110 protein-coding genes and 4 pseudogenes (1 of these 114 cut by a window edge) are annotated in these 111,766 nt (G+C 34.6%); 75 read left to right on the top strand and 39 right to left on the bottom strand.

What is annotated here, in order from left to right:
• On the top strand, positions 1–553 hold a 553-nt coding region (locus tag ACTDJC_RS13800), incomplete at its 5' end, for an IS200/IS605 family accessory protein TnpB-related protein (protein ID WP_440603725.1).
• 50 nt (positions 554–603) lie between these two features.
• Here the strand turns inward: ACTDJC_RS13800 and ACTDJC_RS13795 are convergent.
• A complete protein-coding gene (locus tag ACTDJC_RS13795; RefSeq protein ID WP_440603724.1) occupies positions 604–1,737 on the bottom strand; it encodes a CapA family protein in 1,134 nt (377 codons plus the stop codon).
• A 208-nt stretch (positions 1,738–1,945) separates the two neighbouring features.
• Here ACTDJC_RS13795 and ACTDJC_RS13790 point away from each other — a divergent pair, with 208 nt between their 5' ends.
• Positions 1,946–2,659: a DUF554 domain-containing protein gene (locus tag ACTDJC_RS13790; RefSeq protein ID WP_440603723.1), complete on the top strand. Its 714-nt coding sequence runs from the start codon at positions 1,946–1,948 to the stop codon at positions 2,657–2,659.
• Positions 2,660–2,720: 61 nt separating this feature from the next.
• Complete coding sequence (locus ACTDJC_RS13785) at positions 2,721–3,626, top strand: GNAT family N-acetyltransferase (RefSeq protein ID WP_253629276.1); 906 nt, start codon at positions 2,721–2,723, stop codon at positions 3,624–3,626.
• 121 nt (positions 3,627–3,747) lie between these two features.
• On the opposite strand, the gene ACTDJC_RS13780 is transcribed toward ACTDJC_RS13785, so the two are convergent.
• Complete coding sequence (locus tag ACTDJC_RS13780) at positions 3,748–4,509, bottom strand: DODA-type extradiol aromatic ring-opening family dioxygenase (RefSeq protein ID WP_253629277.1); 762 nt, start codon at positions 4,507–4,509, stop codon at positions 3,748–3,750.
• A gap of 223 nt (positions 4,510–4,732) precedes the next feature.
• On the opposite strand from ACTDJC_RS13780, the gene ACTDJC_RS13775 reads away from it, so the two are divergent.
• The 6 genes from ACTDJC_RS13775 (at position 4,733) to ACTDJC_RS13750 (ending at position 10,325) form a co-directional block, all read left to right on the top strand.
• Positions 4,733–5,656: an alpha/beta fold hydrolase gene (locus tag ACTDJC_RS13775; RefSeq protein WP_440603722.1), complete on the top strand. Its 924-nt coding sequence runs from the start codon at positions 4,733–4,735 to the stop codon at positions 5,654–5,656.
• A gap of 348 nt (positions 5,657–6,004) precedes the next feature.
• Positions 6,005–6,382, top strand: a complete 378-nt coding sequence (locus ACTDJC_RS13770) for a VOC family protein (RefSeq protein WP_098310580.1) — start codon at positions 6,005–6,007, stop codon at positions 6,380–6,382.
• A gap of 379 nt (positions 6,383–6,761) precedes the next feature.
• Positions 6,762–7,784 (top strand): alpha/beta fold hydrolase, encoded by a 1,023-nt coding sequence (locus tag ACTDJC_RS13765; protein WP_440603721.1) that lies wholly within the window; start codon positions 6,762–6,764, stop codon positions 7,782–7,784.
• Between the two features lie 279 nt (positions 7,785–8,063).
• Positions 8,064–8,510 carry a GNAT family N-acetyltransferase gene (locus tag ACTDJC_RS13760; RefSeq protein ID WP_440603720.1) on the top strand — a complete coding sequence of 149 codons (447 nt, stop codon included), beginning with the start codon at positions 8,064–8,066 and terminating at the stop codon, positions 8,508–8,510.
• Between the two features lie 50 nt (positions 8,511–8,560).
• A complete protein-coding gene (locus ACTDJC_RS13755; RefSeq protein WP_098309967.1) occupies positions 8,561–8,917 on the top strand; it encodes a YunG family protein in 357 nt (118 codons plus the stop codon).
• 40 nt (positions 8,918–8,957) lie between these two features.
• Positions 8,958–10,325 carry a bifunctional S-methyl-5'-thioadenosine deaminase/S-adenosylhomocysteine deaminase gene (locus ACTDJC_RS13750; RefSeq protein WP_440603719.1) on the top strand — a complete coding sequence of 456 codons (1,368 nt, stop codon included), beginning with the start codon at positions 8,958–8,960 and terminating at the stop codon, positions 10,323–10,325.
• Positions 10,326–10,405: 80 nt separating this feature from the next.
• On the opposite strand, the gene bacA is transcribed toward ACTDJC_RS13750, so the two are convergent.
• A complete protein-coding gene (bacA, locus tag ACTDJC_RS13745; RefSeq protein ID WP_440603718.1) occupies positions 10,406–11,218 on the bottom strand; it encodes an undecaprenyl-diphosphate phosphatase in 813 nt (270 codons plus the stop codon).
• 204 nt (positions 11,219–11,422) lie between these two features.
• Positions 11,423–12,718: an Nramp family divalent metal transporter gene (locus ACTDJC_RS13740; protein ID WP_440603717.1), complete on the bottom strand. Its 1,296-nt coding sequence runs from the start codon at positions 12,716–12,718 to the stop codon at positions 11,423–11,425.
• A gap of 393 nt (positions 12,719–13,111) precedes the next feature.
• Here ACTDJC_RS13740 and ACTDJC_RS13735 point away from each other — a divergent pair, with 393 nt between their 5' ends.
• Positions 13,112–13,714 (top strand): DedA family protein, encoded by a 603-nt coding sequence (locus ACTDJC_RS13735; protein WP_440603741.1) that lies wholly within the window; start codon positions 13,112–13,114, stop codon positions 13,712–13,714.
• A 269-nt stretch (positions 13,715–13,983) separates the two neighbouring features.
• Here the strand turns inward: ACTDJC_RS13735 and ACTDJC_RS13730 are convergent, their stop codons facing one another.
• The gene (locus tag ACTDJC_RS13730; RefSeq protein WP_429715579.1) at positions 13,984–14,628 is read right to left on the bottom strand and encodes a cupin domain-containing protein; all 645 of its coding nucleotides are present in this window, start codon (positions 14,626–14,628) and stop codon (positions 13,984–13,986) included.
• Between the two features lie 277 nt (positions 14,629–14,905).
• Here ACTDJC_RS13730 and ACTDJC_RS13725 point away from each other — a divergent pair, with 277 nt between their 5' ends.
• Positions 14,906–15,421: a hypothetical protein gene (locus ACTDJC_RS13725; RefSeq protein ID WP_440603716.1), complete on the top strand. Its 516-nt coding sequence runs from the start codon at positions 14,906–14,908 to the stop codon at positions 15,419–15,421.
• Between the two features lie 195 nt (positions 15,422–15,616).
• Here ACTDJC_RS13725 and ACTDJC_RS13720 read toward each other — a convergent pair whose 3' ends face one another.
• The 4 genes from ACTDJC_RS13720 to ACTDJC_RS13705 form a co-directional block, all read right to left on the bottom strand.
• Positions 15,617–16,276 carry a PspA/IM30 family protein gene (locus ACTDJC_RS13720; protein WP_440603715.1) on the bottom strand — a complete coding sequence of 220 codons (660 nt, stop codon included), beginning with the start codon at positions 16,274–16,276 and terminating at the stop codon, positions 15,617–15,619.
• Between the two features lie 3 nt (positions 16,277–16,279).
• A complete protein-coding gene (locus ACTDJC_RS13715) occupies positions 16,280–16,843 on the bottom strand; it encodes a hypothetical protein (protein ID WP_440603714.1) in 564 nt (187 codons plus the stop codon).
• 244 nt (positions 16,844–17,087) lie between these two features.
• Positions 17,088–18,455, bottom strand: a complete 1,368-nt coding sequence (locus ACTDJC_RS13710) for a HAMP domain-containing sensor histidine kinase (RefSeq protein ID WP_440603713.1) — start codon at positions 18,453–18,455, stop codon at positions 17,088–17,090.
• A gap of 31 nt (positions 18,456–18,486) precedes the next feature.
• Positions 18,487–19,170 (bottom strand): response regulator transcription factor, encoded by a 684-nt coding sequence (locus ACTDJC_RS13705; protein WP_440603712.1) that lies wholly within the window; start codon positions 19,168–19,170, stop codon positions 18,487–18,489.
• A 164-nt stretch (positions 19,171–19,334) separates the two neighbouring features.
• Between ACTDJC_RS13705 and ACTDJC_RS13700 the strand changes: the two genes are divergently transcribed.
• Positions 19,335–20,990: a multicopper oxidase family protein gene (locus ACTDJC_RS13700; protein ID WP_440603711.1), complete on the top strand. Its 1,656-nt coding sequence runs from the start codon at positions 19,335–19,337 to the stop codon at positions 20,988–20,990.
• 391 nt (positions 20,991–21,381) lie between these two features.
• On the top strand, positions 21,382–21,630 hold the full coding sequence (locus ACTDJC_RS13695) for an SHOCT domain-containing protein (RefSeq protein ID WP_440603710.1): 249 nt from the start codon (positions 21,382–21,384) through the stop codon (positions 21,628–21,630).
• Between the two features lie 180 nt (positions 21,631–21,810).
• Here the strand turns inward: ACTDJC_RS13695 and ACTDJC_RS13690 are convergent, their stop codons facing one another.
• Both ACTDJC_RS13690 and ACTDJC_RS13685 read right to left on the bottom strand, forming a co-directional pair.
• A complete protein-coding gene (locus tag ACTDJC_RS13690) occupies positions 21,811–22,815 on the bottom strand; it encodes a F510_1955 family glycosylhydrolase (protein WP_440603709.1) in 1,005 nt (334 codons plus the stop codon).
• A gap of 103 nt (positions 22,816–22,918) precedes the next feature.
• Positions 22,919–23,470: a hypothetical protein gene (locus ACTDJC_RS13685; protein ID WP_440603708.1), complete on the bottom strand. Its 552-nt coding sequence runs from the start codon at positions 23,468–23,470 to the stop codon at positions 22,919–22,921.
• A 228-nt stretch (positions 23,471–23,698) separates the two neighbouring features.
• On the opposite strand from ACTDJC_RS13685, the gene ACTDJC_RS13680 reads away from it, so the two are divergent.
• The 16 genes from ACTDJC_RS13680 (at position 23,699) to ACTDJC_RS13605 (ending at position 40,805) form a co-directional block, all read left to right on the top strand.
• On the top strand, positions 23,699–24,010 hold the full coding sequence (locus ACTDJC_RS13680) for a metal-sensing transcriptional repressor (protein WP_429750451.1): 312 nt from the start codon (positions 23,699–23,701) through the stop codon (positions 24,008–24,010).
• An 11-nt stretch (positions 24,011–24,021) separates the two neighbouring features.
• Positions 24,022–26,418, top strand: a complete 2,397-nt coding sequence (locus ACTDJC_RS13675) for a heavy metal translocating P-type ATPase (RefSeq protein ID WP_440603707.1) — start codon at positions 24,022–24,024, stop codon at positions 26,416–26,418.
• A gap of 21 nt (positions 26,419–26,439) precedes the next feature.
• Entirely contained in the window at positions 26,440–26,643 is a 204-nt protein-coding gene (copZ, locus tag ACTDJC_RS13670; protein WP_098309950.1) for a copper chaperone CopZ, read from the top strand.
• Positions 26,644–26,903: 260 nt separating this feature from the next.
• Positions 26,904–27,827, top strand: coding sequence for a CobW family GTP-binding protein (locus ACTDJC_RS13665; RefSeq protein ID WP_440603706.1), 924 nt, complete (start codon positions 26,904–26,906; stop codon positions 27,825–27,827).
• Positions 27,828–28,107: 280 nt separating this feature from the next.
• Positions 28,108–29,325, top strand: a complete 1,218-nt coding sequence (locus ACTDJC_RS13660; protein WP_440603705.1) for a substrate-binding domain-containing protein — start codon at positions 28,108–28,110, stop codon at positions 29,323–29,325.
• A 237-nt stretch (positions 29,326–29,562) separates the two neighbouring features.
• The gene (locus ACTDJC_RS13655) at positions 29,563–30,336 is read left to right on the top strand and encodes an ABC transporter ATP-binding protein (RefSeq protein WP_098309947.1); all 774 of its coding nucleotides are present in this window, start codon (positions 29,563–29,565) and stop codon (positions 30,334–30,336) included.
• Positions 30,314–31,018 carry a branched-chain amino acid ABC transporter ATP-binding protein gene (locus tag ACTDJC_RS13650; protein ID WP_098309946.1) on the top strand — a complete coding sequence of 235 codons (705 nt, stop codon included), beginning with the start codon at positions 30,314–30,316 and terminating at the stop codon, positions 31,016–31,018. The genes ACTDJC_RS13655 and ACTDJC_RS13650 overlap by 23 nt, the downstream gene beginning before the upstream one ends.
• 25 nt (positions 31,019–31,043) lie before the next feature.
• Entirely contained in the window at positions 31,044–31,904 is an 861-nt protein-coding gene (locus ACTDJC_RS13645) for a branched-chain amino acid ABC transporter permease (protein ID WP_098309945.1), read from the top strand.
• Between the two features lie 7 nt (positions 31,905–31,911).
• The gene (locus tag ACTDJC_RS13640; protein ID WP_440603704.1) at positions 31,912–32,913 is read left to right on the top strand and encodes a branched-chain amino acid ABC transporter permease; all 1,002 of its coding nucleotides are present in this window, start codon (positions 31,912–31,914) and stop codon (positions 32,911–32,913) included.
• Between the two features lie 157 nt (positions 32,914–33,070).
• Positions 33,071–33,790: a 3-ketoacyl-ACP reductase gene (locus tag ACTDJC_RS13635; RefSeq protein ID WP_440603703.1), complete on the top strand. Its 720-nt coding sequence runs from the start codon at positions 33,071–33,073 to the stop codon at positions 33,788–33,790.
• A 292-nt stretch (positions 33,791–34,082) separates the two neighbouring features.
• Positions 34,083–35,030 (top strand): sugar-binding transcriptional regulator, encoded by a 948-nt coding sequence (locus ACTDJC_RS13630; RefSeq protein ID WP_098309942.1) that lies wholly within the window; start codon positions 34,083–34,085, stop codon positions 35,028–35,030.
• A 140-nt stretch (positions 35,031–35,170) separates the two neighbouring features.
• On the top strand, positions 35,171–35,842 hold the full coding sequence (gene deoC / locus ACTDJC_RS13625) for a deoxyribose-phosphate aldolase (protein WP_429716738.1): 672 nt from the start codon (positions 35,171–35,173) through the stop codon (positions 35,840–35,842).
• Positions 35,843–35,954: 112 nt separating this feature from the next.
• Positions 35,955–37,136, top strand: coding sequence for a NupC/NupG family nucleoside CNT transporter (locus ACTDJC_RS13620; RefSeq protein ID WP_440603702.1), 1,182 nt, complete (start codon positions 35,955–35,957; stop codon positions 37,134–37,136).
• 54 nt (positions 37,137–37,190) lie between these two features.
• Positions 37,191–38,492, top strand: a complete 1,302-nt coding sequence (locus ACTDJC_RS13615; RefSeq protein ID WP_440603701.1) for a pyrimidine-nucleoside phosphorylase — start codon at positions 37,191–37,193, stop codon at positions 38,490–38,492.
• Between the two features lie 39 nt (positions 38,493–38,531).
• Entirely contained in the window at positions 38,532–38,927 is a 396-nt protein-coding gene (locus ACTDJC_RS13610; RefSeq protein WP_440603700.1) for a cytidine deaminase, read from the top strand.
• Positions 38,928–39,329: 402 nt separating this feature from the next.
• Positions 39,330–40,805, top strand: a complete 1,476-nt coding sequence (locus ACTDJC_RS13605; protein ID WP_440603699.1) for a protein adenylyltransferase SelO — start codon at positions 39,330–39,332, stop codon at positions 40,803–40,805.
• 454 nt (positions 40,806–41,259) lie between these two features.
• Here ACTDJC_RS13605 and ACTDJC_RS13600 read toward each other — a convergent pair whose 3' ends face one another.
• The 4 genes from ACTDJC_RS13600 to ric all read right to left on the bottom strand — a co-directional run bounded on the left by ACTDJC_RS13600 (position 41,260) and on the right by ric (position 44,698).
• A complete protein-coding gene (locus tag ACTDJC_RS13600) occupies positions 41,260–42,489 on the bottom strand; it encodes a DUF438 domain-containing protein (protein ID WP_440603698.1) in 1,230 nt (409 codons plus the stop codon).
• Between the two features lie 12 nt (positions 42,490–42,501).
• Complete coding sequence (locus ACTDJC_RS13595) at positions 42,502–42,729, bottom strand: DUF1858 domain-containing protein (RefSeq protein WP_440603697.1); 228 nt, start codon at positions 42,727–42,729, stop codon at positions 42,502–42,504.
• Between the two features lie 98 nt (positions 42,730–42,827).
• Positions 42,828–43,517: a Crp/Fnr family transcriptional regulator gene (locus tag ACTDJC_RS13590; RefSeq protein ID WP_440603696.1), complete on the bottom strand. Its 690-nt coding sequence runs from the start codon at positions 43,515–43,517 to the stop codon at positions 42,828–42,830.
• A gap of 473 nt (positions 43,518–43,990) precedes the next feature.
• Positions 43,991–44,698 carry an iron-sulfur cluster repair di-iron protein gene (ric, locus tag ACTDJC_RS13585; RefSeq protein ID WP_440603695.1) on the bottom strand — a complete coding sequence of 236 codons (708 nt, stop codon included), beginning with the start codon at positions 44,696–44,698 and terminating at the stop codon, positions 43,991–43,993.
• Positions 44,699–45,032: 334 nt separating this feature from the next.
• Between ric and topB the strand changes: the two genes are divergently transcribed.
• From topB to ACTDJC_RS13540, 9 genes and pseudogenes are all read left to right on the top strand, one after another.
• Positions 45,033–47,177, top strand: a complete 2,145-nt coding sequence (gene topB / locus ACTDJC_RS13580) for a DNA topoisomerase III (RefSeq protein ID WP_440603694.1) — start codon at positions 45,033–45,035, stop codon at positions 47,175–47,177.
• A gap of 249 nt (positions 47,178–47,426) precedes the next feature.
• On the top strand, positions 47,427–47,615 hold the full coding sequence (locus ACTDJC_RS13575; RefSeq protein WP_440603693.1) for a hypothetical protein: 189 nt from the start codon (positions 47,427–47,429) through the stop codon (positions 47,613–47,615).
• 423 nt (positions 47,616–48,038) lie between these two features.
• Positions 48,039–48,734 carry a response regulator transcription factor gene (locus ACTDJC_RS13570; RefSeq protein WP_440603692.1) on the top strand — a complete coding sequence of 232 codons (696 nt, stop codon included), beginning with the start codon at positions 48,039–48,041 and terminating at the stop codon, positions 48,732–48,734.
• A gap of 3 nt (positions 48,735–48,737) precedes the next feature.
• Positions 48,738–49,673, top strand: coding sequence for a sensor histidine kinase (locus ACTDJC_RS13565; protein ID WP_440603691.1), 936 nt, complete (start codon positions 48,738–48,740; stop codon positions 49,671–49,673).
• A gap of 141 nt (positions 49,674–49,814) precedes the next feature.
• Positions 49,815–50,738, top strand: a complete 924-nt coding sequence (locus ACTDJC_RS13560; RefSeq protein ID WP_440603690.1) for an ATP-binding cassette domain-containing protein — start codon at positions 49,815–49,817, stop codon at positions 50,736–50,738.
• A complete protein-coding gene (locus tag ACTDJC_RS13555) occupies positions 50,731–51,408 on the top strand; it encodes an ABC transporter permease (RefSeq protein WP_440603689.1) in 678 nt (225 codons plus the stop codon). The genes ACTDJC_RS13560 and ACTDJC_RS13555 overlap by 8 nt, the downstream gene beginning before the upstream one ends.
• A gap of 168 nt (positions 51,409–51,576) precedes the next feature.
• A complete protein-coding gene (locus tag ACTDJC_RS13550) occupies positions 51,577–52,593 on the top strand; it encodes an NAD-dependent epimerase/dehydratase family protein (protein ID WP_440603688.1) in 1,017 nt (338 codons plus the stop codon).
• A 505-nt stretch (positions 52,594–53,098) separates the two neighbouring features.
• Positions 53,099–53,315, top strand: a pseudogene (locus ACTDJC_RS13545) (TrmB family transcriptional regulator); the annotation flags it as partial.
• Positions 53,316–53,363: 48 nt separating this feature from the next.
• Positions 53,364–54,068, top strand: coding sequence for a DUF2306 domain-containing protein (locus ACTDJC_RS13540; protein ID WP_440603687.1), 705 nt, complete (start codon positions 53,364–53,366; stop codon positions 54,066–54,068).
• Between the two features lie 8 nt (positions 54,069–54,076).
• On the opposite strand, the pseudogene ACTDJC_RS13535 reads toward ACTDJC_RS13540, so the two are convergent.
• Positions 54,077–54,328: pseudogene (locus tag ACTDJC_RS13535) on the bottom strand (NUDIX domain-containing protein); the annotation flags it as partial.
• Positions 54,329–54,558: 230 nt separating this feature from the next.
• Between ACTDJC_RS13535 and ACTDJC_RS13530 the strand changes: the two are divergent.
• On the top strand, positions 54,559–54,687 hold the full coding sequence (locus ACTDJC_RS13530; RefSeq protein ID WP_440603686.1) for a hypothetical protein: 129 nt from the start codon (positions 54,559–54,561) through the stop codon (positions 54,685–54,687).
• Between the two features lie 77 nt (positions 54,688–54,764).
• Here the strand turns inward: ACTDJC_RS13530 and ACTDJC_RS13525 are convergent, their stop codons facing one another.
• The 3 genes from ACTDJC_RS13525 to ACTDJC_RS13515 form a co-directional block, all read right to left on the bottom strand.
• Positions 54,765–55,088, bottom strand: coding sequence for a LysR family transcriptional regulator substrate-binding protein (locus tag ACTDJC_RS13525; RefSeq protein WP_440603740.1), 324 nt, complete (start codon positions 55,086–55,088; stop codon positions 54,765–54,767).
• 326 nt (positions 55,089–55,414) lie between these two features.
• Positions 55,415–56,080, bottom strand: coding sequence for a nitroreductase family protein (locus ACTDJC_RS13520; RefSeq protein ID WP_440603685.1), 666 nt, complete (start codon positions 56,078–56,080; stop codon positions 55,415–55,417).
• A 42-nt stretch (positions 56,081–56,122) separates the two neighbouring features.
• Positions 56,123–56,971 (bottom strand): VOC family protein, encoded by an 849-nt coding sequence (locus ACTDJC_RS13515; protein WP_440603684.1) that lies wholly within the window; start codon positions 56,969–56,971, stop codon positions 56,123–56,125.
• 380 nt (positions 56,972–57,351) lie between these two features.
• Here ACTDJC_RS13515 and ACTDJC_RS13510 point away from each other — a divergent pair, with 380 nt between their 5' ends.
• On the top strand, positions 57,352–58,806 hold the full coding sequence (locus tag ACTDJC_RS13510; RefSeq protein WP_440603683.1) for a flavin monoamine oxidase family protein: 1,455 nt from the start codon (positions 57,352–57,354) through the stop codon (positions 58,804–58,806).
• 210 nt (positions 58,807–59,016) lie between these two features.
• Here the strand turns inward: ACTDJC_RS13510 and ACTDJC_RS13505 are convergent, their stop codons facing one another.
• Complete coding sequence (locus ACTDJC_RS13505; RefSeq protein ID WP_098310434.1) at positions 59,017–59,781, bottom strand: alpha/beta fold hydrolase; 765 nt, start codon at positions 59,779–59,781, stop codon at positions 59,017–59,019.
• A 1,049-nt stretch (positions 59,782–60,830) separates the two neighbouring features.
• On the opposite strand from ACTDJC_RS13505, the gene ACTDJC_RS13500 reads away from it, so the two are divergent.
• From ACTDJC_RS13500 to ACTDJC_RS13485, 4 genes are all read left to right on the top strand, one after another.
• A complete protein-coding gene (locus tag ACTDJC_RS13500; RefSeq protein ID WP_098310435.1) occupies positions 60,831–61,727 on the top strand; it encodes a LysR family transcriptional regulator in 897 nt (298 codons plus the stop codon).
• A 58-nt stretch (positions 61,728–61,785) separates the two neighbouring features.
• Entirely contained in the window at positions 61,786–62,619 is an 834-nt protein-coding gene (locus ACTDJC_RS13495) for a YitT family protein (protein ID WP_098310436.1), read from the top strand.
• Positions 62,620–63,047: 428 nt separating this feature from the next.
• Positions 63,048–64,052, top strand: coding sequence for an LCP family protein (locus ACTDJC_RS13490; RefSeq protein ID WP_440603682.1), 1,005 nt, complete (start codon positions 63,048–63,050; stop codon positions 64,050–64,052).
• Positions 64,053–64,363: 311 nt separating this feature from the next.
• Entirely contained in the window at positions 64,364–65,041 is a 678-nt protein-coding gene (locus ACTDJC_RS13485) for an MgtC/SapB family protein (protein WP_098310438.1), read from the top strand.
• 151 nt (positions 65,042–65,192) lie between these two features.
• Here ACTDJC_RS13485 and ACTDJC_RS13480 read toward each other — a convergent pair whose 3' ends face one another.
• Entirely contained in the window at positions 65,193–66,161 is a 969-nt protein-coding gene (locus ACTDJC_RS13480; RefSeq protein WP_440603681.1) for a DMT family transporter, read from the bottom strand.
• Positions 66,162–66,240: 79 nt separating this feature from the next.
• On the bottom strand, positions 66,241–66,855 hold the full coding sequence (locus ACTDJC_RS13475) for a LysE/ArgO family amino acid transporter (RefSeq protein ID WP_440603680.1): 615 nt from the start codon (positions 66,853–66,855) through the stop codon (positions 66,241–66,243).
• Positions 66,856–67,153: 298 nt separating this feature from the next.
• Here ACTDJC_RS13475 and ACTDJC_RS13470 point away from each other — a divergent pair, with 298 nt between their 5' ends.
• The 3 genes from ACTDJC_RS13470 to ACTDJC_RS13460 all read left to right on the top strand — a co-directional run bounded on the left by ACTDJC_RS13470 (position 67,154) and on the right by ACTDJC_RS13460 (position 69,806).
• The gene (locus ACTDJC_RS13470; RefSeq protein WP_440603679.1) at positions 67,154–68,605 is read left to right on the top strand and encodes a PLP-dependent aminotransferase family protein; all 1,452 of its coding nucleotides are present in this window, start codon (positions 67,154–67,156) and stop codon (positions 68,603–68,605) included.
• A 35-nt stretch (positions 68,606–68,640) separates the two neighbouring features.
• On the top strand, positions 68,641–68,808 hold the full coding sequence (locus ACTDJC_RS13465; protein ID WP_098310441.1) for a DUF3933 family protein: 168 nt from the start codon (positions 68,641–68,643) through the stop codon (positions 68,806–68,808).
• A 272-nt stretch (positions 68,809–69,080) separates the two neighbouring features.
• Positions 69,081–69,806 carry a class I SAM-dependent methyltransferase gene (locus tag ACTDJC_RS13460; protein ID WP_098310442.1) on the top strand — a complete coding sequence of 242 codons (726 nt, stop codon included), beginning with the start codon at positions 69,081–69,083 and terminating at the stop codon, positions 69,804–69,806.
• Between the two features lie 14 nt (positions 69,807–69,820).
• On the opposite strand, the gene ACTDJC_RS13455 is transcribed toward ACTDJC_RS13460, so the two are convergent.
• Complete coding sequence (locus ACTDJC_RS13455) at positions 69,821–70,789, bottom strand: patatin-like phospholipase family protein (protein WP_440603678.1); 969 nt, start codon at positions 70,787–70,789, stop codon at positions 69,821–69,823.
• Positions 70,790–71,043: 254 nt separating this feature from the next.
• Positions 71,044–71,202 carry a YjcZ family sporulation protein gene (locus ACTDJC_RS13450; RefSeq protein ID WP_098310444.1) on the bottom strand — a complete coding sequence of 53 codons (159 nt, stop codon included), beginning with the start codon at positions 71,200–71,202 and terminating at the stop codon, positions 71,044–71,046.
• A gap of 249 nt (positions 71,203–71,451) precedes the next feature.
• On the opposite strand from ACTDJC_RS13450, the gene ACTDJC_RS13445 reads away from it, so the two are divergent.
• The gene (locus ACTDJC_RS13445; RefSeq protein WP_440603677.1) at positions 71,452–72,225 is read left to right on the top strand and encodes a YwqG family protein; all 774 of its coding nucleotides are present in this window, start codon (positions 71,452–71,454) and stop codon (positions 72,223–72,225) included.
• A 257-nt stretch (positions 72,226–72,482) separates the two neighbouring features.
• Positions 72,483–73,649, top strand: coding sequence for a transglutaminase domain-containing protein (locus ACTDJC_RS13440; RefSeq protein WP_440603676.1), 1,167 nt, complete (start codon positions 72,483–72,485; stop codon positions 73,647–73,649).
• 163 nt (positions 73,650–73,812) lie between these two features.
• On the opposite strand, the gene ACTDJC_RS13435 is transcribed toward ACTDJC_RS13440, so the two are convergent.
• Together ACTDJC_RS13435 and ACTDJC_RS13430 are read right to left on the bottom strand one after the other, a co-directional pair.
• Positions 73,813–74,037 (bottom strand): hypothetical protein, encoded by a 225-nt coding sequence (locus ACTDJC_RS13435; protein WP_440603675.1) that lies wholly within the window; start codon positions 74,035–74,037, stop codon positions 73,813–73,815.
• A gap of 84 nt (positions 74,038–74,121) precedes the next feature.
• Complete coding sequence (locus ACTDJC_RS13430; protein WP_440603674.1) at positions 74,122–74,469, bottom strand: DUF4257 domain-containing protein; 348 nt, start codon at positions 74,467–74,469, stop codon at positions 74,122–74,124.
• 311 nt (positions 74,470–74,780) lie between these two features.
• Between ACTDJC_RS13430 and rsgA the strand changes: the two genes are divergently transcribed.
• The gene (gene rsgA / locus ACTDJC_RS13425; RefSeq protein WP_440603673.1) at positions 74,781–75,833 is read left to right on the top strand and encodes a ribosome small subunit-dependent GTPase A; all 1,053 of its coding nucleotides are present in this window, start codon (positions 74,781–74,783) and stop codon (positions 75,831–75,833) included.
• 321 nt (positions 75,834–76,154) lie between these two features.
• Entirely contained in the window at positions 76,155–76,523 is a 369-nt protein-coding gene (locus ACTDJC_RS13420; protein ID WP_440603672.1) for a DUF3979 family protein, read from the top strand.
• A gap of 27 nt (positions 76,524–76,550) precedes the next feature.
• Here ACTDJC_RS13420 and ACTDJC_RS13415 read toward each other — a convergent pair whose 3' ends face one another.
• On the bottom strand, positions 76,551–77,591 hold the full coding sequence (locus ACTDJC_RS13415) for a YkvI family membrane protein (RefSeq protein ID WP_253629318.1): 1,041 nt from the start codon (positions 77,589–77,591) through the stop codon (positions 76,551–76,553).
• A 354-nt stretch (positions 77,592–77,945) separates the two neighbouring features.
• On the opposite strand from ACTDJC_RS13415, the gene ACTDJC_RS13410 reads away from it, so the two are divergent.
• Together ACTDJC_RS13410 and ACTDJC_RS13405 are read left to right on the top strand one after the other, a co-directional pair.
• The gene (locus ACTDJC_RS13410) at positions 77,946–78,404 is read left to right on the top strand and encodes a DUF3939 domain-containing protein (protein ID WP_098310453.1); all 459 of its coding nucleotides are present in this window, start codon (positions 77,946–77,948) and stop codon (positions 78,402–78,404) included.
• 74 nt (positions 78,405–78,478) lie between these two features.
• The gene (locus ACTDJC_RS13405) at positions 78,479–79,744 is read left to right on the top strand and encodes an MDR family MFS transporter (protein WP_440603671.1); all 1,266 of its coding nucleotides are present in this window, start codon (positions 78,479–78,481) and stop codon (positions 79,742–79,744) included.
• Positions 79,745–79,792: 48 nt separating this feature from the next.
• Here ACTDJC_RS13405 and ACTDJC_RS13400 read toward each other — a convergent pair whose 3' ends face one another.
• The 3 genes from ACTDJC_RS13400 to ACTDJC_RS13390 all read right to left on the bottom strand — a co-directional run bounded on the left by ACTDJC_RS13400 (position 79,793) and on the right by ACTDJC_RS13390 (position 82,485).
• A complete protein-coding gene (locus ACTDJC_RS13400) occupies positions 79,793–80,416 on the bottom strand; it encodes a LysE family translocator (RefSeq protein WP_440603670.1) in 624 nt (207 codons plus the stop codon).
• Positions 80,417–80,799: 383 nt separating this feature from the next.
• On the bottom strand, positions 80,800–81,801 hold the full coding sequence (locus ACTDJC_RS13395) for an LLM class flavin-dependent oxidoreductase (protein ID WP_440603669.1): 1,002 nt from the start codon (positions 81,799–81,801) through the stop codon (positions 80,800–80,802).
• Positions 81,802–82,068: 267 nt separating this feature from the next.
• Positions 82,069–82,485, bottom strand: a complete 417-nt coding sequence (locus ACTDJC_RS13390) for a DUF1259 domain-containing protein (protein ID WP_440603668.1) — start codon at positions 82,483–82,485, stop codon at positions 82,069–82,071.
• Positions 82,486–83,128: 643 nt separating this feature from the next.
• On the opposite strand from ACTDJC_RS13390, the gene ACTDJC_RS13385 reads away from it, so the two are divergent.
• Positions 83,129–84,205: an FUSC family protein gene (locus ACTDJC_RS13385; protein ID WP_440603667.1), complete on the top strand. Its 1,077-nt coding sequence runs from the start codon at positions 83,129–83,131 to the stop codon at positions 84,203–84,205.
• Positions 84,206–84,350: 145 nt separating this feature from the next.
• Here ACTDJC_RS13385 and ACTDJC_RS13380 read toward each other — a convergent pair whose 3' ends face one another.
• Complete coding sequence (locus ACTDJC_RS13380) at positions 84,351–84,542, bottom strand: DUF3896 family protein (RefSeq protein WP_098310459.1); 192 nt, start codon at positions 84,540–84,542, stop codon at positions 84,351–84,353.
• Between the two features lie 181 nt (positions 84,543–84,723).
• On the opposite strand from ACTDJC_RS13380, the gene ACTDJC_RS13375 reads away from it, so the two are divergent.
• Positions 84,724–86,196: a flavin monoamine oxidase family protein gene (locus tag ACTDJC_RS13375; protein WP_440603666.1), complete on the top strand. Its 1,473-nt coding sequence runs from the start codon at positions 84,724–84,726 to the stop codon at positions 86,194–86,196.
• A gap of 39 nt (positions 86,197–86,235) precedes the next feature.
• Here ACTDJC_RS13375 and ACTDJC_RS13370 read toward each other — a convergent pair whose 3' ends face one another.
• A complete protein-coding gene (locus ACTDJC_RS13370; RefSeq protein WP_253629322.1) occupies positions 86,236–87,138 on the bottom strand; it encodes an aldo/keto reductase in 903 nt (300 codons plus the stop codon).
• A 180-nt stretch (positions 87,139–87,318) separates the two neighbouring features.
• On the opposite strand from ACTDJC_RS13370, the gene ACTDJC_RS13365 reads away from it, so the two are divergent.
• Positions 87,319–88,269: a CobW family GTP-binding protein gene (locus tag ACTDJC_RS13365; RefSeq protein ID WP_440603665.1), complete on the top strand. Its 951-nt coding sequence runs from the start codon at positions 87,319–87,321 to the stop codon at positions 88,267–88,269.
• A 123-nt stretch (positions 88,270–88,392) separates the two neighbouring features.
• Here ACTDJC_RS13365 and ACTDJC_RS13360 read toward each other — a convergent pair whose 3' ends face one another.
• The 3 genes from ACTDJC_RS13360 to ACTDJC_RS13350 form a co-directional block, all read right to left on the bottom strand.
• Complete coding sequence (locus tag ACTDJC_RS13360; RefSeq protein ID WP_440603664.1) at positions 88,393–88,869, bottom strand: hypothetical protein; 477 nt, start codon at positions 88,867–88,869, stop codon at positions 88,393–88,395.
• 275 nt (positions 88,870–89,144) lie between these two features.
• On the bottom strand, positions 89,145–89,615 hold the full coding sequence (locus tag ACTDJC_RS13355; RefSeq protein ID WP_440603663.1) for a GNAT family N-acetyltransferase: 471 nt from the start codon (positions 89,613–89,615) through the stop codon (positions 89,145–89,147).
• 135 nt (positions 89,616–89,750) lie between these two features.
• The gene (locus ACTDJC_RS13350) at positions 89,751–90,689 is read right to left on the bottom strand and encodes a metal ABC transporter substrate-binding protein (RefSeq protein ID WP_253629323.1); all 939 of its coding nucleotides are present in this window, start codon (positions 90,687–90,689) and stop codon (positions 89,751–89,753) included.
• A gap of 269 nt (positions 90,690–90,958) precedes the next feature.
• Here ACTDJC_RS13350 and ACTDJC_RS13345 point away from each other — a divergent pair, with 269 nt between their 5' ends.
• Positions 90,959–91,102, top strand: coding sequence for a hypothetical protein (locus ACTDJC_RS13345; RefSeq protein ID WP_098310466.1), 144 nt, complete (start codon positions 90,959–90,961; stop codon positions 91,100–91,102).
• Positions 91,103–91,179: 77 nt separating this feature from the next.
• Positions 91,180–91,839 (top strand): oxidoreductase, encoded by a 660-nt coding sequence (locus ACTDJC_RS13340; RefSeq protein WP_098310467.1) that lies wholly within the window; start codon positions 91,180–91,182, stop codon positions 91,837–91,839.
• 169 nt (positions 91,840–92,008) lie between these two features.
• Here the strand turns inward: ACTDJC_RS13340 and namA are convergent, their stop codons facing one another.
• Positions 92,009–93,037, bottom strand: a complete 1,029-nt coding sequence (gene namA, locus ACTDJC_RS13335) for an NADPH dehydrogenase NamA (RefSeq protein ID WP_098310468.1) — start codon at positions 93,035–93,037, stop codon at positions 92,009–92,011.
• Between the two features lie 351 nt (positions 93,038–93,388).
• Between namA and ACTDJC_RS13330 the strand changes: the two genes are divergently transcribed.
• The 5 genes and pseudogenes from ACTDJC_RS13330 (at position 93,389) to ACTDJC_RS13310 (ending at position 97,171) form a co-directional block, all read left to right on the top strand.
• On the top strand, positions 93,389–93,841 hold the full coding sequence (locus ACTDJC_RS13330; RefSeq protein ID WP_098310469.1) for a methylated-DNA--[protein]-cysteine S-methyltransferase: 453 nt from the start codon (positions 93,389–93,391) through the stop codon (positions 93,839–93,841).
• Positions 93,842–94,093: 252 nt separating this feature from the next.
• On the top strand, positions 94,094–95,746 hold the full coding sequence (locus tag ACTDJC_RS13325) for a peptide ABC transporter substrate-binding protein (protein ID WP_440603662.1): 1,653 nt from the start codon (positions 94,094–94,096) through the stop codon (positions 95,744–95,746).
• Between the two features lie 57 nt (positions 95,747–95,803).
• A complete protein-coding gene (gene fosB / locus ACTDJC_RS13320) occupies positions 95,804–96,220 on the top strand; it encodes a FosB/FosD family fosfomycin resistance bacillithiol transferase (protein WP_440603661.1) in 417 nt (138 codons plus the stop codon).
• Positions 96,221–96,242: 22 nt separating this feature from the next.
• A pseudogene (locus ACTDJC_RS13315) lies at positions 96,243–96,784 on the top strand (short-chain dehydrogenase).
• A 117-nt stretch (positions 96,785–96,901) separates the two neighbouring features.
• Positions 96,902–97,171, top strand: a complete 270-nt coding sequence (locus tag ACTDJC_RS13310) for a histidine phosphatase family protein (protein ID WP_440603739.1) — start codon at positions 96,902–96,904, stop codon at positions 97,169–97,171.
• A gap of 137 nt (positions 97,172–97,308) precedes the next feature.
• On the opposite strand, the gene ACTDJC_RS13305 is transcribed toward ACTDJC_RS13310, so the two are convergent.
• Complete coding sequence (locus ACTDJC_RS13305; protein ID WP_440603660.1) at positions 97,309–98,106, bottom strand: CotG/ExsB N-terminal domain-containing protein; 798 nt, start codon at positions 98,104–98,106, stop codon at positions 97,309–97,311.
• Positions 98,107–98,676: 570 nt separating this feature from the next.
• On the opposite strand from ACTDJC_RS13305, the gene ACTDJC_RS13300 reads away from it, so the two are divergent.
• The 8 genes and pseudogenes from ACTDJC_RS13300 to ACTDJC_RS13265 all read left to right on the top strand — a co-directional run bounded on the left by ACTDJC_RS13300 (position 98,677) and on the right by ACTDJC_RS13265 (position 107,644).
• Complete coding sequence (locus ACTDJC_RS13300; RefSeq protein WP_440603659.1) at positions 98,677–99,750, top strand: CotH kinase family protein; 1,074 nt, start codon at positions 98,677–98,679, stop codon at positions 99,748–99,750.
• Positions 99,751–99,832: 82 nt separating this feature from the next.
• Positions 99,833–100,450, top strand: a complete 618-nt coding sequence (locus tag ACTDJC_RS13295; RefSeq protein WP_440603658.1) for an NUDIX hydrolase — start codon at positions 99,833–99,835, stop codon at positions 100,448–100,450.
• A gap of 252 nt (positions 100,451–100,702) precedes the next feature.
• Complete coding sequence (locus ACTDJC_RS13290; protein ID WP_440603657.1) at positions 100,703–101,305, top strand: DedA family protein; 603 nt, start codon at positions 100,703–100,705, stop codon at positions 101,303–101,305.
• 236 nt (positions 101,306–101,541) lie between these two features.
• Positions 101,542–102,992, top strand: a pseudogene (locus ACTDJC_RS13285) (RNA-guided endonuclease InsQ/TnpB family protein).
• 141 nt (positions 102,993–103,133) lie between these two features.
• Complete coding sequence (locus ACTDJC_RS13280) at positions 103,134–104,513, top strand: putative polysaccharide biosynthesis protein (protein ID WP_440603656.1); 1,380 nt, start codon at positions 103,134–103,136, stop codon at positions 104,511–104,513.
• Between the two features lie 187 nt (positions 104,514–104,700).
• On the top strand, positions 104,701–105,642 hold the full coding sequence (locus ACTDJC_RS13275) for a magnesium transporter CorA family protein (protein WP_098310478.1): 942 nt from the start codon (positions 104,701–104,703) through the stop codon (positions 105,640–105,642).
• Between the two features lie 211 nt (positions 105,643–105,853).
• Positions 105,854–106,750: a permease gene (locus ACTDJC_RS13270; RefSeq protein WP_098310479.1), complete on the top strand. Its 897-nt coding sequence runs from the start codon at positions 105,854–105,856 to the stop codon at positions 106,748–106,750.
• Between the two features lie 3 nt (positions 106,751–106,753).
• Positions 106,754–107,644, top strand: coding sequence for a TIGR03943 family putative permease subunit (locus ACTDJC_RS13265; RefSeq protein WP_253629335.1), 891 nt, complete (start codon positions 106,754–106,756; stop codon positions 107,642–107,644).
• A gap of 234 nt (positions 107,645–107,878) precedes the next feature.
• Here the strand turns inward: ACTDJC_RS13265 and ACTDJC_RS13260 are convergent, their stop codons facing one another.
• On the bottom strand, positions 107,879–107,968 hold the full coding sequence (locus ACTDJC_RS13260; protein ID WP_098310481.1) for a YjcZ family sporulation protein: 90 nt from the start codon (positions 107,966–107,968) through the stop codon (positions 107,879–107,881).
• A 158-nt stretch (positions 107,969–108,126) separates the two neighbouring features.
• Between ACTDJC_RS13260 and cls the strand changes: the two genes are divergently transcribed.
• Together cls and ACTDJC_RS13250 are read left to right on the top strand one after the other, a co-directional pair.
• On the top strand, positions 108,127–109,311 hold the full coding sequence (gene cls / locus ACTDJC_RS13255; RefSeq protein WP_440603655.1) for a cardiolipin synthase: 1,185 nt from the start codon (positions 108,127–108,129) through the stop codon (positions 109,309–109,311).
• A 32-nt stretch (positions 109,312–109,343) separates the two neighbouring features.
• Complete coding sequence (locus tag ACTDJC_RS13250; protein WP_098310483.1) at positions 109,344–109,802, top strand: spore coat protein; 459 nt, start codon at positions 109,344–109,346, stop codon at positions 109,800–109,802.
• An 80-nt stretch (positions 109,803–109,882) separates the two neighbouring features.
• Here the strand turns inward: ACTDJC_RS13250 and ACTDJC_RS13245 are convergent, their stop codons facing one another.
• Positions 109,883–110,668 (bottom strand): SDR family oxidoreductase, encoded by a 786-nt coding sequence (locus ACTDJC_RS13245; protein WP_440603654.1) that lies wholly within the window; start codon positions 110,666–110,668, stop codon positions 109,883–109,885.
• Between the two features lie 187 nt (positions 110,669–110,855).
• On the opposite strand from ACTDJC_RS13245, the gene ACTDJC_RS13240 reads away from it, so the two are divergent.
• Complete coding sequence (locus ACTDJC_RS13240) at positions 110,856–111,062, top strand: hypothetical protein (RefSeq protein WP_098310485.1); 207 nt, start codon at positions 110,856–110,858, stop codon at positions 111,060–111,062.
• Between the two features lie 106 nt (positions 111,063–111,168).
• Positions 111,169–111,766, top strand: the 5' portion of a protein-coding gene (locus tag ACTDJC_RS13235; protein ID WP_440603653.1) for an NAD(P)-dependent oxidoreductase. Its footprint extends 23 nt past the window's final position; only the first 598 of its 621 coding nucleotides appear in the window; it begins with the start codon at positions 111,169–111,171; its stop codon lies off the right edge, out of view.

Genomic DNA, 111,766 nt, shown 5'->3' with positions numbered 1-111,766 from the left:
ACAAACAAAGGAAGGACCTTTTACTTCTAAAAGAATAGAAAAACTTCACCAAAAGCGTTACCTGAAAATAAAGGACATCTTCCATAAAGCTAGTCATCATATTGTAAAACTAGCTCAAGAAGAGGAAGTTTGCAAAATTGTTATTGGTCAAAACAAAAGTTGGAAACAAGAAACCGATATGGGAAAGAAAAATAACCAAACATTTTGCCATATCTCGCATAGTGTATTGATTCAAATGATTACATACAAAGCAAATGCAGTAGGTATTCAAGTTGTTGTAACCGAGGAATCTTACACATCAAAAGCAAGTTTTCTAGATCATGACTTTATTCCAACGTATGGAACAAATGACCAAAATGAAACGTTTTCAGGAAAACGAATGAAGCGTGGTATGTATCGTTCTGCAAAAGGAATCGAAATCAACGCAGACGTAAATGCTGCGGCTAATATTTTACGAAAAGTAGTCCCGGATGCATGGATAAACGGGATAGAGGGGTTAGGCGTGAAACAGCTCGCTAGTGTGTTAACTCCACTGACGTTAATCGTCCGTTAGGTCGAAACGTTAGAAACCCCCACTTCAAGCTTTGCTAAGTGGGGGAGTATTCATTGTGTCCGTTTATTAATAATGTTTCCATCTTTATCAATTTGTACATCATTGGAAATAGACTGTAAGTACTGCAGCATGTTTTGTTTTTCTGTATCTTGAAGCGGTGTAATTTGGTTATTACGAATCATATAAGGATTAAATGACATTTGTACGTCTTTTCCTTTAAACTTAAGTGTTAATACACCAGTTTCTGCACTATGTCCTGTTACATAATCAGGGAAGAGGAAGTTTCCAAGTGAGTATGCAACGGGAACTTTGTTGTAATATTCAAAGCCTTGTAACCAGTGCGGATGGCTTCCGACAATTGCATTTGCTCCTGCTTCTACCATTTTTTGTACATATTCTTTTTGATAGTCAGCTGGACGATTTGTTTTTTCGACACCCCAATGCATATATACGATCATATAATCGGCATCTTTCTTTTGTTCTTTAATCGTTTTCGTAACTAAGTTTAAATCGTAGCCATTTGCAACGCCGGGTTTATCATTTGTAGCTACCCATGCAGAATCAGGCATAAAACGGACAAACGAGATAAACTTAAATTTTTTACCTTTAATTGTAACTTCTCTCGCTGTATACGCATCTGATGCATTTTTGCCTGCGCCGATATAGGGAAGGCCTATTTTTTCTACATGGGAAATTGTATCTAATAAGCCGTCTTGGTAATAATCGAGTGTATGGTTATTTCCGATATTAACAATATCATAGCCTGTATTTTTAATAGCTTGTAATGTGGAGGGATCACTTTTAATCCAAAATAGTTGGCCAGGATATTTTTTCTCGCGAGTTGTAAACGCAGATTCTAGATTTACAAATGAGTAGTCCGCTTTTTCTATTTCCGGCTTTACATGCTGAAATGGATAATCAGCACCTTTACTTTGAATAACAGGGCGTAATTGCCAATCGAACATTGTATCACCCGAGAATGTAAGGGTAATTTCAGGATCTTCTTTCGGCTTTTCTGTTGGTTCTTTTCCTTTTGCCTTTTCTGTTTGCTTATTTTTTACTTTTGTGTTTTGTTCATTTTTCGTTTCTGAATTTAGCGCATAGTTGATCAATAAGATTATAGGGGTAAAAAGTATGGCTAACAGTATGGTGCGTTTTAGTAATGTTCTTTTTCGAATTTTCATAAAAACCCTTCCTTATGAGTTAATAAAATAAATATATTAAATGTTAATTTGGAATTATATTCTGATATATATTTATAATGATTTTTAATAATAGGGTAACATGAGTAGCTTGATTAGGACAACGTGTAAATTGAAAATATTAAATTTTTGAAAAATAGTCTATAATTCTACTTATAATTTTATATATAGAAAGAATAGGTGGGAGAGAATGGTTTTACTTGGGGCTTTAGTAAATGGACTATGTATTATTGCAGGGACATTATTAGGTAGAATTTTTAGTGGCATTTCAGAAAATGTGAAATCGACTGTTATGCATGCAATTGGTTTAGCAGTAACGGTACTTGGTTTGCAAATGGGGTTGAAAAGTGAAAATTTTTTAATCGTCATTTTAAGTCTTGTCATTGGAGCAGTAATCGGGGAATTGCTTATGTTAGAAGAAAAATTAAAAAATTTAGGAGATTGGCTAGAGAAAAAGATAGGTTCAGGTGGAAAAGGGAGCATATCACTCGGATTTGTAACTGCAACATTAATATTTGTAATGGGAGCAATGGGGATTATTGGTGCTTTAGATAGTGGTATTCGTGGAAATCATAATGTTTTATATACGAAAGCGATTATAGACGGTTTTATTTCACTTATTTTAACGACAACATTAGGAATGGGCGTATTATTTTCGGCTGTTCCTGTTACTTTATATGAAGGGCTGATTGCAATTTTTGCAACGCAAATTGATCGTTTTGTACCGGAAACATTAATGAATAATTTTATTGTGGAAATGACAGCGACTGGCGGGATTATGATTTTTGCCATTGGATTAAACTTACTTGAAATTATCAAAATTAAGGTAGCAAATTTATTGCCTGGTATACTTGTAACTACAGTTCTTGTTTCTATTATGTATGGGTATACACATTATTTTTAATAAACAGCAGGAAGATGCTTTAGTGTGATAATAGTTATTTAGGGAAGGGAGTTGGGATGAGATGTATGAAATAAAATCGTTAGGCACATTATCATTCGAAGAAGCTACAAATTTGTGGAATGCTGGATTCGAAGGGTATTTTATCGAAATTAAAATGACAATGGATGCTTTTTTAGCAAGAATGACACTGGAGGAATTGTCACCATCTTTTTCACTTGTAGCGTTTTATAACGGTCAGCCAGTTGGTATTATCTTAAATGGAATTAGAATGATGCATGGTAAAAAAATTGCATGGAATGGTGGAACAGGTGTTGTTTCTCAATTTCGTTATCGAGGGGTAGGGGGAGAATTAGTAAGAGCGTCCCTAGAGCTGTATAAAAAAGAAGGAGTAGATATCGCGACGCTGGAGGCAATTAGTAAAAATGATGCGGCTATTCATCTTTATAAAAAGATGGGGTATGAAGTAGTTGATCAACTTTTGATGCTACAGCATACAGGAATATTAGAAGAAGATGCTTTTCAGTTGCTACAAAGTAATACATACCATGTAAAAAGAGGTACAGCGCAGGATATACACACTATTCAAATATCAAATGAAGAAATAAAACCTTGGCAGACGGAATGGATGAGTGTAAGAAAAGATGGAGAATTATTAACTGTGTATGATGATACAAATGAGGAATTAGCGTATTTTCTTTATAAAAAAGTACTTGATCAGACAGGAAAACAACAAGCAACTGTATTGTATCAATGTTATGTAGATACAAAACGTCTAGATCAGGAAGATATTGTTCGCTTTGGATTAAGTGAAATATTTTCTCCTTTACAAGATCAAATAAAAAGAATGACAATGAATTTGCCTTCTTCTAATGAAGTAATTGTTCGTATTTTAAAAGAAGCGGGATTCATAGTTGGAAATGAGCAAGTGTTTATGGTTCAACATTTATCACGTCTTAACGAGCGATAAGATGTTAAAATAGCTTCAATGAAAGTATAGAGTAAGTTTGTTTTGATAAAGAGGAATAAAGAAAAGTCCAGTATTGAATTACTGGACTTTCTCCACATTAATATCTCTATAATATCGAGAATTAAAATTGTAAACAAAGATAGCTTAATGTTCCAAATTCATAGCTACGATGAATTACTTTTGGTTCTGCCTTGCCGCTTCCCATTGCAATGAAAAGAGGAACAAAGTGTTCTGCTCTTGGAACAGCTAAACGTGCATGAGGAGCTTCAACTTCCCAGTTGAATAGGGCGTCTGTATTGTTGTTTTGAATTTGATCAATAAGCCATTCGTCAAATTCAACAGCCCATGGTTCAGGCGTAGTTTGTTCCCATTTTAACATTCGTAAATTGTGCACCGTAACACCGCTGCCGATGACTAAAATATCTTCTTTTCCAAGTTCTTGAATGGCTTTTCCAATTTCGTATTGTTCTTTTGCAGGAAGGAAGGGATTTACTGAAATTTGAACGACAGGTATATCAGCTTTTGGGTACATACGGTGTAGAAGTGTCCAAGAGCCATGATCTAATCCGCGCGTTGTATCTTTTTGAACCGCAATCCCTCGGTTTTTAAATTTTTCTTCTAGCATTGCTGCAAGGACGGACGAACCTTTTGCAGCGTATTTTATTTCATATAATTCAGGAGGAAAGCCGCCAAAATCATAAATCGTTTCATATGCATTGTCTGAAGAAGAAATAGTTAAAATTTCACTTTCCCAATGAGCTGTAAAAATGACAATTGCTTTTGGTTTATATGTTTTACCAAGTGTTTGTAAAAATTTTGTATAGCCGGTATCTTGGATGGCTAGCATAGGAGAACCATGTGCTAAAAATAATGATGGCATCATAATTAGTTTACCTCCAATAATTTAATTACTTTATGTAAGTAACTATACAACTTTAGTTTCGTTTCGTCAAGAATGAAGTGGTAGAAATTAAAATATCATAATTTGTAATAAGGAAAGCTTTTACATATAATTTATAGTAAGAAAAAAATGAATAGTGGTTCATCTTATAAAGATATAGATTCGTATTGTTGTGAAGTAGATTATAGAATTGGGGGCTGTCAAAATGAACATACAGGAAAGCTTCGTTATGACATTGGATGGATCGGAAATTTATTTACGTCAATGGTTACCAGAAAGTGAGCCTCGTGGGATTGTTCAAATTGCGCATGGTATGGCAGAACATGCTGGTTCCTATATAGAATGTATTGCAGCGTTATTGGAAGCTGGATACGGGGTATATGCTCATGATCATCGCGGGCATGGAAAAACAGTAAAGCAGGAAGAAGATTATGGTCATTTCGAGCCGAATATAGGCTGGAATCAAGCTGTTTCTGACGTAATCTTCGTTTCAGAGCTTATTCGTAAGGAACACATCTGTCCACTTTTCTTATTAGGACATAGTATGGGATCTTTCTTAGCAAGACGTGCTGTGCAGCTTCGCGGTGAGTTATATAATGGATTCCTTATTTCTGGAACAGGAGGGAATCCGGGGCTTTTAGGAGTCATTGGTCATAAAATGGCAACGATTGAAATGAAGCTTCGCGGAGCAAAAACGAAAAGTCCAATGCTGAACTTCTTATCATTTGGTAATTTTAACTCACACTTTAGGCCAAACCGTACGAAGTTTGATTGGCTGTCTTCGGATACGAATCAAGTTGATAGATACATAGAAGATTCACAATGTGGATTTATTTGTACAACGAGCTTTTACCGTGAATTATTTAACGGTGTGCTGATGGTCAATAAACTTGAAGAATATAAGAAAACACCAAAAGAGCTTCCTATTTATATTTTTTCGGGAGACCGTGATCCGGTTGGAAACATGGGAAAAGGTGTACAAGAAGTATATGATATGTATAAAAAATGTGGTGTCAAAGATGTAACGCTTCGTTTATATGAAGATGGAAGGCATGAAATGTTCCACGAAGTGAACAGACAGGAAGTATTTCAAGATGTGATTTTTTGGTTAAACGAGCATATTGTGTAAGAGGAAAACCTCACCTTTTTCTATAGGTGGGGTTTATTTTTTAGAATATTGTACAATTAATATTCAGAAATGAAAGAATTTTCGTTGTGATAAATTACATGTACATTTCTTCGTTGTATATATTGATTTGAAATAAAGTTGCACTGTTTATAAAAAAAGATGAACTGTTTATATGTAGATTTTGGATAAAGAATGATCATTAATAAAATTTTTATCGAAAATCCTATTATGATAATGTAGGATTTTTTCTTGTTCCACAATCAGTTCAGATTCTTGGGTAAGAGAAGGAAGGGTTATGGCTGAATAGTAGCGAAGAGAAAAAAGAAAAATTTCTAAGGGGGATATAGAATGTCACAACCATTATTGAATGGTATGGAAGGTGTATTTATACCAGTCAAAGACCCGAAAATATCAGCTGAATGGTATGAAGAAAAATTAGGATTTAAACTTATTTATATTGAGAGAGAAGCTGCTGTTATGAAGATTGCAGAAGAGTCACAAACAGTAATATGCCTTGTAAGAACTGTTAATCAACAACCAATGAAGTTTCCTGAGAATAACTTTGGGGTAGGAAAATACTATAATTTTATCTCTAAAGATATTAATGAGATTTATCGACTGTTAATTGAACGTGGTGTCAAAGTAAATCCTATTAGTGGAGAAGGGGCTACCAGATTCTTTACGTTTTTTGATCCTGATGGAAATCCTTTAGGTGCTTGTCAATAAATTCACATATGTCACTTATGAGAGCTTTAATGGAATAAGGGGCACAGAAATAATCAAACTTTTGCATAAAAGAATGATTCAATAGAATATATTAAGAGTGTGTTTTGGTTGATCTTTTTCTCAAAACACGCTTTTTCTGTTTTTTTGTTTATCAAGGTTATTAGTATCAATTTGATCAAACATTATTCTAAAGCAACAAATAAGACTTCTGAACAAAAATGGATATTTATGTTAAAATTGGGTATGAGTATGAAGAAATGCTTTAAACTAAAGGGGCCATTTAACGGAATAGCGGTTCAGAAAAAGTTTGAAATTTAAATGGATAGTGATTGGTTGTTAAATAATTAAAATAAAAGAGTTAGTGAAGGGATATGGTGATTTGGAGGTTAAATATTCGAATGTTATTAAACCATTTAGAAGGTTGAAATTACTTGGAATGACCTTGATTACAATCATTTTACTAACATTGGTCTCAGGGTTCCTTTATGAATATACCAGTTACAAAAATGTTAAAAGTAACTACCCTCCAGATGGACAAATGATTGATGTCGGAGACAGAGAAATACATATGAATATTAAAGGAACCAAAACGAGTTTGCCACCTGTTGTTATTGAAACAGGGACTGGTAATTGGTCTTATGATTGGTCGAACATTCAGAAAGAACTATCAAAACATACCCAAGTAATCACTTATGACCGAGCAGGGTATGGATGGAGTGATCCACCTCCTAATGGATTTTCTATCGATACGACGATTAATGATTTAAGTAAGATTCTCGAATCTTCTAAAATTGACATCCCTGTAATATTAGTGGGTCATTCTGTTGGAGGGATCTATTCTCGTCTCTTTACAGAAAAGTACCCAGAAAAGGTTTCGGGATTAGTGCTTGTTGATTCTAGAAATGAATATTTTTCAGAACAAGCAAAATCATTTAATGACAAGTTTTTCGAGACACAAGACCAATCGATGAATCGTATATTATCTCAAATTGGAATAGTACGGCTATTTGGGGAAAATATGTTTTCAGATTCAATGCCAAATTACCTTTCTGCAAAAAAGTATGTAAATGTTCATTGGGACACTTCATTTTTCAAAGTATTAAATGAAGAAATCAAGCAAATAAAAAGCAATGAGAAATTACTGGAAGGTACTCGCTCTTTAGGAGATAAGCCTTTAACAATTATCACACCGAGTGACGTAGAATTGCAGGCAACAGAATTAGGATTCTCAGAACAAGAAGCGGATAGCTTTGAAAAGATATGGATGGATTCTCAAAAAAAATTGACCAATTTATCCACTAATAGTGAATTCATTTTAGTTCCTAATAGTAGTCACTCAGTAATGTATGACCAACCTGATGTAATAATAAAAGCTATTTTGAAAATGGCTGATGAAATATAAATTGATTATGAAATATATTAAACATCGTGCTTAATTAAATTTTACAGATATTATTGTGCTTTGTTCCATTAAAGGGCGCGATCGAGGAGCATCACAAGTCGAAAATGATTAAACTTTTTTATAAAACCAAAGCTTAAAACTGCTAGATAAGAATCTATTTTGATTAATTTTTTTTCAAAATGGATTCTTCTTTATTTACCATAAATACATGTTTGTGAGCTATTTTTAATTAAACTTTTTTTCAAAACCACAATATAAAGGGGAAAGGGAGAGAAAGGAATGATTGTTAGAGAAGTGTTATTAAAAGAAGCAAATGAGCTAAGTAACCTCGCATTATCCTCAAAAGCAACTTGGAATTATAGTGAAGAATTTATATTGGCATGTAAGGAAGACTTAACAATTACGGAACAATATATTAAGAATAATTATGTTTATATTTTAGAAGAAAAACAAGAAATAATCGGATTTTTTTCATTCCAAAGAAAAGAAGCAGACAGTCTTGATTTTCTATATTTAGATCCTAAGTATAAAGGGAAAGGTTATGGAAGAATTCTTTGGGAAAGTGTTATTCAAAAAGCATTCCAATTAAACATTAAGAGTTTTACGATTGATAGCGATCCGAATGCGAAAGGGTATTACATAAAAATGGGGGCGAAACTAATAGGAGAAACACCTTCTACTGTGTTTAAAGATCGTCTACTTCCGCTTTTGCAGTATGATATGTAAACTTATTCATTCTAATCGGATATTTTGAATTTAATTAGGAGATGCTTAATATGAAGTATAGCGAAATAGAGAAGATGAGTGATGTTTTATTGCAATCTTGGTCAATAGAAACGAGTTCAAAATGGACACCAGATCATCCAGCTAGAGGACAATGTGGTGTAACTGCATTAGTAATCAATGATTTCTTTGGAGGAGAGATCATGAAGACGAAAGTTCCGGAAGGCTGGCATTTTTATAACAGGATCAACGGTAAAAAATATGATTTTACAGCATCGCAATTTTTAGAAGAGATAACATATATGGACATTCCTTCTAATAGAAAAGAAGCATTTGCAGATACAAATGAAATACAATATGATGCTTTAAAACAAAAAGTTCGTATCCATATAAAGGGATTTATTTCGTGATAATTATCTTTTGACTCTTGGTGATTAATAAGTTACTATGATGGTAGTAACTTATTGGTGGGGATGTTTATATCAAATAGAGTCGAGAGGGGAAATATTTTTGAAAACAGCTTATGTAAGCACTACAATCGTGACTTTAAATGAAAAGAATGAAGTATTGAAAAATGGATATATCATTGTAGAAGATGGTCAAATTATAGAAGTGCAATCAGGAGAATTATCTAGTGAGAAACAAGTGGATCAAGTTATTGATCTTCATGGAAAATGGGTCTTACCTGGTCTGGTGAATACGCATACGCATGTCTTGATGAGTATTTTACGTGGAATAGGTGACGATATGCTCCTAAAGCCATGGCTTGAAACGAGAATTTGGCCACTTGAAAGTCAATTTACACCAGAGCTTGCTGTTGCTAGCACAGAGCTTGGTTTGTTAGAGATGGTGAAAAGCGGAACAACAGCGTTTTCTGATATGTTTAATCCAATTGGAGTAGATCAAGATTCTATTATGGAAGCTGTTCGTAAAAGTGGAATGCGCGCTGCTGTTTCTCGAACATTATTTAGCTTCGGAACGAAAGAAGATGAAAAGAAGGCAATTCATGAAGCGGAGAAGTATGTAAAACGTTATTACAATAAAGATGGTATGTTAACGACGATGGTCGCTCCTCATAGTCCATATGCATGTTCTACAGAAATGCTAGAAGAGTGTGCACGAATTGCAGTGGAAAATAAGACGATGGTGCATATTCATCTTTCCGAAACAGAGCGTGAAGTTCAGGATATTGAAGCACAATACGGAAAACGTCCAGTAGAGTATGTAGCAGATTGCGGTTTATTCCAGAGACCAACAGTAATTGCACATGGTGTTGTACTGAATGAAAATGAGCGCACTTTCTTAGCGGAAAACGATGTTCGCGTTGCTCATAATCCGATTAGTAATTTAAAATTAGGATCGGGTATAGCAGATGTTCGAGCGATGTTAGAGAGCGGAATAAAAGTTGGAATTGCAACGGATAGTGTTGCTTCTAATAACAATTTAGACATGTTTGAAGAAATGCGCATTGCAGCTTTATTGCAAAAGGGTATTCATAAAGATGCAACAACATTACCAGTGGAAACAGTTCTCTCATTAGTAACAAAAGGTGCAGCAGCCGTAATTGGGATGAAACAAACAGGTTCACTAGAAGTAGGCAAATGTGCTGACTTTATTACAATTGATCCATCTAATAAACCGCATTTACAGCCAGCAGAAGAAGTGTTGTCACACCTTGTATATGCAGCGAGTGGAAAAGATGTTTCGGATGTTGTAATTAATGGGAAGCATATTGTCTGGAACGGTGAATGTAAAACGTTAGATGAAGAGCGTATTATTTTTGAAGCGAGCCGTTATAAACGAGGATTAGTTATGTAATACGAAGTAACATCCCTAAATTAATTAAATGTCGAAGAACCTTTGCTTTAACGCAAAGGTTCTTTGTTTTATTTTATATTTTACAAAATAAAAATCCAGAACATAATTGCTAACAAAAAACGATAAATCGCGAACGGAATTAATTTTATTTTTGAAATAAGTGAAAGGAAAAATTTAATTGCAATCAATGCCACGATAAAGGCTGTTAAAAATCCCGTAATAAATAAAGGGAGATCATTAGCAGTGAGATAGCTCCAACTATCGAATAAGTCTTTGCCAGATGCTGCGAACATGATGGGTACAGCCATAATAAAGCTAAGTTCAGAGGCCGTTTTATGATTCATTCCAATTAGTAAGCCACCTGACAAGGTTGATCCCATTCTAGAGAAGCCTGGGATAAGAGCAAAACATTGAAATAATCCCATATATAAGGCTTGTTTATAAGTTACTGAATCAAGATCGGAAGCTACAGAACGGTTTTTATGTAGTAAATCAGCAATAATCATTAAAATTCCACCAGCTACTAGACCGATTACGACAGTTTTGGGTGAAAATAAAACATTTTTGATAAAGTCATGAAATAGAAATCCACCTATCATAAAAGGAAGAATCCCAATTAACACATGTAACATATTGAGGTGCGACTTTGCAGCACCTGTCGATTTAATAGAATTGCCTATTCCTATGATATTGAGCAGACGTTTCGAAAAGACAACGACTACTGCAAGAATAGATCCGAGCTGAATTACGACTTCAAATGTCGTAGCACGAGTCGTACCTTCAAAATCAAGCAAATGCCCCACTAAAATTAAATGTCCTGTAGACGAAACGGGAGCAAATTCAGTTAGACCTTCTACAATACCTAATATAATAGCTATCGTAATATCATTCATATATTCATATCCCCCTGAAAAAATTTCCATACTATCCCAGTATAGTCTATATCTGAATATTATGTAACTTAATTTTCAGATTAAATCTGATATACAAAACGGATTTAATAAATGCGTTTGTCTTGTACATACTGAAGCAAAATAAAAAGAGAATGTCTTACAAATCCAATGCATTTAGATTTGTAGAAGACATTCTCTTTCCTATTAACCAATAAATGTTTGATACAACAAGAATATATTTAAGGCGATAATTAATATGGCAATCAACCATGCAATCGCTGTTGTAAGGCGGTGATTGACTAGAACACCCATGATACTTTTTTTACTTGTAAAGATAATGAGTGGAATTAGTGCAAATGCAATCCCAAATGATAAAACGACTTGACTCATTACGAGGGCGTGAGTTGGATTCACACCTAATGCAATAATAACAAGCGGCGGAATCATTGTAATAAATCGTCGCAAGTATAAAGGAATATGCCTACGGATGAATCCTTGCATAATAATATCCCCGGACATCGTACCCACGGAAGAACTAGATAAGCCGGCGGTTAGTAAACCAATCCCGAAAAGAGTTGCTGATGCAGGTCCGACTAAGTGTTCAAAGCCGTGAAAAGCGACATCTAAATCTTCGACAGGTAGTCCGTTTTTGAAGAATAGAGCAGCTGCTACAATTAACATACTTGCATTAATTGCTCCGGCAATGACCATTGCAATTACAATATCAATAAATTCAAAGCGGAAAATCTTTTTTCGTTGTTCATCTGTCGTTCCTACTACGCGGCGCTGTGTTAAAGCAGAATGTAAATAAATCGCGTGTGGCATAACTGTTGCACCTAAAATTCCTGCGGCAAGTAAAATACTGTTTACACCTTGAAATTTAGGAACGAAAAGTCCTGAGAGAAGAGGACTTAGTTCTGGCTTTGCATAAAATACTTGTACACCAAAAGCAATAACGACTATAAAGACCATACCAGTTATAACCGCTTCTAATGGGCGGAACCCCCTGCGTTGAAACTCTAGAATAATAAATGAGCCAACAGCTGTAATTAATGCAGCCGGCAACAGTGGAATACCAAATAGTAAATATAACCCTAAGGCAGCGCCGATAAATTCAGCGAGATCAGTCGCCATAATTACTAATTCACCTTGTATCCATAAACCGATAGAAACAGGTTTTGGAAAATGCTCCCGAGCAACTTCCGGAAGGTTTTTTCCGGTTGCAATTCCTAATTTAGCTGACAAGGATTGGATTAACACAGCCATTAAATTTGAAACAAGGATGACCCAAAGTAGTAAATAACCGTACTGAGATCCGGCTGCAATATTCGTAGCGAAATTACCTGGGTCAATATAAGCTACAGATGCAATAAAAGCAGGTCCCAAAAATGGTAATAATCGTTTCAGTCCTTTTGTTTCACCGCTTAAAGCTAACTGTGCTGATTGCATCGTCCTATTATTTGGTGGAAGGTGTTCTCGTTCTTTTGTGTTTTCTGTCATGTTTTGTTTCCCCTTTTGTTTGTTATCTTGATGCAATTCGTTTTATTTAGGTTAGTTATTTCTTTTATTAAATCATATTTCTTTTATTTGAACATAAATTTTTCCTTTGTGCAAATTATATTGCATTAGGAAAAAATTGTGCTAGTTTATTCGTGCATATAATGAATTTGTAAGTTAAGTATTTATGTAAAGATTGAATAAATAGAGTGTTTTGAAATGGTTATGTATATTAACAATGGCAACTTTGATAAGAAGAGTTAGATAGAAAATCAAGTGTATATTTTGAAAATGTAAAACATTTCCCATTTCTAATGTGATTTTAATCTTGTTTTCATCTTTTATTCAGTTTTCATTGTTAGAATGTCCAAAGGCAGTAATTTTTTGGAGGTTTTAATAATGCACGCAGTAATTCATGCAATTTCTTTGTTTTTAGCTAAGCTCGGTTATGCTGGTGTCATGCTAGGACTTATGATTGAGGTGATTCCGAGTGAAGTTGTTTTATCGTACGCTGGATTTCTTGTATCACAAGGACAGATGGCATTTTGGGGGGCTGTTCTTGCGGGAACGATTGGAGGCACAATTGCTCAATTATTCCTATACTGGTTAGGATATTATGCTGGCCGACCTTTTTTATTAAAATACGGAAAATATTTGTTAATTCGTCCTAAGCATTTAGAAATGGCTGAACGATGGTTCCACAAATATGGTCCAGGTGTGATTTTTTCTGCAAGATTTGTTCCAGTAGTAAGACATGCTATTTCTATTCCAGCAGGAATCGCAAAAATGTCTGCAACAAAGTTTACGATTTACACAGTGGTTGCAATTGTTCCGTGGAGTATGCTTTTTGTTTACTTAGGCAATGTATTAGGAAGCCGATGGGAACAAGCTAATCAAGTGTCTGGTCCGTATGTGAAGTATATTATGATCGGCGCGCTTGTCATACTAGCCGTCTATATAATTAGAAAAATTACAAAGAAGAACGTGTCAAAAGCATAATCATACTTTTATGATATAAAGGGGTTGTCCCGTAAGTTAGTTACACTGACTTATGGGACAGCCCTTTTTAATAGGTACACAAAAAAAACGACCACTCCCTTTTACTTGGAAAGTTGGCAAATAAATAAAAACATGAATATGCTTCTTCAACTAACGGGCAGTTTAGTTGAAGAAGCGAAATAACTCCTTCTTGTTGCTTTTGAGACAAACAGAAACAGGTACACAGAAAAGGCATGGATTAGCCATGCCGATAGATTTATTTATTTAATTTATCTAAAGCCCCAGTATTGCTGATACTGAGGCACGTAGGGATATTGTTGATTATATTGTTGTTGTTGATACTGTTGAATTAAATACTGCTGAGAGAAATTTTCATTTTTTCTATTGCAGTTTGTGTAAGGACCTATAACTGTTGATGGTTTAACCGGTTCAATTGCTTCTTTCCATTTATCTTCATCGAGACAGTAGGTATGTGCCATAATATTTGTAGGAGTAAATTTTAAAATGTCTGAACCAAAAACAACCTCTGGAGTTGGTGCATCAAAAATTGCTAAAAAGTGAGTGTTATCAGCAGTAGCCATTTGATAATGCCACCAACCTTGTGGAATGTTTGCCACTTGACCGGGGGTAATAGCGTAATTGAGAATTTGTTTTGTAAATGGGTTCAGCATCGAAACAGTTAGCTCCCCGGAAATACAATAGTTCAATTCGGCAGCATTTGGGTGATATTGCGGTTCTGCTACATTATTGGCACTTAGGAAAATGTCTAACAGAGATACATTTTCCAATGTATTTAACTGGTTCACACCTAATATGTTAATGAGGTTGTTGTTATCCTTTTTAAACAAGGGACTGTTATTTACGTCAAATGTGTATTGAGTTGATGGTGATGTGTAATCCATATATAAAGTCATAATTTTCTTCACCTCTTTTCATAAGCAGCTAAAAATATATAGGCATTTTATGTACTTAAAACATGTTCGGTGTGCAAAGTGATTGAGAATAAATTAGTGTGAAGCAGAAGAGAAGGTACTTATGAAGCTAACGGGGTTCGAGAGTTGCATAAAACGAAAAAGTGGCTTCTGAATAAGGAAGCCTTTTTTTATTGAACTAAATGGCAGGATAGTTGAATAAGGATGATGATATAATTAAGGGGGAATTTACTTTATTTTATAATTTATGAGGTGGAAAATGGACTCTTTAGAATTAAACAAATCTAAATATATTGTCTCTAATATCAAAGACATTTTGCATAAAAAGCTTATTCTTGATAAACCGTTAACTAAAGATGAGGTGAAAAAATTAAACCTAGTTAATCCCACTGTATACGAAAATGAGAAGTATCTCATTCAAGAACGGTGGTTTTATAGTATTAATATCGGAGAATGGGAAGATGTGGATATTATTATTCAAGGGAATAATGAAAATCCCGATGTGGAGATTATCGAAATGGCAGAGAAAATATTCGATGAACTCCATCTACATATAAGCTGTGCATTAAAATATTTACAGAAATTCTTCCCTAATCAAGAAATGAAGAACTACTATCTATCCACAATATGTTTTGGAAAGATGGTTAATTTTGACGATTATATATTTTCAGGGTTTAGTTTAGCTTTTATTTATGATGGTCACTTTGAGTTTCAGTATAAAGTAAAATTTAAAGACGATGGATGGCCTATTGGTTTTGAAGGTGGGCCACTTTAATAATCATAGATAATTTTTTCTTATTGAACTAACGGGTGCTTTAGTTGAAGAAGAAAAATTTTTAAAAAGAGCCTGTATCTATGATTACTTGGTAATCTAAGATACAGGCTTAATATTTTGTAACTAATTGCCCCTATATATATTTAATATGAAAAGGGCTTTTTTATATTACATAATATTTAATTAAAAAAGAAATTATTTATTTTCTTTTAATTTTGCTAATGCTTGTTGTACTTCTTCTTGTAGATTTTGGTCTAAAATTTGTGCTTGATTAGGAGCATTTAACTGATAAAAATAGTTACTAGCAGCTGCTTCTGCTTCTAGTTTTTGCACGTAAGTTTCGACACGTGCAAAACCTTTCACTGCATTTTCTGTATGGAAAGAAGCAAGTGCTGCGTTACTATTTTTTATGGCTTGCGCCGCATTTAATCGGGAAACAAGAACGAGTTCTTTATATTGTAATTCTTGATATTTCTCTTGCAGTTTGTCAATTTGTTCATATAATGCAGCTGTTTGTTGCTTTGTTATTTCGTGCTGTTCACGATATAATGCAGCTTTTTTGTCATTTGTGATTTTATCTTGTAAAGCTAGCTGTGCCATGTTATCTTCCTCGCGAGATACTGCAAGTTCAGCTTGACGAATTCTTTTTGCGATAAGAGCATCAGCTTCCGAAATTAATGCTTCATATTTCTTTTCTAAATATAATTGGTGAGCCAGTGCTTTTTGTGCTTTTGTAATTTGTTCTTCTGTCTCTCTCAAGTATTGCTTCAGCATGCTAATAGGGCTTTCTAGCTTATCCAACGTTTGGTGTACATCTGCCATTACAATATTTTTAATGCGTTTTAGGATACCCATTGTTTAGTTCTCCTCCTTACGAATATTACGTTCCCATTGATCTAAAATGTCTATTTGTTTTTGCATTGTTGAAAAATTATATGTGTGAATATCTATATGCTCACTTGCTATCGTTCTTTTTTGTTTGAATTTTTTATACGCCCAAGTAATAGTTGCGGCAAGCGCAAGTATTGGAATAAGCGGGAATAAACCGATAACAAGGAGTAGCACTCCTGTCCACTTCTTAGCCATATTTCCTTCAGATTTGCGAAGAATTAACCAACCGAAAAGAACAAAGCCAAGTTCTAATAGGAATGGTGCAAAGAATACATCATCAAACTCTTTTTCATGATGCTTTTCATACTGAGCATGTCTTTCAGAGTCAGCAAAGTGACCTTTCTCCGTAAAGAAAGCTTGTCCCTCTTTATCGTGGGCAACGACATGTTCAGCTTTTCTGTGCTCCTCATGATTCCATCGTTCTGGCTTCATACTATGTAGTCCGAAGAATAGTAAAGTAAGAAGCAGGGGAAGGATTAAAATCCACTTTAGCCAGCGCAGCTTTTTGCATTTGTTCTTTTTCTTTTTCATGTGTTCACCTCCACCCATGATTCATTATGTTTCAAGAAAAAATGAATCTAGAATTACTTTTGATAGAGTCAAAATCTGAATGTTTTATCACCTCGCTATATCTTTAGTAAGCCCTAGTGTAAATCCTAGATGTGAGAAGGGAATGAAAGGGGAATGATGAAAATATGAGAAATATATAAGAAAATTCTCATTATAATTAAAAACTCGCCAAATAGTTGACGAGTTAATTTTTAAGTAACGTATTTCATTTTTTTAGATAGATAGTAAAAATAGTCCCATGACCTAATTCACTCTCTACAGAAATATTGCCTCCATGTAATTCAATAATTTCTTTTACAATTGCAAGACCTAAACCGCTTCCGCCTGTTGCGCGAGCTCGGGATTTATCGACTCTATAAAACCGCTCGAAAATATGAGATAGATCTTGTTCAGGGATACCTTCTCCTTCATCTTTTACTCTAATCTTAACGATTTCCTTGTTCTCTGTAACTGTAACAAATACTTTAGAATTTATGTCAGAGTGAGAATATGCATTGTTTAACAGATTGAGAATAACTTGTTCAAAACGTTGTTCGTCGAGTAGAAGAACAACGTTTTCTGGACACGAGGAAATAATACGAATATTTTTATCGGTATAAGCTGGTTGGATTTTTGTTAATATGTTTTTTAATAAATCATATAGATTAGTCTGCTTTGTATGAATAACAAAATTGTGTTTTTCCATTTTAGCTAATTCAAATAAATCTTGAACAAGCCGTGTTACATGATCAGCCTCTTCTTTAATAATAGATAAATAATGATTTTGATCTTGTGCAGGAATCTGATTTTTAATAAGAATATCAGCGTATCCTCTAACATATGTTAACGGTGTTCGAAGTTCGTGTGCAACGCTAGCTAGAAATTCTCCTCGTTCTTTTTTCAAATAATTTAAATCATCTGCAAGTTTTTGGATAGAATGTGCTAGTTCTCCTACTTCATCATTTCTATTAATATTTAAAGATACGGATAAATCCCCTTTACTCATTTTTTCTGTTGCTTTTTTCATTTTAATTAAAGGATTAGTGAGAAGTTTTGATAATAAGAACATGGTAATAACAGTAAGGATAAAGGTAATGGCACCAACAACTATAAATTGGTAAGTTAAACGCTGAATCATTTGTTTAATAGAGTCAGTACCTAAAAACATGTATACATATCCTTTCGTATCACTACCAACTTGAATGGGACTAATTGTACAAATATAATTAGATGTTTTCCAATGATCTTCCACAACTGTGCCATTTTTATTAACAGGAGGCATTTTTGTATGTAAATGTTTTTCCATGGAATGATCTACATTACTTGATTTTGCAAGAATTTCTCCATTTTTCGAAGTAATGACAACCTTAGTTTCTGCTTCCGATTCCATGAGAGCCACGTGAGATATAGTTTGATCATCGAAGTATTTCTCCAGTACATCACGATGATTATTTCCTCTAGTAAGGAGAGATTTTACTTCTTCCTGAACTCTCGTATTGACCAAGCTGTAATACAATAAAAGAAATAATATACTTTCAATTAGAAAGGTACAAATAAAAAAGTAAAATCCAAATTTTACTGAGATACGCTTCATAAGAATCCACTATCCTCGTTGTTTAGTAATATCATATATCTTTCTCTTCATTTGCCCAGCGATAGCCAATTCCATATATAGTCTTAAGGTGATCGTGAATTGGAAAAGTAGCTTTTCGCAATTTTTCACGTAAGTTACGAATATGAGAATCTACAGTTCGATCCTCTGTTTCTGATGTATGTCCCCAAATACGTTCAATAAGTTGTTCACGACTAAATACGTAATTTACATTATTTAAAAATAAACCGAGCAGCGAAAATTCAATTGGGGTTAATAACAGTTCATTTCCATGCACAGAAGCAGTATGTTTTGCTTCATCCCACACCAATCCTTTATATTCTACTTTATGATGCTGATTTGTTCTGCGTAGCACGGCCTCTATGCGAGCTAATAATTCTTCTTCATGAAACGGTTTCGTGATATAATCGTCAGCTCCTCTTTTTAATCCTTGTACAACATCTTGTGTATCATCACGAGCTGTTAACATGATGATAGGTACGCTATTGAACCCACGAATTTTCGTGCAAGTTTCCCAGCCGTCCATTTCGGGCATCATAATGTCTAGTAAAATTAATCGAAATTCTTTTTCTTCTAATAAAGAAATCGCTTCTTTGCCAGAAGTTGCTTTTGTACAGTGATACCCCCTAGGGGCTAAATATAATGAAAGTAAATCTAGCATACGCGGTTCATCATCTACTAATAGAATGTTAATCATATAGGCCCTCCTTAATTAAATGATACCTAAATATAAGATATTTTACTAAAAGATATTGAAGAAATTATGCAGACCGTTATTTGTTTTCTCGTTTTTGTCCCTCCATAATTTCTTGATAATTGTTCTATATAATAATTACGAACAAATTTGGGGAGGGATTTTTCATGAAGAAGACGGTATTAACGGGGATTTCAATCGTAGCAATTTCTTTAATTGCTGCATGTTCTGCCACTACAAATACAACAAGCGATCATAAAAATATGAATGATAAAAAGACAACACAGACTGAAACTGCAACAAAACCGTTACAAGTTATAAAAGGACCTGAAGTTACGCTAGTGGCGAAAGAAGAGAAGCAAAAGCTAAGTAACGGTGTTGTTGTTCCAGTATGGACATTTAATGGTTCTTCTCCTGGACCAGAAATTCGTGTGAAAAAAGGTGAAAAGGTTAAGGTCACATTAAAAAATGAACTATCTGTACCGGTATCGATTCACTGGCACGGATATCCTGTTCCAAACAATATGGACGGAATTCCAGGAGTTACGCAAGACGCGATTGAGCCAGGGAAAAGTTTTACGTATGAATTTGAAGCAAACGTACCAGGAACGTATTGGTATCATTCGCATCAAGACTCTGTTAATCAACTAGATCGAGGGTTGTATGGTGCTCTTGTTGTAGAAGATACAAATGAAACATATGATAAAGATTACACATTAATGTTAGATGAATGGGTAACCGATAAAAAGGAAATCGATAAACAAATTAAGGAAATGACAAAAGGGAAAACAGAAAAATCAGATGGTGATAAGTCTAGTATGGATCATGGAAATATGGAAAAGCATGATGATATGAACGGTATGGATCATTCTGGTATGGACATGGGAGGCGATAAAAAAGACTCCGGTAATATGAAAGGCATGGATCATGGAAATATGAATATGGAAGGTCATAATATGAGTATGTATGATCTATTCACAATCAATGGTAAAAGTGGGGATTTAGTAGAGCCGTTGAAAGTGAAAAAAGGAGATAAAGTTCGACTTCGATTTATCAATGCTGGTTACTTATCGCACAACATCCATGTTCATGGTCATGATATAAAAGTAATCGCAACTGATGGCCAGCCAATCAATGATCCAAAGGTTGTAAAAGATGAAGTGATTTCGATTGCACCAGGTGAACGTTATGATGTTGAGTTTACAGCGAATAATCCTGGAAAATGGTATGTTGAGGACCATGGGGAAGGAAAAGGTGTAAAAGGAATGAAAGCTGTTATTGAGTATGATGGCAGCAAAGATATGAAAGATAAAGCGAATGAAAAAGAAAAACTTCCAAAATTAGATATGACGAAATATGGTTCTAAGAAATTAGGAAGCTTCACATTAGATCAGCAATATAATGCCACATATACAATGGATTTGAACACAGAAATGAATGGCAATGGAATGGTATATACAATTAACGGAAAAACATTCCCTAATATTGATCCAATTCAAGTGAAAAAAGGCGATCTAGTAAAAGTAAAATTAGTAAATCGTTCTAAAATGGATGATCATCCTATGCATTTACATGGTCATTTCTTCCAAGTATTAAGCAAGAATGGAAAACCAATAGAAGGTTCTCCAATTGTGAAAGATACATTAAACTTAAAACCAGGTGAAGAATATGAGGTAGCCTTTGTAGCAGACAATCCAGGTGAGTGGATGTTCCACTGCCACGATTTACATCATGCTTCAGCAGGGATGGTCACAGAAGTGAAATATAAAGATTATAAATCTGATTATGTTCCAAACCCTAATATTCCTAATATGCCAGAGTAATATTGAATTCATATAACTTGTTATAAAATAACGTAAAGCAGTTATCTTAGAGATAGCTGCTTTATTAATTTGTTGTATGAAAAAATATTTTTATTTTTTACTTGTGTACTGTCTTAATTTAGAAAATATTATTCTTCAGCTATCGTATGGAAATGAGCCTTTTTCTTACGTCTAATAGCTGAGAACATATTCGTTCTATGTAAAAGGTAGCGTCAAAATCAAAGTGATCGAAGTGACTTTGGTTTTGTCGCTACCTTTTCTGAACTAGTTATATAGTTGCCATAGAATCTTGTGAAATTTGAAGAAATACAAAATAAATACAAAAGAAATGCAAAAAAAATGCAAAATTTTATATTATTATTCTTATGTAAAGAAAGGGAGGTTGGTTACTATGATGAATGGGAACATGATGGATGGAAGTTTCAACTGTTTCTCTGGAGGTGGATGGATGATGATGGGCGGTATGGCTCTATTCTGGATTCTGATTTTAGTTCTTCTGTTTGTAGGAATCAATAGCCTTATCAAGAGTTGGCATCAAAAGAGTGTCGGATATAGCGCAGTAGAAGTTTTAGACATGAGATTGGCAAAAGGTGAAATTAGCATTGAAGAATATGATCGCATGAAACAAAAGTTAAAGTAAGTATAGTGGCAAAACCTCAACGAAGGAATCGTTGGGGTTTTGTCTATCAACGTTATTGTTTAGATGAAAAATTAAGTACTCTTAGATGGAAGTTTCTTTAATTTGCATAAAGGCAAACAAACTTACCCTGATTAAATTTGAGAAAAAAGTGTTATTGTATTTGTTTTTTTGCAGCATAAACTAGTTAAATTTTAAGATCCCATTTTCAACAATTTGTTTCCATGTTTTACCGTTGTCACTGGTTAGGAATACATTAGCATTTTCAGTAGCGAAAACCACTTCAGTTTGATTTTGAGGATTTAGTGATACATACATGATTGTATCCTTAGCGTCTAAAGAAGGTAGTTGTAAATCAGTACGCTCATTAGTAGCAAGTGATTGTTTCGTTAATCCTTGTTGCTTTTGTTCAGTTACATAAGAATATACAATATTTTCATTGCTAAAGGTTAATGTAGTAACTTCTTGTTCTTTAGAGAAAAGCTTAAAGGTGTTACCGTAATCTGTAGATAGGTAAACCCCATCTTTTGCTCCCATAGCAATTACACTGGATTTATCAGGATGTACTGCAAATGAACTAATTGCACTTGAGAGCCCATCTAACTTGCTTTGTTTCCATGTACTTCCGTTATCTGTACTAAAATAAAATCCACTTTTTAGTTTAGAATTCGGGCTTTCATTATACACATAGACGGTTTCGTTATTATATCCTACAGCAAGATTATGAAAATCAGATTCTCCATAAAACGCTAGTGTTTCAAGGTTTTTTCCACCATCAGTACTTTTAGTTAAACCTAAAGGATTTTTTAAATTTGAGCCTTGTCCAGGATGACCACTTGCAAAGAATCCATTCTTTGTAGCCTGGAAGCCCATATAATCGTGTTTTTGATCGGTTGTTTCTAGCCATTTTCCATTTTGATAAACTTTTATTCCAGTGTGAGTTGCAATTGAAATTCCCGGCATGTTTCCAGGATATCCAATACCATGAATATGTTCGATTTTTCCAGATGAAACTTCTTTATAGAAATCTTGCGGAACAGTATTAGATGTTCCCTTATTTTTTTGATTAGAAGTTTGCTTAGATTGGAAAACTTCTTCTTTCTGTGGTGATGTTTCTTGTCCATTAGAACAGGCTGTTATTATAAAGATGGATGTAATAGCTAAACTGCTGATTAGAAATTTTCGCAAAAGTTTAGTCTCCTTTCTAATATACGATTAACGTCCTAAGTATAATAGATGATTATCAAGAAATTATGGAGAAGTAAACAGGAGCGTTAATCGTTTGTAAGTACTAGTGTTTATGTATATGCTGCTCATGTTGTGAAGAATTTAGTGAAGTATGCCCTGGGAATGTTATGAAAACGGTTAGAAGAATTCCGATGCTAACTGAAAGTAAAAATAGAAATCGGCGGTGAATATAAGAAGAATAAGTTTCTGACAAGAATTGAATGATACATGACGTAGTAATGGTAATTGTGAGCAAAATACTAATAAGAAGTATACTGTGTGCTTGTTGTGCATTTAACATTTCCGTAATCATAGCTCCCATCATACTTGCCATCAATCCGGAGAACATGCCTTCTAAAGCAGAATATAGATGAAAGCGGAGCCCAATTAAAAGCCCAATAATGCTACTAATCAAAATAGAAAGCAAAGTAGAATATAACAAGTCACCTTTAAAGATAATACCAAAATAAAACCCTATGCTTAATCCTATGCTCATGCTAAAAGACATCACAAATACCATATACTCCATTAGGGTACCTTTAGATTTAGAAATGTATGCTGCAACAATAACTAAGATAAAACAAAGTGTTAGGGTAGTTAACGTATAAGTTGACATAGTGATACCTCCCCGTCCTTTCATTCACTTCATCATATGTGCAGATCCAGAGCTTTTATGCTTATATAAATCTGCAAAATATCTGCATAATTTAAGAAAGGTAATGAAAATAGTTGTATTTTCTTTGAAAAAATTTCAAAAAATAGGTATTTAAACAGTTGCAATACATACCCCCTACCCGTATAATGTATATAAAGATTAACAATTACAATAACCGAGGTGATATTGATGGATCATTGTAAAGATAATGAAATAAATCAAAAAATGGTTCCTCGAACAGAAGAGGAAATTCAAAGTGTTATAAAACGTTTAAAGCGTATTGAAGGTCAAGTACGCGGTGTTCAAAAAATGGTGGAAGATAACCGGTACTGTGTTGATATTTTAATTCAAATTTCAGCGATTAATGCGGCATTAAATAAAGTAGGTTTTTCTTTATTGGAGCGTCATACAAAGCATTGTGTCGCAAAGGCGATTCATGAGGGAAACGGGGACGAATCGATTCAAGAATTGATGAGTGTAATTAAACAATTTTCAAAATAGGAGGGGTATAAATGGAGAAACAAAAACATGTTACGCTTGGAGTGACAGGAATGACATGTGCAGCTTGTGCCACTCGAATTGAAAAAGTGCTAAATAAAATGGATGGGGTAGAAGCTAGCGTAAACTTAGCGATGGAAAAGGCAAGTATCAAATATGATTCTTCTCAGCAAGAAATTTCTAATATAAAAGAGAAAATTGAAAAATTAGGGTATGGCGTATCAGCAGAAAAAGTTACTCTTGATATTGAAGGAATGACATGTGCAGCTTGTGCGAATCGAATTGAAAAAGTACTAAATAAAATGGAAGGCATTTCTCATGCAACTGTTAATTTAGCTACAAATAGTGCTGTTGTAGAATATGATGAAGGTTTAGTTTCTACAGAAAATATTTTAGAAAAGATAAAGAAAATTGGATATAAGGGACAAATTCGTAATGAAGAGCAGGATCGTTCGGGAAGAAAAGAAGAGGTAATTAAGGAGAAAAAGCGTCAGCTGATTATTTCGATTATTTTGTCCTTACCTTTACTCTATACAATGCTTGGGCATATGCCGTTCGATACAGGATTACCAATGCCGCATATTCTTATGAATCCATGGATCCAACTTTTATTAGCAACACCTGTTCAGTTTTATATTGGAGGTCACTTCTATGTAGGTGCTTATCGTGCGCTTCGAAATAAAAGTGCAAATATGGACGTTTTAGTTGCCTTAGGAACATCAGCAGCCTACTTTTACAGTCTATATGAGGCATTGAAAAAATTAGGAAATGCAAACTACAGTCCAGATCTCTATTTTGAAACAAGTGCCGTTTTAATTACATTAATCTTAGTTGGAAAGTACTTTGAAACATTGGCAAAAGGACGCACAACAGAAGCGATTTCTAAATTGTTAAGTTTACAGGCGAAAGATGCGCTTGTTGTTCGTAATGGTCAAGAGGTGCGAGTGCCGTTAGAAGAAGTTGTGATTGGAGATATCATGATTGTAAAACCCGGTGAAAAAATACCGGTGGATGGTATCGTGGTTTCGGGGGTATCTTCTGTTGATGAATCTATGATTACTGGAGAATCTATTCCGGTGGATAAAAAAGAAGGAGATTCTGTTATTGGAGCGACGATTAATGCAAATGGGATGCTGACCATTCAAGCTGAAAAAGTTGGAAAAGACACAGCGTTAGCGGGCATTATTAAAATTGTTGAAGAAGCGCAAGGATCTAAAGCACCTATTCAGAGATTAGCAGATATCATTTCGGGTATTTTTGTTCCTATTGTTGTAGCGATTGCTTTAGTTGCCTTTATTGTATGGTATTTCTTTATAACACCAGGAGATTTACCAAAAGCATTGGAAGTAGGAATTGCCATTCTTGTCATTGCATGTCCGTGTGCACTAGGTTTGGCTACACCAACTTCGATTATGGTTGGAACAGGAAAAGGAGCAGAAAAGGGTATTCTCTTTAAAGGAGGTGAATATCTAGAAGGGACGCATAAAATCAATGCAGTGTTGCTGGATAAAACAGGAACAGTAACAAAAGGAAAACCAGAAGTTACCGATGTATTAGAATTTCAAGAAGGCATGATTGATTATGCGATTTCAGCTGAAAGTGCTTCTGAGCATCCGTTAGCCCATGCGATTGTTGAATATGGAAAACAACATGAGATAAATTTGAAAGAGTTACAGCACTTTGTAGCAATTCCAGGCCAGGGGCTTGAAGCGGATATTGAAAACAAAAAGGTTCTTGTTGGAACACGTAAATTGATGAATGAACAATCTGTAGAAACTTCACAGCATGAAGGGGTCATGAAAGAACTAGAGTATCAAGGTAAAACAGCGATGCTTGTCGCAATTGATGGGAAGCTTGCTGGAATAATCGCTGTTGCTGATACTGTAAAGGAAAGTTCGAAGGATGCAATTCAAACACTGAAGCAAATGGGAATTGAAATATACATGGTAACAGGTGATAATAAACGTACAGCTGAAGCGATTGCAAAACAAGTTCATATTGACCATGTATTTGCAGAAGTATTGCCAGAGGATAAGGCTAAGATTGTAGAGGATTTACAAAAACAAGGAAAGAGAGTAGCAATGGTAGGTGATGGTATTAATGATGCACCGGCTCTTGCAAAATCTGATATTGGTATGGCAATTGGAACAGGTGCAGATGTAGCAATTGAAACTGCAGATGTTACGTTAGTTGGTGGTGACTTATCACATATACCAAAAGCGATTGAGTTAAGTCGTAAGACGATGAAAAATATTCGTCAAAACTTGTTTTGGGCTTTATTCTATAACGCAATCGGTATTCCTGTGGCGGCATTTGGATTGTTAGAGCCTTGGGTAGCTGGAGCAGCGATGGCATTTAGCTCTGTATCTGTTGTGACGAACGCACTTCGTTTGAAGCGCGTTAAAATATAAATTAATATGGAGGAATTTAATATGACTATCACATTAAACGTACAAGGAATGACATGTAATCATTGCAAAATGGCAGTAACAAATGCACTTACAGAGTTAGCGGGAGTACAAAATGTAGAAGTTAACCTGCAAGAGGGAACTGTAAATGTAAAATATGATGAAGCAAAAGTAGATGTAGAAAAAATGAAAGAAGCTATTGAAGATCAAGGATATGACGTGCAGTAAATAGGGGAATTCAATAAATCTTAGTAAAAAGGCCGTTTTATTAAAAGCGGCCTATTACATTTAATGATAAATAAGTTTATCGTTAAATGTGATAGGCTTCGAATAGGTATAATTTGCTACCCAAATAATCGTGTTTTGTTTACAAATAAAATTGAATTTACTAGAATAATGAATATGAATCGTAATAATTACGTTTTGTGGCGGCGTTGTAAAAGTAGCTACAAGTGTAGTCAGAAACAAAGAAATGGATGGTTGATAATATGAACAAAGTAGAAATTCATATTTTAGGTGGTTTTTTAGGGAGCGGAAAATCAACGTTACTTCAAAATTTATTATTAGCGGAAAAGAAGAAAAATCGAAAAGTTGCAGTACTAATGAATGAAATAGGCGAATACTCCGTAGATACAGATATTGTAGGACGAGAAAATATTTTAAGAGAACTTTTAAAAGGCTGTATTTGCTGTACGATGAAAGATGAATTAGAAATTCAGCTACATTCCTTATATCAGGAGGAGAGACCTGATGTAGTTTATATAGAAACAACGGGAGTTGCGCATCCGATTGAAGTATTAGACGCTTGTCTCTCACCTATTTTAGCTCCTTATATTGAAGTGAAGTCCATTATTGTTGTATTAGATGCAATCAGGTGGTTAAATCGAGAAACATTAAGTAAAAGCGTGCAACAACTTTTAAACGAACAAATGAAGTATGGAAGTCATATTCTTATTAATAAATCAGATTTGCTTAGAGACGAAGAAAAGAAACAGGTTGTTGAGGAAGTAGCGTTAATAAATAGACATGCAAAACTATACGAAACACAGTATTGTAATATATCTTTAGAGGATTTCGAAGAGGTAAAGCTAGCAAGTAATCAAAATCATGAAAAATTACATGTGAAACAGCATTTACATATTCAAACTATGACCTATTCATTTGAAAAATCAATTGATCAAGGCGAATTGTACGAGTGGCTTTCTAATTTACCTGAGGGAATTTATCGTGTAAAAGGATTTGTGAAATTTCATGGTGAAAAATACCCAACTTTGCTGCAATACTCGTTTGGTGTGCCATCTTTAATGGAGCAGGATTTTGGTTTCCCTACAAACCTTGTAATTATTGGAGAGAATTTAGATAAAGCGAAACTGAAGAAGGAGCTAGAGAGTTTGGAACAAGTTGAGTTGTAAGTTTTTTGTATGGTTGTTTTCAGATGAATATATTAATTTTAATGGAGAGGGAAGGACTAGTTTTTTAGTCATTCCCTTTTTTAGTTAAGAAACGAACATGTTCTTAGTAAATATTTACAAATAAACTGGGAGGGATTTGGGAAAAGTTAGAGAAATTAGAGGTACTTCAAGAAATTTTATATCATAGTAGCGGTTGATATTGAGAAATGTCATTATTACGAATAGTTCACCTCAGTGTATTCAATTCTCTAAGAAGGTAAATGATAGGGGAGGAATCATGATGTTAGTGAAAAAACGTAAGTGGCTAAGGATAGTGTGCACAAGTTGTATACTTGGTTCATTGTTCGTATCAGTTGGGTGCTCTGGAAAAAAAGCAAATACAAGTAATGAGGAAACAGTTAAGGTAGGTGTACTTGCTTCGTTAACTGGACCGCTTGAATCGTATGGAAAACAAACAGTAAATGGATTTGAGCTCGGTCTAGATTATGCAACAGGTGGAACAGGAAAAGTGGAAGGGAAAAAGATTAAGTTTGTTGTAGAAGATACGGAAACAAAAGCAGATGTAGCCGTTAAGAAGGCTACGAAACTATTAGAAGAAGATAAAGTAGACTTTTTAGTTGGTTCATCTAGTTCAAGTGATACGTTAGCGGTTTTACCATTGGCTGAAGAATATGAAAAAATAATGGTTGTTGAGCCGGCTGTAGCAGATAGTATTACGGGGAAGAACTGGAATAAATATATTTTTAGAACAGGACGAAATTCATCTCAAGATGCAATTGCTGGTGCAGCATCAATTGCTAAGAAAGATGTGAAAATTGCTACACTAGCTCCAGACAATGCATTCGGAAGAGAAGGGATTGCGGCATTTAAAGATGCAGCAAAGAAGTTAGGCGCAAACATTGTAAATGAGCAATATGCCGATGCGAATTCTACTGATTTTACGGCAAATATACAAAATATTATAAGCTCAAAACCAGATTATTTATTTATTGTCTGGGCAGGTGCAAATTCACCGTGGAAGCAATTAAAAGATATGAATGTGGAGCAGCAAGGTATTAAAATTTCAACGGGTGCACCTGATATTCCAGCGTTAAAAACGATGGATGCGTTAGTTGGCATGCAAGGATTTTCAGTGTATTATCATACGCTTCCAAAAAATAAAGTGAATGATTGGTTAGTAGAGGAACATAAAAAACGATTTAACGGTGCTGTTCCAGACTTGTTTACAGCTGGTGGGATGTCAGCTGCTATTTCAATCGTTGAAGCCTTAAAGAAAACGAAAGGCGATACTGATGCTGCTACACTTATTAAAAAGATGGAAGGAATGGAATTTGAAACACCAAAAGGAACAATGAAATTCCGTGCGGAAGATCATCAAGCTTTACAAACGCTTTATTCGATTACATTGAAAAAACAAGATGGAATTGATTATCCTGTTCCAGTTTTAGAGCGAGAATTAAAAATGACAGAAACAGAACCGCCAATTCGTAATAAATAATCTGAATAATAAGAATATTGCACTTCTTATTGTAATGAACAGTGAAAAGTTTTTCATTCCTATCATAAAGGGATGGAAAACTTTTCACTTCGTATGAACTGGCAGTAAAATCTGCGCCTCAGGATTCAGAGAAAACGAAGAAGATAGGTGGAGACTAGTGATCAGTAGGGAATTAAGCAAACTCCCAATGATAAAAGTTTTACTGTATAAAGGAATCCTTTGTAAGGAGGACATAATGTGGAGAATTTGTTAGAGACTCGCGAACTTTCTGTCTCGTTTGGAGAACATCATGTTATTAAAGATGTAAATTTGATAATACCAAAAGGAAAGTTTATTTCCATTATCGGGCCAAATGGAGCAGGGAAAACCACCCTTTTTAATTTGTTAAGTGGTCAACTTTCTCCGACTAAAGGAGAGATTTATTTTAAGGAACGTGACATTACAAAGTTATCGATTCCAGATCGAACGCGTCTTGGTATGGGACGTTCTTTTCAGCTTACAAACATTTTTCCAGAATTAACGGTTCTTGAAAATGTTCGGCTTGGTGTACAGTCTTATGCGAAAGATTATTATAGTTTCTTCCCGCGCCCATCTCAGTATAAGCAGCAACAAGAAGAAGCACGTCATTTACTCGAGGTTGTGTTGCTGAATGAAAAGGAAGAAGTACTTGCAAAAGATTTAGCTCATGGAGAAAAGCGAAAATTGGAACTTGCAATGCTTTTAGCACTTAAAACAGATATGTTGTTGTTAGATGAACCGACAGCGGGTATTTCTATTGAAGAAGTTCCTGCTATTTTACAAGTGATTGAAAATATAAAAAATAATCGTGAAAATACGATTGTGTTAATAGAGCACAAAATGGATATGGTTCTTCATTTATCTGATCATCTTATTGTGTTATTTCAAGGGGAGTTATTAGCTGAAGGATTACCAGAAGAGATTATGAAGGATGAGCGTGTGCAAACTGCATATTTAGGAGGATTATACAGTGACACTATTAAAAGTGGATAATATAGAAACGTATTTAGATCAGTTTCATATTTTGCAAGGTGTTTCTTTTGGAGTGGAGGAAGGAACCATTACAGTCTTATTTGGAAGAAACGGAGCAGGGAAAACGACAACGCTACGTTCTATTATGGGGTTTCATACCATTTCTAACGGAGCGGTTTATTTTGGCGACGAGAAAGTAAATGGGCTATCAACACATATGATTTCTCGAAAAGGTATAGGGTATGTGCCAGAAAATCAAGGAATATTTTACGACTTAACGGTTGAAGAAACGTTTGCTCTCGCTCAAACGAAAAAAAATGAAGAAACAGATGAAAAAGTGGAATGGATGTTGAATCTCTTTCCAGATTTAAAACAATTTTGGCATAAAAAGAGTGGATTGTTAAGTGGAGGCCAAAAACAAATGCTCGCTATCGCAAGGGCTTACATTAATAGTGAAGGCCTACTTCTTATTGATGAGCCTAGTAAAGGCTTGTCACCAATCATGATTGAGAAGTTGATGATCTCAATTTTAAAAATGAAGGAAAAAACAACTGTTTTACTTGTCGAACAAAACTTTATGATGGCCAGTCAAATTGGCGATTATTTTTACATTATGGACAATGGGAAAATTGTACATAATGGTCCGATGAGTGAACTGAAAGAAGATAAGGAAACATGTCATATATATTTAGGGATTTCTTAACCTTGATATGGGTGAGGTGAAAAACGTGGATGTGTTTGTTAATTTATTTGTAAATGGTGTTTCGACAGGCGTGCTTATTTTCTTATTAGCATCTGGCTTAACACTTATTTTCGGTTTAATGAGTGTTCTTAATTTTGCTCATGGCGGGCTATTTGCATGGGGCGCTTTTACTGGGGTGTGGTTGTTTAATGTAACAGGTAGTTATATGTTTGCATTATTTGGTGCTATTGTGATGGGCATGTTTCTTGGCTTGATATTAGAAAGATTCCTTATACGTCCTGTTTATGGAAATCATGTTCGTCAACTTCTGGTTACACTTGGTGGTATGCTCGTGCTTAGTGAATGTATAAAAGTATTTTGGGGGCCGAATCCGATAGGAGCTAAGTTACCGAAGTGGTTACAAGGAAGTTTTACATTTGACGGAATCATATTAATTAAGTATCGCTTATTTGTTATTTTAATCGGTTTATTCGTTTACATTGGATTTGTATTGTTACTTCGAAAAACGAAAATCGGGCTTATGATTCGTGCTGGTGTAATAGATAAAGAGATGGTTCAAGCGCTTGGAATTAATGTGAAAGCTATTTTTTCTTTCGTATTTTTATTAGGAGCTGGAATGGCGGCGTTAGGTGGCTTTCTTCTCGCGCCTTATTCGGGTATTATTTTTGCCGAAATGGGGATGCAGTATGCTATTTTAGCTTTTATCGTTGTGATCATTGGTGGATTAGGTAGTGTACAAGGTTCTGTAATCGCATCCTTAATTGTTGGCTTGGCAGGAGCTTTTACAGCTTATTATCTTCCAGATTTATCGCTTGCGATAAACATGTTGATGCTGTTATTCGTCTTATTAGTTAAGCCAACAGGACTTGTTGGTGAAAAGGGGTGAGATTGTTATGACCACATCATCTAATCGGGCTAGCTTATATTTTTGGTGTGCAATTCTTTTCTGTTTCATGATATTTCCTTTTATAAACGATTCAAGGAGCATGTTAATCTTGTTTACACAAATTTTCATTTTCGCAATATTCGCAATGAGTTTTGATATTCTATTAGGCTATACGGGAATTGTGTCGTTTGGACATTGTATGTTCTTTGGAATTGGTGCTTATTGTGTCGCACTCCTATTAGATCGACAAGAGGCAACAATATCGAGTTTTTTTATTGGGATTATATTAGCAGTCACTTTATCAGCGGTCATTAGTTATATAGTTGGTATGCTTTCCTTACGGTTAAAAAGTCATTTTTATGCGATGCTAACACTAGCCATTTCTCAATTATTCTTTGTGCTAGCTGAAAAATGGCGAACCGTCACGCATGGGGGGGATGGTTTTACGTTCCGTGTACCTGATATATTTCGAGATCGTTTTACATTTTACTATATTACATTAATAAGTCTAGTAATCATTTTTTTATTACTACAACTGTTTACGAAATCTTCAATTGGTAACGTATTAAAAGCGATTTCGCAAAATGAACAACGTGTGGAAGCGCTTGGTTATAAAATTCTTCACTATAAAGTAATTGCGAGTGTTGTAGCTGGAGTTGTAGCATCTGTGAGCGGCGGTTTATTTGTTATCACACTTCGTTTTGTAAATACGACCGTTTTCTCAATTGACATGACGCTGAATGCTTTATTAATGACGACAATCGGTGGCATTGGGACATTAGTAGGAGCGATAGTAGGGGCAGGAATGATTGAATCTTTGAAATACTATTTGTCAGAGCTTGCTGCGCAGTACCCAATTTTTGAACGATGGACAATTTTTCTTGGTTTATTGTATATCATCGTTTTATTAGGTCTTCCAACAGGTATGTTAGGAACAGCTAGGAAGCTGGTGAGCTGGAAACGACATAAGAAAAAAGGGAAGAAGGAGCAAATTGAGCATAGTGCTTAATACATTAGAGAATGGCCTCTTAACTGAAAACGAATTTAAAGGTTACTTATAGGTAACCTACGCACATTAAAGTGCATGATTGTATTTTTAACGATATATAGATAAAATTCATTCTATGGAAAAAATAGTATTTTAGAAAGATTAGGGAGTGTTATATTTGGCAGAATTATTACAAGGAAAAAATGCATTAATTACAGGGGCTGGCAGAGGGATTGGTCGTGCTGTAGCAATCGCTTTAGCAAAAGAAGGCGTGAATGTAGGCCTTTTAGCACGTTCAGAAGAAAATTTAAAAGCTGTTGCAAAAGAAGTTGAGGCAGAAGGCGTGAAAGCTGTAATCGCTACTGCTGATGTATCTTCATATGAAGAAGTAAGTGAAGCAATTGAAACATTAAAAAATGGCTTAGGTTCTATTGATATTTTAATTAACAATGCCGGAATTTCTAAATTTGGCAATTTCCTAGAACTAGATGTTGCAGAATGGGAAAAAATCATTCAAGTGAATTTAATGGGCGTATATTATGTAACTCGTGCCGCGTTACCAGGAATGATTGAGCAGCAGTCTGGTGATATTATTAATATTTCATCAACAGCTGGACAAAAGGGAGCGCCGGTTACAAGTGCGTACAGTGCTTCTAAATTTGGTGTTCTTGGTTTGACAGAATCGTTAGCGATGGAAGTACGTAAACATAATATTCGTGTTACAGCATTAACACCAAGTACAGTTGCAACAGATATGGCAGTAGAATTAGGTTTGACAGATGGTAACCCGGATAAAGTTATGCAGGCTGAAGATATTGCCGAATTTATTGTAGCGCAGCTGAAATTAAATAAACGTACATTTATTAAATCTGCTGGATTATGGTCTACAAACCCGTAAGAGAATGGATGCTTGAATTAGCAAAAAAGATAGCTGTTCTGAAAAAGAACAGCTATCTTTTTTTAGGCGTAACCTTAGCACATAGTTTCTTAATCACGATAGAAATGTTCATCTTGTTGAATCTCATTCCAACATGTCACTTCATCAACAGACAAACATAATGAGGTAACTAAGAAAAAATGATTTTGTGAAATACGTTTATTTTCAATTCGTATAGTCGAATTTTCTAACATGAAATGTTATGATGCCATTAAGAGAGAATAAGTTTGGAAGGGGTATAGAAATAACGAATATGGACAAAGAAAAACAACAATTAAGCGTTGAAGTTGCAAGGTTATACTACCAATCTGATTATAGTCAACAAGAGATTGCAAATAAATTAAATATCTCAAGGCCGACTATCTCGAGATTGTTAAAATATGCAAAAGAAAAAGGATTTGTTCAAATTAAAATAACTGATCCATTTGCTGATTTAGATAATGTAGGAAACCTACTTAAAGAAAAATATAACTTATTAGAGGCGCATGTCGTATTTTCTCCAGTACCAGAATATACGGCCATTACAGAGTATATTAGTAAGTATGCTGCAGAGTATATGGAAAAGACTGTTACAAATGGTGATGTTGTTGGTGTAAGTTGGGGAACGACGATGTATGAAGTCGCTAGAAAAATTGTCCCGCAGCATGTGAAAGGGGTAGAAGTTGTCCAATTAAAAGGAGGTATTAGTCATTCAAGTGTAAATACATATGCGAATGAAACAATTGCCTTGTTTGCGGACGCCTTTCAAACAACACCGCGAAACCTACCGCTTCCAGTTATATTTGATAATGCAGTTACAAAAGAATTAGTAGAGCAGGATCGGCATATTCACCATATTGTTGAGATGGGAAAACAAGCTAATATTGCCATTTTCACAGTGGGAACTGTTAGAGATGAGGCATTATTATTTCGACTAGGTTATTTGAATGAACAAGAAATGAACTTATTGAAAGAACAAGCTGTTGGGGACATTTGCTCACGTTTCTTCGATGGAAATGGTAATATTTGCAGTGAGGAAATTAACCAGCGCACAATTGGTATTGATTTAGAAGAGTTGCGCTTAAAGAAGCGTTCCGTTCTTGTTGCAGGAGGTTCTAGAAAAGTAAAGGCAATTGATGGTGCTTTAAGAGGCGGATATGCGAATGTGTTGATTATCGATCAGCATACAGCAAAAGAGTTGCTACATTATCAAAAAGGCTAGAAATAGAAGGTTCTCTCAAAAGTATGATTTTGAGAGAACCTTTTTTACAAAAACATTTGAACGAAATTTCAAAAGCGTGTTTACATTTGTTCAAAGAGGAGTTAGAATGAAGTTGTTAAAAGATATGAGGAGTGAAAAAAATGAACATTGCAAAGTTAATTGATCATACAGTTTTGAAACCGAATACTACGAAAGAAGATGTTATGAAAGTCTTAGAAGAAGCAAAGAAATATAATTTCGCTTCTGTTTGTATTAATCCTACATGGGTAAAATTAGCTGCTGAAGAATTAGCAGGGCATGATGTGGATGTTTGTACAGTAATCGGATTCCCTTTAGGTGCAAATACAACTGAGACAAAAGTATTTGAAACAAAAGATGTAATTGCAAAAGGTGCAACTGAAGTAGACATGGTAATCAATGTTGGTGCTTTAAAAGATGGAGATAATGAATTCGTTGAAAATGATATTCGTGAAGTTGTACAAGCTGCAAAAGGAAAAGCACTTGTAAAAGTTATCATTGAGACTTGTTTATTAACAGATGAAGAAAAAGTTCGTGCTTGTGAATTATCTGTAAAAGCTGGTGCTGATTTTGTAAAAACTTCAACTGGATTCTCAACTGGCGGGGCAACTGCGGAAGATATCGCATTAATGCGTAAAACTGTTGGAGAAAACGTTGGTGTAAAAGCATCTGGTGGCGTTCGTACACGTGAAGATGCAGAAAAAATGATTGAAGCTGGCGCTTCTAGAATCGGAGCAAGTGCTAGTGTTGCAATTGTATTAAACGATACAAACGGCGTTTCAGATAACTATTAATTCATAAAAAGTTGTAAGCAATAGATATACGAATTGTTGAAAAAGCATGGTGTATCTATTGCTTTAACATTTTAACAATATGTAAGCGGATACGAAAAAGGAGGGGATTTTTATGAAATATGTAATCGGTATCATAGGCTTGATAATTGTGTTAGGTATCGCATGGCTTGCAAGTAATAATAGAAGAAAAGTGAAATATCGCCCTATTATAACGATGATTGTACTTCAGTTTATTTTAGGTTTCTTACTATTAAATACAAGTATCGGGAACGTACTAATTGCTGGAATTGCAGATGGTTTTGGACAATTGTTAAAGTATGCTGCTGATGGTGTTAATTTTGTATTTGGTGGTTTGTTAAATCAAAAAGAATTTTCATTCTTTTTAGGAGTATTAATGCCAATTGTGTTTATATCAGTATTAATCGGTATTTTACAGCACATTAAGGTATTACCGTTTATTGTGAAATATATTGGTTTAGCTTTAAGCAAAGTGAATGGAATGGGGAAACTTGAATCATATAACGCTGTAGCTTCAGCGATTTTAGGACAATCAGAAGTATTTATTTCTGTTAAGAAGCAGCTAGGTTTACTATCGGAAAGAAGATTATATACATTATGTGCGTCTGCGATGTCAACGGTATCCATGTCTATAGTGGGATCATATATGGTGTTATTAAAGCCAGAATATGTTGTAACGGCTTTAGTGCTGAACTTGTTTGGTGGGTTTATCATTGCTTCTATTATTAATCCTTATGAGGTTACGGAAGAAGAAGATATTTTAGAAGTACAAGAGGAAGAGAAAAAGACCTTTTTTGAAGTATTAGGGGAATATATAGTAGATGGCTTTAAAGTTGCTATTACAGTAGCTGCTATGCTAATTGGATTTGTTGCTTTAATTGCTTTTATTAATGCCATTTTTAAAGGAGTAATTGGTATCTCATTCCAAGAGATTCTTGGTTATGTATTTGCACCATTTGCATTTATTATGGGTGTTCCTTGGCATGAAGCTGTTAATGCCGGTAATATTATGGCGACGAAACTTGTATCAAATGAGTTTGTAGCTATGACAAATTTAGCACAAGGAAACTTTAATTTTTCAGGAAGAACGACTGCTATCATTTCTGTGTTCCTTGTTTCATTCGCAAACTTCTCTTCAATCGGAATTATCGCTGGTGCTGTTAAGAGTTTGAATGAAAAACAAGGGAATGTGGTAGCAAGATTTGGTTTGAAACTGCTTTTCGGAGCAACTTTAGTAAGCTTTTTATCCGCAACAATAGTTGGATTAATATATTAAGAGTTTAATAAGTTTACCCTTTACAAAATAAAATAAGAAGGATTGGTGATTAGGATGAGAATGGTAGATATTATTGCAAAAAAACGTGATGGTAAAGAACTAACAACAGAGGAAATTCAATTTTTTATTAAAGGATATACAGATGGATCAATCCCTGATTATCAAGTAAGTGCACTAGCAATGGCTATCTTTTTCCAAGATATGTCTGATCGTGAACGTGCTGATTTAACAATGGCTATGGTGAATTCTGGAGAGACAATTGATTTATCAGAGATTGAAGGGGTTAAAGTAGATAAACATTCAACTGGCGGTGTTGGTGATACAACAACATTGGTTTTAGGACCATTAGTAGCTGCTTTAGATGTACCAGTTGCAAAAATGTCTGGACGTGGTCTAGGGCATACAGGTGGTACGATTGATAAATTAGAAGCAGTTGAAGGATTCCATGTTGAGATTACGAAAGAGCAATTTATTGATTTAGTGAATCGTGATAGGGTTGCAGTTATTGGACAAACAGGTAATTTAACACCTGCCGATAAAAAGATATATGCACTACGTGATGTTACGGGAACTGTGAATTCGATTCCATTAATCGCAAGTTCGATTATGAGTAAAAAAATTGCAGCTGGAGCTGATGCAATTGTTCTTGATGTTAAGACAGGAGCAGGAGCATTTATGAAAACAGAAGAGGATGCGAAAAAATTAGCACATGCAATGGTTCGAATCGGAAATAATGTTGGCCGTCAAACAATGGCTGTTATTTCAGATATGTCACAACCACTTGGCTTTGCGATTGGTAATGCTCTTGAGGTGAAGGAAGCAATTGATACGCTAAAAGGAGAAGGCCCAGAAGACTTAACGGAATTAGTTCTTGTATTAGGAAGTCAAATGGTTGTTCTTGGTAAAAAAGCAAATACATTAGAAGAAGCACGTGAAATGTTGAAAGAAGTTATGAAGAATGGAAAAGCGATTGAGAAATTCAAAGAGTTCTTACGTAATCAAGGTGGAGATAGCTCGATTGTAGATCATCCAGAAAAGTTACCACAAGCGAAATATGTAATTGATGTACCAGCTAAAATTTCAGGTGTTGTGTCTAACATTGTTGCAGATGAAATCGGTATTGCTGCGATGCTTCTAGGAGCAGGTCGTGCAACGAAAGAGGATGAAATTGATTTAGCGGTTGGCTTAATGCTACGCAAAAAAGTTGGCGAAGTTGTAAAAGAAGGAGAGCCATTAGTTACGATTTATGCAAATCGCGAAGATGTTGAAGATGTAAAAGCTAAAATTTATGAAAACATTTCTGTATCAGAAAAGGCTGAAACTCCTAAATTAATTTACACTGTGATAACTGATTAATGCTTAACAGAATTACATTTACTTTGAGGAGGAAATGATATGGATAAACAAAAATATATTGAAGAAGCTACAAAGATGTTGTCAAAAGCTTATATTCCATATTCAAAGTTCCCTGTTGGAGCGGCACTCGTTACGAAAGATGGTAAAATTTATACAGGCTGTAACATAGAAAATGCGTCTTATGGTTTATGTAATTGTGCCGAAAGAACAGCAATATTTAAAGCAGTGTCAGAAGGAGAATGCGATTTCAGTTATTTGGTAATAACAGGTAATACGGATGGTCCTATTTCACCATGTGGAGCGTGCCGACAAGTAATCGCAGAATTTTGTGATCCGCAAATGCCAGTATTATTGACAAATCAAAAAGGCGATGAAAAAGAAGTAACAGTTGAAAGTTTACTGCCAGGTGGATTTTCAATTAATGATTTAATGTAATGAAAGATATATTATGTAATTTGTAAATGATAAAATAAAGAGGCTATTCCCAATATTAAATAAAGGGATAGCTTCTTTTTTATAAATAATTCGTTCAAATTGCAATAATATAGATAACACATATCTGCTAGCAAATAGATATACCACATATTCTGCCAATTTTTTTATATTAATGTATTATAATTAGAAGGGTGTTTACTATTACTTAATATTTAATTCAATAGTTTTCGAATCGATGCAGTACAAAATTCATAATTTGTCGGAAATAGTATAATAAATTAACCGAAGTAGACACTAAAAAAGGTTGCTTTGTATTGATGTAGAAATACATAACTAAAATACCATTTAATTATTAGAGTTTTTGTTTTATGTAAAAAAGATAAAAGAAGAAACGGTGATACAATGACAAATAAAAAAGAAAGAATAGAAACAGGATGGAACTTAGATAATAGCTATGCCCGTCTACCGGAATCATTTTTCACCAGCCTCAATCCAACACCTGTTCGCTCACCGAAGTTGGTTATTCTCAATGATTCGTTGGCAACATCCCTAGGATTGAACATCGAGGAACTAGAAAGTGACGATGGAGTAGCGGTGCTTGCAGGAAATCGGATTCCCAAAGGTGCGTTTCCTCTTGCTCAAGCTTACGCGGGGCATCAATTCGGACATTTTAACCGGCTCGGAGACGGCCGAGCTCTGCTGCTTAGCGAGCAAATCACTCCCTTAGGTGAGAGGGTGGATATTCACCTGAAAGGTTCTGGTAGAACACCATACTCTCGCCGGGGGGATGGTCGAGCGGCACTTGGACCGATGCTACGCGAATATATCATCAGCGAAGCAATGCATGCGCTTGGTATTGCTACTACCCGTAGTCTAGCGGTAGTAACGACCGGTGAATCAATCTTTCGCGAAACTGAGCAGCCTGGTGCAATTCTTACCCGTGTGGCTGCAAGTCATTTGCGCGTTGGCACCTTTCAGTACGTTTCCAAATGGGGCACTGTTGAAGATCTTCAAGCCCTAGCTGATTATACAATACAGCGACATTATCTAGACGTTGACGCTGCTGAAAATCGCTATCTTTCCCTGCTTGAGGAAGTGATTAAGCGTCAAGCTCAGTTGATTGCAAAATGGCAACTTGTTGGTTTTATTCATGGGGTGATGAACACCGACAATATGACCATTAGTGGGGAAACCATTGATTATGGTCCTTGTGCCTTCATGGATACTTATGATCCGGAAACGGTATTCAGTTCCATTGATCTTCAAGGTCGCTATGCTTATGGCAATCAGCCGTATATTGGTGGATGGAATCTTGCAAGGCTTGCTGAAACTTTATTACCACTATTGCATAGTGATTATGCAAAATCGATGGAAATGGCTCAAGATGCAATTTTAAATTATAATGAGTTATATCATTCGAACTGGCTCGCTGGAATGAGAGCTAAATTAGGGATATTTAACGAAGAAGTACAGGATAAAGCACTTATTGAAGACCTCCTTACTATCATGGAGAAGTATCGTGCGGACTATACGAATACTTTCCGTGCGTTAACTTTTGATAAGCTGGAGGATATGGCCTTGTTTGAAACTCCAGAATTCAATCAGTGGCATGAGCAGTGGCAGGAAAGACTAGGTAGACAGGAAGAATCAAAAGATTCTTCACATTTATTGATGCGGAAAAACAATCCTGCGGTAATCCCACGGAATCACAGAGTAGAAGAAGCTTTGGAAGCTGCTGTGAAACATGGAGATTACAGCGTGATGGAACGTCTTCTTAATGTCCTTTCAAATCCTTATGCGTACTCCCCAGAACAAGATGATTACGCGACACTACCTGCGCCATCATCATGTCCTTACCGAACTTTTTGTGGTACATGATATAGAAGTGTTGGGAATGGTTCTTTTTGTTTTTCTACAATCATGTTGAAGCTTTAGGATGGTTTAAGATTCATACAAGGTAATGCTACTTCTTTAATTGAGGTAGCATTATTTTAGTTTGTCCTTTCTTGTGGTACAAAAAAGGATAGAACAGGCAGCATCTCTCTGCTTGTATCTATCCTCTTCTTTTCCCTTTATAAAATGTGTAACATTATATATTTATACCGCATAAAATTGAGGTTTGTATCCCTTATTTGATTCTAAATAAAATAATTAAAGTAGTCGTTTTATTTGTAAATGATATATATTTAGGATGAATTTAAATCAATTACTATGTTTTCTAGCACATAATCTAGAAGGGGGAAATGCTACAATAATTAATCATGCGAACTATAAAAACACTTTACATAGAGTGATATAAAAGAAAAGATAAACGGCTGGTGACATACTCAGCTTATGAAAGAATACGTTTTTCTCCCTGGATTTCTTGAATCGGATTAATATTTTGCGTGAATTCAAGGGTACCCATGTATTCTCCATCTTCACTCCGTATAGCAAAATAACGAATGTATACATATTTATCCTGAAATTTAATCCAGAAATCTTCACAATCTTTATTTCCAGATTTAAAGTCTTTTAAGAGCTTTTCAACAATATGAACGCTTTTTGGAGGATGGCAGTTTTGGACTGTTCTGCCGATGACCGCTTTCGTACGGGCGAAAATCCGCTCTTTTCCATGAGAGAAGTAGCGTACAACATCATCCTCGTCAATGAATGTAATATCTACAGGTAAGTGGTTCATTAGTAGCTCTAATTGCTTTAGAGACAACATACCTGTTTCTAAGCGAATGAATCCTTCAGATATGGCTTTTTCTTGTATAGATTTTCTTTCAGGTTTCCATACACTTGTAGGACTTGTTAAGCAATAGCCAATTTCATCACTTTCATGAGCGATTTTAATCCATTCATCTTCTGTAAGGGTTTGAAGAGCCATTGGAAATAAAATATTCTCTTCTTTAAAAATCATTTCACCTATCTCATGAATAACAAAGTAAACCTGAGATAAGACAGCTTTTTTATCTCCATTATAATTTTTTAATTTTTGTTTGACGTCTTTAATAGCATTGCGAATGCTGTCATCGACGCCCCACATTACTTGCGTTGGTCCATAAATTCCGTATTTCTCTAAATAAGGGAAAAGCAGATTCTCTTTACGGCTGTAATGTTTATCAATATCCATTAATAGATTTAAGTCTTCTATTAATTTATAGATGTTTTCTTTACTATCTTCTTTTTCGAAACGTTCATAGTGAAGTTGAAGCTTAAAGTTAACATGTATATCGATTTCTTTGTTTTCAAGCTTAAACGTATGAATCGGATGTCCAGGTTGGTCTTCTGGTTTATCAGATCTATGGATTTCTTCAATGGAACCTTTAAAAATAGCTGTATGCACTGAGCATAAACGCTGTACTTCTTCTACTGGAATTCCTTCTTCCTCCATGAGTGTCTGTTCAAGTTGGGAGATTTCTGTAACCGTAATATTTCCGACAGCTTCCTCGAATTGAGCTTTTACCTCCTCAACACTTTTCCCGTTATGAAGATTTTTAATAATTTCTTTTAGGATTTCTTGTCGTTCAAACGTATTCATACTTTTATGTTCACGATTGTTAATTATTTCACTCATAAAAATTCTCCTTTACCCTATAATGTTAAATCCGCTATTTTTAAAAGTTTTTTTAACTGTATCAAACGAAATTCCTCTCATTCGACATCCATTTGGGATGGTCATCACACGACCAGCTGTTTGCAACATTCCGGGTTTTGTTATATGTTCAAAGCCGAGTTCTTTTAAGATAGGGATGATTTCAGGGTATTCAATAGTCAAATCGCAAATTGTTTTCCTAAAATCAATCATTTTTGTCATCATCTTCACCTCGGAAATTATTGATATTAATTCTCAGTAACAATGTAACATAGAGAAAATGAGTAGGGTGTGAGAAAAATCACACATGTACTCTTTAATCAGATGATTTCTGCTTTTAATTTGTCTGGAATAATAATGAAACAACCGTTTTCATCAATATCAATTAATTTCTTTCTTTTTAACTGATTCATTGTGCGACTCATCGTTTCTCTGGATGTTCCAATCATATTGGCGAGTTCCCGATTCGTAAATTGGGTCGTTAATGTATATTTGTCATTCATCTGTATACCATTTGATTTACATAAACGGAGTAATAGCATAATAATTTGTTCGTAAGTATCGTGAAGAATCTGTTCTTCTAATCTGTTCTGAAGATCGACAATTTTTTCTCCAAGAACCTTAAACATTTTAATACATAATTCAGGATGCTGAATCAAAATCTTCTCGAAATCAGCGATTGGAGTAACGATTAACTCTGCAGTCTCAAGTATTTCAGCATGTGCTGGGAAGGTACCTTTTTGGAAAAAGCCAGCATGGGGAAACATTTCTCCAGCTTGAAGCACAGAAACAATTTGTTCTTTTCCAGTTACATCTGTTTTTTGAATTTTCACTTTACCAGATTGGATAAAAAACACGCGATCAAGTGTGTCACCCTGCATAAATACAAATGATTTTGCTTTATAATTTCGTAATTGTGAAATATCTACAATAGGCTGAAGTTCTTCTTCTGAAAGTTCTTTAAAGAGGGGAACTTCCTGTAAATGTTTTTTTATCATTTTTGCCTTCATATATACAACTCCTCAATAATTCTCGTCATATTTTTATAATAAAGTTATATCAATTTCGTAAATAAAGCAGTGATAAAAATCATATTTGTAATAGAACGAATCAATTTTTTAACTTCATAGGAGGAAGCTAAATAACGGACTAGATAAGACAAAGTGAAACTTTCATCAGTGGGGCTCTTGTGTAGTTTGTGAGTTTCGATGTGTATGTTGAGGGGCTCGTTCTCGAGTTTTTAGTATCACTGGAGATTACGTGGAAAGTGAACTTTCCGTGTGTATATTCTAAAAGCATTACGAAAATAGAAAAAATACGTAAAAAATAGAACATGAGCAAAAAGTGCTTATGTTCTATTTTGTTACATTTAAGTGATATCTATATAAGAATCTTTTTATTTATTTCAGATCATAAAATCTATAAGTTCAAAAAATGTTGTTTTTGAGCCTTAATTCGATGTCTATAGATTCACCTTTTTTACTTAAGCCTGTGCGATTGCACGCGGGAACAAAATATTATTTTCTAAATGAATGTGCTGGAATAGATCGGATTCAAGAGCTGCAAGTCGTTGATAGACAAGACGATAAGTACCGCAAGCTCCTTCTGGAGGAGTAAAGTCATTCGTAATGTTACGAAGTTCTTTTATAATATCACCAGCATGGCTATGTTCACTTTCTAACTCTCCCACCACTTTGCTTAATTTCGTATAATTTTCATCAGTTGGATTTTGCTCAAATGCTAAAATCAACGGAAAATCTTCTGTTTCTTCTTTAATTATATGCTGTTCTAATTCTGTTTTTAATTCATGGAATAGCTTATGAATTTTAGCTAAATGAGGCTGTCCTGATCCATGAACGCGTAATACTTTTGTTACATATGGACTTAACTGTGGCAATTCTTCATTTAAATAGCGATGATGTTTATTCACAATATAGTCAATTAATTCACTATAAGAGGCGATTTTCCAGTCAATTTCTGCTTCATTTAATAGTTTTGTTTCATAATAAAGAGTATTTAAGTTTGTTATAACCTCTTCCACCGATAAATTTCTCTCATGAATTGCATCAATAAGTGGTCTGTTACCCCCGCAACAAAAATCTATTCTATATGATTTGAAAAGATCGCTTGCTTTCGGGAATTTTGTAACAATGTCACCAATCACAGAAGTCTCAGTAAATACATGTTCCATATGAATGCCTCCATAAAGTTTAAATTTTGTATCTAGATTAAAAATATCAATAAATTTAAATTTATGTAGTGATATACATCACTGATAACTTGTGAATTTCATCATACGTTGTTTGTGTAATAAAGTGATGATGCTTGTACTTATGTCAAAAATAAGTAGATACATATAATACATTACGTAATTAATCACTATTGTGAAGATATTTCAGTTAAGCGTATAATATTAGAAGTCTATAACATATAAAATGGAATTTGAACTGTTGTGGGTTATACTCATCTGAAAAATAAATAAATATAATTGAAGTGACACAGCAATTTAGATAGGGAGTTATAAAATGAAATTAATTATTGCCGAGAAACCTGATCAAGGTTTAGCGCTCGTTTCTCAATTTAAATATCGACGAAAAGACGGCTATTTGGAAGTGGAAGCAAATGAATTGTTTCCGAATGGTGCTTATTGTACGTGGGCCATTGGTCATTTGACGCAATTATGTAATCCAGAACACTATCATGAAGAGTGGAAAAAATGGTCATTAGATACGTTACCAATGATTCCAGAACGTTTTCAATTTGAAGTAACAAAATCAAAGTATAAGCAATTTAACGTTGTGAAACAACTGTTACATAATCCGCAAGTGACGGAAATTATTCATGCGGGAGATGCAGGGCGTGAAGGGGAATTAATTGTACGGAATATCATTAATCTTTGTAATGTACAAAAACCGATGAAGCGTCTGTGGATTTCTTCTTTAACGAAGCAAGCAATCTATCAAGGATTTAAAAACTTACTTGATGAAGCAGATACAATCAATACGTACTACGAAGCATATACACGATCATGTGCAGACTGGGTTGTTGGGATGAATGCTTCCCGTGTTTTTAGCATTTTACTAAAGAAAAAAGGAATGAATGATGTTTTCTCCGCTGGACGCGTGCAAACACCAACACTTGCATTAATTGTGAAACGTGAGAAAGAAATTGAAAACTTTAAATCAGAGCCATTTTGGGAAGTGTTCGCAACCTTTAATATAGAAGGAAAGAAATATGAAGGTAAGTGGGAACAGGACAATGAATCTCGCTTAAAGGATCCCAATATGGCGAATAAAATCGCTGCATTTTGTCAAAATAAACCGGCTGAAGTGAAAGAAATGAAAACAGAGCGAAAAGAGTTTCAGCCGCCATTTTTATTTAACTTATCATCCTTACAAGCAACGGCGAATAAAGTATTTAAATTTTCACCGAAAAAGACACTTGATATCACACAAGCGTTATATCAAAAAGGAATTGTTTCTTATCCGCGTTCGGATTCTAACTACGTAACAGAAGGAGAAGCTGCAACGTTTCCTGATATTTTGCAGAAGCTAAGTCAGTTTGAAGATTATAAAGATTTGTTGCCTGCACCAGTTTCTTCTATTATGAATAACAAGCGATATGTGAATGAGAAGAAGGTTACAGATCACTACGCCATTATTCCAACAGAACAAGTAACAAATCCAAGTAAATTATCAGGTGATGAAAGAAAAATTTACGATATGATTGTAAGAAGATTGATTGCGGCGCATTATGAAGCTGCGATTTTTGATTACACTACAATTACAACGCTTGTTGATGGACGTGCTGAATTCATTTCAAAAGGAAAACAGCAAATTCAAGAAGGTTGGCGTAAAGTGATTTTCCAAGATGATAAAGATGAAGAAACAATTCTTCCAATTGTACAAGAAGGGGAACAAGGAAAAGTTGCAAAGGTGAAAGTGAAAGAAGGAAAAACCCAGCCACCAAAACGATATACAGAAGGTCAGCTGATTACGTTAATGAAAACAGCTGGGAAGTATTTAGAGAACGAAGAACTGGAAAAAGTATTAAAAAAGACAGAAGGTTTAGGGACGGAAGCAACGCGTGCAGGCATTATTACAATGTTGAAGGACCGCAAATATATTGATGTGAAGAAAAATCAAGTGTATGCAACCGATAAAGGGAAAGTATTAATTACCGCAATTGGTGATAAAATTTTGGCTTCCCCAGAAATGACAGCAAAATGGGAGCAGCGCCTTGCCGAAATTGGAGAAGGCACAGCTTCACCAGCAACCTTTATGGAACAAACGAAAAAATTATCAGCGAAAATTATTGAAGATGCGGTAGAAATGTCTGAGAAATGGGATTTTACAGGTTTACATGTGGAATCTATTGAACGATCTAATTCTAAATTTACAGTTGGTAAAAAAGTCGGACAATGTAAAAAGTGTGATGGAGATGTAATTGATAAATCTACTTTTTATGGATGCTCGAACTATAATACAACGAAATGTGATTTCACAATCTCTAAAAAGATATTAGGAAAAACGATTTCGCAAAAGAATATGAAGAAGCTATTAAAAGGTGAACAGACGGAACTAATGAAAGGTTTTAAGAAGAACGATAAAACGTTTGATGCGAAGTTAGAATGGAAAGATGGGAAGATTAATTTTGTATTTGAGAAGTGATGATGTCAACAAATAAAAAAGTTCTTTACTGAGTAATAAACTTTGTAAGGAGTTAGGTGTGAAGAACATTGCACATTGCAAAAAAGCATTAATTTTAAACTTTAGGAAAAAAGCATGATAATCGAATGTCATGCTTTTTTCTTTTTCATATTTGGCACTTCTAGAGAGTTTATTTAAAAATTTATAATAAGTATTATTATTAAAATGTAATAAATGGTTATTTAATCTGAATATAGGTGGGGGAAGGTCATGATCAAGGTAATTTATTTTGACGAAGGAACAGCAATGGATTATCTCGATATAAAGTATGGTGGTAAATTCAACTCAATTGAAGAGAAAATGGATGAACATGCTAAAAAAGCTTTAGCAAAGATGGACGCACAAGTAGGAGCAAGTTTGAAGTTTTTTCAAGTATTTAAAAGCAGCCTTAAATTCTAATATAGGTGCAGAAGCATTGAGGACCTTAGAAAATATGAATAATTAACTAAACAAACGATTAAACTTTTTTTATAAAACTAAAAGTTCATTTGAAAAGAGAAGGATTCATTTTGACTAAACTTTATTCAAAATGAATCCTTTCAATTTGCTATAAAATATGTATTTATAAGATTTTTTTAATCAATTTTTATTTCAAAGCAACAGCTGTTGAGTAATAATACAATTGTTTAATTGCAAATAAAATTACATTTACAATAAAGATATTTAAAAATGTCAGTCATGTTATGCGGTTAAAGGGCCATTTAATGGGATAAGAAGGAGTTTTTGATAAGGTACAGAAATTGTTATGAAGAGGCAAAAAAGTTGATTTACCATTTTTTGTTTAGTTTGGTGGTATTCGTACAAAAGAATGGATGTGGAAACGTGCAAAAGAGTATCCTACTTGTCGAGGATGACAGAGAAATAAGTAAACTGGTTACTTGTCACTTGGAACAGGAGAATTTTACGGTACTTACTTCATTTGATGGAGAGGAGGCTTTGGCTCTTCTTAAGAAAAATGAGGTTGATTTAATCTTACTTGATTTAATGCTGCCTAAGCTAAGTGGGGTGGATTTCCTAAAGCAGATAAGAGCAACGAGTTTAATTCCTGTCTTGATCATTTCAGCAAAAGGGAGTGATATAGATAAAGCGTTAGGTCTTGGTTTTGGTGCAGACGATTATATCAGCAAGCCTTTTTCCATGCTTGAACTAACCGCCAGGGTACATGCTGCAATTCGCAGGGCAACACAATATCTTCCTTCAGAGAATGTACCTACTTCAGCTATCCTACATTTTAAAGAACTTTCTCTTGACTTAAAAACCTTTTCGGCACTAATTAAGGGGAAGAACGTTCAGCTTACATCCAAGGAATTTCATATTTTAAAGCTATTTATGACAAATCAGAGCAGAGTGTTTACAAAGGAGCAAATTTACCACTTTATTTGGGAAGATGACTATTATGGGAATGAAAATGTGATTAATGTTCATATTAGAAGACTTCGGGGAAAAATAGAAGTGGATCCGTCAAATCCGCAATACATTCGGACGATATGGGGAATCGGATATAAATTAGGTGAGTAGCTTATGGCCCTTTTATTGAGTGTAATCATTGTTATTTTGCTTGTGATCATCGGAGTGCAGTCCTATTTTAGAAGAAAAATGAATAGAGACTTGAACGAAATACGTAACAAACTTTCCTATATTATTGAGCAGGAGACTGCTGAAAAAGTGTTAATACAAACAGATCAGAAAACCATTAAACTATTCCTCATTCAAATCAACCGTCTTTTAGATTACAATCAACAAGTAATTGCGGACTATATGAAAACCAAAGAAAGCTTAAGAAAAATGCTGTCTAACATGTCTCACGATTTGAAAACACCATTCACCGTAATTTGGGGCTATGTTGAAAAATTAAATTTAGACAACAGTATGAGTGTGGAAGAACGGAGCGAGGTTACTTCTCGTCTTCATCAAAAAACGCTAAATGTAATAGCGCTGCTAAATCAATTTTTTGATCTTGTTAAACTTGATTCTGGGGATTATTCATTACCTTTAAGCAGGATTTCTATTAATGAAATATGCAGGAAAAACGTGCTAGAGTTTTATGATTTGCTGCAATCTAAAAATTTTCAGGTGGAAGTGAACATTCCAGAACAGTATTATTACATTCTTGGAAATGAAGAGGCATTAAATCGGGTCTTAAGTAATCTTATTTCGAATGCCATCCGTTATGGTAGTGATGGAGGGGTGTTTGGGCTAACAGTTCGAGAAGATAGGGATTATATCGCAATTGATATTTGGGATAAAGGAAAAGGAATTGCTGAGGTGCATCAAGAACAGGTATTTGAACGGTTATATACATTGGATGATGCCAGAAATCCAGAATTTCAAGGAAGTGGGCTTGGATTAAGCATAACGAAACATTTAATAGAAGCAATGAAAGGTTCCATCCACTTAAGTAGCAAACCATATGAAAAAACGGTCTTTACGTGTGTTTTCCATCAAATTACGTATTAAGTACTTTTCACAAGGGGTGTTCAGTTAGAACAGCCTCTTTTTGTGCAAACAAATAACTTAAGAAATTTGTAAGGGTTAAGAAAGAAAAATGATATTTTTGATGCCTATGATGAAAGTAGATGCAGGAGGGAGGAAATCAGGATGAATTATGTAGTAAAAACAACCGGACTCACAAAAAAAGGAAAAGGTAGAGAGCTGGTAACAAATATAAATCTTCATATTCGTAAAGGAGAAATTTACGGCTTTCTCGGTCAAAATGGTGCAGGTAAAACAACTATTATGAAGATGCTCACTGGCATAACGAAGCCAACAAGTGGAGACATAGAATTATTTGGCAAGAAGCTTACGGAACATTCAAAGTTTGTTTTAAAGAGAGTCGGTAGCATCATTGAATATCCAATCTTTTTTGAGCATTTAACTGCGATGGACAATTTGAAACTTCATTGTGAATATTTGGGATATTATGACGATAAAGGAATAAAACAAGCGTTGGATATGGTTTGTTTGAATGGGATTGAGGGCAAAAGTGTGAAGGAATTTTCCCTTGGGATGAAGCAACGGCTTGGGATGGCTAGAGCTATTATTACAAAGCCTGAACTGATTATTTTAGATGAGCCAACAAATGGTCTAGATCCTATCGGGATAAAAGATACAAGGGATTTAATCTTAATGCTTAACAAGGAATATGGGATAACATTTATCCTTTCTAGTCATATTTTAGGAGAAATGGAACAGGTTGTAGACAGGATTGGTGTAATTGATAATGGAAGGTTGTTAAATGAAGTTACATTAGAAGATATTCGAAAGCAACGAACAGATTACATTGAGCTATTGACAACAGATGTACAAAAAACGATTTATTTACTTGAAAATGAACTTCATATTTCGAATATGAAAATTATTCAAGGAAACAGAATTCGGATATATGATCTGACTCATTCTCAAATCGATATTTCCAAATTGTTGATTCTCCATGAAATAGGCATTGAAGAAATCCAAAAGCATACTAGCTCTTTGGAAGACTATTTTTATAAGCAAATTAATGGGGGTGAAAAAATTGTTTAAATTAATGCTATTGGAATGGAAAAAATTAAAGCATCAATCTGTTATTGGTGAAGTAATCATTTACTGGTTTGTTCTTATGTTTATGCCTGTGTTTTTTATAAAAATGGTAATGCCTGTTTTTGGCCAAAGCTATGCTACAGCCATTGAACTAAATTTGTATATACAATTGGGATTCATCTTGTTTGGAGGATCCCTTATCAATCAGGTTTTCATTGAAGAATATAAAAATAAAACGATCTCACTTTCTTTTGGATACCCAATTAGCCGAAAAAAGTTGTTTACAGCAAAAGTGCTGTTTATCTCACTTTTTGTTTTTCTTACTACGATTGTTTCCTTTTTATTGGCAGGTTTGACAACCTTTTTACTTGATCAGGTTTTTCCTATTATTAACGGACAGCCAACTCATTCGGATATTATCACCTATTTTAGTAGTATGATTACTCGTTCGCTTATTGTTACCCTGATTAGTTTCATTCCGCTCTTTCTCTTTGGCATTTTGAAAAGAAGCACAGTACCAACCGTTATATGTTCTGTAGTAACTATGCAATTACCAAATTTTTCATCATTCTTAAATCTTGAACCAGAGTTTGTCATAGCGGTAATGTGCATATTAGGAGCACTTAGCATATACCTTTCCATTAAGACTGCGGAGAATATTGGGGAGATTTAATTTTGGGTGCACATGTATACACAGACAAAATCTGATTTTTGTTGAAAGAGCTTAGTGAGTACTTGTTTTACCCAAAATAATCTATAGTAGTGTAGGTCTGGAAGTAAAATAATTGAGATGCCATTGTTGCATTTTTTATTTATCAATAAATAAGGGGATGGATTATTTATGCGTGCTTTTGTTACAGGTAGTACAGGATTGCTGGGTAACAATCTGGTTCGTCTTTTAGTAGAGAAGGGATGGGAAGTCAAGGCATTGGCGCGCTCGGCTAAAAAAGCCGAAAAGATGCTCGATGGATTAAATGTTGAGGTGGTTACTGGTGATTTGCTGGATGTAGAGTCGTGGGCGCATCAAATGAGGGATTGCGACCTTTTGTTCAATACAGCAGCTTATTTCAGAGAGACATTCCGTAAGGGAGACCACTGGACCAATCTGGAGAAAGTGAATGTTATAAATACAGTGCGGCTGTTTGAATTTGCGGAAAAGTATGGGGTGGAAAAAATTGTCCATACCAGTACAAGCGCAACCATCTGTAAGCGCAAAGATGGAAAGATTAGCGATGAAAGTGATTTGCTGAACCCAGACAAAGCGCTTAACCTGTATGGGAAGAGTAAAATCGTCGGAGATCGGGCGATTAAGGAATTCACGAGACAACATCGCATTCCGGTTGTTACGGTCCTACCTGCGTGGATGTTCGGGCCGGGCGATGCTGCACCTACCGGAAGTGGTCAGTTGGTCTTAAATTTCCTCGGTCGAAAAATCCCGGGGACTTTCCCTTCTGGCATAGATGTTGTAGATGCACGCGATGTTGCGCTTGCAATGATTCATGCGACCGAAAGAGCTTCAGGAGGAGAGCGGTATATCATCTCTGCACACTACACGAGTTTGGAAGAATTGTTTCATATCATGGAGAAAGTATCCGGTATTAAGGGTCCTTCCAGACGCTTTCCGATGTCCATGGTCTATATATCTACATGGTTTAATGAGAGAATTGCGTCTATGAGAAATAAAGAAACGAATTTGTCCTTAGAGGAACTTCGTGTGATGACGGAAATGAAGCGAATTAGTGGTGCGAAGGCAATCCAAGATCTGTCAATCGTTTATAGACCTCTTGAAGATACAATACGGGATACAGTGGAGTGGTATCGGATCAATGGCTTGGATAAAAAGGGGATTGTTATATAAAACATGTCATAGATAGACATAAATTATAAACTACCTTAGTGTTTGAAAAGGGTAATGAGATACAAAGTGTTCATTATCAATATTATACAAGGTTCTATACAATAATCTATTCCCCTAATTAGTAATGTGTTTTTTATCATCAGAAACAGACTGTTCATGAATTTTACTCTGATAGATCGTACTTTGTTCAACTAACAGGTGCGTTAGTTGAACAATTAAGCGATAATTCAAGTATGCTAATTGTGATTTTCTATTTTTTTTCATTCCTATTATAATTGGAATTTATTTGTATATGGCCCCGTATTTTGCTTTTGGTTGCTATACCCCTATATAGAGAGTTTATGCTTCTTTTTACTTCCTTTAAATTGAATTTTTTGTAATGCCTTTGCAAAACTTTGTATAGCAATTGAATCTTGGTATTTACACTTTCAATCAAAAGTAAACTTTTGAATAGAAGTTTACTTTCAAGATTTTATCTCTTAATCAATCTGAATTCATTAATAAGTGGTTTATTCCTTCAATCGACAGCAAAGAAATCTTCTACGGTCATTCGATTGAACAAGGTGGAACAGCATTTTATACGAATAACCCTTTACACGCGTGTGTATCTATTAGAAGATTACAACTAACATAACGTGTTAGTAAATCGAATGGTAAAACAAAGTCAGGAAGATATGAATCAATGGATCGATCCTGCTGCAAAGGATTTTTTTGAACAATAGACAATGATACGAAGACTATAGAATACATTAAGAGATAGGAGCTTTCACATGCCAAAACTACTAGGTAAAATTACTTGGGGCTTTTTCACGTTATTGGTGCTCGCTTTAACTATCTTTTTTATAGGACCATATGTACAGCTAGATCCAGCACAAAGTCGAGTCGAGATTAGTCCATCTTCAGTGATTCAATATCCGCTGCTAATCATACATATTTTTTTCGCAGCTATAGCAATGGCAATTGGGCCTTTTCAGTTCTCTGATGCCTTGCGTCTAAAAAACACAACCTTACACCGAATGCTAGGAAAAATTTATCTGGTTGGCATTTTCGTTGGTGGATTAACCGGTTTTGGAGTCGCGCTCTATACCGAAACATTTACGCGTGAGATTGGTTTTTTGTTTCTCAATTTTCTCTGGCTTTATTCAGCATGGCAAGCCTATCATATGATTCGTCAAAAACGCGTTGAAGAGCATCGTCATTGGATGATTCGCAACTATGCGCTGACTGTCGTCGCTATCAGCGCTCGGCTGTTCGCGCAGTTTTTAGTCCCTATCTATGCTACCTTACGCGGCGTTTCTAGCGACGTTGCTGCATCGGATGAAGTGTTTGCAAGTTTATTGGAAACGGGAGTCTGGTTAGCGATCGGATTACATCTAATTGTTGCAGAATGGATCATCATTCCTATTACCAAAAGCAAGCGATCAAAAAAAGACTACCTAATCGACCAGTCAAAACAGAAATCAGTTCTTGACTAAGTAGCGGCCCTTTCATGACTTAAATAGCCGGTATATTCCTTACATTCAAAAGCCGTCACAACATTATAGACTTCATCACCATGAGGATATTGATAATAAAAAGCTTCTCCTGAATATGTATGAATTAATTTAAGATTCTCAGCCGTTAGTCCTGTTTCCTCAAACAATTCTCTATGAGCTACTTGTTCAAGTGTTTCTCCTAACTTCATAGAACCACCAATCAGTCCCCAACATCCATTATCTTTTCGAAGTTGTAATAAATATTATAAATTATCGAACTTTATTTTAAATCGACAAGAAAAGGTGTTACGTTATGTCGTAACACCTTTTTTAATTGAGAGTGAAATTCAAAAGGGAGTAAATGAGTAATGAATTTAATTTTAGGGAATAAATACAAAAACAAAATGATTGAGCTAAGACTAGTTAAAAAAATCAATAGTACTTTATAAAAACGTATCGTATATTTAATATTTAAAAAAGGACGTGCAGAATGAACAAAGAGAAAAAATATACAGTTGTTGGCACTGATATTGAAGAAGTGAAGAATCTTAATAAGAAGTCTGGTTTAACATATAATGAGGTAAAACGATTATTAGTGAAACAAATGAAACAAAAGTGAGTATACATACAAAAAAAGCATTTATTATTGGAGTTTTTTCTGTAAATGCAAGGCTAATTTGACGATATTTTTTTGTTTTAGTTTTTTATTTCAATGATTGTATGAGATTTGAAAAATAGTTCAGGGCCCATGGTAATTCCGATATTTTGTGAAACCATATTAACAATCGTTTCACAATTCAGTACTTCTAATATAATGTTTGGGAATACATTATGAGCAGATAAATTTTCTAAGACTAATGATTGATAAGGACCTTTTGGCATAATAAAGTCCATATTAGTAATTGCTTTTATATCAATTGTTTTTTCATTAACTAGTGGATGATTTTTCGGCAATCCTAAGACAATCTCATCTTTTGTAATAGGTACATATTGAAAGTGTTTTTTTGTATCTTCCTCTATAATGAATCCTATATCTACGGTGCCATTATTAACCCATTCCGCAATTTCTACATACTACGTACCTTCGAACAATACTACTTTGACTTCCGGATAGCTTTTTTTAAGATTTGATAGCATTGTCGGTAATACTTGGGCTGCAGCACTTGTAACTTTTCCATATTTTACAGGTGGTATATTAGTCATTGCAATTGGGTTACAGTTTATTAATAAGAAAGCAGTAGAGCGAAATAAATGATACAGGTTTAAATTGTAGTTTATGAAAAAATATAAAAATAGTCTAAGTCAAAATATGTAATGTGACTTAGACCATTTTTATTTGTTGGGGATTATTTAAAGAATTTAATACGTTCTTCTGTTGGTTTAAATTCTTTGTTATTCGCCGGAGCAACAGGTTTACCAAATGGCATTTGGGCAATTAACTTCCAGTTGCTTGGAATATTCCATTCTTTTTTCACTTCATCATCAATTAGAGGATTGTAGTGTTGTAATGTTGCACCAAACCCTTCAAGTTCTAAAGAGGTCCAAATGACAAATTGAAGCATACCTGATGATTGTTGTGACCATACAGGGAAATTATCTTTATATAGGGCAAAATTCTCTTGTAAGTATTCAATTACGCTATTGTCTTCAAAGAATAATACTGTACCATAACCGTTTCCAAATGCGGTCATTTTTTCTTCTGTTGAACTAAATTGATCAGCAGGAACGATTTCTTTTAATGTGTTTCTTGTAATATTCCACAATTTATCATGTTGTTCTCCTAACAATACGACTACTCGTGCGCTTTGTGAATTAAAAGAAGAAGGAGTATGTTTCACAGCATGGGTTACAATTTCTTGAATACGTTCGTCTGAAACGACAGCCTCTTTACTAATTGCATAAATAGAACGTCTATCTGCTACAGCAGAATAAAAATCTTTTGTTGTATGTTCCGTATGATTTACTTCTTCTTGACTAGTTGAATTTCCAAATAATTTATTTAAAAAACTCATTTTATACACCACCAAATTTTATTTTTTAGTTATATACTTTCTTCAAATACATAATTGAATATGGTTACCTGAAGGATCTTTTGTAACAATAACTCCATCTGTTGCTGTTACTGATGCCCCAATGTTTTGGAGACGTTTCACAGCTTGATTTCGTGTTTCTTCATCTGGGAATAAGAGTGAAAAATGTTTTAATCCCACGCTGTTTGCTGCCGGAGCAGGTGCCCCAACACCATTCCATGTATTTAAACCGATATGATGATGATATTTTCCCGATGAGATAAACAATGCTTGATGACCGTATCTACTTACAGCATCAAACCCAAGACCAGTACAATAAAACTCCTCTGCTTTTCCTAAATCAGCAACATGTAAATGAATATGTCCCATTACTGTGTCACTCGGAAGACCAGTCCAGGTTTCGTCTTTAGCGGCCGCTAAAATGTCACTTGCTATAGGCTCAGTTGTCATTGTTACTTGCCCGTCATTCCACTCCCATGTTTCAAAAGGACGGTCTACATAAATTTCAATTCCATTTCCATCAGGATCTGCTAAATAAACGGCTTCACTCACAAGATGATCAGAGGCCCCTTGTAAAGGATAATCCGTTTGGATGAGATGATATAATACCTTTGCTAAATCAGAGCGATGAGGTAATAAAATTGCAAAATGATATAAACCAGTTGTGCGTGATTGTTTTGGTAATATATTTTCTAGTTGTTCGATTGTTAAAAGTGGAGTTTTTCCATCTGCTGTTAGTACAGCTTTCGTTTCTGATTGTTCGAGTATTTGGAATCCTAATTTTTCTCGATAAAAAGAAAGGGAGCGTCCTAAATTTTCAATTAATATGTGAACATGACTTACAAAAGTATAAGGATGATGTTGAAATTTCATCTTTGTTCCTCCTTTGTTCGTAATAAAGTTTTAGTGATGTAAATTAGTTTGAATGAACAATCGAAAGGTATTGAAAAACATTAAAAATTATTTAATTACTTTATGTAAGTAAGTATAGAATTGTGTTTAAGTTATGTCAAGTATATTACTAAAAAATCGTATTTATGAAATGTGTTAAATGCTTATTTGTTACGAAATAGGGTGGGGAAATATGTTATTTGGCTCTGGTATTAGCATTTGTAGTAAAGGGACCTTATATTTAGCAAATTATCAATGGAATTAATCCTTTTTTCGAAATCTTAAACAAAAAGAACTACACATAGGTGTCCTTTTCATTGAATATAATGCAATGAAGTCCTTTTGAAGAGGAGTAAATAAGGATGCCTCAAAATATAAATAATCAATTATTAACGGAGCAAATGATTCATATCATTAGAAATGGCCTTCATAAAACACAAGTTCCTAAACATATCATTATTGTCGGTGCAGGACTAGCAGGATTAGTTGGAGCATCTTTATTAAAGGAAGCTGGGCATAAAGTTACGATTTTGGAAGCAAATGATAGAATAGGAGGGAGAGTGTACACTGTACGATCCCCGTTTAACAATGGACTATATTTTAATGCAGGGTCTATGCGCATTCCAGATGTACACACTTTAACCTCGGCATATATTCAAAAGTTTGGATTGTCTACGAATCGTTTTATTAACCGAACTCCTTTGGATATCATTTATGCAAATGGCATAAAAACGCGTCTCAATATATTTGAACAAAATCCAAGTGTTCTAAAATACCCAGTTATGCCAAACGAAAGAGGAAAAACAGCTGAAGAGCTAATGCTTTCAGTTTTACAACCGATTATAAATTTTATAAAACAAGATCCAGTGAAAAACTGGTTTGTTATAGAAAAACAATATAGAAAATATTCATTAGGTTTCGTTTTAAATTCTTATCTTTCAGACGGTGCAATTGACATGATTGGCATTCTTCTTGACATGGAAGCGTATATGGGGATGTCCGTGGTTGAAGTATTGCGAGAGATGATATTTTTTACATCAACAAATGAATTTTATGAGATTACGGGTGGCATGGATGTATTACCACAATCCTTTTTACCACAGCTAAAAGAAAATATACTATTTCATCAAAAAGTGACAGCTATTATTCAGCAAAATGAGAGTGTTACGATTCGCTCTATTTATGAGAAAACCTCAGAACAATTTATGGTAACAGGTGATCGTGCTATTATAACTATTCCTTTTTCTGCATTACGCTTTGTGAAAATTGAACCGTTTGATTCTTTTTCTTATTACAAAAGAAGAGCTATTCGTGAGCTTAACTATATAGTTGCAACTAAAATCGCGATTGAATTTAAAAGCCGTTTTTGGGAAAGAATTGGTCAATATGGTGGTAAATCTATCACTGATTTGCCAATTCGATTTACGTACTATCCGAGCTATGGTATACAAACAACAGGAGCAGCGGTGGTTTTAGCCAGTTATACATGGGCGGATGAAGCGTTAACGTGGGACAGCCTATCTAATGAAGAGCGTATTCAATATGCTTTAAAGAATTTGGCAGAGTTATACGGTAATCAAGTTTATTCCGAATTCGTTTCAGGAGCATCCTTTAGCTGGAGTCAAAGCCATTATTCTTGCGGAGCTTTCACAGCTTTTGAGCCAGGACAAGAATTGGAACTATACCCTTATATAAAAATACCTGAGGGAAGGGTGCATTTTGCTGGGGAGCATACGACAGTTACACATGGTTGGATGCAGGGAGCAATTGAATCTGGAATTCGAGTTGCATATGAGGTCAATGATTTACCAAAATAAAAATATGAAATTCGAATAGATAGGGGGAAATTTATAATGAATTGGATTAGGAGGGGCTTTGGAAAGTATATTGAAAAGGATCTAATTCTATTGAATTAGATCCTTTTTGATACATAGTTTAAGTTGATAAATTCATTTTAAATCTTATGTTTACAATTTAATTAAAAAAGATGGTACACGATTCTCTTTATCTAATAAAAATAATTGGTTTTACGATGATGCGTCTAGTAAAAACTGAGAATACAGATCGTAAAAATAATTTGGTCGAAATATATTTGCAGCATGACCAGCCAATGGGATTTCTTTATATGAAACATTTGGAAGAATAGTTTTTAAATCAAATAAACAAGATTTATAAAGATGATCATATTCTCCCATTACCCATAGAATCGGTTGCGTAAGTTCTCGTAACCGAGATTTTAAATCGAATTCTAAACGATGTCGCAGTGACTCTCTAATAATAGATGAGTGCAATTGTAATCCAAATCGATAGTAAATATTTTTGGAAACAATTGCAAATGGATTTGCTTTCAGTATACCACTTGGGAAGATGGTATTTGCATACTGGTAAAGCCAAGTGGAATATTCATTATTTCTTGTCTCCCAAAACTTTTGGAAGACATTAAACAAAACAGAGGGGTTATTATAATGACCTCCGATATGACAAAGGCTCAATACTTTTTCAGGATACATATGAGCAAATATAGTGGCAATATAACATCCATAGCTTAGAGCACAAATATGTGCTTGCTGGATTCCCTCTTTTTCATAAAGATCTGTTAACTGCTGTACTAATTGATCTAAAGAAAAATCAATTGCTTGTCCTTTATCGTCACCATGACCGAGTAAATCATACGTTATGATGTTGTAAGATGAGGAAAATAGCTTACACTCTTTTTTAAATGCACGACGATTCCCAACTAACCCATGGATAAATATGATAGTTTTTTTACTAAGCTCCTGTTGTGTTTGCAAAAGTATGCCCCTTTCAAGTCTGTGTTAGAAAAAGAAAATACGTTCTAATAGAATGTTGTCATTATCAATGAACTGAGGTAATTGATGTGGTGTTAATTATCATTCTTATAATATCGAGTATAGCAATATAGTGTATATAACAGTATACAGGCACTACTTTGCTATTCATAATGATAGAAAATACGATATAAGAACTACTCCTCTGTGCTGAGGATACATGTGAGAACGATTTTTAATATAACGAAAAATAAAATCTATTTATATATGAATTTAAATTAAGTTTTGGTGAGTTAATTTGTTTTCATTTTGAATGTTTAATAGATTGAGTATTATTACTTTTATTAATCATTTTTAAGTACTAGGTAATAATACTAGATAATTATAGGATTTGTAAAGATAACTCTCCGATAGGGTCTCAGCAGTTGTAAGGGATGTTTAATTTATAATTTGGACAGTGTTTTTTAGAAAATCGTATAAAAATATATAATGAAGAGAAGTATGCCGATTTAATGGAATGTTTTTTTATTAGATCTAGTCATCATTTTTTTAAATGATTTCTATTAAAATAATTCATTTTATTTATTCTTATTCTAAATATATAATAGTGATTAGGTGAGTGTGAAGAGGGAAATGTTGTATAGTTTCTTTATATGCCGTATACATCATTTGAGAATGGACATTTATATAAACTGGCAGCTTAAGTTTGAAATCAATCGTTTTCGATTCGAGTATACATGGTTAAAAGTATATAAGGTTGTCCATGAAGCTAACTATTTCTATGAAAATAGTTAGCTTCATGGGTGTTTCAGGACAAATTTTACTGTATGCATCTTATATATAACCGAGAGAAGTCATTTATAAAAATTTACATGAATATAACACATGTTTACCTTTGGCATTATATATCTTGTAACATCAATTTTCGTTATTATGGCAATATAGGTATAACAATAAATTGATGTTAGAAAAGTATATGTAACCTTTATAATATAAACCGTAATTTATGCTATTGAAGATGAAATAACGATTGTACAACAGGAGGTGGCACTATGGAGTTACGTCATTTGAAAACTTTTATTATTGTAGCGGAAAGCGGTGGATTTACAAGGGCTGGAGAATGGCTCGGATATACACAATCAACAATCACCAATCATATTCAATCTTTAGAAGAAGAAGTTGGAAGCCCTTTGTTTGATCGTCTTGGTAAAAAGGTGATTTTAACTGAAGTAGGAGAGCATATGCTTTCTTATGCGCAAAAAATATTAGAATTATCTAATGAGGCGCTGGAGTCATCTCAAATGAACGGTAAACCATCAGGAACGATACGTATTGGGGCAAACGAGTCTTTAATGATATATCGATTACCTGTGATTTTATATGAATTTAAAAAGAAATATCCGCAAGTTCATATCATTTTACAGCCATCAGAGAGCCAGGAGTTACATAATGAGTTAAAGTCAGGTAAATTTGATTTTGCTTTATTTACAAATCCGGAAAAGCTTGGTGTAGATATTGTCACTCATTCCCTTGTTCGAGAAACAGTTGTGCTTGTTGCTCCACCAGGGCATCAGCTAACGAAACAAAAAATCGTTACCCCTGCTGATTTAGAAGGAGAAATGCTACTGCTTACAGAGCCGGGAAGTTATCGAGACTTATTAGAAAAATGGATAAAAGAGGAAGGGGTTAATTGCTCACGTATTCACTTTTGGAGTATTGAGGCAATTAAACAAACTGTCATGTGCGGATTAGGATTATCGTATTTACCGCTTATTACGGTTAAGGAGGAAATTGAGCGTGGCAAGTTAATCGCTCTTCCATGGGTATACAGTGAGGATTTTGTTACAACGGAACTGGCATACCATAAAAATAAATGGTTGACTCCGGCGATGAAAAAATTAATTGAAATGATAGAGAAACATGCAGAGAAATGGAGAGCGACAACTTAGTTTCCTAAGATGTTGAATTATAACATACATGTAAAGGCATAGATGGGAGGAAAATGTAATGAATGAACGTACGAAAGAGATTTTACTGGTTATAGTTGGATCATTATTATTTGCGATTGGGATTAACTTTTTTGCTATTCCAAATCGATTATCAGAAGGGGGGATTATCGGTCTTACTGTTATTACCTACTATTTGTTTGACTGGTCTCCTGGTCTTGTAAACCTTATAATGAATGTCATTTTACTTGCAATCGGTTATAAATTTTTTGATAAGAAAACGATGGTGTATACAATTCTTGGTATTATATCTACATCTTTCTTTTTATATATCACAGAAGGCGTTGCAACTCCAGTAAATAATGATACATTATTAGCAGCTCTTTTTGCAGGGAGTTTTGTTGGGGTTGGCTTAGGATTTATGTTTCGAGCAGGTGGCACATCGGGTGGTTCGGCTATCATAGCTAGGTTAGCAAATCAATATTTAGGCTGGAGCGTCGGGAAAGGTGTATTAATTATTGATATCGTTGTTATTGCCGGCTCAGTGTTTATTATCGGACAGGAGAAAGCGATGTATACACTTGTAGCGGTCTTTATTGGTGCGAAGGTCATTGATTTTATTGTAGAAGGAATGGATACAAGAACAGCTGTGACAATTATTTCAAACTATCCAGATGTTATCCGAGAGTCCATTATGCAGCACATGACGCGTGGTGTAACAGTATTAGAAGGACGAGGCGGTTACACAGGAAATAATAAGGAAGTATTATATATTGTTATCAATAAACAAGAACTCGTTCAATTAAAACAAGTCGTGAGTAGAAAAGATGAAAATGCATTTGTTGTTATTCATGATGTACGTGATGTATTAGGTGGTGGCTTTAAAGCGAGTTGAAAAAACTGGCCTTCAAATATTTGGGGGCCAGTTTTTTTATTTCAATATTTAAATGAGATTCTTATTTAAATTTGACAATATGGAAGTGGAGATAGTTTGAAGGCTTATAGTTATGTAAATGGTGCAGTTTTTTCTGTTTGTGTATTAAGAAATTACCGTAGTTCTAAGAATGAAATAATTCTATAAAGATTGTTGGAAATAATACCAAATAAGAAAAAATTATTTGAAAATCCCCAAAAATATTCATTTTTAGATTAAGTTCTTAGTAGGTTGTAACAAATTGATGTTACTTTTTATTTAGTAAAGAGTTATTATTAGTACTTAAAAATCCTTACAAAAATGTAAGGTGAATGAAATGTAATTCGATACAAAGAATGCTGCATTTCAATTAAACTAGTAAGAGGAAATGTTTCGAAAGGAGAGGCGAAATGACAGAAGATATAGAAGTAATGAGTAGAAGTGAAAAGAAAAAAATGCGCTCCAAAAAAAAAGGCTTTTTATGGTTTCTGACAATTCCCTTTTTACTTCTTATTATTGGCGGGATAAGTTATAGTTCATTTATATATAGTAAAGCAAAAGCGGTTGCAAGTAATTCTTATGCAGAAATAAATAAGTCTAGTAAACGTGATAAAGAGGTGGCACCTTTAAAAGATAATATTTCTATTTTAATTATGGGAGTGGATGAAAGCGAACAAAGAAAAAGCCAATACGGTGAAGCTGTTCGCACTGATGCTTTGTTATTGGCAACGATTAACAAAGATGATAAATCAGTAAAGTTAGTAAGCATCCCTCGCGATTCGCGTGTATATATTCCATCACGAAAAAAATTAGATAAAATTACACATGCGCACGTATTTGGTGGAGTGGAAAGTACACGTGATACGGTTGAACGCTTTTTAAATGTACCTGTTGATTATTATGTGAAATTTAATTTTGAATCTTTTATTAAAATAGTAGATTCACTTGGCGGTATTGATATTGATGTACCAGTTACCTTCACAGAACAAGACAGCAAAGACCAAGCTGGTGCAATTCACCTTGAAAAAGGTTATCAACATTTAAATGGAGAACAGGCGCTTGCGTTAGCGAGAACACGTAAAATCGATAGTGATGCAATGCGTGGCCAAAGACAGCAACTTGTAATCGAAGCAATTGCAAAAAAAGCATTATCAGTTAAATCGATCACAAAGCTTAGCTCATTATTAGATGCAGTTGATAAAAATTTAAAAACAAACTTAACATTTGATGACATGCTCGCAATCGCGAAAAACATGGCAGGAACAGACTTGAACATTGAAAAATTACAAGTACAAGGTGCAGATAAACGGATTAACGGTATTTATTATTATCAACCAAATGAACAAAATGTAAAAGAAATATCAAAACAATTGAATGATCATCTTGGTATTACGGAAAAATCAGTATCTAAATAAATAAAAAAAGGTTGGCGAAAAGCCAACCTTTTTCTATGCGCCATTTTTGAATAGAAGTTATTTAACTCCACCAGTAAAAAAGGTTCGATATATTCATTTTTGAAAAAATGGGTAAGGATATTTTAATGAAACGATTACTTGATAGTTAACTATAAAATGGGAGGAAGAAGCGGAGTTTACGAATAAAATTGAGAAAATAATTTAAAAAGGAAGGGAAAGGACTAGTATTGAAAGTATAAAACAGTTATAGCTACCATTCCACCATAAAAAATTTTAAAATAATAATACTAAATGAATAAGGAGAAATGAATATGACATTTGAATTTTTACTCAAACTAGGTCTAGCACTCTTTTTTGGACTATTAATTGGAATTGATAGACAGCTGAAGAATAAACCGCTTGGTGTGAAAACGAGTATGGTAATTTCAGTAGCAAGTTGTTTAATTACGATTGTTTCTATTGAATCAGTAAATGTATATTCATCTCCAGGGCATACGAATATGGATCCTATGCGTCTTGCGGCGCAAATTGTTAGTGGGGTCGGTTTCCTCGGTGCAGGTGTTATTTTACGGAGAAATAATGATGTGATTTCTGGATTAACAACTGCTTCTATGGTTTGGGCAGCATCTGGCTTAGGGATTGCGATTGGCGCAGGTTTTTATTCAGAAGCAGCTGTGGCAATGGTTTTAATTATTTTGGCAATTAATGTATTTCCATATCTTATTAAATTAGCAGGACCTTATTCTTTGAGGCAAAGGGATTTGTCAGTAAAAATAGTTGTTAATAAGCATCAAGAGCTAAATCAAATTTTTACACAAATTAAGCATCTAAATTTGCAAGTGAAACGTGTGAAAATTAAAGATATAGATAGCGGTTATCAACAATTAGAAATGATGATATCAGCTCCTGAAAAGTTATATACAACTGATTTATATACCTCTTTAAAAGAGATGAAACAAAGCGTTTCAGTAGAGGTTGAAAGTAGGTAAGTTTTAATAGTAATACAACAATCTCAAGAATTTAGGCATTATATTTCGTATAAGCAATAGTTGTATAAGTGATTCGTAACACTTTTTAATAAAAAAATAAAGCCATGAAAACATCCTGTTATCATGGCTTTTTACATGGGGATTTTAAATTTTAAGCGCTAATTTCTCGATTATGAACAGGTTTTCTTTTTTGTGAAATATAGCTGTGTAAAATCATACCAAGCATGATAAGAAACATGCTGCACCAAGATAAAGCAGAAGGGAATGGAGATGCTAATAAAACTAATTCTCCAGCTACTGTAAATAGTACTTCCATAGACTGAGTTGCTTCGACAGCAGCTAATTTTTGCATATTGTTCCTTACCATATCAGTTGCGTAGAAGAAGAGTACAGTTGCGATTACTCCAGAGCAAATGGCAACCAAACTAGATTGAATTGTCTGTTCTTTGCTGGGCATACCAACAGTAATGAATCCATAGATTGATAACAAAATCCAAAATGGTAAACTAGCTAATGTCATACCTAATACACGTTGATATGCATCTAAACGCCCTCTACATACATCCATCATTTTACGATTGCCAAGTGGATAAGCAAATGAAGCTATTATTACAGGGAGCACACCTAATAATACATTTTTTAAAGAAAGGTGATTTGCTTGTTCTATAAGCATAAGAGTGATACCAAAAAGAATAATGAGTGACATCGCAAGACCTTTAAATGGTATGGTACCTCTGACTTTTATTTGACCATTTGCTGTTTCAATCGTTTCTGAAAATAATGGTGCAAGTAATGAACCTGAAATAATCGTAATTTGCCATGTCCCAGCAATTAGCCACCCTGGTGCATATGCTGCGGCGAAGCAAAGAGGCGCATAAAATAATCCAAATCCTACAAAGCTCCATAAAATCCATGTTTTTGGCCGTTCTTTCATGACTTTGAGAAGAGGACGTAAATTTTTTCTACTCATAACAATAAGCAAAAGCAACGGAACCATAAAGAAATATCGAAGTGACGCACTCCAAATCCAACTTCCGCCAGATAATTCCATAGCTCTGTTCAGAACGAACGTAAAAGCAAAAAAGAATGCCGCACAAATACCTAAAAAAATGGGACGCAATCCGTTCACCTCGATTTATCTGTTAATTCAGTGATTTCTTTATGATAAACTGATTTTTCTGGTGATACAAGCGACTTTTTTATTTTATGAAAAGCTTTGCTAACATATAAAACGCAACTCCCCAAATAATAACACCAGAAATTTTATTTAGTAGTTTGATTTTTGTTCCGGATGAATCTACTTTTCCTAGCATTCGTCCAGCGATAGCTAACCCTATAAACCATATCCAAGAAACAAAAATTGTTGCAAAGGTAAATGCCCATTTTTCAGTACCTATGTATTGAATAGAATTTGTTCCAATTACTCCAATCGTATCTAAAATAGCATGTGGATTTAATAAAGAGACAGAAGCTGCGAACACAATTTGTTTTTTGATAGTCATCGTTTGTACTTCATTTTTGGAAACAGTAGGTTCACTTTTCCATATCACCCAGCCCATGTAAAGAAGAAAGAAAAAACCTATAGTATAGAGTATAGTTGTTAACCATGAAAATGTTAATAGCATAAGAGATACACCCTGCACAGCAAATAAGATTAAAATAGTATCACAGATTGCCGCCGTTATAACAACTGGTGCAGCCTTCAATAAGGTAGATTGACTGGCCCCTTGATTAAAAACAAACACATTTTGTACACCTAAAGGTATAATAAGTCCAAATGCAAGAACGATTCCGTGAAGTATTGCTTCACTCATTTCATCTCCTCCTATATAGAATTATAATTGTATCCCGCATTCCTATGTGAAAATTTAAAGGAAGCAGAGAACATTGCTCGTAAAAGCCCAATTGGTTCAACTAACCATCAGTGGGGATGAAGAAAACCCCCCACTGATGGAAGTTTCACTTTATCGGTAGAAACGAAGAAACTCCTAACCGGTGGAAGTTTCACTTTATTATATAAATGAAAATATCAATTGTATCCATCCATATGGTTGGATGATGAACCAACCAAAGTATATACTACAAGTATAAAAATCTAGTTGGAGTGATTTAATGGAATGGTTTGAATGGAATCCAAATATATCTTCTCCTATTCCTTTGTATAAACAAATTGAAGAATATTTAAAAGCGAAAATTGTCAATGGGGAGTGGACAATAGGAACAAAATTACCGTCTCAACGAGCGTTGGCCGATGCATTTAGAGTGAATCGAAGTACAATTGTAACAGCATTGGATGAGCTAGCTGCTCAAGGGTTAATCGAGGGAAACGGGAGACGAGGAACAAGAGTTATAAGCAATACATGGGACTTGCTAGTTTCTTCAGCGCTACCTGATTGGAATGCGTATGTTGAGACAGGGCTTCATTATCCTAATTTACCAACGATTCAAGAGATTAACCGGGCAGAATTTGATTCTAACATGATTCGATTAGGAACAGGTGAACTCTCGCCAGAACTTTTACCGCAAGAGAAGATGCAACGTATTATGAGTATGCTTTCGCAACAGAGCATCCCTTTAGGCTATGAAGAACCGAAAGGAGATATTTTACTGCGTGAACAGCTAGCAAAGTATTTAAAAACGTTAGGAATACAGGCATCCTCTTCATCTATTTTAGTTGTATCAGGTGGAATACAGGCCTTGCAGTTAATTTCTATGGGACTATTACAGAAAGGGGCAACAATTCTAGTTGAAAAGCCTTCTTATTTATTTTCGCTTAATATTTTTCAGTCTGCAGGGATGCGGTTAATTGGGGTTCCGATGGATCAAAATGGTGTACAACCAACGTTTGTTTCAAAGTATAAAAAACAATTCCATGGCTCACTGCTTTATACGATTCCTTCTTTTCATAATCCAACTGGTATTTTAATGGATCAAGTGCGAAGACAAGTTCTTATGGAAACTTGTAATGAGATTGGGTTGCCTATAATAGAAGATGGTGTGTATCAAGATTTGTGGATTGACTCTTTACCTTCGAAACCATTAAAAGCATATGATCGACATGGGAATGTTCTTTATGTAGGAAGTATGTCTAAAACAGTTAGTCCTGGACTGAGAATTGGCTGGATTGTAGGACCAGAGCCGGTGATTGGACGATTAGCAGATATAAAGATGCAGACAGATTATGGATCTAGTTCTTTGTCACAACAAGTTGCTGCCCAATGGTTTTTAAGTGGATTGTATGAAGAACATTTAAGTTATATTCGAAGAGAATTGCAAACACGCAGAGATGTTGCATTACAAGCGTTGGAAAAGCATTTTTCACATATTGCGACGTGGGATGTACCAAAAGGTGGTTTTTACATATGGCTGCATATAATCCCCGCATTTTCTATGCAGGAGTTGTTTCATAAAGCTTTAAAAGCAGGAATTCTGCTCAATCCAGGGAATTTGTATGATCGAAATTCTGATCAATATTTACGAATTTCATACTCATATGCATCATTATACGATATTGAAAGAGGAATTGAGAAATTAGCGATGATTATACAAGAAATAAAACAATAAAGAAATGTGAAATTCTATGTTGAAGGAGAACTAAAATGAATCGATATGTAATTTGCCAAATTATAAATGAAACAAAATATTTAGCTGCTTATGCAGAAACAAAGAAAGAAGCAATTGAAAAAGCAGAACTGTTAGGATTAAGGACTGGAGAACGCTATATCGTTATTACAGTGGAAGAAGCAGAGGGATTACAATATCCATAAAAAGACGGTAGTCATAATGGCTACCGTCTTTTCACACTTGAGAAATGACTTATCCAGTTATTTCTTGGGCAGCAAGACCACTACTTCAAAATTTGGAGAGAATAAAGAAGATAGGTGGACAATAACTGCTCGTAAAATTTCCATTGAGATGAAAGGTTCATTTGAGATACAGGTGTTTCTTTTCTTGTAGTGAATTTTGATTTAGAGAGGGAATTATATATCAATGTGAGAATGTATATGTGTATTGCATAGTAGAGGAGATGAAACGAGAAATGAATCGAATACAATATATAAGACAGAAAGAAAAACAGTATCACGAACATTTTTATGCGAATCATAAGTTATTTGAAGAAGGATCATGGTTACGTAGTCCAGTTTCGGGTGTTATTGAAATGATGAGTTTGTTTCAAGGACAACAATATGTTGCTGTGTTGGATTTAGGATGTGGGGTTGGTAGAAACAGTATGCCAATTGCCCAAAGAATAAAAACAGGGAAAGTAGTATGTGTAGATCTACTGTCGTCGGCATTGCATCGATTGAAGCAGTATAGTTATGATTTTGGTGTTGCAGATCGTATTCAAACTGTAGAGAGTAATATTGAACATTATCAAATTACTGCAAATGAATATGACTATATTGTGGCAGTATCTAGTTTAGAACATGTTCCTTCCAAGAGTGAACTTCAGAATGTATTACACAATATGAAAACAGGAACGAAAGATAAGGGGATTAATTATATTGTGATGAATTCCAGTGTGGAAGAAATCGATATGAACACGAATGTAAAGTTGGATCCTTTATTTGAAGTAAATCTGGCAACAGAAGAAATGCTTTATACGTTGCGTAAGATATATACAGGATGGGAAGAATTATGCGTAGTAGTAAAGCCTCTAGAGTATAGGATTGCAAGGGAGGAGAAGCACGTGTTATTAAGGACAAATGCAATTACTTTTTGTGTAAGAAAAAAATTGAAAATGTATGAAGCTCTGCCACGTTAACTGGCAATTTCACTTTATTGTTTGTCGAAATTAGTGGTTCGGCTACTTGTAGTACTAGATGGAGATCCAGTTCGATATTGGTTTATATATTGGGTAAAGTTCCAAGAGTGTAGAAATTTTTCAGCAGCTTGATAACCAGAGTGATAGAGCCATTCTTTCTCTTCAACACTTAAATTGAAGTTGGTACTAGTAATATTTCCGGTAGGTATTTTAATAGTACGTGCTCTTGCTTCTGTATTGAGATAGCGTAAATCGTGGGCTTGCATCATTGTTTTAAATAGCCCTTTAAACATCGAAATAGGTTCTTCATAATGAACGGGTTCAGCTTGAATCTCGTCTTTTACAAAATGAAATCCAAAGGTAGGCCAGCGGGGAATGTTTGGTGAGTCAAAAATCCATATCGGATAATTGCTGAGAATACCTCCGTCGACTATATAGCAAGGTTGTTTCCATTTAGGAGTTTTCCATTTAACAGGCTGAAAAAAGAAAGGGATTGTAGCACTCATTCTCACTGCTTTTGCAATAGAAAATTTTTTGGTAGGGAATCCATAGTGCAGTAAGTCATCAGGGAAAACGACCATTTTACCATTACTAATATCGGAAGCGATGATTTTTAAGCCTTCAGGGTTAGGTAAGTCACTAAAACAATGCACCCCTTTTTTAGATAATAAATCTTCTAACCATTGTTCTATAAAATCATTTTTATATATCCCCATTTTAACCCATACATTTATTCCTTTTCCGATAATAGGAATTTTATCTATGCATGTTTTTGTAATGAAATTTGTATAGTCAGCACCATTAATAATTGTTTTTAATTCTTTTCCTGTATAGCCACAGGCAAGAAGCGCTGCGATAATAGCACCTGCTGATGTACCGGCGACTCGCTCCCATTCATAATTGTGCTTTTCTAACGCACAGATTGCTCCGACATGTGCAATTCCTCGAACTCCGCCTCCTTCAAAGACACCATCTATTTTCATGAAAACAATTCCTTTCGATTCATTATTTATCCCGCATTAACGGGCAGTAAGCCCCCCACCTTAAGATTAAAAGAAGAGCGAAGAAGATAGGTGGGGGATAACTGCCGGTAAAAGCCCGATTGGTTCAACTAACCATCAGTGTGGGATGAAGAAAACCCCCACTGATGGAAGTTTCACTTTATTTTTTTATATGAAATAAACAGCAAAAAAGCACGGCAAGTGCGTGCTTTTTTACAATAGTTGTTAAAGTTTACTTAGCAGATAAAACCGCCAAAGCAGCTAGCTCCAATGATGATGAGAAGGATAAATAAAACGATTAATAAAGCAAAACCGCCGCCGTATCCGCATCCTCCACAACCGTATCCGTATCCGAATCCTCCACAGCCGGGGCCATATCCGTATCCGTAACCCATATTCATTTCCTCCTTAATATGAAAAATTTAGGGGTGAACAAAGTGAAATTTATGAGGATGTACTACAAGGGATGATGAAATTGCATGTTTGTAGGAACACTGTATATTATGTAATAGGGAAGCGTTTCGATTATGACGAACAAGCCTTTTTTTCATAATGGGTATAGATATGAATAAAGAAAAATGTGAAAGAAGCACTAGCAAATTTTGTGATATGATGTAGGAAATCATGTTGAATAAGGAGTTTTTATGACAAAACATATTGAAGAATTAATCGAAAAATATCAATTGACTCATATAAAAGATGAGTTGTTGGCTACAGTATTTGAATGTATAAAAGTAGTACCAAAACAAGAAGCGGTATTACCAGTAGGTTGTTCAAAAATGGGAGGATATCCCGATCTACCAGCAACGTTAGCCTATCCTACATATAAAGGGCATCCTCTTCATTTTGTTGCACAGTTTAATTTAGCTGAACTTCAAGCTGTAGGTATGAAGAATGATTTGCCTCAAAGTGGTATGTTGTATTTTTTCTATTTTGCTGATGATGAGCAGGAAGCCTTTTGCGAGGTATATGGAAATTCAAACGTAAAAGAAGGCTGGCGTGTTTTATATTATGAAGGAGAAATAGATGATGTACAAAAAACGAATCAAGTGAAGGGGCAATATTCTCAATGTAGAGTTACATTTGAAATAGCACAGAAACTTCCAGATTTGTTTATTGAGGACGAAGAGGATTCAGATCGTTTCTTACAATTGTTAGAGGAATTAATACCTGATTGCTATGACAATCATCAAGTTTTCGGTACACCGTTTTCAGTTCAAACAGAAGTGTTGGAAGAAGCACAGGAATATATAGGTTTGCATCATAACGAGATAACATTATTATTTCAAGTAGATTCTGACGAGGAACATTTGAACATGATGTGGGGTGATATGGGAATGTTATATTTCTGTATTGCGAATGAAGATATAAAGCAGCGACGTTTTGATAAAGCTTGCTGTATTTTGCAAAGTTTATAAAGTAAAAAAAGGCAGTTTCACGTGTATATAACGGAAGCTGCTTTTATAATTGGATCGAGTTGTTCAGCCATTATTTATTTGTATAAGAAGGTAGTTCATCGTCGTTTGAATTACATCATGTGTAAGTCATTTTTTCAACTTTAATGCGATTTATAAATGTAAAAAATCGGATTTTCTTTTTTGTGAAAATTCGTATATAGTTGATGTATGAAAGAAAGCTATTTTAAGATTATCTTATACTACGAGGATGTGATGAAATGAAGAAATCTATAAAATATGTATCTACTATGGTACTTTGCTCATCTATTATAACCGGAGCGCTTCATATGCCTTCAGTCTCATACGCTGCTACAAAACAAGTAGGAGATACGGCTAATTCTGTAAATGATGCAAAATTAATTACAGAATTTCAGCAAGAATTACAACAACATCTAAATAATCATGAAACAAATATTACAATTAAATATAAGACGAAACATGCTAATGCACAAGAAGTTTTGGATACATTGGTACAGGCTTATAATCAAACGTTAGAAAAAGATGAATATTTAAAATACAATATAAGCAGTGCAAAGTTTTCGCTTCGTGGTTTACCAGGAAACTACTCATTTACGCTAAATATTTCATACCGTGAAACGAAAGAGCAATCACAGTACGTAATGAAACAAGCGAAATCAATTGTAAATTCAATAATTACAACTGGAATGGATGAGAATGAAAAAGTAAAAGCCATTCATGACTATGTAGTGAAACATGTTTCATATGACACATCGCTTCAGTCTTATACCGCATATGACGCATTAGCAAATCATTCGGCGGTTTGTCAAGGATATGCACTATTAACGTATCAGCTATTAAAAGAGGCTGGAATTCAATCCCACATTGTAACGGGAACGGGAAATGGTCAGTCTCATGCTTGGAATCTTGTAAATATTGACGGTAAATGGTATCACCTCGATACGACATTTGATGATCCAGTTCCGGATAAACAGGGACGTGTTATGTATTCTTATTTTAATATGTCTGATGAGCAAATAAGTAAAGATCATCAATGGGATCGTAGTAAATATCCAGTTGCAAATACAAACTATTATAATGAGTTAACGACTAAAATTAAAGCAGGCAATAAGAAGTCCTCTAGTTATCAACAAATATTAAAAGATACAAATCTTGTTTATTTAGCACCAGAATTTGGGGCTGAAGATTACAAACAGTTAAAGCAAAAATTACAGCAAAAATTTACATCTAAACAAGAAAAAATAGAACTTTGTTACCATCAAACAGTAGATAAAACGATGCAAGATGTTAAAAAGGTATTGAATGAGATTTCTTGGCCAAAAGGAGCAAAGCAAGTATCGTATCAGGTAGCTCCTTATCAAGCGCAAGCTGGATCCTCATTGTTAACAATTACATTTGCTTATTAAATTGTGTGAAAGAGCATCTAAATGAAGATGCTCTTTTTTGTGCAAATATATTTTAAAAATTTGAGTGTTATTGATTACCACAGGTATATTTATTATATGTTAAATAACAAAAATAATAATATTATGTAAACTAAAACATTAAAGCACTGTTTTCATGTATATACTAAAACAGTGCTTTTCGCTTTGATTGAATCGTTGCAGCATTTTCATCTTTAATACCAGCTTCTTTAATAATGCGTTGTTTTGCTTTATCTAACAAATTGTTTACTGCTTCACCAAAATAGTTTGCTTCTTGTTTTGTGCGGGCTTCTCGTAAACATTTGTAGTTTTCTATCAGCTCCTCTTTTTCAAGGTCTGTTAAGAAATCTTCTATCTTTTTGTTTGTCATACGAAACACCCTCTCTTCTGACGGACACTTCAATTCAGAATTTTATTTTTCATTATATCAACAATTCCTTAGTTATAGTATATATTAACGTTTTAACAATTTGTCAATTTCTTGTATTTTTTCATTTGCTTTATCCATTTGTATATTCTTTGCCTGTTCTCCTCCAAGTGCTTGGTGGAGTAAAAATGTTTGACCAGAAATTGCAGTAACGATTGCAACCTTAATAATTTCTTTAGTTGTTGTCGCATCAAATAAAACAAGACCCAATAGTGCAGCAAGACTACCAGTAATGATGTCAGCAAAAAAACCAAGATGGAAAAATGTTTTTAATCGGCGTGGAAGCAATAATTTGCCTTGATGATTGATAAGATGGGCAACAAAACCGGTAATTCCACCAACGAGAAGAGCTGTTAGCCACGAATACATATCCATCAGATCCACTCCTTTTAGTTAAATACAATTCTGTTTATATTACAGATACTCCTTTTAGGAATTTGTATACATATATTGAGAAAATTGGTTTAAGGTGGATATTTTTATTATACCGAAAATTCTGTCATAAGTGGTAGATATTTAATTTGAAATTTCATATAATAAAATTAAATCTAATGAGAACGGAGTGATGTATTATGGCGATTGTTTATAAGGTTCATACAGTTAATGGAAATAAGGAAGGAATGGGCGGCGCTTTGTAAAGAATCGCTATATCCTTCCGCAGTATACATTTTAGGGAGGATACGAATTTGAATCGTGATCATTTAGTTACATTTGGATGGAACTTATATTTTGAAGACCAATTATTGGAGCAATATGAAGTAGGACGTGTTTTGTTAGAGCATAAACGTTTGTATCGGATTATATGTGAAGATGGTGAATACGTAGCTGAGTTAGCAGGGAAATTTCGCTATGAAGCAAGTGAGAAAGGCGATTATCCTGCAGTTGGTGATTGGGTAAGTGTAACAAAACTGCCAGAAGAAAAGAAAGCGATTATTCATACTGTGCTTACAAGAAAAAGTTCTTTTTCTAGAAAGGTAGCTGGAGAGAAAACGGAGGAACAAATTGTAGCAGCAAATGTAGATTATCTGTTTTTAGTTAATGCTTTAAATGCTGATTTTAATGTGAGACGAATTGAACGTTATTTATTGTTAGCATATGAGAGCGGAGCAACACCGGTTGTTATTTTGACAAAGAGTGATTTATGTACAGATGTACAGCAAAAGGTGATGGAAACAGAGGCCGTTGCAATTGGTGCACCTATTTTTGCAGTTGATAGTCTGCAACAAACCGGAATAGAGACGTTACAACAGTTTTTACAACCAGGAAAAACAATTGCGCTTGTTGGTTCTTCTGGAGCAGGAAAGTCCACATTATTAAATGCGTTAATGGGAAATGAAGTGGCGAAAACAGGTGGAATTCGTGAGAGCGATAGTAAAGGAAAACATACGACAACGCACCGAGAATTGTTCCAATTACCAACTGGTGCACTTGTTATTGATACACCAGGAATGAGGGAATTGCAGCTTTGGGAAGGAAGCGGGGCGATGCACGCAACCTTTTCTGACATTGAAGAAGCTGCGAAAAAATGTCGTTTTCGTGATTGCCAACATGAGAATGAACCAGGTTGTGCAATTCGCATTGCTATTAATGAGGGAACATTAGAAGAAGCGCGACTTTTCAATTATAAAAAGTTGCAAAAAGAAATTGCTTATGCGATGAGAAAACAAGATGCTCTTTTGGCTCGTACAGAGCGCGAAAAATGGAAAAAGATTACGAAGCAAATGAGGCAGAAAAAATAAAAATAAAGCTCCAAAGGCGTATATGCTTTTGGAGTTTTTTTATCTCGCTACTTTGGGGCAGTAAGACTCCCACCTTAAGATTGAGAGAGAAGCGAGGGAATAACTGTCTGTAAAAGCCCGATTCGTTCAACTAACCATCAGTGGGGGATGAAAAAAACCCACTGATGGAAGTTTCACTTTATTTTAAATACAGGCCCTTCTTTAAATTGATGCTATATAGTTTCAGACGGGAAAATATAGCTGTTATAGTCTTTTGTGGTACAATAAATGTACTATATAGAATAGGGTATAATGAGCAAGAGGTAAGAGAGGGGTTATTTTATGCTACATGAGGAGATTACATCATTTTTTCAAGTTCCTCCGCAAGAAGTTGGAAATCAAGGATGGAAATATTACATTCAAGAGGAAAACGGCGCGTATTCTATAACAGAAACAATATTATCAACAGGTACAAGTATAGAACTATTTTTTAATGAAGACGATGAGATTCGTCTCGTTTTATATAAAGATGGTCAGCCGATTACAACGATTCAACGTATTGCTGTCCAAAAGACGGATATTATTAAAGATGAGGAAAGCTTTCAATTTGTATTAGATCGTATGCCAAGCCGTATGATTCGATTACAGTTAAAACCATTTCTTGCAGTTGAAATGGGATTGTACTGGGAAGTATGTGAAGATTGTGAGTAAAAAACATCCGTTACTAACGGATGTTTTTTATGTTTTTTGCTGTTGTTTGAAAGCAATAATTGGAAGCAGAATTAAGCTAATCCATCCAATTACAGGATATAGCATATGAAGTAATTCACTATAACCGATATAACTAAAGCAATAACTAATGAGTAAGATAAAATAAATAATGATGTTACTCTTCCACCCAGTGATAGATTGCATCTGTTTTGTCATACCAAATACATTACCAACGAGTGTTGTAAATACTTCCCCAAAAATAATTAACACAAAAAAGAAATGAAAAGTAGCATTGAAGCGGCGTACAACTTCTGCCATTGGAATATTGTATTGATAAAATTGTTCAACAGATAAAATAGCAAGGTGACTACATAACAAAATTAAACAAAGACCTGCTCCCCCCAATATCCCTCCCCATTTAATGGCTTTTTGATCTTTTACTTCACTTGCTAATGGTACAAGTACACTTTGGGCGAGAGAAAGGTTGAGTGCAACATATGTGACTGGACTTGTAATCCATTTGACATTCCAATTTTCAGAAGGTGTTATGTTGAAAAGAGAAGTTGCATCATGAAAGAATGTTGTAATAGATAGCCCTACAATAAAAATCATCATAATTGGTACGACGAGCGAGTTGACTTCAAAGACTCCTTGTAATCCTCTGCTACCAATTACAATACAAGCAAGTATCGTTATAAAGATACCAAGCTGTCTTGGTAGGCGAAGTTGTTCTTCAAATACCGCTCCAGCTCCGGAAAGCATGACGCTTGTTACACCAAATAATACGAGAAGTAATAAAATATTTACAACGTTACCAAATATATCTCCAAATAAATATTTGTTAAATTCTTGAGCAGAAAATGCTTCAATTTGTGAAGAAAGAAGCATCATTTTTGTACCTAACCAAATAAAGAAAATACCGCTTACTAAAATACCAATTGTTCCGTATGTACCATGAATTGTAAAGAATTCAACGATTTCTCTTCCTGTTGCAAATCCAGCTCCAACAACAGTGCCTATATAAGTAGCAGCAATTTTCTTTGCTACTTTCCATTGTTGATTATCCATTTAATCCCTCTTTCTTGTATGATGAGCTTCATTTATTTTGCAGCCTCACCCTAACTTTTGCTATATCTCCACTGATGGAAAACTCGACTAATTGGGTTCTTTAGGGCAGTTATTCTCTACCCATCTTCTTTGTTTTTTTCTGAATTTTGAGGTGAGGGTCTTACTACCGTCTACAAGAATTGGTTCAACTAACGAGCAATGAGAGATAAAGCTCTTATTTACCGCTGAAACTTTCACTTTACTACATACATATGAATGAGTTTGGACAAACATACGATGAAGTTGGATTTTTTGTATTATTCATATTTGTCTTACAGTTTGTGGTATAATGAAGCAAAAAAGGGGGCAGAGAAGATGTTTCGCTTTTTTAAAAAAGGAAAGGAAGAAAGAGAAATTACGCAAGATGAGCTAGAACTTGCTATGGCAAAATTTCTTGAAACGAATGCGAATGTGGTATATACGGTATTAGTAAATGATGATTACACGGTTAATTATGATTTATTAAAACCGTATTTACCGGCTTTTCCTACAAATGTGTTCATTATTACGAAGGAAACCCTTGAAGTATTTGAGAATACACAAGAAAATCTTGCTCTTGTCAAAGAAATTGATGATGTACAGCGTGCTGTTGATCAATATGTGACAGAGAAAGAAGCCTTTCCAATCGTCGAAGGAAATGAGAATCGGCTTATATGTTCGATAAAGTTAGGGCCATACTTAAAAAGGACGCTAGAACGTGATTTATATGTATCAGAGAAACATTATTTAGTGACAAGCAAGCCTGATAAAATGAATAAAAGTATTGTACAATAAAGAAACAACAATGGAGAATTGTTGTCTTTTTTTTGTAAATATTATGTGGGAAGAGATAGAGAAGAGGGGACTTCATGATTCTGAGGAAATGGGATTCAAATTTAAAGATTCGACTAGTAGGAGAATGGCTCTTTGGGCTTTTCTTTTGGATGCTCCTTCCGTTTATGGCAATATATTTTGCAGAAGAACTAGGAAAAACGATGGCTGGAGTATTACTTGTATTGTCGCAAATATTATCTGTTTTGGCTAATTTAGTAGGTGGTTATTTAGCAGATACATATGGCCGTAAGCGTATGATGGTGATTGCTACATTTGTACAAAGCGTTGCATTTGTACTATTTGCTTTTGCAAATTCACCGTGGTTACAATCTTCTATCTTAACATTTGTAGCTTTTTCTACTATTGGTATTATGGGTTCTTTATATTATCCAGCAAGTGCAGCAATGGTTGCTGATTTAGTATCTGAAGAACAGCAAAGTAAAGTATTTGCAGTTTTTTATACAATGATTAATATTAATGTTGTGCTGGGGCCGATTTTAGGAGCGTATTTCTTTTTCTCTCATCGCTTTGAATTGTTAATAGCAAGTGTTGCAATTAATTTCATAGTAGCATTTGTATTACTTAAGTTTATAAAAGAGACGTTACCAGAGAAGAAGAGAGAAGTAGAAAAGCAAACAGGATGGCTTACTGTTGTGAATGAGCAGATAAAGAATTATCGAATTATTTTTCAAGATCGTGTCTTTCTACTATTTATTATTGCAGGTATTCTCGTTGCCCAAACTTTCACTCAACTTGACCTATTGTTAGCGGTATACATAAAAGAAAATGTTCCTACGCAAGAATTTTTTCATTTGAGTTTAAATGGAGAAAAATTGTTTAGTTGGATTATTGCAGAAAATGGATTTTTGGTTGCTCTATTTACTGTATATGTAACAAGGCTAGCAAATTACTTTTCTGAGCGGACTATTTTTCTTTTATCTTCTTTTGCATATGGGATAGCAATGATTATTTTTCCTCATACTATCTCAGTCTGGGGCCTCATTATTGCAATGCTCATTTTCACGTTTGGAGAGCTATTAGTTGTTGGAATTCAAAATAGCTTCGTTTCTAAATTGGCGCCTCAACATATGCGAGGACAATACTTTGCGGCAGCAACACTTCGATGGTCTATCGGCCGAACAATTGCACCGATTGCGATTCCCTTAACAGCATGGATAGGTTATCAATACACATTCTATATCATTGCAGTACTTGCATTTTTGAGTGCATTTTTATATTCCATGATGTTCCAGTTGTTACAAGGACGAAAAATTCAGGTGAAAAAGGCGATAAATGAATAAGTAAAATAACACGCTCTCTTTTTGTAAGAGCGTGTTATTTTATATAGATTATATTTTTCGTTCTAGCGCTAGTTTAATGCCGAATCCTATAAGAGCAGTGCCTGTGATACTTTGCATAATGCGCTGTGTGGCAGGTTTTTTCATAAATGTACGAACACGATGAATGAAATAAATGTACAATAAAAACCATATAGCAGTTAGTACAGTATAAGTCATTCCCATCGTAAGAAATTGTATAAATATATTACTCTTAGCATCTATGAATTGTGGTAAAAATGTTAAAAAGAAAATAGCAACTTTAGGGTTTAGAAGGTTTGTAAGGAAGCCTTGAAAGAAACAAGATGTTGTTTTATATGCTGTGTTTATATTACTTTCTACAGTTGCTGTATTTGTCTTTAGAGCCCATAGCGCTCTAATCCCTAAATATACTAAATAAATAGCACCAACATATTTAATTATAGAAAATAAAAATGCAGATTGAACAATAATTGTTGAAAGACCTAATGTTACTGCTGCGGTATGAATGGAAAGAGCACAACAAGTTCCAAACATCGTTTTAAGGCCGCCGGACCTTCCGAGGGTAAGGGTATTTTGAGTAGCTATGGCAGTATCTGGGCCAGGTAAAAGAATAAGAAAGATAGACATCATAACGAAAAGATAATAGTGTTTCATTTTGTGTTCTGCCTTTCTAAAAATAGTATAAGAAGGGGTAGGTATTTTACCCAGGATTAACGGACCGTATAAGACCCTACCTCCAGATTTAGAGAGAAGCAAAGAAGATAGGTAGGGGATGAAGAACCCTCCCACTGATGGCAGTTTCACTTTATATGATAATGAGTTGTTCATTTTTTCTTATAAGATTTCGCACTGTTCAGTATGTATCTCTATAATATATTCATAGAAGTAGTGAAGTCCATAATAAAAAATTTTATGCCTACTTACAAAGTGTCATATAGTGAAAACTGAGTTGGAATAAGAAATATCATGTGAATGTATATTATAGAAAAGCCATATGCAAATTTAGTTTGCACATGGCCTTAATTCAAGGGTGTTTTTCACAATTGAAATGCTTCTGCTAGTAAGCGGTAGGAGTTTAATTTATCTTCAAAATCATGTGTGATTGTTACGATCATAAATTCTTCTGTGTTATAAACTTTGCTTAAAGCGGAGATTTGTTCTTTTACTTGATGTGGATTACCGACAATCATTCGTTTTCGATTTTCTTTTATACGTAAAAAATCAAATGCACTATATGGATAATTGAGAGCTCTTTCGATAGATGGCGTGCCGGTTGAACGTACGCCTTGTTCAATTAATAAAAGGGCTAGATCTAAGCTAGATGCAATTTTTTGTGCTTTTTCTTCTGTTTCTGCACAAATGACAAAAATAGCTACGATAGATTGTGGTTTTTCTCCTAAGAAAGAAGGCTGGAATTGATTTTGGTAATTTTTTATGATTTCTGGACCGCCATAACTATTAATAAATTGTGCAAATGTGAAAGCTGTACCTTGTTTAGCAGCAATCATCGCACTTTCTCCACTAGAACCAAGTAACCAAAGATCTGGTGCAGTTGGAATAGCTGGAGCAGCATGTAGGTGTGCAAAGCGATGATTATCTGGTAAGCGGTCGTGCAAATACAGGGATAAGTCTTGAATTTGTTCAGGGTATTGATCGATTGAAATCATTTTCCCTTCTTGGAGTGCCCGTGTAGCAATAGGCATTCCACCTGGAGCTCGTCCAACTCCCAGGTCAATACGGTTTGGGTATAGTGCTTCTAACACGCGAAAATTTTCAGCTACTTTATAAGGACTATAATGAGGGAGCATAACACCGCCAGAACCTACTCGAATACGATTTGTTTTAGCAGCTATGTGAGAAATTAAGATTTCTGGACTTGAACCTGCTAAGCTAGTAGAGTCATGATGTTCTGATACCCAAAAACGAGTATAGCCAAGTTGTTCAACTTCTTGCGCAAGTCGAACGGTATTTGAAAACGCTTCTATTGCTGTACTTCCTTCTGCGATAGGAGATTGGTCTAGAACGCTTAATTTTATCATATATAATACCTCTCTTTTGTTATCTACGAAGTATTATATATCCACTTACTAAAAATGTATAATAAAATGCTTACTTCACCATTTGGATACCAAATTCTTATTGAAGAATCGTTTTATGAATGCAATTGGGATGATTTTTTTCAAGAACAATATTTTGTATTGATAGAGCAATAGATTTATGAGTTTTCCATCTAGAGGTTCCTCGCCTGAGTAGGGGGGAGCTATCGGTTAAACCTCATATAAAAAATACATACAATACACTTATCATTAACCCATGTTATCAGCAACGGGATAGCTACTTAAGACCGAAAAAGAATTTGCCATTTTTTTTGCAAAATTTAATGGTGGCTCTACCGATTGGACATGAATATACATGATTAATGGATTCATATATAACCAATGATTATGTAGAGCACTAACAATAATTCCCTGTTGTACAATGGATTGCATAAATGAAGGGATTTCTTCTTGCAAAACAGCAATTTCCCCTAAATTCAACGCATTACCATTTTGATCCAAAGATTCAAAGCCTACTCCAGCAGGTATTACAGACATACTTGGTTTTCCTTGAACAAGTACCTTAAAATTGCGATGGAAAGATACTGAACAAGCACCTTGATCTATTTTACTTTTCCCTTTGAGGATCGCAGCAAATTGTTCACAAAGAAAATTAAAGTTATTCATAAATTTAATCCCCCTTTATTATACAAAATGATGCATTTAGAGCTTTAATATAAAAAGGATTTATCCCACATTCTATTTATAAATAGAGCTGCGAGAATCTTTAGGTAACCTGAAAATAATCTAAAGGCTTCCATAAAAATACAGATATTTTTATAGACACCAGCTACTGTTTCATCCCTTCACTTTCTCTCCTAACCAAGATTCCAAAAAGATAACATTTATATAACTATATGGATAAATTGTCCATTTTAGAATAAAAAATAAGAATTTTAAATCAATTGGAATTAATAACGAAGAAAAAGATAATTATTAGGTATATTTGTATTTAATCTAACAATATAGGATCCACTTCAGAAAATTTGAAGGGGATTCATTTTTACATAATCAGTGTTATTGGAAGTTCGACTATTGGAAAAGATATAGCTATATGGATTGAGGGTATAAAAAGTATAGAACAGGGCAGGGGAATAATTATATCCATGATATATCCGTTTTTGTAACCATTTTTATTTTAAAAACAAGCTTTTCTATGAAATATTAATTCATTCTTGCATCGATGAAATAAATCAGTTTCATTTGTAATAACTTAATTCACTCTAATTCATGGTAAGTATAGGAGTGAAAGAACTGTAACACATCAAAAATGTATGTAAGATTATTCTTTGAACAAGGGAGTTTTTATGCAAAAAAAACGGGTAAACAAAAAACAGGACTACTAAAAGGATTAATACTCATAACAAAAATAGCTTTAGCTTCTGGTGTATCATGGGAATTAGCAAAAATGTTAGGGTCAAAACACCCTTATTTGGCACCATTAACTGTTATTCTTTCTATGCAAGAAACTGTCCAGCATTCTGCCATGTATGCTTTTTACAGAATTATCGGCACTATTTTTGGAATTTCTATTACCGTTTTTATTATCAGCCATTTAGAAGTGAACGGATGGACTATAGGATTATTACTATTTGGAGGAATGTTGCTTCCAGTTATACTAAGGGTACATAAAACCATCATACATCAAGTGGCTTTAACGATTTTATTAGTCTTTGTTTTTGTGCATAAAACGAGCTATTATGTCTCAGATCGAATCAGAGATACTATCGTAGGAGCACTTATCGCCATTATTATTCATATGCTGATTTTTCCACCCAATTATGTGAAAGAAGCTCGTTGGACGTTAAATCAATTTGGATGCCATCTTGTACAGCTGTTTGAAAAGACAGCCCATTGGGTAAATACTAACTGCGACCCTGTTAAAGGACAAGATCTAAGAAAAAATATAACAAATCTACTTCAGGAACTGCATCAGGTACAAGAAGATTTTAAGCTGGCAGAAAAAAGCTTGAAATTAAATCCATTTATTAAGAATAAAAAACAAATATTAAAACAAAACGAACAATTCATTTCGCAGTTAAAGACAGGATATATGTATATTTCCAATATACTAAACACATTCAGTGACTGGTCCCAAACAGATGTTATTTCAAAAGTTGATCAACAACAATGGGCTATTCAATTACAAATGTTGGGGAGATACATAGAAAAGCAACTCAACGGAAGTTCAGAGAAGCATCAAAACTCTAAGAGTTTAGACTTACTGGACCTATCTTCGATTTCTGTACAAATCAATATCTCACCGGAATTAGAGCCCTATAGATATCAATTAAGTTTGTATAATGACACGCTCAAACTAATTCAGGAGTTAAGAAAAGGACAATAGTAACTACTAGCCTCTCCCTAATCAATGGTGTCGTGTGCGTTGAACAAAAATAAGAGGTAAGTATATATTAAACCCGACTAATATATACTTACCTTTATTTATTAGATTTTTAACCTTTAGATCTGGATAATTTTTATACCTGTTTTTAGTGAGAAATTCCTCTTTCAAAATGATTCATTTCAACTAAATTAAGAATATATTCGTAATTATCAATCGTTCTCTTGATTTCATTGCGCTCACTTTCTGTTAATTTTACATCTGTTAATCGTTTACATAGCTGAGATTTTTGACTTTCTAATTGTTTCTTAGTTTCATGATAGTTGTAAGAGCGTTTCATATTTCCATCCCCTTCCTTACATTTCCTATCTACATTTTTAGTATACGGTTAAATAAAAGAAATAAGTGCATATCCTTTTGAACTTTTAGTGAATATTCAGAAAACATAGAATAGGCCATTCCTTCCATGAATACAATGCATTGAAATATGATTTTGTACTGATGAGTAGGGGTGTGGGATGATGCAAATAAATATGCAATCCCGTCTTACAACCAACGAGATGTTGTCTATTATTGAAAATGGTTTACCGAAAACGACAGTACCGAAAAATATTATTATTATTGGAGCAGGTATGGCGGGGTTAGTGGCTGGATCATTATTGAAGGCTGCTGGTCATCGTGTGAAAATATTAGAGGCAAATGATCGAATTGGCGGGCGTATTTATACGGTTAGAATGCCGGAAACAGGCTTATATCTAGATGTTGGAGCAATGCGGATTCCTTATACACATGAACTAACACTTGCATATAATAAGAAGTTTGGATTGAAGTTAAATCCATTTATTAATCGAAATGATACGGATATTATATATGCAAATGGTCGCAAGACAACATTGAAACAATATGAGAAAAATCCGAGTATTTTACGTTATCCAGTTGCAGCGAATGAAGAAGGAAAATCATCGGAAGAGTTGTTGATGTCAGCAATACAACCAATTCTTGATTTTATTAAAAGAGACCCAGAAAAAAATTGGAGTATTGTAGAGAAAGATTTTGGTAGGTATTCTACAGCAGAGTTTTTAAAAGATTATCCTCACCAATATAAAGTATCTTTTTCACCGGCTGCTGTAGAAATGATAGGGGTACTTCTTGATTTAGAAGGATTTTTAGAAAGGTCTTTTGTAGAAACATTGCGCTTTATTTTCATTTTACAGCAATCTACAGGATTTTATGAGATTGAAGGGGGCAACGACGCATTGCCCAGAGCTTTTTTACCGCAATTGCAAGATGATATTGTCTTTCAACAAAAATTAATGAAACTAGAACAGCACGAAAAAGGAATTACAGCATATTGCCGTAATGAAAAAACGTTTGAATACAGCAGTATTACAGGAGATGTTATTATTGTTACCATTCCGTTTACAACAATGAGATTTGTTGAAATCGATCCGTATGATTCTGTTTCTCATGGAAAATGGAGAGCCATTCGGGAACTACATTACATGGCCGCTACGAAAATAGGGATTCAGTTTAAAAGTCGATTTTGGGAAGAACAAGGTCAACTTGGTGGCCGTATTATTACCGATTTGCCTATTCGTTATGCATATTATCCAAGTCATGGTATTGGTACAAAAGGTCCTGGAATGGTACTTGGAAGTTACACATGGTCGTATGATGCGTTGTTGTGGGATGGCTTATCTGAAAGTGATCGTATTTATTACACTTTGCAAAATTTAGGGAGAATACTTGGAAATCAAGTGTATGACGAATTTATTTCTGGGATATCGAAAAGTTGGACATTAGACCCATATGCATTAGGAGGATTTGCAATCTTTCAGGCAAATCAACAATCAGAATTACAGAATGATATTGTGAAACCAGAAGGAAGAATATATTTTGCAGGAGATCATACTACGTTGTATCATGGCTGGATACAAGGGGCAATTGAATCAGGAATTCGGAGTGCAGCAGAAATAAATCAATTACAAATGTAAAAAGAACATGAGAATGAATCTCATGTTCTTTTTGTGTACTTATGGAACGGGATGACCATTTGAACTTTCAAAGATTGTAAACCATTGCTGACGGTCTAATGTTAGTTTTGTTGCTTCAACAGCTGTTTTGACACGTTCTAGTTTACCAGAACCAACAATTGGTAGCATATTAGCTGGATGAGCAAGTAGCCATGCATACATAATAGAATCAATTTTAGCAATGTTAACATCAGCGGCGATTTGCTCCAATGTATGGCATAAGCGAAGTGTACGTTCATTGTTTCCTTTAAAAATTTCACCGCCAGCAAGAGGAGACCAAACCATAGGAGAAATTCGGTTTTCTTGACACTGTTCAATCGTACCTTTTTCAAAATGCTCAAGCTGCAGAACAGATACTTCGATTTGATTTGTAATAAGCGGGAAATCTAAATATGAACTTAACATATTGAATTGGGAAGGCAGAAAGTTTGATACACCAAAGTGTCGTACTTTTCCATCTTGTTTTAAGCGAGAAAAAGCTTCTGCAACTTCTGCGGGATCCATGAATGGATCTGGGCGATGAATGAGTAATACATCGATATAATCTGTATTTAGGTTTTGTAGTGATTGTTCAGCACTTTTTATAATATGCTCAGCACTTGTATTATAGTGAACGACGTAGCGTTCTGGAAATTTAGGTGATGTGAGAGCGATTCCGCATTTTGTAACAATTTGCATATTGTCACGTAAACTTGGTTTTAATTGCAGCGCTTTCCCGAATAAAGCTTCACATGTATAGTCGCCGTAAATATCAGCATGGTCAAACGTTGTAATCCCCATCTCCATACAAGATTCAATAAAAGAAAGTAATTCTTGATCGGTCATATTCCATTCTGCTAAGCGCCAAAACCCTTGAATGATTTGAGAAAATTCTAGGTTTTGAGCCATTTGAATTCGTTCCATTTATGAAGGTCCTCCTTGCTGATATGTATGAACCTAATCAATATGAAAAGGTTTTCTTATTTACCATTATTATATATTTGTGTAGACATGCTTACAACTAATATGTTTCGTATTCAGAAAATAAGAAGACAACCTATGATATAATACGTAATCATATATGTAACAAGGAGATGTAGAACAGTGATTCCAGTAACGATATTAACCGGGTTTCTTGGTTCAGGGAAAACAACTTTATTAAACCGTATTTTGTCTGAAGAGCATGGAAAGAAGCTTGCTGTTATTGTAAATGAAATTGGACAAATTGGTATTGATAATCAATTGATTATGAATGTAGAAGAAGAAATTATGGAAATGACAAATGGCTGTCTATGTTGTACAGTGCGTGAAGATTTACTTGTCGCACTAAAGCATTTATTAGAAGTAAAAGCGGAAGGTAAAATGGATTTTGAAGGTTTAGTGATTGAAACAACGGGACTTGCAAATCCGGGCCCGATTATTCAAACATTCTTTTTAGACCCTATTATTCAGTCCGCATACCAAATTAATGGTGTAATAACTGTAGTAGATAGCTATCATATACATAAACACTTTGAAAAAGGTTTAGAAGCAAAAGAGCAGATTGCTTTTGCTGATATGGTTTTAGTAAATAAATTGGATTTAGTAGAGAAGGCAGAAAAAGAAAATTTGCTTATTGAATTACAAGGGATCAATCCAACTGCAAAATTAATCCCAACAACAAACTGTGAAGTAGATATTCCTTCGTTACTAGATATACAAACATTTAAAACGCGTGATAAGTTAGAAATTTATCCGCATAAAGAGCAGCATCATTTAGAAGGTGTAAAGTCATTTGTGTTAAAGGAAGAGCGTCCTCTTGATTTACAAAAGATAAATGAATGGATGTCAGCTGTTGTACAAGAATTAGGAGAGTATTTATATCGTTATAAAGGAATATTATCTGTTGAAGGAGTAAATCGCCGCATTGTTTTCCAAGGTGTACACACGTTATTCGCTGCTTCATATGACAGGGAGTGGCAAGAAGGAGAAGAACGTGTAAGTGAGATTGTTTTCATTGGTAAAGATTTAAATAAAGAGTGGTTTCAAGAGCATTTTAAAGAATGTATAAAATAAGCCTGCGTTTGCAGGCTTATTTTTAGTGTGCTATTAATCTCTTCCAGCTTCAACTAGCTTCTTTGCAACAAGAGCTTCTTTGCAACAATAGCTGCTTTGACATGGATTTTGGTTATTTAAATTTTATTTTTTAAAGAAATCGGGTACTATTTTAGAATTTTCAGTGTTTATTATTAAACCTTGAACGTAGTTTTGATCTGTACTTTCTGCTATTGTAATTTGACTTTTGTCATCAATCCAAACAAAAAAGGTTTCTGTAGAACTATCTTTAAATGTAACTGTCATATTAGAGTGGATAGAATCTTTAGTTTTTTGATCTAAAGTTATTTTCTTAGGTGTTCCATTTTGTATGGCTGTAGTAATAGCTTTTATCATATCTTCATTGTATGTTTCTGTTTTAGTAAGCTTATTATTATTTGTTCTAGTTAATTTAATTTCTTGTATATCATTTTCTTTTAATTGAATGGAATTTTCTTTATCTTTCTGTTGTTCTTTTGATGTAGAAGATTTTAAAGAATTTGTTTTATCAGATGTACTTGAGCATCCAATTAGACTTAAAGATACTATAATAGTAGCGCACAAATATAGAGTTTTCTTCATTTCCCTTCCACCTTTTTATCTTGATTATACCAATTTTTGGATAAATGTAACGAGAATTTCTTATCGTATTCTTATATTTTTAAAAATTTGTATAGAGTGTAGTGTCGGGGAAATGCGAGTTTACAACGAATAAAATCATTAAAATACTCAAACATATAATGTACATATCCTCGTCAAGTAGATAAAAATTTTTTATCTTGCTATTTGTGGACAGTAAGAAATCTCAAACACAAGATTCTGAGAAAATAAAGAAGATAAGTGGATGTCAGCTTGATTTATGGAAGTTTCACTTTGTCTATAAGTAACTCCATCACAACACCAACAACAGGACCTTCATCGTCAATATCACCAGTTAAGTGAAAGCCAAATGATTCATATAGTTTCATTGCTAGGTTGTTATCAGGATGAAGACTTAAATAAATTTTTTTGCATTGGTATTTTTGTTGTAAATACGTAATTAATAAGCGGAGAAATTGTTTCGCATATCCGTTTCCTTGGAAGTTATAATCAACCATAAAACGGTCTAACCATACACTTCTATCTTTTTTGGAATACCATCCATACATTGCGTATCCCACAAGGGTTTCGCCATCATATAAAGATACTGACGTTCCATTTTTTTCGTATAGTGATTCGGCTAAAGAAAACACATTGCTTTCAATAAATTGTTGCTGCTCCTTTGCCACGTTTAGTGCAGCGACTGAACGCCAATTATGTGCTGTTACCTCACAAATGTGAAGATTCATAGTTCCAACTCACTTTCTGAATCATATCTTTAAAGCTAATGTGGATAATTTTACTTGTTGTTTCATTTAAGTCAAGCTGTAGCCCATGAAAAAGACAGCTGAAAAAATTTCAGCTGTCTGAAAGGGAAAACACATTTAGTTTGTTGCTTCTTTTAAAGTGTTAATGTTTTCTTCCATCAATGTAAAGTAATCCTTATTTTTTTTCGCATCGTCATCGGAAATTGTTGCAAGATGATTTAAGCGTAAGATTTTTGTTCCTGTTTCTTTTTGAATGACTTCTGCTACTTTTGGTGTAGAGAATGTTTCAAATAAAATATATTTTAATCCATGCTCTTTTGCGGTTGATGCGATAGAGGCCAGTTCTTTTTGAGACGGTTCATCAGAAGCAGAAATACCTGCAATTGGAATTTGTTTGAAACCATAGCGTTGTTCCCAATATCCGTATGCAGCATGAGAAACTAAAATTTCTTTTGTCTTTGCATGATCAGCAACTTCTTTAAATTGACTATCTAAATCTGTGAATTTTTTTTGCAATGCTGCAAAATTTTTCTCGAATTCTTCTTTATGTTCTGGTTGTAGTTCCACAAGAGCATTTTTAATTGTTTCAGCTTGCTTCATGGCAAGTGTTGGGTCTAACCAAACATGAGGGTCTTTATCATGATGATGCTCTTCTTTATGACCTTCTTCATGTTCTTCTTCAGTTGAAGATCGCAGTTCTATACCATTTGATGCATTCACAATTTTGACATTTTCATTTTTTAATGTTTTTTCCATTTTTTCAGCAAATGGTTCTAATCCAGCTCCGTTATATACAAATAAATCTGCTTTGGCAACTTGTACAGTTTGTTTTTGAGTTGGCTCATATGTATGAGAGTCTGCACCTGGTGGATAAATGGCTGTTACGTCTACATAATCACCACCGATTTTTTTAGCAAAGTCAGCTAAAGGGAAAATAGTTGTATAGACGGAAAGTTTGCCATCTTTTTTATTTGCTGTGTTATTTTGTTTCGAACATCCAGCAAATATAAGGGTAAATATTAGTATGAATGAAAATATGAGTGATTTTTTCTTCATTTTATGCTCCTCATTTCTTTACTTTCTAGCATTCATTTTCTCCAAAAAAAAAGAATATCTTTCTTTTTAATAAAACGGAATAATTTCGTTTTGATTTACCGATTTAGTATAATACATCTTTGAAAATGTTGCAATAAATAATAATGATTACGATTTATAATTTGTTCTAAATTTGTCACAATGCTATGGTTTATTTTTTATGTTTTTGCATATATCTTTCCATTTCTTTCATATAGTGTGATAGAGGGTGCAGAAAAGGGGATGAGCGAATGGAATATGGAATCGAAGCGATTTTATTGATATTGGCTGTTGTGTGTCCGTTATCATGTGTACTTCTTTTTTTAAAAGCACTTATTCGGAATTTAGGAGATCCAAGTACAATTACTGAGATGCCAAAAAGAGAAAAAGAATAAACAAAGCGCTTGCATATTGTATTACGCTGTGCTTATGATAGAGAAAGATATTAGAAGATAAAGAGGTATAGAAACGTATGAAAACGAGAACAGCCTTAGTACTTGGAGCTAGTGGCTTAGTTGGACAAGAAGTGACACAGTTACTGATTGATTCGGACTATTACGATTCAGTTACGATTTTCGTACGAAAGCCGCTGGAATGGGAACATGAAAAACTGCAGCAAAGGCAGGTCGATTTTTCAATTTTAGAACAATATAAAGAATTTTTTGCTGTAGACGATGTGTTTAATTGCCTTGGTACGACAATTAAAAAGGCAAAGACGAAAGAAAACTTTAAAAAAGTTGATTATGATTATACAATACGTGCTGCTCGTTTAGCAGAAGAACAAGGCGTACAAAATTTTCTTGTTATTTCTTCGATGGGTGCAAATCCAAAGTCACTATTCTTTTATTCACAAGTAAAAGGACAGATGGAGGAAGATATTAAAAAGCTAGTCATAGAAGGCATTCATATTTTCAGACCATCCCTTTTACTTGGAGAACGAGAAGAGTTTCGTTTTGGGGAAAGAATGGGAGAAAAAATTTCAGGCATTATGCCGTTTTTATTTAAAGGGCCTTTTACAAAATATAGACCGATTTCAGCAGAGCAAGTGGCAAGAGGAATGTATGTAACAGCGCTGCGTGAAGAGTCTGGGGTCCATGTACATGAATCTTCGGAGATTGCTAAGATGAAATAAAAGAGAGAGAAGATGTCTTCTCTCTCTTTTATTTTGTAGTATTTGGGCAGTAAGCCCCCACCTCAAGATTAAGAGAAAACGAAATAGGTGGGGGTTACTGCCCGTTAGTGAGGGATTGGTTCAACTAACCCTCAGCGGAGGATAAAGAAAACCCCCGCTGAGGGAAGTTTCACTTTATTTTTCCTGGAGCCCGGCTATACTGAAACGGCTCAGCTAATTCAAAACCAAGTTCATTCGCTGCTGTTCTTGGGAAATATGGGTTTCGCAATAGTTCTCGGCCGATAAAGATTAAGTCAGCAGAATCTTGTTGTAAAATTTCTTCTGCTTGCATGCCACTTGTAATAAGTCCAACAGCACCTGTAGCGATAGAGACATGTTCTTTTATATGTTTTGCATAGGATACTTGATAACCAGGATATACATCAATATGTGCTGGTACAACAGCTCCAGAACTACAATCAATAAGGTCAACGCCTTGCTCTTTCATCCACTTCGCAAATGTTACATAGTCTTTTATAGTTAAACCTTCTGGATGATAATCATGAGCGGAAATACGAATGAATAATGGACCATTCCATATTTTTTTCACTTCATCAATAATTTCTCGTAAAAAACGATAGCGATTTTCACAGGATCCACCATATTCATCTGTACGATGGTTTGTTAACGGAGATAAGAATTCATTAATTAAATAACCGTGTGCTCCGTGTAATTCAATGATATCAAATCCAGCTTCTTTTGCACGTTCTGCTCCATTTCGAAAGGCTGTGATAGTTTCTTGTATTTGTTCTTTACTCATTTGTACAGGAATTTTCATTGAAGAATCAAAAGGAATAGCTGATGGAGCAATAGGATCTGTATTGAGAACCGCTTTTCTACCTGCATGTGCAATTTGAATAGCTGCTTTTGCTCCATATTCATGAATCATATCGACAACTTGACGTAGACCATCTATGTGTTCATCATTCCAAATTCCTAAATCTTTGTGGGAGATGCGCCCTTCTGGTGTTACTGCTGTAGCTTCTAGCATAACAAGCCCTACTTGACCAGCTGCACGCGATGTGTAGTGAATAAGATGGAAATTTGTTACTTTTCCGTCTTCGTTTTCAGAGGAGTACATACACATAGGTGACATAACAATTCGGTTCTTTAGTGTAACATCTTTTATTGTATACGGTGAAAATAATTGGCTGTTCACAATAATGATCCTCCTTTATTTCGTCTAAATGGGAATTATTTAATCGTAATTTGCTTATCCTGCTATTCGCGGGCAGTAAGAGATCCCCCATCTATCTTCCTCGCTTCTCTTTGAAGCTTGAGGTGGGGGGCCTTACTGCTGGAAGTTTTACTTTATAAAGCCAGAGTGGTTAAATGAATCGTCTTGATGGTATTGTAGCATCTCGTTCTTTTTTTCCATAACGAAATGCTTAAAGCTATATTATGTCATGATTAGTCTGCGTTTAGTAAATCATTATAATTTTAATGTTTTAGAATGAAAGGTTTACATCATGATACAATAGCAAATATATGAGGAACTAGGAGGTGTTTTATGTATCAAGCATATTATGAAAGTGAAATTGGATGGATTGAAGTAAAAGGGGATGAAAACGGCATTTCTTCAGTATTATTTGTAGAACAAAAACAAGAAGATGTCCTTCATCCAATTGTTGAGCAATGTGTAATGGAGCTAGATGAATATTTTCATAATAAACGAACAGTATTTACTGTACCGTTACAAGCAACGGGAACTTCGTTTCAAAAACAAGTATGGAATGCGCTTTGCAGTGTTTCGTATGGAAAAAGTGCTTCTTATCTTGATATCGCAGAGAAAATTGGAAACCCAAAAGCTGTACGTGCTATTGGCGGAGCGAACAGTAGAAATCCGATTTCTATTATTGTGCCTTGTCACCGAATTATTGGGAAGAACGGGAAATTAGTAGGTTATGAAGGTGGACTTTGGCGGAAAGAATGGTTACTAAAGCACGAAGGGTTTTTAAGATAATAGAACAAATCTTTAAAATGCAATTATTTGTGTAAATTGGCCGATAAGCTAATGATAAAGGTATTTTACAAAGTAAAGCGGGCATTAATAGGAGTGTCCTTCCTGTTAATTATGAGATAAAAGTGACATGTGTCACTTTTTCTTTTTTTTTATAGATAGTATTTTAAATTATCAGAAGATTATGTATAATACTATTCAAGAGTACTTGGTCTTATTTTTAATCGTTATATACAGAAAGAGGGGAAAGGGTCTATGAAGAAGAAAGTGTCACTTATTACAGCAATTGCACTCTCTACGAGTGTGTTAGTTGCTGGGTGTGGAAATGGAGAAAAAACATCAACAACAGAAAAGAGCGGTAATGAAGCGCTTGCTGATAAACAAGTGCTAAATTTACTAGAAACAGCAGAAATTCCTTCTATGGATACATCGAAATCAACTGATACTGTATCGTTTCGTGTATTTGTTAATGCAATGGAAGGGTTATATCGGTTAGATAAAGACAATAAGCCAACGCCTGGTATGGCTAAAGATGTAAAAATTAGCGAAGATAAGAAAACGTATACATTTCATTTGCGCGATGCAAAATGGTCAAACGGAGAGCCTGTAAAAGCACAAGATTTTGTGTTTGCATGGCGTCGTGCTGTTGATAAAGCAACTGCATCAGAATACGCTTTTATTTTGTTTGATGTGAAAAATGCCGAGAAAATTAATAAAGGAGAATTACCGCTTGAACAGCTTGGTGTCACAGCAAAAGATGATAAGACATTAGTTGTTGAATTGGAGAAACCTACACCATATTTCTTAGAGCTTACGACATTCCCAACATTTTTCCCGTTAAATGAAAAATATGTGAAAGAACAAGGGGACAAATACGCATTAGAAGCAGATAAATTATTGTATAATGGACCATTTGTGATGAGTGAATGGAAGCATGAACAAAGTTATAAATTAAAGAAAAATCCAAACTATTGGGATAAAGATACTGTGAAACTAGAGGAAATTAATGTAAGTGTTGTAAAGGAAACATCAACAGCTGTAAATTTATATGATAGCAACGAAGTGGATCGAGTAATTTTAAGTTCGGAATTTGTTGATAAGTATAGAAACAGCAAAGAGTTTAAATCAGAATTAGACCCACGTATGTACTTTATTCGTTTTAATGAGAAGAATCCGATTTTTTCGAATAAAAAAGTGCGTGAGGCTATTGACTTAGCATATGATAAAAAGGGAATTGCAAATGTTATCTTAAACGATGGCTCGTTACCTGCATATTACTTAGTACCACAAAAATTCACAACAGGACCAGATGGAAAAGACTTCCGCGAAACAAATAAAAACTTCCGTGATGGTAAAGATAATGCAGCGAAAGCGAAAAAACTATGGGAAGAAGCGAAAAAAGAGTTAGGTCAAGATACAATTACAGTTGAAATGTTAAACTACGATAAAGATAATTTGAAAAAAGTAGGAGAATACATTAAATCAGAGCTGGAGAAAAACTTACCTGGTTTAAAAGTTAATATTAAACAGCAGCCGTTTAAACAAAAGTTAGATTTAGAGAAGAAGTTACAATATGATTTCTCTTTATCAGCATGGAGCCCGGATTATCCAGATCCAATGACATTTATTGACATGTTTACTTCAGATAGTGCGTTCAATGAAATGGCATATTCTAATTCGAAATATGATGAACTAGTTGCAAAATCAAAAGGTGAGTTGTTAACAGATGAGAAAGCGAGATGGAAGGCACTTTCTGAAGCGGAGAAAATTCTGTTTGAAGATGCAGCAATTTCTCCAGTTTACCAGCAAAGCATTGCTTTCCTTGAAAAATCTAAGGTAAAAGGAACTGCTAAGCATACATTTGGCGGAGATTTTAGCTATAAATGGACGTATATTACAAAAGAATAGTACGATAAAGGTGCGCGAATATTGCGCATCTTTTTTTATTGAGAGGAGATAACGACAGTGATAAAAGGAATGAACCATCTTTGCTTCTCTGTTTCGAACTTAGAAAAATCAATACAGTTCTATGAACAAGTGTTAGAAGGAAAGCTGCTTGTAAAAGGGAGAAAACTTGCCTATTTTGACGTATGCGGAATGTGGTTTGCGTTAAATGAAGAAAAGGATATTCCAAGAAACGAAATTTGTCAGTCGTATACACATATTGCGTTTTCGATAGAAAAAGAAGATTTTACAGCCTTGTTACATCGTCTTGAATCTAATAAGGTACATATTTTACAAGGACGAAAGCGTGATGTGCGAGATTGTCATTCTATTTATTTTACAGATCCAGATGGTCATAAATTTGAATTTCATACAGGGACACTTCAAGAGAGATTACGATATTACAAAGAAGCAAAACCGCATATGTTATTTTACTGAATATTGGGGGAGGAGAGAGAGTATGCATGTACTTGTTGTTGGGGGAACTGGAATGTTACAAGAAGTTTCAAAGTGGTTCGTTGCAAAAGGAATCCATACTTCTGTAATCAGCCGAAATGTAAATCGCCTAGAGAGGGTAAAAAACTCATGTAATGCTCCTGAAAAAGTTACGTGTTTAGCAGTTGATTATCATAATAGTGATGAGTTGCGTGCTAAAGTCAAAAATACAATGAAAAAAAATGGTCCAGTTACTCTTGTTGTTGCTTGGATTCATTCAACGGCTGTAGATGCCTTGCAAATCATTAGTGAGGAGATTGAAGTGTTTTCGGAAAAATGGGAGTTATTTCATATACTTGGAAGCAATGCTTATAAATCTGATAAAAAAGTAAGATACTCTTCTTTATGTAGTTATTATCGAATTATATTAGGTTTTGTGGTAGAAAAAAACGTTCTAGATGGCTAACACATGGTGAAATTGCAAGTGGTGTTATAGCAGGAATACAAAATAAACAACAGGAATGGATTGTGGGAACATTAGAACCGTGGGATGCTAGACCGAATTAGTAAAGGAGAAAATGAGTATGAAAATAATATTATATGTTACGCGACACGGGGAAACAGAGAGGAATGTAGAAAAAAGAATGCTAATTTAATCGAAACAGGAGTAATGCTAGCGAGACAATTAGGAAAGCGTATGGAAAATATGCCGCGAAAGCGCGTGCGTTAAAGGGGCTTGAATACATACTTAAAAAGCATGAGGGAGAAAATGTTTTAATTGTTTCTCATGCTGTTACATTATTGCTTATAATAGGACAATTTGAACTACGCTCCCTCGAAAAAACGTGGGATGGTCCGTTTAGGCATAGTGCAAGTTTAAGTATGATTGAAGTTAAAGAAGGAAAAGATACAATTCACATGTTTGCTGATATTGCACATTTTGAAGAGATATAAAGAGATTATAGTTCTATAAGGTTAATAGATAAATAGACCGCTTAAAGCGGTCTATTTGTGTTTTAAAAAAAGTGAAGGCCACTTTGAATTTGTTAGAGTAGTGAATGAAGTCGTACATGTTTTGAGCATAAATGATATTAGCTGCGAGAGCGGCAAGAGCGAGAACGGGAACGACAAGAGCGAGAACGAGAACGGGAACGGCAAGAGCGAGAACGGGAACGACAAGAGCGAGAACGAGAACGGGAACGAGAACGGGAACGACAAGAGCGAGAACGAGAACGAGAACGGGAACGAGAACGGGAACGGCAAGAGCGAGAACGGGAACGACAAGAGCGAGAACGTTTAGAACGAGAACGAGAACGGGAACGAGAACGAGAACGGGAACGGCAAGAGCGAGAACGGGAACGAGAACGGGAACGAGAACGAGAACGGGAACGAGAACGGGAACGGGAACGGGAAGAGCGAGAACGGGAACGACAAGAGCGAGAACGGGAACGACAAGAGCGAGAACGGGAACGACAAGAGCGAGAACGAGAACGGCAAGAGCGAGAACGGGAACGAGAACGAGAACGTTTAGAGCGAGAACGAGAACGAGAGCGAGAACGAGAGCGAGAACGGGAACGAGAACGTTTAGAACGAGAACGAGAACGAGAGCGAGAACGAGAGCGAGAACGGGAACGAGAACGAGAACGAGAACGACAAGAGCGAGAACGAGAACGACAGGAGCGAGAGCGTTTAGAACGGGAACGGCAAGAGCGAGAACGTTCAGAACGAGAACAGCAAGAGCGAGAACGTTTGGAACGAGAACAGCAAGAGCGAGAACGTTTGGAACGAGAACGTTTAGAGTAGGACTCAGGCTCTTGGTTCAAGAAATCTTCCATTCCAGCACTCTTCACTTCTTCTACTGCTTTTTGGATATCATCTTTTGTATACATCTATCAAAATCCCCCTTAGAAAGAAACAAGATTTCCATCTGTTTTTGTATAATGTGTTTTCTATTAATAAAGTATGTTAAGCAGATGGATTGTGTTTATTTTTTTTTGGAAAATAGTGTTTTATCCTAAAGGGGGGGACTGCGGTAGGTAGCCTGCTCTGTTTAGTGAAAACTAATATTAATAGTTAAATTTTTTGATTTACAGGAATGGTTTGTTCGGTAGTGTTTTTTGAATAGCAGACACATTTCGTAACGTAAATGTATTTTTTAGCCTTTGTGCAGGAGGTACATTGTCAGATTTATGATTGTGGGAACAAGGATCCAGATATGAAAGCTATTCTATTCCAATAAGTCTTATTTTCTCTATAGCTTTTTGAATATCACAGTTCATAATTCCCTCTTTGTATCTTTATAGACCGAAAAATTAATTCTTGTTCGTATACAATATGAAGGGATTTCTTTATTTGTCTGAAAAAGCATTAAAATGTAATAAAAAACATATAGCAGATGTGGCAAGAGGAAAGGGAAAAGCATACATTGATTGTAGATGAAAGAGAAGGGAAGGGAGAATATGTTACCTTCTTATGAATTTTATATTCACCCAATGAATATTGTAGAGCTGAGAAAAGACGTTTGGTCTGATGATCCTGTTTCAGCTAAGTTAACGTATAAAAAAAGAAAGTATGATATTGATATCGTATATCGCGGTTCTCACATTCGGAAATTTGAGAAAAAATCATATCATGTGATGTTTTACAAGCCGAAATTTTTCCAAGGTGTACATGAAATGCATTTGAATTCCGAATTTAATGATTCGTCTTTAATCAGAAATAAGTTATCACTGGACTTTTTTTCTGACATTGGTACGTTATCTCCAAAGTCGCAACATGTTCTTGTAAAGATTAATAATCGATTTGAGGGCGTTTATTTACTGTTAGAATCTGTAGATGAAAACTTTTTACGCAGTCGTAATTTGCCAAGCGGCTCAATTTATTATGCAGTCGATGATGATGCCAATTTCTCTTTAATGAGTGAACTAGATAATTGTATAAAAACGAAATTATCAGCCGGGTATGAGTTCAAATGTAGAGATACACATAGCGAAGAATATATAAATGAATTTGTCTATCAGTTAAATACAATTTCACGAGCGGCGTATGAGAAAGAGATTGTAAAATATGTAGATGTTGACAAATATTTACGATGGTTAGCGGGTGTTGTATTCACACAAAACTACGATGGATTTGTTCACAATTATGCACTCTATCGTAATGAAGAAACAAAGTTGTTTGAAATGATTCCATGGGATTATGATGCAACGTGGGGGCGAGATGTGCGAGGTCGAGAGATGAGTCATGATTACTCTCGCATTCAAGGATTTAATACATTAAGTGCTAGATTACTTGATGTTGATGTATTTAGGAAGCAGTATCGAAAAATTTTGGAGGATATTCTCTCAAACCAATTTACAGTAGATTATATAAAATCGAAAGTAGAAGGAATGCATGGAGAAATTCGGCCATATGTTTTGCAAGATCCGTACATGAAAAAGAAAATAGATGTATTTGATAATGAACCAAATTTGATTTTTCAATATGTTGAAAAACGTCGTGGATTTATAATAGAACATTTAGATGAATTATGAAGGTGAACAAAAAAGAGATTGAAAGATTAATCTCTTTTTTTATTATACAATAAATGTAACTTAAATTGAGGAAGGTGAAATAATGGAAATAAAATGGATCGAATGGGTAAAACAAGTACAGGCAATTGCGCAAGCAGGATTAGCATATTCAAAAGATGTATATGATATAGAACGTTTTCAAGAGCTTCGGAAATTATCAATTGAAATGATGTCGCATTATACAAAAATGGATTGGGAAGTGGTTGAGCATTTATTTGCAAATGAAACGGGCTATCAAACTCCTAAAGTGGATATACGAGCGGTCGTATTTCAAGAAGGAAAGATGCTTTTCGTAAAAGAAAAAAGTGATGGGAAATGGGCACTTCCAGGCGGGTGGGCTGATGTTGGTTATACACCGACGGAAGTTGCGCAAAAAGAAGTGTTAGAAGAAACAGGTTACAAAGTAGAAAATTTTCGGTTACTATCTATCTTTGATAAACAGAAACATCAGCCATCACCTTCTGCAATTGATGTATACAAAATATTTATTAGCTGTGAAATAGTAGGCGGTGAAAGACAAATTGGTATTGAAACAGAAGATGTTCGCTTTTTTTGCGAAGAAGAATTGCCAGAACTATCGATAGGAAGAAACACAAAATGGCAAATCCAGCAAATGTTTGCTTATATGAAAAATCCTAATAAGGAAATATTAATTGATTAAAAAATAGTAAGGTTAGTATTGGAAAAATTTTTCTATACAGTTAATAAATCGTTCATTATTTTCCTGTCTTTTGGGATAGTTTCTAGTCATTTATATTCCATCGAGTTATTTCTCCTTTCGAGATAGAAACGCTTAAGGATGTTCTCTTTATTACTGTATAATTTTATATGAATTGGTAACGGTGTATTGGCAAAAATATAGTTTTGTGAAATAATAGGAAAGTATGTGAATTATAAAAGGAGATAATGAAGAATGATAGCGAATTTTATTGAGCAGATACTACAATTTTTTATAAGCCTAGGGTATTCTGGGATTGCGCTAGGACTCATGATTGAAATCATTCCAAGTGAAATTGTCCTATCTTATGCGGGTTTTTTAGTTGCAAAGGGAGAACTTAATTTCGCTGGGGCAGTCATTGCCGGAACGATTGGTGGAACCTTAGCACAAATTTTCCTTTATTGGCTTGGGTATTATGGTGGGCGTCCAGTTGTTGAAAAATATGGTAAATATTTATTGATTAATAAGAAACATTTAGATGTGGCAGAAGATTGGTTTAATCGATATGGTGTAGGCGTTATTTTCTCTGCACGCTTTATTCCGGTTGTACGTCATGCGATATCGATTCCAGCAGGGTTAGCTAAAATGTCATTAAAACGATTTACATTATATACGGTTTTAGCAGTTCTTCCATGGTCTATGTTGTTTATTTATTTTGGTGAAAAACTTGGTGGAAATTGGCGTCATATTAAAGAATATGCTGCTGACTATACGCATTATTTCGCAATAGCAGGCATTCTTTTTATTATTATATACATAGGCTTGAAAATGTTGAAAAAAAGAAAAGCAGGTCGTTAAAGTCAATGGATTTTCATTGGCTTTTTCTTTATTTAAACAATAAAAGTCTGATTGGTTGCATGTTTTTTATCGAAAAATTGGCAAGAAAACTCCATCTTCAAAACGTGTAGGGTATAGTCCAGTTTAAGGTGGAGATGAATTGCCGTCGCATTTGTAAAAATATTTTCATACCAATGCGAATATATGTTCTTTTTTATGTTTTATAGTATCATAAAGGAAAGAAGGAGGTGAAAATGATGACGAAAGAAAGAGAATATGCAACCTATCAAATTTGGATCAAGAAAGGTCATAAGTTATACTCTTACTTCCTAAAAATGTGTCAAAACGCCAAAAACCTCTACAATACAACAAACTTCTATATTCGCCAAGTATATACGGCCTTACGTACTGATCAACCATTACAGCCACTTTAACAAGAAGTTCTTCATACATTACAAACACATATTGAAACCATGAATGAAAATCAACTTAATGCGTATCAAAAACGTGTACAAAAACAGAAAGAAAAACCTGTTAAAGAACAGAAAGAAATGAAGTGTAATCTGTTCACATTACCGACAAAAGAGAAATCGTTCCTTTCGTATCATTTCTTAGATTGCCTGTTTAAAACAATGAAACAACAAGATTATATGAACTTGCCAGCGCAAACGAATCAAGCGGTCATGAAAAAGCTCTATCAAAACTGGAAATCATTCTTCGCTTCTATGAAAGCATATCAGAAACATCCTTCTACTTTTACTGGCAGACCTCGCATTCCAAAGTATATTAAATCATCTATGAAAGAAATTGTATTCACGAATCAAGTGTGTAAACTCCAAGAGAAATATATTCGTTTTCCTAAAACAAGCATAAAATTAAATATTGGTAAATTGTTTGGGTATATCGAAAATCTCAAAGAAGTACGCATTTCCCCTGCTTACGGGAAGTTTAGGGTGGAAATTGTGACAGAACAATCTGAGCCAGCAGCTGAGCATGTCGACAATAATCGCTATATGAGTATTGATTTAGGAATCAATAACATTGCAACTATCATAACGAATATAGGGACCAAACCTGTGTTGGTAAAGGGCAATGTGATCAAAAGTATCAATCAATACTACAACAAACAAAAGGCTCATTTACTGGGGATTCTTCGTCATGGAAAAGAATCCAAAGAAGGACCACACACATCAAACCGTTTAGAGAGACTTCATGAGAAACGATTTCTCAAAATAAAAGATTTCTTTCACAAAATCAGTTATCGTATTATTCATTTCGCAGTTCAACATGAGATCTCTATGATTGTAATCGGAAAAAATACATTATGGAAACAAAAGAGTGATATGGGGAAACAACAGAATCAATCCTTCTGTCATATCCCACACAATCAACTCATTGAAATGATCACCTATAAGGCGAATCGACAAGGTATTGCTGTACAAGTAGTGGAAGAATCGTATACAAGCAAGGCTTCCTTTCTAGACAATGATGAAATCCCCACTTATGGTGAAGAGGACATTCCTGTATTCAGTGGAAAACGCATCAAACGTGGCTTGTACCGTACAAAACAGAATAAACTACTGAACGCCGATGTGAATGGTTCCTATAACATCTTAAAAAAGCAGTTCCAAAGGCGTTTGTCGATGGAATAGAGGGGTTGTGCCATCAGGCAGCTGTGTCAACTCCACTCGTGTTAAGCATCTCTTGAAGGTGATACACGAGAAACCCCCACTTTAAGATCCGAAGGAGATAAGTGGGGGGAGTTTTCATCAAAGTTTCACTTCGTATAAGTTCTAAAAGTAGAAAGTTGTCCATATGGTGTAGTAAAACAGTATAGCGGAGGAATTTCATGAAAGGATCACCGTTTTTACGCGGAACATTCTTTTTAACAATGGCAACGATGATTTCGAAAATGCTTGGGTTTATATACGTTATTCCTTTTACAGCGATGGTTGGAACGGGTGGATATGTATTGTATACATATGCTTATCGTCCTTATACAATCATGCTTAGTATCGCCACAATGGGACTTCCTTTAGCTGTGTCAAAAATGGTGTCTAAATATAATGAATTAGACGATTATTACACGGTGAAACGAGTATTAAAAAGCGGGCTTATTTTTATGGCTTTTATGGGAGTTATATCGTTTTTATTGTTATATTGTTTAGCTCCTCAGCTGGCAAAGATTGTTGTTGATAGCGGAGATCAAACGGGCAATAGTGTGACAACCGTTACATATAATATTCAAATTGTAAGCTTTGCTTTGTTAATTGTACCTTCGATGAGCTTATTACGCGGCTTTTTTCAAGGGTTTCAATCGATGGGACCATCTGCTTCAAGTGTTGTTGTGGAGCAATTTTTTCGAGTGTTAACGATTTTAATCGGGAGTTTTACGGTGCTTCATATATATAAAGGATCAACTTCATTAGCAGTTGGAGTTGCTACGCTTGGTGCTTTTGTAGGAGCAGTAGCAGGGCTTGGAATCTTAATTGCATATTACATAAAGAGAAGACGGTATTTAAAGAAAAAAGAAAGCGTAAGTGTTCCGCAAACAACAAAATCATTTTTTACACTTTATAAAGAATTATTTACATACTCCATTCCATTTGTTGTTGTAGGTCTTGCAATTCCTTTGTACCAAACAATTGATACATTTACAATTAATAAGTTATTAATGCAGATGGGATACTTACAACGGGAAGCAGAAAAAATGAATGCTATTATTGGGCTTGTACAAATGGTTGTGTTAATTCCAGTTTCTGTTGCTACAGCTTTTAGCATGTCGCTCGTCCCTGAAATGACAAAGGCGTATGTAGCAAAAAATGAACAGTTATTATATAAACATTTTACAAGGACAAATTTGCTTGTGGTATTCATTACGATTCCAGCATCGTTAGGAATGATGTTTTTAGCTGAGCCAGTATATACATTACTATTTGGAATGGGGAATGATCCCGCAATAGGAAGTGTGATTTTACGCTATTACGCCCCGGCCTGTATACTATTTTCACTTTTTTCTGTAACAGCGGCCATGCTACAAGGAATTAATCAACAGCGAAAAACGGTGTTTGGTTTGCTTATAGGAGTAGGTATAAAAATTGTGTTAAATGTTGTATTGCTTCAGCAATTTGACTATATTAGCTTTATTATTGCGACGTATGCTGGTTATACTTTTTCTGTTTTATTTAACTTGTGGATACTTTCCAAATATGTTATAAAGGCAACATAATGTCTATAAAAGACAGAGAGCGCTCTGTCTTTTTCTATTTTAATAATTTATGAAGAAAAGCGTTTTCAAAAGAATTTTCTATTGAAATCTTCTCGTTTGTTTCATATGCTGAAAATGGCGGTTTAAAATAGACTGTTATTTCAAAGTGAGGTTGGTTCCTACAGGTAAAAAGAATCGGGGTGATAGTATGTTAAATATTTATTTAACAGACCGAAACGGAAAACTACAAGAAATCGAGGAAATTCAAAAAGGCTGTTGGATTAATGTGCTTCATCCAACAGAGGAAGAAATTCAATTTTTAGTTCAAACATTAAACGTAGAATTGGACTTCATTAAAGACCCTTTGGATGATGAAGAACGTTCACGTATTGAAAAAGAAGATGATAATGCTTTAATTATCGTCGATATTCCAACAGTTAGACATGACGAAGAAGGAAATTCAATGTATGATACGATTCCGATTGGTATGATTGTCATGCCGGAATGTTTTGTTACAATTTGTTTGGAAGAAAATCCGATTTTTGAACGTTTTATTAATCAGCGTATTAAAGAATTTTATACTTTTAAAAAGACGCGTTTTGCACTGCAGCTCTTATATACGATTTCTACTTATTATTTACGTTATTTAAAACAGATTAATCGAAAAACAACGGATTTAGAGCATGAGCTCAATAAATCGATGAAAAATAAAGAGATTTTTACTTTATTAGGACTTGAAAAAAGCTTAGTGTACTTTACGACATCTTTAAAGGCAAATAAGATTGTGATTCAAAAATTGATGCGAAATAATACATTTTTGAAAATGTATGAAGATGATCAAGATTTACTTGAAGATGTATTAATTGAAAATAAGCAGGCAATTGAGATGGCCGAAATATATAGCCATATTTTAAGTGGTATGATGAATACATTTAGTTCTGTCATTTCCAATAATTTAAACAGTGTTATGAAGTTTTTAACTTCTATGACAATCATATTATCAGTGCCAACAATGGTTTCCAGTTTTTTTGGAATGAACGTTCCGGTTCCTTTAAGTGGAAACCCTCATGGCTTTTTAATGGCTATGATTATATCTGCAATATTATCTTGCGTAATGGCATTTGTTTTTTGGAAGAAACGTTATTTTTAACATGAAATTCAGCTGTTTTGGAGCATCTCCAAAACAGCTTTTTTGCTGTAAGGTATTGAGAAACTAACACTTTTGAACACTGTTATTCATTACTCCAAGAAATGGAAATTGTATAATATACCATTTGGATTAATGTTTATAATTACTTGTTCAATTTACGGATTCCAGTTACAATTACTTATTGTTACTGAAAAGATGGAGGATGTGCATCATGGAAATGTTTCATTTACCAAAAGCGTTCCTGCAAATGAATACGATTTTTATTTCAATTTTAATTGAAGCACTGCCATTTGTATTAATTGGTGTATTCATTTCAGGATTCATTCAAATGTTTGTGACAGAAGATATGATAGCAAAATGGATGCCGAAGAATCGTTTTCTATCAATATTATTAGCTGTTTTTCTAGGGATGTTGTTTCCGGGTTGTGAATGTGGAATTGTTCCAATCGTTCGACGCCTTATCGGAAAGGGAGTACCACCTTATGCTGGTATTGCCTTCATGCTGACTGGACCGATTATTAATCCTATCGTTTTATTTGCGACATATGTAGCATTCGGTAGTAGTATGCATATGGTGTGGTATCGTGCTATTGTAGCTATTGTTGTAGCTGTTATTGTCAGTCTTATATTATCGTTTACGTTTAAAGGTCATCAACTACGGAATACTAATTTTCCAGTGGTAGATCATAATCGACCATTTCGTCAAAAATTTTGGGACGTATGTACACATGCTGTTGAAGAGTTTTTCTCAATGGGGAAATTTTTAATTATCGGCGCACTTATTGCGGCAAGCGTACAAACTTTTGTAAAGACTTCTACACTGCTTGAGATTGGACAAGGACCGTTTTCTTCATCTGCTGTTATGATGGGGCTTGCTTTTATTTTATCCTTATGTTCAGAAGCGGATGCGTTTATTGCATCTTCATTCCAAAGTACATTTGCAACACCAGCTCTAGTCGCCTTTCTTGTATACGGACCGATGGTGGATATTAAAAATATGATTATGATGTTTGCAACTTTTAAAACACGTTTTGTTATTGTTTTGATTGCTTTAATTACAGTTGTTGTTTACGCAAGCTCACTACTCATTTATGCGATGGGGGGATAATCAATGTTTCGAGCTTATATTTTACTTGGATTTACAATTTTATTGGCACAACTTCATATTTCTGGTAATATCACGAAATATATAAATATGAAATATTCATATTTATCAACAACAGCAGCGATTATTTTAGGTTTTTTAACTGTAATTCAAATGATTATCGTATTTCAAAAAGAGCATGGTAAACATGACCATAATCATGAACATGACCATGATCATGAATGTGGTTGCAATGAAAGTCATTGTGGTCATGATCATTCAAAAGATGAAAATACATGGTGGAAACGTCTTCTTACGTATACAGTATTTTGTTTTCCGATTATTACGGGGCTCTTTCTTCCAATTGCAACATTAGATTCTGATATCGTAAAAGCAAAAGGGTTTCATTTCCCCGTTGCGGAGCCAGGAAATACAGACCCGTTTATGAATCGACAGTTTTTAAAACCTGATACGAGCATTTACTATGCACAAGAAGGTTATCGGGAACTCATGGAAAAAGAAAAGAAGGACTTCGTAACAAAAGATAAAATTGTTTTAAACGATACAAACTTTTTGAAAGGGATGGAAATAATATATAACTACCCTGGCGAATTCACGGGTAAGACCCTTTCTTTTAAGGGGTTTGTATTCCGTGATGATTCTTCTAAAAAAGAACAGTATTTTGTATTCCGCTTTGGAATTATTCACTGTGTTGCTGATTCAGGTGTGTATGGGATGCTGGTCAAAAAACCAGAAGATGCTCAGTGGAAGAATGATGATTGGGTTGAAGTTGAAGGGAAAATTTCAACAGAGTTTTATCAACCGTTTCACGCAAATATACCTGTATTAGAAGTTACAAATTGGCACACAGTAGAACCTCCAAAAGACCAATATGTATACCGAGGAGCCGATTCATAAAATCGGCTTCTTTTTTATAGATGAAAGCTTTATAAAATTAATCCCGCATTAACGAGCAGTAATAGCTCACCTCAAAGTTATGCTAGAAGCAAAGATTAGGTGGAGGATACAGAAAATCTCCACTGATTAAAGTGTCACATTATCATTATAAACAGAAAAAGAACATCTAATCATTAGATGTTCTTTTTCATAGTTTTTTTGTCTACATAAAAGTTGTATGAAGTGGATAGCTAGTTAGCAAAAACAAGCAGCACCAACAATAATTAAGAGGATAAATAATACAACAACTAACGCAAACCCACCGCCGTGAACTCCAAAGCCCATTGTTTTTTCCTCCTTTTGTTTTAGGTTACAGAATACAATATGCACTTTCGGAATGATTTGACAGGGATATATGTCATGTAAATGATGTTTTTTATTGTATAGGGAAATAGTGAGGGGGAAACATATAAAAATGATAATTTGAAAGGAAAGGATTCTCGATGAGAAAACTTCTGTTCCTCCTTTTTTGTATAGGAATTATGGTGATATGGATGCATGTAGATGTAAAAGTAGGCAGAAACAGAGTAAAAGAAAATCCAATATCACAGATTCGTTATGGTGATTTTAAGCTTTATGTAGATGGAAATGATTTTTATCGAGATCTTTTTGCTGATATTAGTCAGGCGAAACAGTATATTTATCTTCATTTTTATATTGTAGGTAAAGATAAGATAAGCAATAAATTTTTACAATTATTAAAGCAAAAAGCAGCTTCAGGCGTTGAAGTGAAATTATCTGTGGATCGCATTGGGGGATATAAAATAAAGAAGAAAACGATACAAGAATTAGAAAATAGTGGTGTACAGTTTACGTTTAGTAAAAAGCCTCGTTTTAAAAATTTCTTTTACACACTTCATAATCGCAATCATCGCCGCATTGTGGTAGTAGATGGGAGTATATCATATGTAGGGGGATTTAATATAGGGCATGAATACCTTGGGGAGGATCCTCGTTTTGGAAAATGGCGTGATTACCATGTTCGTATTACTGGTTCAGGTGCACAGGATATGAAAAGACAGTTTGCAAAAGACTGGGAATTGGATACTGGGAAAGAGTTATCCTCACATGAGATAACGCCTATACAAGGGAATAACAAGTATCGATATGTATTTACAGATGGAAAAGGTTTATGGGCACACTATAAAGAGATGATACAAAGTGCGAAAACATCAATTGTGATTGCCACTCCTTACTTTGTGCCCAGTAAAGAAATGATGACGGGGTTACAAAATGCATTGCAGAGGGGAGTACGATTACAAATTCTTGTCCCTTTTAAAAGTGATGCTTTGCTATTAAAGCAGGCAGCTTATCCTTATTTGGAAAAGTTACTGCGTTCTGGAGCAGAAATATATCAATATCGAGACGGTTTCTTTCATGGGAAAGTGACTCTTATTGATGATAAGTTTGCAGACGTCGGAACCGCGAATTTTGATAATCGCAGTTTTTATATAAATGCAGAATCAGATTGTTTTATTTATGAAGGAAAAATTATTGGTGAAATACAACGTCGTTTGCAAACGGATTTCCAGCAAGCAAAGCAATTTTCGGAGAAAGACTTTGAAAAAATGAGTATGTGGGATAAGTTTTTGGCGAGAGTGTCGAAGGTTCTGTCATTCTATTTATAGCATACATATCAGTAGAGAGGAGGAAATATTGGATGAATTATATTGAAGAGCTCATGAGTTATAGTTATGAAGTGATATGTGTAATTGGTGAATATATGAGAGAAGTACGTGATAATGAATTAAAAGAATTGTTACAGCAACATTTACCTTACTTATTACAAGCGTATAATGAACAGATCAACTTTCAAGAAGGTGAAAATGTACAGCATGTTATTGGCAAGTATCCAGTTTCATCATCAATTGAAACAGTGCATACTAACTATAGTGGACAAAAAGATGATATAGAAATTGCCTTTTCGTATATTTCACATTTGAAGCGGTTGGCACTTGGGTATGCGCAAGTAGCAATCCAAGTGGCAAATCCAGAATTTCGTTCTTTTTTAGAAAGTTGTTTTTTGAAAATGAATCGAAACGCATACAGCGTGTGGCAATATGTTATGAAAAAAGAGTATAGCATACAAGCAATGATGGATGAAGAAAAATATGGATGAAAAAGACAGCGATACCGCTGTCTTTTTGTTATTTTTCATTCAATATGTAACAGGAAGTAAATCTTTGATATTTAAATTCTTTATAATCCTTTTACCATGCCACCATCTACTAAAAAGGATTGGCCCGTCATATAGGTGTTTGCATCGGATACAAGGAATGTGGCAAATGTCGCAAACTCTGAAGGTTGCCCGTATCTTCCGAGTGGAATGGTTGCTTTGGATTCTTTTTGCACTTCCTCTACTGAAATACCATGTTTCTGAGCAGCCAAAGTATCAAGAGAAGCAACGCGTTCAGTAGCAATTCGTCCTGGTGCAATCGTATTAATTAAAATGTTATACGGTGCAAATTCAGAAGCGAGCGTTTTTGTTAAGCCTGTAATACCTACACGGAATGTGTTAGATAGAAGTAGACCTGGAATCGGCTCTTTTATAGAAGAAGAAGCGATATTAATAATTTTTCCGCCGTTCTTTTTCATGTGTGGAAGTACTTCTCGAATCATTCGAACGTAGCTTAATAAATTTAATTCAAAAGAATGATACCAATGTTCGTCTGATAATTGTTCAAATGTACCTGGCGTTGGGCCTCCGGCATTGTTTATTAAAATATCGATTGTTCCGAATGTTTGAGTGGTTCGTTTCACGGCTTGCTTAATATGTTCAGTATTTGTTATGTCACAAACAGTATAAGCAACGTTTCCGTTATTCAATTGAGTGAGTTCCTTTTGAATTTTTTGTAGTTTTTCTTCGTTACGGCTCAATAACATTACATTTGTGCCTTCTGTGACAAGTTGAGTAGCAATTGCTTTTCCTAGTCCTTGACTCGATGCAACAACAAGCGCTGTTTTTCCTTGTAATCCAAGTTCCATTTCAATCAGCCTTTCTTCCTGAGTTTTTTTTAGTATAAACGAAATGAGAAAGAAATTAAAATAGATTACTCATAGTATTCTAAAAATTTACAATCATTTACCATCTCTTTACTAATTCCTAATATTTCCTTCAAAAAAGAAAAGTAATATGAAGATGTACATATTCTATCAAAAGGGGGATAAGCAAATGAATAAATGGGTTAAATCGTTAACTGCTGTTGCACTTGCTAGCTCTTTATTTGTGGTAGGTTGTAGTAAAGATGAGGAAAAGAAAGAGGAAGAGACGACGCAACAAGGAGATACGAGCAAGGATAAAGAAACGAGTGGAGAAGTAAAAGATAACGATTCGAAAGATTCAAAAGATAGTTCCTCTAGCTCTAGCGAAAAGAAATAAGTGTTATATGATGATAGAAGCTTTCTCGATCAATGAGAAGGCTTTTTTGTTGTATATTTTTGCTTTTTCAGAAACAATAGAGAGGAGTGAAAGGGTGTGAGTTAGTATGAAAATATGTTTATTTGGAGCAACGGGTCGAGTTGGACTCAAAATTTTAAAATTTGCATTACAGGATAATCATATAGTGACAGCGCTTGTGAGAAATAAAGAAAAGCTACAAGTACAACATGAAAATTTTCGTATAATAGAAGGAAATGTATGGAATGAAGAAGATGTGAGAGCGTGTGTAAAGGGAGCAGATGTTGTAATTAGTGCACTAGGTACCGATGGAAATAGAACGTTATCAAAAAGCTTACCAAATATTATACATGCTATGAACGAGGAAGGGATTATGAGAATTATAACAATTGGAACGGCTGGGATTTTACAGGCACGTTTGAATCCGCAATTATATCGCTTCCAATCCAGTGAATCACGTCGAAAGACAACGGCAGCAGCGGAAGACCATGTAGCGGCTTATTTGGCTTTAGAGAATAGCAAATTACAATGGACGATTGTCTGTCCAACACACTTAATAGATGGAGAAGAAACAGCTATTTATCGAACTGAAGAAGATGTGTTACCGCTAGATGGTATGAAGATCACAGTTGGAGATACAGCCCATTTTGCTTATCAATTACTTTATCATGATATTCATTATAAAA

It is taken from the genome of Bacillus sp. GB_SG_008 (assembly GCF_052038115.1).
Classification (GTDB): Bacteria; Bacillota; Bacilli; order Bacillales; family Bacillaceae_G; genus Bacillus_A; species Bacillus_A rhizoplanae.
The sequence above is the reverse complement of the archived record's forward strand: the minus strand, read 5'-3'. Positions and strand labels throughout refer to the sequence as shown.

What these genes read in the sequence shown, in the direction of transcription:
- ACTDJC_RS13795 (WP_440603724.1), bottom strand. Translation starts at nt 1,737, where the DNA reads ATGAAAATTCGAAAAAGAACATTACTAAAACGCACCATACTGTTAGCC.
- ACTDJC_RS13790 (WP_440603723.1), top strand. Translation starts at nt 1,946, where the DNA reads ATGGTTTTACTTGGGGCTTTAGTAAATGGACTATGTATTATTGCAGGG.
- ACTDJC_RS13785 (WP_253629276.1), top strand. Translation starts at nt 2,721, where the DNA reads ATGTATGAAATAAAATCGTTAGGCACATTATCATTCGAAGAAGCTACA.
- ACTDJC_RS13780 (WP_253629277.1), bottom strand. Translation starts at nt 4,509, where the DNA reads ATGATGCCATCATTATTTTTAGCACATGGTTCTCCTATGCTAGCCATC.
- ACTDJC_RS13775 (WP_440603722.1), top strand. Translation starts at nt 4,733, where the DNA reads ATGAACATACAGGAAAGCTTCGTTATGACATTGGATGGATCGGAAATT.
- ACTDJC_RS13770 (WP_098310580.1), top strand. Translation starts at nt 6,005, where the DNA reads ATGTCACAACCATTATTGAATGGTATGGAAGGTGTATTTATACCAGTC.
- ACTDJC_RS13760 (WP_440603720.1), top strand. Translation starts at nt 8,064, where the DNA reads ATGATTGTTAGAGAAGTGTTATTAAAAGAAGCAAATGAGCTAAGTAAC.
- ACTDJC_RS13755 (WP_098309967.1), top strand. Translation starts at nt 8,561, where the DNA reads ATGAAGTATAGCGAAATAGAGAAGATGAGTGATGTTTTATTGCAATCT.
- ACTDJC_RS13750 (WP_440603719.1), top strand. Translation starts at nt 8,958, where the DNA reads ATGGTAGTAACTTATTGGTGGGGATGTTTATATCAAATAGAGTCGAGA.
- bacA (WP_440603718.1), bottom strand. Translation starts at nt 11,218, where the DNA reads ATGAATGATATTACGATAGCTATTATATTAGGTATTGTAGAAGGTCTA.
- ACTDJC_RS13740 (WP_440603717.1), bottom strand. Translation starts at nt 12,718, where the DNA reads ATGACAGAAAACACAAAAGAACGAGAACACCTTCCACCAAATAATAGG.
- ACTDJC_RS13730 (WP_429715579.1), bottom strand. Translation starts at nt 14,628, where the DNA reads ATGACTTTATATATGGATTACACATCACCATCAACTCAATACACATTT.
- ACTDJC_RS13725 (WP_440603716.1), top strand. Translation starts at nt 14,906, where the DNA reads ATGGACTCTTTAGAATTAAACAAATCTAAATATATTGTCTCTAATATC.
- ACTDJC_RS13720 (WP_440603715.1), bottom strand. Translation starts at nt 16,276, where the DNA reads ATGGGTATCCTAAAACGCATTAAAAATATTGTAATGGCAGATGTACAC.
- ACTDJC_RS13715 (WP_440603714.1), bottom strand. Translation starts at nt 16,843, where the DNA reads ATGAAAAAGAAAAAGAACAAATGCAAAAAGCTGCGCTGGCTAAAGTGG.
- ACTDJC_RS13710 (WP_440603713.1), bottom strand. Translation starts at nt 18,455, where the DNA reads ATGAAGCGTATCTCAGTAAAATTTGGATTTTACTTTTTTATTTGTACC.
- ACTDJC_RS13705 (WP_440603712.1), bottom strand. Translation starts at nt 19,170, where the DNA reads ATGATTAACATTCTATTAGTAGATGATGAACCGCGTATGCTAGATTTA.
- ACTDJC_RS13700 (WP_440603711.1), top strand. Translation starts at nt 19,335, where the DNA reads ATGAAGAAGACGGTATTAACGGGGATTTCAATCGTAGCAATTTCTTTA.
- ACTDJC_RS13695 (WP_440603710.1), top strand. Translation starts at nt 21,382, where the DNA reads ATGATGAATGGGAACATGATGGATGGAAGTTTCAACTGTTTCTCTGGA.
- ACTDJC_RS13685 (WP_440603708.1), bottom strand. Translation starts at nt 23,470, where the DNA reads ATGTCAACTTATACGTTAACTACCCTAACACTTTGTTTTATCTTAGTT.
- ACTDJC_RS13680 (WP_429750451.1), top strand. Translation starts at nt 23,699, where the DNA reads ATGGATCATTGTAAAGATAATGAAATAAATCAAAAAATGGTTCCTCGA.
- ACTDJC_RS13675 (WP_440603707.1), top strand. Translation starts at nt 24,022, where the DNA reads ATGGAGAAACAAAAACATGTTACGCTTGGAGTGACAGGAATGACATGT.
- copZ (WP_098309950.1), top strand. Translation starts at nt 26,440, where the DNA reads ATGACTATCACATTAAACGTACAAGGAATGACATGTAATCATTGCAAA.
- ACTDJC_RS13665 (WP_440603706.1), top strand. Translation starts at nt 26,904, where the DNA reads ATGAACAAAGTAGAAATTCATATTTTAGGTGGTTTTTTAGGGAGCGGA.
- ACTDJC_RS13660 (WP_440603705.1), top strand. Translation starts at nt 28,108, where the DNA reads ATGTTAGTGAAAAAACGTAAGTGGCTAAGGATAGTGTGCACAAGTTGT.
- ACTDJC_RS13640 (WP_440603704.1), top strand. Translation starts at nt 31,912, where the DNA reads ATGACCACATCATCTAATCGGGCTAGCTTATATTTTTGGTGTGCAATT.
- ACTDJC_RS13630 (WP_098309942.1), top strand. Translation starts at nt 34,083, where the DNA reads ATGGACAAAGAAAAACAACAATTAAGCGTTGAAGTTGCAAGGTTATAC.
- deoC (WP_429716738.1), top strand. Translation starts at nt 35,171, where the DNA reads ATGAACATTGCAAAGTTAATTGATCATACAGTTTTGAAACCGAATACT.
- ACTDJC_RS13620 (WP_440603702.1), top strand. Translation starts at nt 35,955, where the DNA reads ATGAAATATGTAATCGGTATCATAGGCTTGATAATTGTGTTAGGTATC.
- ACTDJC_RS13615 (WP_440603701.1), top strand. Translation starts at nt 37,191, where the DNA reads ATGAGAATGGTAGATATTATTGCAAAAAAACGTGATGGTAAAGAACTA.
- ACTDJC_RS13610 (WP_440603700.1), top strand. Translation starts at nt 38,532, where the DNA reads ATGGATAAACAAAAATATATTGAAGAAGCTACAAAGATGTTGTCAAAA.
- ACTDJC_RS13605 (WP_440603699.1), top strand. Translation starts at nt 39,330, where the DNA reads ATGACAAATAAAAAAGAAAGAATAGAAACAGGATGGAACTTAGATAAT.
- ACTDJC_RS13600 (WP_440603698.1), bottom strand. Translation starts at nt 42,489, where the DNA reads ATGAGTGAAATAATTAACAATCGTGAACATAAAAGTATGAATACGTTT.
- ACTDJC_RS13595 (WP_440603697.1), bottom strand. Translation starts at nt 42,729, where the DNA reads ATGACAAAAATGATTGATTTTAGGAAAACAATTTGCGATTTGACTATT.
- ACTDJC_RS13590 (WP_440603696.1), bottom strand. Translation starts at nt 43,517, where the DNA reads ATGAAGGCAAAAATGATAAAAAAACATTTACAGGAAGTTCCCCTCTTT.
- ric (WP_440603695.1), bottom strand. Translation starts at nt 44,698, where the DNA reads ATGGAACATGTATTTACTGAGACTTCTGTGATTGGTGACATTGTTACA.
- topB (WP_440603694.1), top strand. Translation starts at nt 45,033, where the DNA reads ATGAAATTAATTATTGCCGAGAAACCTGATCAAGGTTTAGCGCTCGTT.
- ACTDJC_RS13575 (WP_440603693.1), top strand. Translation starts at nt 47,427, where the DNA reads ATGATCAAGGTAATTTATTTTGACGAAGGAACAGCAATGGATTATCTC.
- ACTDJC_RS13565 (WP_440603691.1), top strand. Translation starts at nt 48,738, where the DNA reads ATGGCCCTTTTATTGAGTGTAATCATTGTTATTTTGCTTGTGATCATC.
- ACTDJC_RS13560 (WP_440603690.1), top strand. Translation starts at nt 49,815, where the DNA reads ATGAATTATGTAGTAAAAACAACCGGACTCACAAAAAAAGGAAAAGGT.
- ACTDJC_RS13550 (WP_440603688.1), top strand. Translation starts at nt 51,577, where the DNA reads ATGCGTGCTTTTGTTACAGGTAGTACAGGATTGCTGGGTAACAATCTG.
- ACTDJC_RS13540 (WP_440603687.1), top strand. Translation starts at nt 53,364, where the DNA reads ATGCCAAAACTACTAGGTAAAATTACTTGGGGCTTTTTCACGTTATTG.
- ACTDJC_RS13530 (WP_440603686.1), top strand. Translation starts at nt 54,559, where the DNA reads ATGAACAAAGAGAAAAAATATACAGTTGTTGGCACTGATATTGAAGAA.
- ACTDJC_RS13520 (WP_440603685.1), bottom strand. Translation starts at nt 56,080, where the DNA reads ATGAGTTTTTTAAATAAATTATTTGGAAATTCAACTAGTCAAGAAGAA.
- ACTDJC_RS13515 (WP_440603684.1), bottom strand. Translation starts at nt 56,971, where the DNA reads ATGAAATTTCAACATCATCCTTATACTTTTGTAAGTCATGTTCACATA.
- ACTDJC_RS13510 (WP_440603683.1), top strand. Translation starts at nt 57,352, where the DNA reads ATGCCTCAAAATATAAATAATCAATTATTAACGGAGCAAATGATTCAT.
- ACTDJC_RS13500 (WP_098310435.1), top strand. Translation starts at nt 60,831, where the DNA reads ATGGAGTTACGTCATTTGAAAACTTTTATTATTGTAGCGGAAAGCGGT.
- ACTDJC_RS13495 (WP_098310436.1), top strand. Translation starts at nt 61,786, where the DNA reads ATGAATGAACGTACGAAAGAGATTTTACTGGTTATAGTTGGATCATTA.
- ACTDJC_RS13490 (WP_440603682.1), top strand. Translation starts at nt 63,048, where the DNA reads ATGACAGAAGATATAGAAGTAATGAGTAGAAGTGAAAAGAAAAAAATG.
- ACTDJC_RS13485 (WP_098310438.1), top strand. Translation starts at nt 64,364, where the DNA reads ATGACATTTGAATTTTTACTCAAACTAGGTCTAGCACTCTTTTTTGGA.
- ACTDJC_RS13475 (WP_440603680.1), bottom strand. Translation starts at nt 66,855, where the DNA reads ATGAGTGAAGCAATACTTCACGGAATCGTTCTTGCATTTGGACTTATT.
- ACTDJC_RS13470 (WP_440603679.1), top strand. Translation starts at nt 67,154, where the DNA reads ATGGAATGGTTTGAATGGAATCCAAATATATCTTCTCCTATTCCTTTG.
- ACTDJC_RS13465 (WP_098310441.1), top strand. Translation starts at nt 68,641, where the DNA reads ATGAATCGATATGTAATTTGCCAAATTATAAATGAAACAAAATATTTA.
- ACTDJC_RS13460 (WP_098310442.1), top strand. Translation starts at nt 69,081, where the DNA reads ATGAATCGAATACAATATATAAGACAGAAAGAAAAACAGTATCACGAA.
- ACTDJC_RS13455 (WP_440603678.1), bottom strand. Translation starts at nt 70,789, where the DNA reads ATGAAAATAGATGGTGTCTTTGAAGGAGGCGGAGTTCGAGGAATTGCA.
- ACTDJC_RS13450 (WP_098310444.1), bottom strand. Translation starts at nt 71,202, where the DNA reads ATGGGTTACGGATACGGATATGGCCCCGGCTGTGGAGGATTCGGATAC.
- ACTDJC_RS13445 (WP_440603677.1), top strand. Translation starts at nt 71,452, where the DNA reads ATGACAAAACATATTGAAGAATTAATCGAAAAATATCAATTGACTCAT.
- ACTDJC_RS13440 (WP_440603676.1), top strand. Translation starts at nt 72,483, where the DNA reads ATGAAGAAATCTATAAAATATGTATCTACTATGGTACTTTGCTCATCT.
- ACTDJC_RS13435 (WP_440603675.1), bottom strand. Translation starts at nt 74,037, where the DNA reads ATGACAAACAAAAAGATAGAAGATTTCTTAACAGACCTTGAAAAAGAG.
- ACTDJC_RS13430 (WP_440603674.1), bottom strand. Translation starts at nt 74,469, where the DNA reads ATGGATATGTATTCGTGGCTAACAGCTCTTCTCGTTGGTGGAATTACC.
- ACTDJC_RS13420 (WP_440603672.1), top strand. Translation starts at nt 76,155, where the DNA reads ATGCTACATGAGGAGATTACATCATTTTTTCAAGTTCCTCCGCAAGAA.
- ACTDJC_RS13415 (WP_253629318.1), bottom strand. Translation starts at nt 77,591, where the DNA reads ATGGATAATCAACAATGGAAAGTAGCAAAGAAAATTGCTGCTACTTAT.
- ACTDJC_RS13410 (WP_098310453.1), top strand. Translation starts at nt 77,946, where the DNA reads ATGTTTCGCTTTTTTAAAAAAGGAAAGGAAGAAAGAGAAATTACGCAA.
- ACTDJC_RS13405 (WP_440603671.1), top strand. Translation starts at nt 78,479, where the DNA reads ATGATTCTGAGGAAATGGGATTCAAATTTAAAGATTCGACTAGTAGGA.
- ACTDJC_RS13400 (WP_440603670.1), bottom strand. Translation starts at nt 80,416, where the DNA reads ATGAAACACTATTATCTTTTCGTTATGATGTCTATCTTTCTTATTCTT.
- ACTDJC_RS13395 (WP_440603669.1), bottom strand. Translation starts at nt 81,801, where the DNA reads ATGATAAAATTAAGCGTTCTAGACCAATCTCCTATCGCAGAAGGAAGT.
- ACTDJC_RS13390 (WP_440603668.1), bottom strand. Translation starts at nt 82,485, where the DNA reads ATGAATAACTTTAATTTTCTTTGTGAACAATTTGCTGCGATCCTCAAA.
- ACTDJC_RS13385 (WP_440603667.1), top strand. Translation starts at nt 83,129, where the DNA reads ATGTATGTAAGATTATTCTTTGAACAAGGGAGTTTTTATGCAAAAAAA.
- ACTDJC_RS13380 (WP_098310459.1), bottom strand. Translation starts at nt 84,542, where the DNA reads ATGAAACGCTCTTACAACTATCATGAAACTAAGAAACAATTAGAAAGT.
- ACTDJC_RS13375 (WP_440603666.1), top strand. Translation starts at nt 84,724, where the DNA reads ATGCAAATAAATATGCAATCCCGTCTTACAACCAACGAGATGTTGTCT.
- ACTDJC_RS13370 (WP_253629322.1), bottom strand. Translation starts at nt 87,138, where the DNA reads ATGGAACGAATTCAAATGGCTCAAAACCTAGAATTTTCTCAAATCATT.
- ACTDJC_RS13360 (WP_440603664.1), bottom strand. Translation starts at nt 88,869, where the DNA reads ATGAAGAAAACTCTATATTTGTGCGCTACTATTATAGTATCTTTAAGT.
- ACTDJC_RS13355 (WP_440603663.1), bottom strand. Translation starts at nt 89,615, where the DNA reads ATGAATCTTCACATTTGTGAGGTAACAGCACATAATTGGCGTTCAGTC.
- ACTDJC_RS13350 (WP_253629323.1), bottom strand. Translation starts at nt 90,689, where the DNA reads ATGAAGAAAAAATCACTCATATTTTCATTCATACTAATATTTACCCTT.
- ACTDJC_RS13345 (WP_098310466.1), top strand. Translation starts at nt 90,959, where the DNA reads ATGGAATATGGAATCGAAGCGATTTTATTGATATTGGCTGTTGTGTGT.
- ACTDJC_RS13340 (WP_098310467.1), top strand. Translation starts at nt 91,180, where the DNA reads ATGAAAACGAGAACAGCCTTAGTACTTGGAGCTAGTGGCTTAGTTGGA.
- ACTDJC_RS13330 (WP_098310469.1), top strand. Translation starts at nt 93,389, where the DNA reads ATGTATCAAGCATATTATGAAAGTGAAATTGGATGGATTGAAGTAAAA.
- ACTDJC_RS13325 (WP_440603662.1), top strand. Translation starts at nt 94,094, where the DNA reads ATGAAGAAGAAAGTGTCACTTATTACAGCAATTGCACTCTCTACGAGT.
- ACTDJC_RS13305 (WP_440603660.1), bottom strand. Translation starts at nt 98,106, where the DNA reads ATGTATACAAAAGATGATATCCAAAAAGCAGTAGAAGAAGTGAAGAGT.
- ACTDJC_RS13300 (WP_440603659.1), top strand. Translation starts at nt 98,677, where the DNA reads ATGTTACCTTCTTATGAATTTTATATTCACCCAATGAATATTGTAGAG.
- ACTDJC_RS13295 (WP_440603658.1), top strand. Translation starts at nt 99,833, where the DNA reads ATGGAAATAAAATGGATCGAATGGGTAAAACAAGTACAGGCAATTGCG.
- ACTDJC_RS13290 (WP_440603657.1), top strand. Translation starts at nt 100,703, where the DNA reads ATGATAGCGAATTTTATTGAGCAGATACTACAATTTTTTATAAGCCTA.
- ACTDJC_RS13280 (WP_440603656.1), top strand. Translation starts at nt 103,134, where the DNA reads ATGAAAGGATCACCGTTTTTACGCGGAACATTCTTTTTAACAATGGCA.
- ACTDJC_RS13275 (WP_098310478.1), top strand. Translation starts at nt 104,701, where the DNA reads ATGTTAAATATTTATTTAACAGACCGAAACGGAAAACTACAAGAAATC.
- ACTDJC_RS13270 (WP_098310479.1), top strand. Translation starts at nt 105,854, where the DNA reads ATGGAAATGTTTCATTTACCAAAAGCGTTCCTGCAAATGAATACGATT.
- ACTDJC_RS13265 (WP_253629335.1), top strand. Translation starts at nt 106,754, where the DNA reads ATGTTTCGAGCTTATATTTTACTTGGATTTACAATTTTATTGGCACAA.
- ACTDJC_RS13260 (WP_098310481.1), bottom strand. Translation starts at nt 107,968, where the DNA reads ATGGGCTTTGGAGTTCACGGCGGTGGGTTTGCGTTAGTTGTTGTATTA.
- cls (WP_440603655.1), top strand. Translation starts at nt 108,127, where the DNA reads ATGAGAAAACTTCTGTTCCTCCTTTTTTGTATAGGAATTATGGTGATA.
- ACTDJC_RS13250 (WP_098310483.1), top strand. Translation starts at nt 109,344, where the DNA reads ATGAATTATATTGAAGAGCTCATGAGTTATAGTTATGAAGTGATATGT.
- ACTDJC_RS13245 (WP_440603654.1), bottom strand. Translation starts at nt 110,668, where the DNA reads ATGGAACTTGGATTACAAGGAAAAACAGCGCTTGTTGTTGCATCGAGT.
- ACTDJC_RS13240 (WP_098310485.1), top strand. Translation starts at nt 110,856, where the DNA reads ATGAATAAATGGGTTAAATCGTTAACTGCTGTTGCACTTGCTAGCTCT.